This is a genomic window from Candidatus Uabimicrobium helgolandensis, assembly GCF_041508025.1.
In the GTDB taxonomy this organism is placed as follows: Bacteria; Planctomycetota; Uabimicrobiia; order Uabimicrobiales; family Uabimicrobiaceae; genus Uabimicrobium; species Uabimicrobium helgolandensis.
Map to the genome: position 1 here is coordinate 3166762 of NZ_CP165719.1, position 115343 is coordinate 3282104.

Below are 115343 nucleotides of genomic sequence, written 5' to 3' on the forward strand. Positions count from 1 at the left end.
CATTTGTATTGAGAGAGATTTTATCCCATTTTTTAGCTAAAGCTGCGCCGCGCGATAAATTAAAAGCCCAATTATTAAATTCTGGTTGCCATGGACTTCCCCAAAAATTAATCCCCTCAATAGTTACTCCGTTATCTTCTAAATAGATAACATTTTTTAGAAACTGGCACGCTTGTTCTCGATTTTCCTCAAAACACCTATCGTGGTTTCCAGCAACAAATATTTTATACTTGTAAGGTAACGAATTTATCCAAAAAGCTGTTTTTTCTAACTCTTTCAAGGTACCTACACGAAGCAAATCTCCAGCATGAATAAATATATCTCCTTCAGGAAGTGTTCCTAAATTCTTTTCAAATGTATGTGTATCAGCAACAGCCACAATTCTCATAATTTCTCCTATTTCACATAGTATATCGTAACGCACAATATCATCTTTATATGTTTTCGTTGTAATAGGTGTTACAACTCTAAGAATCACTTGCATCAATATAATTAACGATGTTCTTGAAAATTTGACACCTATAATTCAAAAACATGATTTTCAACCGAAAAGCGCATACGTGGATAATAAATACCATCATCAGCTTTTTTACCTGCACCGATAATCATCACAGTAAAAGCATCAGCAGGTAGATTTAGTATTTTGCGTATGCGTTTTTCGTCAAAACCTTCCATAGGACAAGAATCAAAGCCATGAGCTTTCAAAGAAAGCATTATATTTTCAGCAGCAAGTGCACATGTTTTAGCTGCCCATGTACGCATTTCTGTTTTGTTGAATGGTCCGCGAGGGACTGGACGAAATAAACCAATTAAACTCATCAGTATACGTCGACAAAAACCAAGTATACTTGCAGGACCTTGCGTGTAAAGTAAACTTACTGTCTTTGTGTAGTATTCAACCACTTGCCGCGGAATATTCTCCGTCGGCCACTCATTTAAAAGCTTCTGAGAATTTTGCTTCCAGGTATTGGTGCGACCTACAACAACGATAATTACTGCTGCTGTTTTTGCTGCATTTTGATTAAAACATGCCTTGGTTATTTGCTTTTTGGCTTCTTCGGAGTATGCAGTATAAAATTCCCATGGTTGTAAGTTACTTGAATTTGGAGCTAATAACGCTAAACGCAAACAGTCATTCACAATATCCTTAGGCACTTCTTCATTTGTAAAGCGTCTTACAGAGCGGCGATTTTCTACAATTTTTCGAAAAGATTCTATACTCATTTTAATTTTCTTCCCATTCTCTATTTTGCAAAACAACGCGGTATTCATCGATATCTGAGAATGTTTTTCCAGCTGTATCCCAGTAAGGATTATATGATTTCACTTCTCGAAAACCAGCTTCTATCATTTGCGAACACTGCGCTTCCCATTCATTTGAATTTGCAATATAGAAAACAAGCAAATTATCATGACTAGGTGCTTTGCCAACAATTGTACCACGATGATGAGTGAATTCTAGATGATACAGATGCTCGCGGTGCCCAACCATAACCCCATCAAAACCTTGGTGATTCTCAAATTGAGCAATGATTTCAAAACCTAAACCATCAACATACATTTGAGCAACTTGAGCTAAATTGTCAGTGGGTCTAGCAATTCTAATTTTAGTGTTTTTTGTGATCATTGTCTTTATCTCATTTTCTTTATAGAGCGCTCTATTTTACTTATCTCTCGCTGCCAATTGAGTTCCCGGTAATAAACAATACTTTTTTCGTAATAAATGAGTGCAGAACAAAAGTTGCGCATATCAAAATTATACACATTCCCCAAAACACGGCAAAGTTTTGCCATACTACGCGTATCTTGTAGATTTTCGGCTATTTTTATTGCTTTTTGGTAGTATTTTGCTGCTTGTGAGTAGGCTTTTTTAATCACATAAACACTTGCAGCATTTTGTGCATGTAGTAAGCTACCTCTGCGATCACCTAGGTCCTCGGAAATCTCTAGAGCTTTTAGATAGCAATCAAGAGATTCATCCGGTTTTTTATCTTGTTTGTAAATACCACCTAAACTACTTAAACGTATGGCAATGCCTTGTTTATCTCCCAAGGAGCGAGTGATACGTTCTGCTTCTAGAAAATATTCAAGTGCTTCTTTTGTGCGCTTTTCATCGCGAAATAATTTACCAATATTATCCAAATTGATCGCTAAACCTTGTTGATCTCCAATCTCTACACACAAATCTTTTGCTTTTTGTAAAAAAGAAAGCGCTTTTTTTCGTTCTCCCACACTCTTATACAATCCTCCAAGCTTATTTAAGTAAAAAGCCAAACCTTTATTGTCTTCTATTGATTCGGCTATTTCTACAGCTTTTCTGTAATAGGCAAAAGCTTGTTGATAATCACGACGAACGCGATAAATGCCTCCTATTGAGTTGAGGTACTCTGCTTGTAATTTTCGGTCACTGTTGTCTTCTGCTATTTGGCATGCTAGTTCAAAATATTCAAGCGCTTGTTGATAATAACTTTGCATTTTTTGCAAATAACCCATTTCGTTATACGCATTAGCAATTAAGGAATAATGTTGTTGGGTGTCTGCAATTTGGGTGAGTTTTTTGTAGCATTCGAAAGCCTTTTCTGGTTGACCGCTGTGTCTTAGTAAGCGTCCGACAATAGTGAAAGCATTGACGACATTTATATGTTTATTCGCCCAATTATCTAGAGAAGTACGCAGTTGTTCGTTCTTGTACATCGTTAAATCGCGCTGCTCATTTTTATCATAAATGATATGCTCTATTTGCTGTTCTTTGGGTAAAATGTCTTTAAATATTTCGGGCAGCTGTCCATGAGTAATAGCTGCTTTTTCACCATATAATTTAACTAGTTCACTTACGTAACTATTTACTGGCTCTTGCCACTCTCCTTTTTGTAAAAAATTCCAAGTAAAGCCTTTAGCTTTTTCTACCTCCGTTTCCATACACAAATAATCGAGATTTATTTTCAAGTCAGCACCACTATATCCCCAGAAAACAAAGTGATAGTGCGCAAGTAATTGCTGTAATACTTGAGTTTTGGAGATGGATAAACCTTGGCTTTCTTGTTCAACGGTGGTGGTTATAGTACCAGGATTACGAATACAACCGTGAAGTTTGAATAAATGAATTCGTTCGTCTTTACTATCAAAAGAAGAGTAGTCTTCATCGCTGCTATAAACTCGGTAGGGAATATTGTTTTCCTGTAAAGCGCTTTCTATAAAGATATCAAAATTTGTGGTCACTATATATTGTAAATAACCAAGTTTAGCTAATTTAGCTAAATAAAGATGGTTGGCGTTTGGTTCTCCTTCTTCCAATACCTGAAAACTTTCAAAATAACCATCGCAGTACTTTAATATAATGGAAGCCACGTATTCAGGTGTTAAACCTTTTTTATTGGTTTCACTTATCATTTCAATTTCTGTTAAGTTTTTGGTATATTTTTGCAAGAAACTATGGCTATTTGCGATAGATGCGAGTGTACAGTCCCTTAGCATATGCCAATCTGGTAAACCTGCTGGCGGCTCTAAACTTACACCTGCGCCACAAAATACCAAGGCCTTTTTTTCGTGAAAAATATCATATAGTGATGTCATTATTTAACTCTCTCTATCTATCTAACTCCTCTATAGCAATCTCTAGTTCTGTTCTTTCGATAAGAAAAGATTGCTGTTCTTTGATACAGTCTGCAATTAGTTTGTTTAAATATATGTTTTCTGCTGTAAGCTTGGCTGAAATACCTTTTTGATAAGAAATCTGACTGATTACTTTCGTTCTTTCAGCTAAATTGCTCCATGTTTTTTTATACTCTAATACTTTTAACTTCGCTCCAAGTTCATCAAGAGCATCATTTACTTTTTCTTGTTTGTATGGAATAGATTTTTGGTTGGCATGCGCTTTTTGTTGTCGCTCTTGAATTCTTTGTTGTTGTAATATAACATTTTTTAATTTTTGCTGCATACTTGGAACCAGGTTACGCGCAGAAACTATTTTTTTTGGCGCGATTTTTTGAGAGAATGCAGTGAGTACACCGTAGTAAACTGCTAATTGATTTTCATTGTAAGTAATTTTTTCACGATAAGAATCAAGTTGCTTATCATAGTAAAGTAATTTCGCTCTTAGCACGCCTTTCTCGATTAGAGAAGATTCATTACTTAGTTTTTGGTGAGTGGAATGTCGTTTTAATAAAAGTTCCTGATATTTTTCTTTGCTTGATTTTGCTTCTTTTTCTAAAATAGGTATCGCATTCTCTATAATTGTTAGATGAGGTTGCATTATTTGTCTTTGTTCTTTTGATATTTCAGTGAACAAAGGAACCAAAACGCATAAAAAAGCACATATAAATTTCATCGAGTTTTCCTTTTTGTAAATTTTTTTTACATTAACAATAAATTTCTGGAAAAAAGTTATTTTACAACTCACAATAGGGATAGACTGGTTGCGATCAAATAAAAGCATGTTTATACATTATTACGCTAAAGTGTTGGGAGTGAATATGAGATTACTTATTTTAATGTTGTTACTCTTGAATATTACAATCTATAGTCAAGAACAGCCACAACAAAATCCACAAGAAGAGATTGTAGAAAAAAATAATAACGAAGGAAATATTGAAAAAGACAATCGCGAGCAAGACGATGAAAAAGACAATCGCGAGCAAGACGATGAAAAAGACAATCGCGAGCAAGACGATGAAAAAGACAATCGCGAGCAAGACGATGAAAAAGACAATCGCGAGCAAGACGATGAAAAAGACAATCGCGAGCAAGACGATGAAAAAGACAATCGCGAGCAAGACGATGAAAAAGACAATCGTGAGCAAGACGATGAAAAAGACAGTCGTGAACAAGATGATGAAAAAAAACATACTGATAACAAAAACAAACATACTGACAGTGCAACTAAGCAAAATGCTAAAACCGTAAAAAGGCAAAGTATTATTGTTATTGGTAAACTAAGCAAAACAAAACCTCTAACAATGAAAAAGCCCAGCGAATATGTTTTAGAAGATGAAATGTTGTATAAAACTACCGATTACTACGTTGGTAACCTCAATATTCATTCTTCCAAAAAAAGAGATCTTTCACATTTAGAAAATAAAGTGGTTATGGTATACGGCTACTTAGAAAAAGACCTAAATAAAATCATTGAAGTCATCGGAGAATGCCCTCAAGATTACGGAGAAAATGAAAATCAAGAACAAATGAGAGCTGATTGGGTTGATGAAGAAACTGGTTTCACATTAGGCCGTAGTAGTAGCGAAGTATTAAAAAAAGTTTCATATGTTCGCTACCACAAAATTCAAAAATGTAAAGGTTTTCGCGCTAAAAAATATTTTGGCAGCAAAAAAGTGGAAATTATTTTTTACAACCACTTGCGTAAATCAATACCAGATCTCAAATTAATAGCTCACTACGAATCGGTATTTGGAAAACCTGTACCTATGTATCAAGATAAAAAAATTAATCATCTTTCTCCCGGAGATAAAGCTTCATTTGTTATTCCAATGACTATATCTTCTATAAAAAAATATCGCTTGCATTCAGTAAAAGCTTGCGCTGATACTACTGATTTGCACATTGACATTAACGAACTTATTGAAGGCGATTAAGAACAAAGGCTACGAAATTCATTTCCAAACACTTAAATCATGGTAGTAAAACCCAAATTACCTTGAATGGCCAAAAGGTTAACATGATTCGTAACCAGCCCCAAAGTAATTCAGGAGTGTCATCTCTGTATAAATTCAAAGTGACACTCCAGTTCTCAATCACTTGCGTATATTTCTATGCTATTTTTTCTCTCTTTTTGTTCCCAAAAATGCAATAATTGTGGCTAAAACAAAAGGCAAAATTCTATCAAAATAAGTTCCTTTTGTTTGCGGAATGCTATGACCAACAACACTCAAAATAAAACCGAGTAGCATCGCGGTTAAAATAGCACGCGGGGTAATTGGACCAAAAAATAATCTTATAATTAAAATAGGGCCAAAAGCCGCTCCCATTGCTGTCCACGCAAACAATACGCGATTAAAAATCTCTTTAGAACCAAAAAGAGCGAGAATAATGGCAGCAATGCTAAGAAGAAGTACAACAACGCGTGCCTGTACTAGAGAGTTTGCTGTATCATTTTTTTCGCGATTTAATCGCAAATCATGAGTTAACGATGAAGCGGCAACTAGTAACTGACTATCAGCAGTAGACATGATCGCTGATAAAATACACGCTGTCATAATACCTGCAATAACAGGAGAAAAAAGACCATTTGTCACAACAAAAAATATTGCTTCTTTATCATTTACTGTATCAAACAACACACGTCCACAAAGCCCAAGAATGATCATACCAGCGTACACACAAACCGCCCATAAAATAGCAATTCGTCTTGCCTGAACGACAGATTTTTGGTCTTTGAGAGCCATAAAACGGTTTACGACATGCGGTTGTCCAGGGTAACCTAGACCAACCCCTAAAAGTCCGAGAACAAAACCAATCCCTGCTGCAGGAGGTAAATTCCGCGTTAAACTCAAATATCCGTTCACTTCTACCTTCGCCAATTGTTCAAAGAGAGAAGAAAAACCGCCCACCTCAATAACTGCTGCCACAGGTAAAATAATAGCTCCTATTGCCATAAGCAGTCCTTGAAGAGTATCAGTAATACTCACTGCCCAAAATCCTCCAAGAAGCGTATAAAAAATAATAATAGCTCCTCCTATAATAACACTATAGGTGTACGAAATATCAAAAGTCTCTGCAAAGGTTTTCCCTGCTGCTTGAAATTGCGATGAAATATAAAAGAGTAGTGAAAAAGCAATAATAATAGATGCAATAGTTGCGATGAAGTATTTTGGTGGCGTTTCGCGCGAAATAACTTCGGTAAGAGTAAGAGAGTTTTTTTCATGGCTAAAAGCATGCAAACGCGGTGCAACAACATACCAGTTTAGTATAAAACCACCTACGCAAGCGGGAAATAACCATATCACTGAAACGCCCCATGTATAAGCAGCTCCACTAACTCCAAGTAATGTCCACGCGGAAGAAGAACTTGCAGAAGCACTAATGGCTGAAACAACAGGGCCCAGTGTCCGCCCGCCTAGATAAAAATCATCTGTATCACTTGTTTTGCGGCTCGTAAATATCCCAATTAAAATAAGAATTACTTTGTAAACTATCAAAGTAATAATAATAGTTGTTTCTCGCGACATAAACTTTCCTTTATAAACATTATCCTGCTTGAAAAATGATGTGTTTTCTGGTAATTTAATAGGTGGTCAATACTTACTGACCAGCAATAAGGAACGTACTGGAAAATAATTTCCCACTGCGCTCCCTAAAGTACTTTATTTTATATGGAGGTTAGAGTATATGCAAAAATATACTGTTTTATTAGTAACTTTACTTTGTTTTGTTTTTACAACAGCTGAAACTACGCAAGTTCATATATCTGTTGTACAAAAAGGTAGTGTTGACAATTACTTGACAATGATGTCAAATGAAAACTATCAAATCATTGCAACAAAAAATCCCGTTGAGAATGCTGTTAGAGCGACAACAGTAAGTGTAAAAGACACAGAATCTTTATTCTTTGTTGAGTCTTTTTCACACATGCAACCTAAACTTAAAGGTGAGGTTGTCCGTTTAGAAAATATCATTGTTGTTCAACTTCCTATTCCTCCTACAGGGCATAGTCATTATCCTGAAAAACCTGCTTTGTATATGAAGCACATTCCTCTTTCGGAAAATGAAGGAGCTGTAACAGTAAAGCAAATGAGAACCTCGGGAATTAATCCGGGCGACTTATTTCATTTCTCTGCTCACAATGTAAACATTGACAGAAACTTCTTAAAGCAAAAACTAGAAGAACTTTCTGGAGCTGTTCCAGTAACCGTTGGTGGTAGTACTTTCCGTATAGAAGAAAGACGTTCTGATACCGGAAGATTGCGTGCGCGTGCTTACCTTACACGTGAATTTGAGAATATTGGTTTTGAAGTACGTGAACATTCGTACACTCAAAGTTGGTACCAAGGAACAAACTTAATTGCGGAAAAAAAAGGTAAGAATGCAGATAAATTTCTTATCATTTCAGCGCATTACGATACAGTAAGTACTGCAGGTGCAGACGATGATGGTACAGGTATTATTGGTATTCTTGCTATTGCTAACGCTTTAAAAGACATATCTTTAGACTATACACTACGTGTTGTGTGCTTTGACCAAGAAGAAATAGGTTTAGTTGGATCACAAGCATACGCTAGAGACTTAAATAATTCTGGTGAGCTCAATAATATGATTGGACTTATTCAACTTGAGATGATGGGATACGATCGCGACACTGATGGTGGTTTCCATGTTATCGATTGTAATGAAAATACTTCAGCTAATTTGTCGGACACTGTGATCAAAACAGTCATTGCTTCTAAAGTCAAATTAACAAGTGTTCCTGCTTGTACAAACCGTAGTGATCATGCATCTTTCTGGAGATATAATAAGCCAGCAATTGTTATTTCGCAAAACTTTTTTGGCGGTGACTCTAACCCTTGTTATCACCGTGCTTGTGACAAAGTTGAAAATATCGATTACAACTACATGCAAAAAATTACTGACTCAGTAGCACAAACAGTAAGAAATCTTATTGCTAGTAAGTAGATCAGACACAAAATGAACGTCCTTTATTGGGCGTTTCATTTTTGGTCATCTTTTATTTGTGATTATTGACTATCAGGCACGAGTTGCAAATCAATAGATCATGAACCAAAGATAGTCGCGCTCAGCTCACTACACATAATTTCATGAAAGGTTAGTATGCACGACAATAAGTATGAACTTTGTTTTTTGTCAGACCTTCGAAAAAAATCACGCCACTCCCAACGCTACGAAAGCGATTTTAAGTTAGTACTGGAATATATATTTCAGAGAATGGACGCTATTGCCGACGTTGCTAGTACATCACAATTTAATACTTTTATCCAATTACTACGACGATTCGTTCCTAACTTCTTGCTTATTACCATTTTAAATAGATTTCGCTACGACTCTATTGTTGGAATTAGAAAAGATGATGATGGGAAACGCGTATACTGCATGATTTCTTTTCAAAAACATCCTGCGTGCAATATGATTGGTATGTTTGATATATATGTCAACCCCGAAGATCGCGGCAAACACCTTCGCAAATTTAGAGCTATGGCAGAGATGATCGACGAACTTTGTAAACGTTACCGTAAGAATGGTTATTTATACTTACAATGTGGAAATAATGATTCTACACGCAGTATTTTACGTATATTTGGACGAATATGTAAAAAAGAATATCCAGATATTGGAGTCGACATCGAGAAATCGCGGATTCTTTTGGTGTGATATAAAAGATCTGCATTGCAGATCTTTTATATTTAAACTATTTCTTAGTTGTTGTGAATCTTTTATATTTAAACTATTTCTTAGGTTGTTGTGAATCTTTATAAACATACACAACTTTATTTTTACTCTTATTTTTTGCTAAGCGCGTATTCTTTGCTTTACGCAAATTTTTAACTTCAGCGGTTAGTCTTTTAAACATCGATTTACGACTAGCAGTCATTTTATTTTCAATGTTTTTTCTAAGAAAAGTACTAAATGATCTCTGTATAACGCGGCGCTCAATAAAATCTAGTTTGGAAATCTTTTTTAAACGTGCATCGCGAAATTCTTGTTCATTTTGTTTTGTCGCACCGCCAAAAAAACTATTGCCATCGGTTGTTGCATCTTTAATAACCTGGTTTTCTGGCGGAGAAAAATCATCAAAAACATCTCGAGAAGGAAGACGTGGTTCAAAAATTTCTTTTTGAAATTCCCTATTTCGAAAGCCAAAGTCATCTATAATACGAATAGGCTGCTCTGGACCTTTTTCAATTTGCAACTCTTGTCGCGGCTGTATTTCTTCTTGAGCAAAAGTAGATGTTATAGAGATTAGTAACGCAATTATGATAAAACGTATCATATGATATATCCTTATACAAATTTGTAAATTCGAATTACAGGTTTTATTGTAGCTTATAGAGATAAAAATAACAACAAATTTGCATCATAGTTCTTTTACAGAATTAGCAGCTACATTTTTAAAACGTGTTGTCAATAAGAAGCTTACGCGAAGAAACAACACCATCACTAATTTTTGCAATAGCAATCACACGATTGTCAATCCATAAAAAAGTAGGGAAACGAAAATCTTTTTCGAGAATTTGAGGCTGCGCAATTTTTTGGCCATTGCATATTCTAATTAAGTATTCATTATTTAAATCAATACGTTGGTAGCGAACAGCCACATCTTCCAACCGCAACATCGACTGTATGGAAATTTCATTAATTGTCGATGAATCTTCTATTCTGAAATCCCCAACTTGCGTACGACGTAATTTTCTAACATATCCTCCGACCCCCAACCCTTCGCCAATATCGCGCGCTAGAGAGCGTATGTATGTTCCAGAACCACATTTTACTTTTAAAGTTAGTGAAGGATAATTGTAGTCAATGAGATCGATTTTATCTATACGTACTTTTCGCGAAGGTATTGCAATTATTTCACCTTCTCTGGCACTTTTATATGCACGTTTTCCTTTTATTTTAATGGCACTATAGCGTGGCGGAACTTGGTCAATCTCTCCGGTAAATTTACCTATCATTTCTTTTACTTCTTCTAGTCCAGGCGCTACAGCATCATCATTAGTGTGAATAGGGCCTTCACTATCATCTGTTTCTGATACTGCTCCGAGAGAGACAGTTACATCATATTCTTTATTGTCAAGAGTAAGTATGTTTTGTAGCTTACGTGCTTGACCACAAAGTAAAACAAGTAATCCTGTAGCTAAAGGATCCAAAGTTCCTGTATGACCTAAACGTCCACTATTTATTATTTTTTGTACACTAAATAAGGCCTGGCGTGAAGTATCACCTAGTGGTTTATCAATCAAAAGAAGGCCTGATGTTACAATATTCATTTAAAACTCCTAGATGAGGCGGAAAGCCTCATCTTTTAACACAAGTAAGTTAAATAATTATCTATTTTTCAGAAAACTACCTTGTCAATCTCTTACTTGATACTCTTGATATAATCAAAAACTTTTGATCCACCTTCTTTTAGTAACTCACCTTCAGGAGAGTATACTTTAATATGCGGTAAAGAACGCAAACCAAATTGCTTTGATACTGGAGATGACCAAGTTTTTACATCTACTTTACGCAACGCTAGTGAGTTACTTGCTTTGACAACTGCCTCAACCTGAGGAGCTAAACGAACACACGCGCCTCACCAGTCTGCACCGAATTTAAAAATAGTATACTTTCCTGCAGATAAATGTTCCTTTACATCAAATTCTTCTGCACCTAAAGATGTGATGTCGTGTTTGCTACTTGAAACATCTGGTGTATTATCTGAAGGATTAGTATTATTTTGCTTTGATTGTTGATAAAAAATTACACCTACACAAATTCCTATCATACAGATCATTACAACTAAATAACTTTTATTCATTTGTATCTCCAAAAAAATCCAAAAATTTTACTATGCTTTACACATAAATCATATATACTTTGATATTGCAAATATAAAATACTTTAAAGTATTTTCTTGCGGTTCTAAAGAGCACAAAGAATGCGCTCCCTATTGTTTAAAACGTAAATGTGGATACACCTAGAGATGTGGTAGAAAACAGTTTGTCATCTTGCGCCACCCTCTTGTTTGGGTAATACTTTAGTGGCCACTAAAATGCTAACGGAGAAAAATATGAAACGCGAACTCACAACAAAAAAAATTGCAATACCGTTGAGAGATCCTTTTATTGAACACTTACTTCGAAAAAATATTTTATCGAAAATTCAAGTATTCGAAGCATTTAAAATTCAATCAGAAATTAATAAAAAAATAGGTGAGTTTGCCGTCGAAAAAGGTCTGATGCACGACAAAGATGTAGACAAAATTCTTAGAGTTCAGTCGAAAATAAAAAAGCATTTCGGAAAACTTGCAATGCAAATGCAATTAATATCAGAAGAACAACTAGAATTTTTATTAGAGCAACAACAACAACATTATGTAACACTATTAGAAGTACTTATTCACGAAGATATGATTTCTTATGAGGAATGCTCTAAACACTTGTTGTATTACAAAACACAAAATCCTCACTATCATATATCGATAAAAGAAGATAAAGACCAAGAACAGTTTAAACATTCGCAATTCGAAGATAGTATAGTCGGAGACATAGGCGCTTTTAGTCTTGTACCAATTTTGCAAATAGTAGCAATGTACGGAAGTAGTGGTATTCTTCGTATTTACGATGCGAACGACAAAATTATTGGGAAAATCTATTTACGTAACAGTAGCGTAGCTACGTGCTCTTTTAAAAATATAGATGGCAAGGAAGCTTTTTTCGCTATTTTAAAATTAAAAAAAGGACGCTTTGAGTTTGCACAGCAAAAAATTGAATCAGGTTCATCAGAAGGTCAAATTGAATTTTTGCTGATGGAATTTGCTAAAGAAGTGGACGAAGAAAGGTAAACAATGATTGGTAGTATTCTCTTTAACGGTAATGTAATTCGCGAGCAAGATTTTATCTATCAATTTGCCGATCGTATTTCTCAAAGTAATCATATAGATCCAATAGTACGAGATAGTAAAAAAGTTTTATTAATCACAGCTGCGTGGCGAGATAATGAGTTTAACGAGCAGCATGTCAAAGACGCTCTAGCAGAAGTAGGAATCAAATCTCAATATCGCGGCGGTTTTGATGCCAATATTCAAAATCTTTGCGTTTATCATAAATGGCTTCAATATTACAAACACAATCCTTTTGCATGCGATGTATACACTCAAGCGATTAACACATTATTAAAGATAAAGCGTTTTTATCAAGAACGCAATAGCGAACTCGTACATTTACTTCAACGCCATACAATTATGTTAAGAAAAGAATTTCCCAACCTTTCCTTAGAGCGAATTCTAAGTAGTGGTAATCAATCGATTTCTTCCTTAGAAAATACCCAAGAATTATTCGCGAACTATGCCTGTCGCGAAGTTCAAAAGACACTAGATTATCTTATCGGCGGTGACGAGCTTCAAGCGCAAATGTCGCAAAATATCCAAGAATTTGCCAAAGGCAAATCAGGTGTTTTCGCTGATCACGTTTATCAACAAACAAGACGCGAGTTAGTAGAAAAAATATTATCTTCGAATTCCATTTTTATTTTTGGCGGGGATATTTCAACTCTTTATCACTCTCTGCGTTTTTGGGAATTACAAGATGCTTTGAAAGAGGCGTTACTGCGTGGAACGAATTTTTATACCGTATCAGCAGGTTCTATGGTTCTAGGACAAAAAATAATTGTTTATGACGACTTTCAAGAGCTTAGAGGGCAAAAACCGCGACATTTCGAGTTTTTTGACAATGGTTTTGGTCTTGTAAAAAAAATGACTCTATTTCCACATTGCAAAGATCGTATTCAAACGGATGATCCTGATAATCTCGCATATCTAGCTCACCGTTTTCAAGGTAAAGTGTGTGTTGGATTAAACGAGGACAGTTTTCTACTTTTAGATTCTCATACTCATAATAATCAACTATATCCTCGTTATACATCTGTAGGTAAAAAAGATGGGGTCTACGTTTTTGATCCATCAGGGCAAAAAATATGCTTAGATTACGGTGAAGAACTTCCCGTTCCTGGTACATTTTGCTGGCATCAACAACAAAATCGTCCTCCACTATCGCAAGAAGTGTACAGTGGCCAAACGCTGTGGAATGAAGACAACAAAAATATATGAGCATATCAGTAATTGTTCCCACCTACAATGAAGAGAAAAATATTGAAGTTTTTCTTCAACAATTACTTCAACATAAATTTAATGAAATTATTATTGTTGATGGTGGGAGCAGCGATCAAACGCGCCAATTAGCGAAAAAACACACAGATAAAATATACATCTCTAGTAAAGGTCGGGCAGCACAAATGAATTTCGGCGCTTCGCGCGCCCAAGGAACTGTTTTTTTATTTTTACACGCTGACACCTTTCTTCCCTCCGATGCAAAACAGGAAATACTAAACGGTATTACAATAAGCAAATGTGGTAAATTTCGCGATAGTTTTGAACCTTCCAATACTTGCCTACGTTTTTATGCTTTTTTCACCCGATTTCAATATTTTTCTTATGGTGACCAAGCTTTTTTTATGCACCGCCAATGTTTCGATTCCATAAACGGTTTTGACGAAAATCATCCCTTTGAAGACATCGATTTTTATAAACGTCTGCGCAAAATACACAAGCCATACATCTCATTAAAATCTGTGCGAACTTCTTCACGTCGATTCATCAAGGTTGGTGTAATTAAACAAGCAATGATAGACTTTTTATTTATTCTGATGATTGAGTTTTCTATTCCTCACAAACACATCAAAAAAGTCAAAAAATACTTATACTCTGATATTCGCTAGAATAGGATTTAAAGTGCGTTATTTTGCCATTATTTCTTTTACTGTAAAAGGAATTCTAATGTTGAAGATTAAAGCTAGAGAAGCTCGCCCAGCGAAGAGCTGGTGGAATGTTTGCAAGATGTTGATGCAATCTACCTTTTTTTGGGTAATATTTTTATTTGTGATTCCTCCCGTTATTCATCACATAGAAAAACAGTCAATACCATATTTTTTATTCTCTTCTGCAGATTTTTTTACGATCAGTCTTGTAATTTTTAGCCTTGGAGGAACCTTGGCAATAACGAGCGGCTTATTTATGGCAATATATGGACAAGGAACTCCTCTTCCTCTTGATTGTCCACGTAAACTAGTCATAGTTGGTCCATACAAGTATGTCCGAAATCCAATGGCAATTGGTGGTCTTAGCCAAGGATTTGCCGTGGGATTGTTTTTAGGTTCATTGGGCGTAATCTTATATACAATTAGCGGTTTGATTATATGGAATTTTTTTGTACGCAGGTGGGAAGAACAAGATTTATGCGAAAGATTTGGTGATTCATTCATTGACTATCGCATAAAAGTGTATTGTTGGTGGCCAAGATTCTCAGCATATGTACCAAAGACAAACTAAGATAATTCTTCTACCAAAGCCATCGAAAATAAAGGACTGTATAATTTAATGTTCGCAAATCAAATTACTGCGTACTTGCATAAGCGCAAACCCTAAAAGATTTAATCCTTTCCAATTATTTGGATCATAAACTTTATCTTCTTTGGCGCTCATACCAATTCCCCAAATGCGATCATATGGGCTAGCTTCGACAAGAATTTTTGCCCCCGTTTGTAATAGACATCTTTTGAAATCTTCATTTTGAGAAAACTTAGCCTGACACCCTTCTACAACTATGGAAAAACGATGTTTTTTCCAAATTTCTTCATCAAAACTGCGAACTAGTCGTCCTAATTTTTTTGCTTCCCCAGGCGTATTACATGACACGATTTTTTTGTAATGTTCGTCATCTTTGAATAATATAGCTTTTTGAGCCATCATGTAATGCTCTGCTGTTTTATATATTATTTTGTCTACGCTAAATGCACTTGGAAACCAGTTACTGAAACAGCTTTGATCTACCTGCTCTTTTCTTTTTTGACGATGTCCCCAAAAAAAAAGGTATTTTAGTTTATCTCCGTTATTATAAAGTTTAATCACTTCTTCAACTGAATTCATTCTATTCTTCTCTTTGCCATTCAAAAACGGAGATTTTTCCGTCTTTTTCTTCAATAGTATATTTATCTTTAAACAAGTTTTTTGTAATGATTACTAAAAATGTAACAGCATAATATCTCGTTTTTAAATTGTTATACGAACTAGATAACCCTTCACTATGCTCATCACCCAACAATGTAATTTTATAATGATCACGGCAAGTGAATTCGAGCTCTTCCTTAAGGCCTCTAATTGCTGCTTGTTCTGCACTTTCACCTTGTTGCAATTTTTCGCTTGGTAGTATAGCACGATGCCGCCATATTTTCTTTTTTGGTAGAAATTGAGCTGTTTCCATAAGCACTAACTGCTCAGAAGGATGAGCAATACGCATCTTCGCAATACTTACCTTGCGAAAAAGGGCATTATCTTTTTTAGTTAGAATGCTTTCTCCTTCTTGTAACTCAAGGAACAAATCTTCACTAGTTTTTGTTCCTTGGTTCAACAAAGTGCTAGTCTCTTTGCCTAAAAAATCAAGAAATTCTTGCCATGAACAAGAGTGACAAAGAGAGACTTCACTCATCTAGTTACTTTCTTCTTTGCTCCACGTAAAATCCACCGAGCTGTAATAAAAGTAACAAGAGGAAGAGCACTTACTCCAATAATCGCAAAATAATCATCAGTCCACTTTCCTTCGTAGTACTGATAAAGAATTCCTCCTGTAGGGAAAAGTAAACATGCTAGAGATAATAGCCATGTAAAACGATAAAAAACACCACGCCAACCTGCATTTGTCAACTGCGGCTGAACTGCAGGAGCATTATCGACATTCACTCCACAAGAGTTGCAAAATTTAGCATCTCGCGGTACATGCTCTCCGCATTTTTTACAAGAAAAATGCGTCTTTAAACTACTTCCGCAGTCAGCACAAAATTTAGACCGCTTATCTACGTAATTACCGCATTGTACACACATCTTTACATCTGAATTCATAATTTAGCTCTCCTCAATTTTTTTTAAAAGAGAATGAACGATCCATATAATAACAACAGGAACGAAGAAAAATACTACTCTTTGTATCGGTATGCGCAAAGCAAGAGAAATAACAATAGATGTTAATACCATAACTAGTATCAGATTCAAATTGCTATCTTTTGTTTTTGCTGTAGTTTTGTTTCCGCATTTGGTGCAGAAATTAGTATCTCCAGCAATAGGAGAATGACAGGTCGGACAATTAATCTCTTTATTTTGACTTACGCCACAATGCATACAAAACGTATGTTCGCGTTTTATTTGATGCCGACAACTGTTACAAATTTTATGTTCCACCATTAAGAAGCCTTCTTTACATCATTAAAAATCAATTGACAATACTTCTTGAACAATTCAACATCCTTTTTATTCACATCACAAGGGCTATACTTGGCTTTCAAAAAAAGTTGTGTCAAAATTTGAATATTTTTTTGGGAACCTTCACCAATTTCTAGCTGCAAAAGATGCAAATACTCTGTAGGCGTTTGATAATTTTTCTTCTCTAAACCAAAATTTTGCAATTTTTTAGACAAATCGGTATATTCGTGAACAATTTGACCCAGCTCTGTTTTCGTTTTATTGCGTGGTGTAAAAATATTCGCAATCATTTTTCCCCATTTAGGCACATTTTCAGCTTCTTCTACCATTTGTTTTTTATTTTTTGAAAACAATATTTTAATGAAAAAATGTATCAAATTTATAATTTGAGGAACAAGATAGAAAAACAAAAAGATAAATAGTAACGAAATACAGAAAAATGCCATGTTTTTAATAAAAGTAATAATTCCATTTACAGTCTTATCTTTTTTTGCTTCTTTCGACGAATTTTGTGAAATATTGTTTGATTTTTTTGTATTTTTTTGCGCAATATTTGTATTCTCACTTTGTACTTTGTCTTGTTTTTTAAGTTGTAACTCCTTGTTTACTAAACGTTCTTTTGCTAAACGTTCCTCTATTAATTTTTCTTTGGCTAAACGTTCTTTTGCTAAACGTTCTTCTATCAAACGTTCTTTTGCTAAACGTTCTTTTGCTAAACGTTCTTTTGCTAAACGTTCTTCTATCAAACGTTCTTTTGCTAAACGTTCTTCTATCAAACGTTCTTTTGTTAAAAGTTTTTTTGCTAAACGCTCTTTTGACTCACGCTTTTTTGCTAGGCGTTTTTTTGATAAACGTTCTTTTTGAAGCTGTTTTTGTAACCTTTGTCGTATTTTTCTTGGTAAATTTTTACGCAATTGCTTTTCCAAACGATCAATACGCTGATCTGTTTTTTGTGTGTGTTGTTCATTTGAAAAAATATCGCGACTTAGTTGTTTTTTATCTTTTTTTAATTGCTCATATTGTGGATCTTGTTTTTGACCATTATCAACAATACCTTGTTGTTGCATACGCCTTTTTTGCTGAAGTAAATCTTGTATACCTAACTCTTTGTTTAGATTTTCTTTTTTCGAAAAGCGCTTGTTTTTGTTTGATTTTCCATTTGCTAAGCGCTCAGGTTGAGTATCTTCTTTTATTTTTTCTTGCCTTTTAAACTCATTTATTTTCTTAGCAATTTCGTTATCCACATTTGATTCATTTACAGGAGTAGGATCAAAGGTAGTCCAGCCTAAAAATTCAAAAGGCACTTCTACCCAAGCATGGCGATGAATGCTAGAAACAACATAGGCACCTTTAGCAGCATCCCATATTCCGCCGTGGCACCCTACAGTTACTCTCGCAGGAATATCAATAGATCGCAAAAGTAAAACCATTGCCGAAGCAAAATGCTGACAATAACCGCGCTTTTTACGAAACAAAAATTCAAATGTCGCATCGCCACCTTTGATACCTGGCTTTAAGTCATATTTAAATCTTGTCTGTAGAAAACGTTCTATTGCCTTTACTTTGTAGTATGGTTTTCTAAAATTCTGAGTAATTCGTCGTGCCAATCTTCTGTACCCTTCAATATTTTGAGGCACAGTTATATAGCGATAATCAACATTTTCCACATCGTATGGTATCGTATTTCGTTTAGTGCGAACATAACTCACCACCTGATATTTATTACTTTGATTTTCTGGAAATATATTTCCTCCGCGGTCACGTAATCCACGATTTATATCAACTAAACCTAGCTGCGTCAAATAATACAAGCGCGAGCTATCGTGATATAAAGTATACATTTGTAATACTTTATTGTGTTTAAAACGAGGTGCTTTTGCCGAAAGTTCTGTCCAACCATTCTTGTTAGCTGGTAGTTCTCGTTGTTGTGTATTGCGTAAATACCAATAACCATTTTGAGCATCATATGTATCAAAATGTCCAAGTTTCCAGTACAAATCTTCGACATTTGCAACCCCGAGAGTTTCTGTTGCCAACTCAACTTCAAAAAGTTTTTGAGGAGTTATATTTGAAAAATCGATATCTCCAAATTTTAAATCTTTTTCCATAGATACTTGTGTGTGATTATTTAACTCATCGTTGGCTTGCTTTGTTTTTTGATTCTCTGGTATTTTTCGAGTATTTTTAATTTTTTCTTTGGCGGTCTGCTTTGGCGAAGTTTTTTCATTTATTTTTTTGGTAATTTGTTGTGATGTTCGTTTTTGTTTACGATGTTTATTAGATTGTTTCGGAGAAAAATATTCGCGAATGATCGCTATGCTATCTAAGTAGTTCGATATTTTAGGCGTCGCAAATGTCATCCACGCCATAATCATCGCTCCACAACATACTGTAACAATCGTAATCGCAAATGGAAATACTTTCGTTTTATTGTTATGAGCTACATATTTGTGATTCATATAATCGTTGTGTATCACGATAGATAAAACTAAAATTCCTAGATAAACGCCAGCCTTTAAAACAGGATCACTACCATCATACAGTTGCGAGACTCCGAAAAGTAAAGAGCAAGATAACAGATAGAGGTATGTTGAAAATTCGCGAAAAATAAAACCAGCAGATAGAGCCATGGAGTAAACCATAAAATAACCAAAATTTATCAAAGGGTGATTTTTCGTAGTGTATAACATATATACATAAAAAATCATTCCAATAATAAACAATGTTTCTAACTGAACGTAACGTCGCAATTTTTCCAAAAACCCCTTACTATCTCTAGAAAAAATTACTCCAACAAAAAAGCTACTAGGGAGGACGTATAAAAGCCAAATAGGTGACTCACGCGTTACCATGTTAATAAAATTGAATACGGCAAATTCACCTAGACAAAGCAGAGACAACAGCAAAAAAAACGAATATAACATTAGAAGGCTCCCTCGAAACATCGAGCAATATCTGCTCCTTTTTCGACAATAACCACATGAATACCACGTGCCATACACATTTGAGGCAAGTCACTTTCAATCAGGTAAGAATCAATTCCGTCGTATTCTTGGAGTACCTTAAAGCTCGTTGCCACAAGAAAAACAGCGGTAACAGACACATTGCGACTTTGTAATAAGACTAGTATATCCAAGTAATGTTGCGGATCACCGATATGACTACTAAAAATAATAACTATTTCTTCTCCAGAAGAAACTAAAGGTATATTTGCTTCCAAAAGCTCCAACAAACTTTGGTCTCCACCAGGCTTCATAACCGCCATCTCTTCGAGGAGCCAGTTAAGGTGAGCTTCACTTTTTCCATAATCAAAATGATAGCTTTTCTCACCTTCTGCCATTAACCGGAATTCATAAGAATTATCTACAGCGTACTTAGCAACAGAGCCAGCTATTTTGATTGCATAGTCTAAATTTGTGGGGCGAAAACCTTGTAAGGATTTGCGATATAAATCCAAAAAAATAGTAATGCGCGACGTAGTAATTTGCTGAAATTCTTTAATGATAAGTTTTGAGGTTCGCGCTGTAGCCGGCCAGTGTATATATCGCAGACTATCTCCGCTACGATATTCTCTAGTTCCACAAAAATCATAGCTAAGACCAGACTTATGAGAAGTACGAACTCCCGAAAAATTTAATCTTTGTTTTCCATCGCGAGAAATAGACCTTAATTGAACTATCGCTGGTAACACTAATACCTCATCTACCACAGGTAAATTTTTACTCAGAATCCAAATGCCCAAGGGATCTGTAACTATTATCTCTACAGGACCAATGCTATATTTACCTCTACCAGCCGCACATTTAGCTAAATATTGAATGCTTTGCCTTTTGCACCACAAATCAAACTGTGTAATTAAATATTCATGTTGACGATCACAATATATTTCTGCACCGAAATAGTCTTTGACACATATCCAACGTATAGGAAACCAGAATTTGCTTTCTATTTCCAGGTATACTGACACAACGTCACCTTCGGTAGCCTTAGAAATTGTTTCGCGCCTAATATCAATTTTATGAATAATATAACGTACATATGTATAAGTTACCATCATCAGAGCAAGCATTGTTTGTGCCAAAATAAGTGCTACGCGCTCACCACGGATAAGGCCAACAGCAAGCAAGAAAAAAATGATAAATATCCATGTGAGCCTCCGATTACGAACATCTGAACCATGATATTTTTTATACGATTTCAATTTTTTCTCCACCGCAGTAGTCAGTAATCGTATCACGAAAAATTTTTTCCACAGTAACAAGTTCATCGGTTTCAACATATTCGTCTATTTCATGTGCCTTATGCGTAGGTCCAGGACCAAAATATGCGCAGGGAATTCCTAACATTTCATGAACTAATTGCCCTTCTCCATACCCAAACTTTTTCGCATCTGCAAAGATATCTCCTTTTACATGACGAGCAATAATGTTAGCAAAGTCATGGAGTTGTTCTTTTTCTATATGAAAAGATCCATAGTCCAACCTAATTTCAATATTTGATAAACCATATCCATGGTCATTAGCAAATTCTTGAAGAAGCTCAACAATAAACTTTCCGTTTACAGTTTCTTGCGCTGGACGAATGTCGAGAATTGCTTCGGCAATGTCAGGTATTTTATTTGCACATTTATCCACTAGTATGTATGGATTATCTTGTTTTCCAGGGTTAGATCCCCCGTGTAAAAACGAAAGATTACACGTCGATTTTCCCAAAGAAGGGTGCGAATAATCGCATAACTTATTTTCAATATAAGTTACAGCTTGCGCTAGCCCAGTAATAGCATTTTTTCCTTCATGTGGCCGCGAAGCGTGCCCCGCAGAACCGTGCATTCGGAAATAAATTTCAATAACTCCGCGATGTCCGTTGCGAATTTTCATTCCTGGTTCAGGGAAAATAGCAAGCTGTGCTGGTGGGTTATTTTGTGCAATATACTTCTGTATACCTTTAAAATAATACTCTTCGTCAACATCAAAAACAAGATGCAAACCTTGGGTATCTTTAACATGTGTTGCAGCATACAAAGCACAAGCAAGTCCCCCTTTCATATCTACAGCCCCTAGTCCGTATAACTTTTTTTCGGATATTTTCCCACCAAACATATCATGTTTCCAACCTGAGGAAGGCAGAACTGTGTCCATGTGGCAAAAAAAAATCAGCTTTGCAGGGTGATTATCGTGTACAATAAGATTATAACGGTTATTTTCTACGTGCTGTCTATAAGTGGTTAATTGTGTGTTTTTCTGAACATAGGCTTCTATAAACTTCATAAGACGATGTTCATCACATTCACCATCAACATAACTAGGAATTTCTACTAGCTTTTGTGTGAGTTCAATTACGCTCATTCAAATACCTCGGTAAACACTCTATAAAGTAAGGGTCTTACTTGCTTTTTTAGTCTTTTTCATTTATTATAGCATATGTTTCTTTTTTTTTAGGAAGGATTTTTTTGTGCTTACACGAATACTAATAACTTTGGTTCTTATAACATTAAATTCTTGCTCCTTTAAGCAAGCATATCCAAACGAAATTATTCCTGCTGGAGAACCTTCTGTTTCGATGCAGGCGCATTTTTTAGCTGGTTTGCAAGAAGAGTACAGCATGAATTGGGGTAAGGCACTAAAACACTTTGAAAAAGTAATTGCAATGGATGCAAGGACACCACGACCACACATCCATCTTGCAAGATGTCTGCTTTTTATGCAAAATATTCACGATGGAATATACCACCTTGAACAAGCAGAAAAGTTGGCAACAAAAGATGATTATATGTTGTGGTTTGATATAGGATCTTTATACCATATTCTTCGAATGAAAGACAATGCTCGAATTTGTTATGAAAAATCCATCACTATTTATCCTCTTTTTCAGAAAGCAGCTTTTGCTTTAAACGAACTGGATAAAATTTAGGAGAGCATCATATGCTACGTATTTTTTTGATTTTCACAATCATGTCGAGTTGCATCTGGGCCGAATCTATTACAGTAAAAGATATTCTATTTCTAGTAGACTTAGGTGTAGAAGAAACTGAAATCATTCGCCATATTAAGCAAGCAGAAAATAAAACTGTTCTATCTCAAGAAGACATAAATCTACTTAAAGAAAAAGGCATTTCATCTCGAATCATGAACGCTTTGACAATAGCAGATGATTTATCGGCAGCTTCTATCGTTCAAAAAATAAAAAACGGTAATAGTATAGATAAAATTATTTTGCAGATTGATAATGCAAAAAAAATGGCAACTTATGGTGTTGATGAATGGCTATTGTTACATCGCAACAAAGTTCCTCAAAAAATTATCGATGCATTAAAAAGAAAGACATCAAAACGTAAAAATCGAGTTTCTATAGCAGATGTTCGAAAATGGTTTGCTGGTGGTGAAACAAGCAGCCAAATTATCGCGAAATTAAAAAAAACAAAAGTAGATACTTCAACTATCAATAGTAGTGTTTTACTAAAGCTAAAAGAAGAGGGACTCCCTTTAGATTTGCTACGGTTTTTAGCTGAAATGCATCTCAATCCAGATAAAAAAGCTGTTGCTGAAATCAAGAATAAAAGGCCAGAGAAATCAGCTCTTCTAGAGGTGAAAAAAACTAATAAACAACCACAAAAAGTAAAACTTGCTCCAACAAAACTTACCTCTCCCAAAAGCAACGAGGTATATGTAAAGTTGTATCCGAATGCCTCGCATATTTCGTTACCCAACTTTCAAGAGCAAGTCATTTCAAAAGTAAAAAGAGATTTTTATTGCTCTTTATATTCAACGAGCATTCCTTTAGAAAAAATAGAAACATTTTACCGTAAAGAATATAAAAAGCCTCAAATAGCGCGAATTAATTTTAATGAAGTTGTTCATATTTTAAAATTAAAATTTTATGTACCTGGTAGCAACGAATTAATGGAGATTCGTTGTTATTCTATTGATATGAATAACTTAAAACGCATTCGTAATATAGACACTATTCGCAAAAATATAACCAAAAACGACTATGCTGTTGAGAAAATAACAAAGCAAATAGAAGCGCAAAAGTACTTGTACAAAACAAAGAACATTTCACTAGAAGAACGTAATAAACAATTAAGCGTTCTACAATCAAAACTCAATATAATGTTGAACACAACATCCTACTGGGATCACATTGTAATTAAGCATGTTTTAGAAAAAAAACAAAATATGCTGCTTATAGTACAACCGACAAACGTATCGATAACAACAGCACCAAAAAAAGGACTTGTCGGTCAAATTTCAAAAATAGACATGCAGCCTGTTAAAACAAAAACATTGGCCAAAGATTATCCCCTAGTTGTTTTTCCACAAGCAACTCTCATTAGCCATGAAAAAATGGAAGAAGGACTCAAAAGAACTTCCAAATCTCGATCGGTATATCGCTCCTTATTTTTATGTAATGCGAGTACTGACACCGTCGAAGCATATTATCGAAAATACTTCAAAAGAGCTTCGGTATGGAGTATTGAATATCTTGGTAGTTTTTTAATTATTAAAGCAAAATTCGAAGTAGATGAAATTCGTTCACAAGTGGAAATAGCTTTCTACGCTCTAAACATAGGACCAAGTTCAAATCGTTGGCAATCTCGCCAAAAAAGAATAAAAGAGCGATTAAAAGAATTGGAACGCTCTGTTAAAAATATCGATAATGAAATAAACGCTTTGCGTAATCTCTTAGCTCGCAACAAAATCTCTGCTGACAATGCCCAATTACGCATACGAAGTTTACAGCGAAAAAAACAGCTTAAAATGAATGCATCTTCGTATTGGGATTTTATTGTTATGGATAAGGTAATGACTTCTCAAAACAGTATATTGTTAGTAAAAGAAATAAAGCGCCATTTTTAAGATTGATGTTTAGGTTATTTTCATTGTTTAAACTCACAATAAGGAGTCGTACCACTTGTATATGTCTAATATAATGTTCGTAGCTATTTTTTCTATGATTTTATGCAGTTGTTCTATATTCCAAGAAAAAAATATTGTAAAAGATTTAGGGGTAGAACTTGGAGATTCAGAAGTGCAGGTTGATTCAAAGATAGGACAACCAAAGTCACAGTTTACCTTTGATACAAAAGAACACAACATCGCAGTATGGGATTATAATGAAGAGAAGCTCGACTACCAACCTGTTCTTCCAGGAGACGATTATGGAGTTTTGCCTCCACCACAAACGACAATTCGTTCGTATAATACACAACAATGTCGTTTAGTATTTGTCGACGGCTTCCTTTGTAGTATTGAAGATTTTGTTGACAACAAGGTTTACAGAATGAGCCGCGATCAATTACCAGATAATGTTCCTGCTATTTTGGACCAGATCCATGGAAGACAAAACGAATCGAATTAAACAATTAGTTAAACAGGATACCTCTAGTCGTTTAGTCACTCAAAACAAAATAGATGACGTTTGAAGACCTTGTACAAGGTGTACTCCCATGAATACACCTTAAACAAAAAAGTTAGGCAAATGAGCATGCCTAAGAACCTGTTACAAAATTAATTGAGGTCAAAATTTGGATATTTTAGCTTCTAATAAGGCATTTTTTTAGCGTAAAGTAATAATTTTATAATAAAAAAATGCCTTATTATGAAGTCAAAAGGAACAGTTTAACACCTTAAAATAGTTTTATAACAGGCTCTTAGTAAGGCATAAGAAATAAAGGAATATAAACATGAATAGCGAAGATTTTATCGACAAAGAAAATAAAGAATCCGTTGATAAAGCCCAACAAAACTCTTCAGAAAATACTTCTTCTGAAACAAGTAATTCTACTCTAAAAGCAAGTGAAATATCTACTTCGCAAGATGCACAGAATACAAGTTCTTCAACAAACACATCGGAGGTTTCCGAGCTTCTTGAAAAAAAAAGCGACTCTACCAACACACAACAATCAGAAATCGACTCCAAACTTCCTAACGAAAAAATAACTAAAGTAGATACTGTGGATTCATCGGGGCAAAATAACCAACAGCTAAATCATCCAATAGAAAATTCAGATCTTCCAAACAATGAAATCCCTGCTTTTGAAATAGAAGAAACAGTTATATCTTCTTTAGCAGTAGACACACCATTAGAGATGGATGAAACGGTAGTCTCTGCCATGGGCGACGAAGAATTTTCAGAAACACAAAAGGTTGATATTATCAGCGATGATGAAAACAAAGAAAGCAGCACAGAAAGTACTGTCGAAATTTCAATGCAAGAGGTCTTTTCTAAAGAAAATAGTGATCAAGCTAACGAAGATAACGAGAACAATGAGGATAACGAACCACAAGAAATCGATGGAAGGAGAGTGCTTTTTCCTGGAGATGCGATCAAAAAAATAAAAGAAACAGGAGTTATTGAAGACGCAGTTATTCCTTTTTTAAACTTAGATGGCTTAGAAGTTAAACAACTTGTAATACGCAACTGTCAATTGCAAGGAATTGTTGCGAGAGGAGCAACTTTTCTACAAGAAGTTAGCATAAGCGGTAGTGAAATAATGGAACGTTTAGAGTTTAGTGCATGGAAACAGACAGGGGGACTTGCACATACAACATTTCATAAAGGTTTCTCTATAAAAAACTCACTGATGCGCGATAATGTTTCTATGCGCAACGCTCGTGTTACGGGTGACGTTGTATTTGACGATTGCGAACTACTAGGAACAGTGCGCCTTGATCAATCCAAAATAGAAGGAAATGTTGTACTGGCTGGGAATAGTGATATTCTCCACGTTAGTGCTTTTCGCTGTACATGCCAAGAGTTTAAAATCAGTCGTCATAAGATATTAGGACTCAAAAAAGAAAGTCTTGATTTAAACTCCGCTAAAATAGGAAAAATTAATCTTTCTCGCTGCATTTTAAAACAAGCTTTTAAAATGAAAAAAGCTCGTATCGGTAATGAAGATATAATGGATGCTATGTATGTTTCTGGCTGTGAATTTGATGAAATAGATATTTCGCAGAGTATGTTTTTCTCTAAAATATACTGGCACGCAACGACAGTACACGGAAAATTTCTTTCAGAAATGCCAAAAGAAGAAAAAGGACGCAAAATAGGTAAACCAGTTTTCTTCAAAGAAGATGCTCACCTTGACAATGTTGTTTTTAAAGCAAAAACAGTTTTCTACGGTACTCGCTTCGCAAAATATGCGCGCTTTGTTAAGTGTATTTTTGAGAAACAAGCGAACTTTAATCAAGTGGATTTCCAGGATGTTTCTAGCTTTTGGACAAGTGAATTCCACGGAAAAGCAGATTTCAAAAAAGCGATGTTTGGCGGTCGTAGTAATTTTGGAAAAGTAAAATTCTATGGAAAGAACTCATTCAACGAAGCTAATTTTGTTGGGGAGGCTAATTTTTACCTTGCCGATGTAAAACAGGACATATTTTTTACCGGTGCCTCTTTTGAAGATAACTTAGTACTACGTAACATAAGCTTTGGCGGCGGAGTGGGCATGTCCAAAATTTATGCGCGCAAGAACATAAAAATATCGCAAAGCAATATTCAAGATCGCTTCATTCTCTCTGGTAGTAATATAGAAGGCGCTCTTATCGCTCCTGCCCTTACAATTGGTACTTGGGGAAGTATCGCAGAATGTCGCATACAAGGGTATACAGATCTCGGTGGTTTAAAAGTAGGTAAAAAAATAACCACAGAGGACAAAGAGAAACTACAGAAATATCGAAAACAAGAAGAAAAAGCAGTTGACGACATAGTGCCAGGTTCATTTTATATGTCAAACAGCTACTTCCATAAAGAGGTGAACCTTTTCTCCACAAATGTAAAGGGAGATCTTTGCCTGGATAATGTGAATTCTCATGCTGAAATGGATTTAAATACTATCAGTGTTGGTAATGATATTTTATTCTCTAAGGCATATTTTCGCGGTATGATTCGTTGCGAAAATGTTATTGTAAAGGGAAAACTATACGCGCAACGATCTCGCTTTAAAGAAGAGGTATCGTGGAATGGTATAAAATGTCAAATGGCAAGTTTGCGTTTTAGTTCTTTTGATGGTGGTTTTACAATGCGTTATGGTCGTGTTGAAAAAGAACTGCACATGTATAATACCGATGTTGATGGCAAGGTCGACCTATTTCGCTGCAAATTCGGAGATATTTCTTTTAACCACATGCTCGTAGATCACTTTTTGATAGATCGCCGTGCAATCGGAGACGAACTTACTTCTGAAAAAAATGGTGAGTTTAGTAATGCTGTTACCGAATACGGAATCCTAAAACAATCATTCCATCAACGCAATGATTATGAAAATATGGACTGGGCTTACTATCGTTTCTGTCGTTCAAAACGCAAAATGAAAAAAACCAGTTGGAAACAACCACTACGCAGCATGGGTATCTTTTTTGATTGGTTGTTTCTTGATAAAGGTTTTGGCTATGGAACTAGACCAATGAATATTGCGGCTGTTGCCTTTTCTTGTATTTTAGCTTTTGCAGTGCTATTTTCTTTTGTTCCAAGTGGTATATTGGGAGCAGATGGTGCTTTGACAAGTATCAGTTTTGCCGATTCGTTTTATTTAAGCATAACGACATTTGCATCAATGGACTACGGAAATAGTGGCCCTGTTCTTAACCACTGGTTAAAACATTTATTCTCTCTCGAAGGGATTCTTGGGATTTTCTTGACTACACTATTTGTCGCTACCATTTCGCGTAAAATTATCCGTTCTTAAAAGCGTACATTATTTTTCAATCAAGCGTATCACTGGCTATGGTGATCGCTAAGCGTGTTATGAATTAAAACATTATACTAAAAAACTCGTGGCTGTGACCCTAGTCGTAATCGTAACCGAAAAATAGTAAAACATTCTTAATGTATAAACGTAATATTTCATATTTTTGTATGCGTAACTATTAAATTCTATATTTTCGGTCAAGGTCACGGGTCACGGTGACGATTACGAGTCCTATAAAATTTAAACTTTATACTTTGAATCGTTTTTTACTAGGGCGTGTCATCATTCAAAATATTGTGTGTTTTTTCGAGCCCGAGCCCGTTTGCGAAACTTTCACTAACAATTTATCAAAGAAGCAAAGTTTCTTTTTCCATCGCAAAAAACTAGTATTGAACCAATAAATCACTTTCTGTCGCTCTCAAAAAGTTTTCGGGCGCGGGCTCGCAAACGGGCTCGGGCTCAATACTACTGGCGTATCATTAAATGAATCCGTTATATTTTTATCTGTATTGAATGATGACACGCCCTAATCAAAAGGAATAAAGATGATTGCTATTGTAATACTTGCTGCAGGTAAATCTTCGCGTTTAGGAAGCAAAAAACAACTTCTAAGTTGGAAAAAATCTACTTTGTTAGAGACAAGTATTGTAGCAGCTCAAGGGACCGATTATTCACCTATTATGGCAATTGTGCCGCAGGACAATGAAATCATCAACACTATACAGCACCATGATATTGTCGTTATTCCAAATTTGCAAAGAGAACAAGGTGTCAGTACTTCGATAAAGCTTGGTACTCAGCACATTATCAACAATTCTCCACAAACCAAAGCCGCTATTTTTATGGTTTGCGATCAACCTTTTATTACCTCGCAAATCTTATGCGAACTTGGCGAAAAATATAAGCGAGGTTGTGATATCGTTACATGTAGTTATGGTGGCACTTGGGGAATTCCAACATTGTTTTCTCGCAAGTATTTTTCTGAGATTTTAGAGCTTAGTGGTGATAAGGGAGCAAAAAAACTACTTCAACGTCACAAAGATTTGTGTGCAACAATAGAATTTCCTCAAGGAAATGCAGACATAGATACAATGGAAGATTACGGGAAATATAAAAATCAAGACTAAAGTAGGACGCGTTAACGCGTCCTAAAGATAAAAGGAGATTATAAATGCGTACTTTTTTTCTAGTCGCTGCTATGTGCATTTTTATTCATGCGCAATTAGACACTAGTTTTAATAAAACGGGATTCGTCGTTCACGAGGATGCAGCAGGGGTAGGGCACGATTTTGGACAAGCGGTAGCTGTAGATAAGGATAATCGCATTGTAGTCGCTGGTTTTAGCTCTAATCGCAACCACGGACTTAATACAGATTTGGCAGTATGGCGCTACCTACCTAGTGGACAAATAGACACAAGTTTCAATAGCAAAGGTTTTTTTATTCACGATAATACTGCAGGCGGAAATAGTGATGAAGAAGGAAATGCCATCGCTCTTGATAGCCATGGACGTATAGTTGTTGTTGGTCGCAGTCGCAACGCACAACGAAATGACGATATGGTTGTTTGGCGGTTAAAAACAGATGGAACACTCGACGAAAGCTTTGCTGGCAGAGGTTTTGCTGTTCATCACAGTGCAGCTGGAGGTAACTTGCAGGACTATGGTTACGCAGTAACTATAGATAGCAAAAACCGTATACTTGTCACTGGTGAAAGTTATGCTGCAGGTTTTCCACCTAGTTCACAAATGATTGTCTGGCGCTATTTAGAAAATGGCGAACTTGACGCGAGTTTTGGAAACGGTGGTTGGATTATTCAAAGCAATGACTGGGATTGGGGCTACGGTATTACCACTGTTGGCGACAAAATCATTGTCACAGGTAAAGGGCTCAATCCAACAGGAATGTATGTTTGGCAATACTTAAACGATGGTACGCCAGACCCTTCATTTGGTGAAAAAGGATTTATTGTTCACAATATTATCAAAGGAACGGATTTTGGAGATGAAGCGCGCGGCATCACAATAGACAATGCCGGAAAAATTGTCATTGCTGGTCGTAACTCAAATTTTAACTTAGAACGCAGTATGGCGTTGTGGCGTTTCAATAACGATGGTTCTCTAGACACGTCTTTTAACGAAAAAGGCTTTGTTTCACACAGCAATGCTGCAAAAGGTAAAGGTTCTGACAGCGGACAGGGAGTTGCCATTGATTCTTTTGGACGTATAGCTGTTGCGGGGCGTAGTGATGGACCAAACGGTAATCTTGACGTGGTAGTTTGGCGCTACTTAGCTAATGGACAACTAGACACTTCTTTTGCGGAAAAAGGCTATATTGTTCATCATAACACCGCTGGGGGTAACCATCACGACTTAGCACATGCTATCACCATAGATAAACAAGATCGTATCATTGTCGTTGGCTGGAGCTTTAACAAGCAAGGTAACTATGGAATGACTATTTGGTGCCATAAATAGTTACAATAAAAAGCCTCAATTATTAGGGCGTGTACGAACACGCCCTAGCTAAAATTTGTGTGTACAATAAGGTGAAATATGATAAACGTCGTTTTTTTATTGTACTCTTGGAAGTACATTGAACGTATTCATAACTACCATTCAATTCCAGAGAATTGTAAAGACTATAATGCCGACATTGCCAAGCAGCAAATGGAAGAAATAGAAAGTTGTAAGCACCAAGGAATAACATATTATTACTTACTTCACACCGAGAAAACCAAAGACATAGATATCGACTATGGAAAACAAGAAATAGATGACTATGAATATGAACTTTTTTGCGAAAACAAACAAAATCACTCACTAAACTTACGAGAAAAAACCACTATTTTACGCTCTGATTTTTTTGAAGCGAAGAAATGCCTAGAATACCTAGAAAACCTAGGTTCAAAAAATATAGTTTCTTGGCAAGACGAACAAAAAGTAAACCAGTGGTATAAGCTTGTTTTTCCACAATTTACAAAACGCAAAGTGGTGGGTGCACTGTGCAAAGAAATTTCTCCTTCTTTCCTTCAAAACTATGCCCGCAAAGATCTTGTTTTTATTAAAACGGAATTTAAGGAGATTAGTTTTTTAACCTCGCCTACTCTTTGCGATTTTGAAGTGCGTTTTATTTTAGAAAATATGGAAGAAGAGCGAAAACTAATCATCTCTGAACCGCTAGACATTTGTCGCGATAAACACGGTATCCAAGAATACCGGGCGTGGATTGTAAAAAACAAAGTCTCTACTTTGTCCAGAATGACAGAATATTCTTCTGATGTTCCCACGAGTATTAAAAATTTCGCAAAAAACTTTGCAACACAGCACGCCGATATTTTTCCTTGTGTATACACCGTCGATTTTGCCATGGACAAAGCTTTAGGACCTGTTGTTGTAGAAATGAATCCGTTTGTTTCTTGTGGTCGTTATGCTGATAACAGTTTCCATCAATTCCTAAGTGATTTACTCAACTCAAAGCTTTAAATGCCAAGCTTATTAACCATAAAATTAGGACTTTCACAGTGCCACAAATAAACAACATCAAAATATCTGGCGATCCGCGTTTACTAAGATCGTTCTTTACAAAAAGTGCACTCGCGATACCTTTTCTTTTCATTTTGCCCACACTATATTTACAAAGTAAATCAGTATGGATTACCAGTGGAATGGTGGGTGGGTGTTTTTGTGGATTTTTAGCGCTTCTTTTAAGGGAGAGTGTTCGTAGATTTGAAGAAGCGCTCGCAAAAATAGATGATGGAGAATATCTACAAAAATGGCAGTACACAACAACAGAATGGAAAAATTTTTCGCAACAGGAATTACAGAGGCGAAAAAAACGAAGTACACATATTACCAAACGCACCATAGCTATTTCTTGTGTTTCCTACATAGTAAGTATCTTCTTTTTCTCGCAAGAAAAAGACTTTGTCGCAATATCGTTAGTTATAGGAATAGTCACTATATTTTTCATAGCACTTACTATTTTTATAGTGCGTTATACCGAAAATACTTGGCGTAAAAATAATATAGATGTTGTAGACAAAGATACTTTAACAGCATTTATTGCTAAGTCATTTGTCGTCTTTGGTAAAGAGTATCATAATTTCGAGGAGCCAGGTATTTCTCTTTTAAAAACAGACATTGAAAATAATAACCTAGTTTTCACAATCGAAATTCAAGCAAAACAAAAAGCAGAACGCAAACTCACCATCCTAATTCCTCAAGGTCAAATAAACAGTGCAAAAAAAATTATAAATACATTGAGCAGATCATCATAAATTTTCAGTACTATTTAACCAAATTTCACCACAACATTGAAAGTGCCACTAGTCGTTACCTGATGAGATGCGTTATCAATATCCGTTTCGAACAAAATTGTAAATTTGTTCGGCGATGGTTACATTAACAATGAAAAATTCATGCATAAGTACTTACTGATACAAAAGATATCGAACGCAGATCTAAAAATTAAAAACAGATAGCTTTTATAGTTTATTGACATCGCTGCATAGAACTTCGAAATAACCACCATTTTTCGCCTTAATCCTTTTAATGGATCATTAAACTTATCTTGAGGCAAAAAAATATCATCTACTAGTGCGTGCCATCAATTGAACTTTGTTTTTATTGATAAATTTCGCAATTTAGTAGCACTTCAAACTTTTTGTATTGTATACTAACCAAGACTTAATATAGATCAACCTACTAGTAATGGAACAAAAATCTTACCCGAAAAATTGCTTTTGCCTGAGAACATCAAGTAGAATTTTAATTATGTTTTTTGTCAAAAGTAAACGTTCCTAATACCAGTATTCTTTTACATAAAGGTGAGTAATTCATGATAAAGAACATCCAAAGATAGTAATTAAGAATAGACCTTAAATTGATGTTCGAAAAAATGATATATGTAGGAGAATCAATATGACAAAACCAAAATACAAAAACGCGAAATCTGCAAGAAAAAAAATACCATTTCGTTATCCCTCTATCAAAACAGAAGCTCAGAAATATGTGGGGGAACAGTGTGTCGCCTTTCAAAAATATGATGGGTCTAACCTGTGGTTCAAGTGGACACAAGAAAAAGGTTGGCAACATTTTGGTACACGAAAATTTTACATTACAGCTGATCATAAACTATTTGGACCAGCATATAAAATATTCTTAGAAAAATATGCTGATGGCATACTTTCTGTATGCCGCCGTTACAAAGAATATCGCAATACCAAAGAAGTGATTGCTTTTTGTGAATACTATGGAGCAAATTCGTTTTCAGGAATACACCAACCTTTAGATAAGAAAGAACTGAAACTTTTTGATGTGTACTTAACCGGCATAGACTTTGTTTCTCCACATAATTTTCTCCATCATTTTGGGAAACTAGATACAGCTGAAGTTGTATTTCAAGGAACTCTAAGTCTAGAATTTATTGTTGATGTATACAACGACAAATACAACGTTAATGAAGGTGTGGTCATAAAAGGAAATAAACTTAAACGCCGCCGCAAAGGCGTGAATGAATTTGAAGTGTGGATGGCCAAAGTGAAAACGCAGTCATATCTACAAGAACTAAACGATATATGCGGCGAAAATCCCGATCTCAAAAAAGAGTATGAAGAGATGGTGCACTTGCATCGCAATTTATCAAGCAATTCGTAGTTGTTTATTTCAACAAAATAGAAGAAGTGCTATTTTTTAGCATTTCTTCTACAGTCCATTTCACCTAACCGGCTTTTACATTGCTATAACCATAAAGTTAGAATTTTGATTCTCAGTTGAAATCAACAACGAAGCCAAAATAAATGAAACAACCGATATTCTAACAACTATTTTTTCATACACTAACCAATAAACATAAGAGAGACAAATACAACGACAACAGCAATCGCAATTTTAAGAAGAAACGCTGCTTCCCAAAAATAAAACCCCGCAAAAGCGACGGCTAATGCCCCGAACCCTATTGTTTCGGCTCCGCCACCAAAGGCAATAATCATTGCCATTGCTGCGACAATAGTGATCATTGTTTTCCAGACGACAGCAGCGCCAGAAAGCCACAGTGCTATAAAGCCGAAAATACTAAAAACACTGACAACGACTTCGTTCGGCATCCCCATTGCCAGAAACGAAACAACAACTACACCACCAAAAATCAGCAACAAATATTCGTGAGGTATCGGAAATTGCCATAAAGCCCAAGCCCCACCAAACAGAATTAATGATATTCCTACTTCAAAAAAGTAAATCGCAACAGCAATAATAACAATACTTGCAACAGCGACAGTCACTTGAAAATTCACAGAGTTTAACTCGTGCAACTGATTCCAGAAATGGTGAATAAGAAAAGAACCTACAAAAGTAACAATCGTCATAAATAGCAGCGCTGTTTTTTCTCGCGACTGTCGTTTTATTTGCGTGCGTTTTTCTCTTTCGTGAATCTCATTTTCAGCTTCCTCGTCATAATCAACAGAAACTACACTGTCTTTAGAATAAGAATTCTGCATATCGTTAAAAGTACTAGATTTGCGAATATCCTCGCGTTTGCCATGTACGTAAAAATCCACGCGCTTTTTTCGCGAAACAATTGCCGTTATTAAACCAACAGCTGAGGTTACTAAGCTAATTACCATTTCAAGATCCATTTTTTATCCTTCAATTGCTTTAGAGCGTGTCCTATGGAAAAAATAGTGCTCACATAATCTACTACACTAACACACAAGTTAACTTTGCTATACACTCATCTACTATTTGATCGAAGTATTATAATTTTCGTATAGTAGACATTCGTCCAAAGTGACTGTAGTACTCAGGAGAAATAGTTCCAAACAAGCGATCCCAAATCAAAGTATAAAATCCAAAATTGTGATCAATGTCTTGATGGTGTTGGGCGTGAAAAGTACTTGTTGTTAAGAGCCCTATCGCTGGAAGACGCAACCACGAATTCGGTAGTGGCTCTACACCTAAATGCCCTACTGTACCAAAAAAAACATTGATAGCTAAGTAAATAGACATTCCCAGCCACGACGCATCGTATACAGAAATAACCGCTAACCACAAAACACCAAAACCTATCACTTCAAATGGATTAAGTGCAAACAATGTTACAGGCCGCGGTTTGTCGAAAAGATGATGCGTGCCGTGAAGGTAACGATAAAGTTGGCGATGGTGAGCAACACGGTGCAAAATATACATACAAAAATCCATGGCCATAAATAACACAACAACATCTAACAAGGCGTAAATACCACTGTCGCGACGAAACTCAATGATCTTGTATTTCCACATTAACCAGCCACCCAAAGTAACAATAGTGTTAAAAATAATAGTCGAAATAGTTAATGTAATTTCGAGTGCACTAATAGGTGTAGGAATATCAGCAACACGTCTTTCAGCAAAAAAGTAAACAAGTATTTTGCCAACAATGACAGCTGAAATAAATAGGATAATATTTTCTAATAAAAACCAAAACGTCGCTTGTTGTACAGTAAGATTTTGTAGTACGGGAATAAACCAGTCTAAAAATGTTTGCATTGTAATTCCTAATTAAAATAGCGAAATATGAAAATTATCTTAATCTCGGTGGTTTTGGTGGCCTTCATAGTTTCGGTACACTATCTAATTTTTTCATTGCGCGTAAGTAGTCGCGAAAATTTATATGTCCAATTTGTGTTATGCCCTCTGGAATTTTATTCAATTGATTGCCATGAAGACAAATTTCTTCTAGATTAGAAAGTTGCACGATTTCCTTTGGAATTTCAGTAATCTTATTACTAGACAAAGAAAGCTTTTTCATGAAAGAAAGCTTTCCTATTTCATGCGAAATTTTCGAAATGTTATTTGCATGTAAAAATAGTTCTTCTAAATTGGAAAGTTTCGCAATTTCCTCTGGAATTTCAGATATTAAATTATTACCTAAACCGAGTATTTTAAGCGAAGAAATTTGAAAAACGAAATCAGGAATCTTTACAAGTCTATTTATATGCAAACGCAAAGTCTTCAAAGAAGAAAGTTGCTTGATTTCTTGTGGAAGTTCTGATATTAAATTAAAACCTAAATTTAAAACCTCTAGATTACGAAGTTGCAAAATTTCTTTGGGTTATTTAATCAAATGGTGGGCAGCTGCAAAGTAAACAGCGTAGTAGACAGCTTCATCACCAGGACGACTTCCTTTGATACGTGAGATACGCTTTTTGTATTCTTCGCGATCTGATTTAATTATAAATCCTTTTTCTTCGTGAATAGCACCTTTGGCTGTTCTACCGCGCGACCAGTACTTGACCTGGATATCACTGTTGTAAAAATTATGATCAACCACTTCTTCCCACTTGTCATTAATTTCTATGTGAAGAGAACCAACATTTGCACGCACTTTTTGACCTTGAATAGTAACACTTTGAAAAGAAATCCCTCTCTTTTTATCAGGAGAAATTGTTCCTGAATAGCCATAAGTGTCATCAATGTAAACATAAGCAAGTATTTTACCGTTGTAGTACAGAGTTAACCATACATCTTCGGTTTTTTTATCGTGAGTAATTAACTCACCGCCTTCATTAAAAGTGTAGGTGTGCTCTGTTCCTGTTTGATTTCTTCCAGAACCATTTGTTTCATAAAAAATCCATACATTTGAATTTGGATTTCGCGGACGAATTCGCTTGCTGTCCCAAATTTTATAAACTTCTAAACGTTTAGGACTTAGACTTTTAAGGAAAGCTTCGTGTTTCTGACGTGCAATTTCTATTGCTTTGAGTTGACGCTCTTTCTCAGCAGCTTTTTCTTGGGCTAATTGTTGTGACAATTTATCAAAAATATCTTTGTATTGCTGCTTTCCTTTACCAACAAGATCTTGATGGTCTGAACTGTCAACAACTAAACTTTGCGCCCAATCTAAGTGCTTTTGAAGATGACGATTACGCGAAGTTGCACTCATATTAGGGTATTTCGCACTACTGTCTAATCCGTACTGTAATATTTTACTAATGAGTTTAGCGCGATATCCATCAATTAATTTTTGCCACCTTTTGTGTTTTTTAGCTATTTTATTAAGGTGCTTACCAAACAGCTTTTCTTTTTTGGCAACATGAATCCCAGCATCATCCCACATAATTTTGTTTGTGCGCTCAGCAGCCTTACTTAGAATTTTTTCTAAACTAGTCTCATACGATTTTAAATGCTGCGGTGAATTTTTTACATCTTTGTATATTTCATCAACAAAATAAGGAAGAGAAATAATATGTTTTTCGGTCTCGACTAATTTTGCCATACGCCCGCAATTATCACTAACAAGCGCTGCCAGACATGATTGTTTTTGTGCCTCAACGTTTTTAATAAAATTCTTTACTTCTTGATCGTGTTTGTAATCACTTACTTCTTCGAGCGCATACTTATAGCTGTCCATTACATTACGATAGTTACTATTGTAAGAAAGAGAAGACGTTTTGGCTGCTGTTTCAAGCACTGCTTGTGCGTACTTGAATCGACGATCACCATCGCGAAGTGCATTTGCTATTTTTTCGCGTTTTTTAGCTTCTTCGGCTTTTCTTTTTGTTTCTGCAGCTTGTTTTTTCGCCAATTCTTTTCCCTGTTTTTGCTCTTCCATTATTTCTGCACGACGCTTTACTGCTTTCGCCATCACTTCTTTTAGTTCAACAAGAATTGGTTTTATTTGTGGATGAATCAAAGGAACGCGTGAGGATTTTAACTTCATTGCCTCGCGTTCCATGGCAACGTAGGCACTTTGAATCGTTCTGAAATCATCTTTGTTCAAAGCTTGTTTGATGCGTTGTAACTGCTGGTTCATACGCCTTACTGAACTTTGCGCAGAAAATGATAGTTTGGGACCAGTGGCTTTGGTTGTGTTGTTGTTTGCTGTATTCTTCGTCACTTTTGTATTTGCCGGTTTTTGCTGTGCGAGAACTGAATTTTCTAACATTGCTAATTTTTCAATAACTGCCACAATTCGCGGATGATTCATATCGACTTTTTTACTGTACATTCGATCGAATTCTTTTTTTTGCCTTTTGGCGTTTTTTAATCGCATTTTGGCATTATTAATATTCTTTTTTCCCAAAGCATTTTCGACACTACCTAGAGTTTTTTCTAGTTGTTTTAATCGCGATAAAGCCCATTTATCTATTTGTACAACTTTTAGTTTCGCTTCTGCTGCCGCTTTCGCTTCTGCTGCTGCTTTCGCTTCTGCCATCGCTTTTGCTTCTACTGCTGCTTTCGCTTCTGCTGCTGCTTTTGCTTCTGCCGCTGCTTTTGCTTCTGCCGCTGCTTTTGCTTCTGCCGCTGCTTTTGCTTCTGCCGCTGCTTTTGCTTCTGCCGCTGCTTTTGCTTCTGCCATCGCTTTTGCTTCTGCCATCGCTTTTGCTTCTGCTGCTGCTTTCGCTTCTGCTGCTGCTTTTGCTTCTGCCATCGCTTTTGCTTCTGCTGCTGCTTTCGCTTCTGCTGCTGCTTTCGCTTCTGCTGCTGCTTTTGCTTCCGCCATCGCTTTTGCTTCCGCCGCTGCTTTTGCTTCTGCCATCGCTTTTGCTTCTGCTGCTGCTTTCGCTTCTGCTGCTGCTTTCGCTTCTGCTGCTGCTTTTGCTTCCGCCATCGCTTTTGCTTCCGCCGCTGCTTTTGCTTCTGCCATCGCTTTTGCTTCTGCTGCTTTCGCTTCTGCTGCTGCTTTTGCTTCCGCCATCGCTTTTGCTTCCGCCGCTGCTTTTGCTTCTGCCATCGCTTTTGCTTCTGCTGCTGCTTTCGCTTCTGCTGCTGCTTTTGCTTCCGCCATCGCTTTTGCTTCCGCCATCGCTTTTGCTTCCGCCGCTGCTTTTGCTTCTGCCATCGCTTTTGCTTCCGCTGCTGCTTTTGCTTCTGCCATCGCTTTCGCTTCTGCCATCGCTTTTGCTTCCGCCGCTGCTTTTGCTTCCGCCGCTGCTTTTGCTTCCGCCATAACTTCCGCTTCCGCTTTTGCTTCTGCTGCTGCTTTTATAAGTGCTTCGTGCTCGTCTTTTGTTAGTGTTCTTGTTTCTGATCCGGAAATATTTTCTGTAACTACTTTTTTTTCTATTGATATCGAATTTTTCTCAAGTAACCATTTTTCTAAAGTGGTAATTTTGCGATTTACAGTAACTATTCGCACGTGCTTCATATCCACTTTTTTACTATACATTCTGTCAAATTCTATTTTTTGCATTTTAGCGGTATTTAATCTTGCTTTAACTCGTGCTGCATTATTTTCTGATAAAGCGCTTTCTGCTTCGGCTAAAGTTTTTTCTAAATATTTAAGTCGCGATGCAGCCCAGTTATTCATTTGTGGGGTTTTATTTTGTACTGTTTTTCGAGAACTCTTCTCCAAAACTGTAGCGGTTTTTCCCAAAACAGAATCCGCTTCTTTTAATATTTCATCTTCAGATCCGCTCTTTTTCAAAAACTTTAGATATTGTGTTATTTGCTCTTGGTACTTTTTTATTTTTGGAATTTCCCAACTATTTAGTTTACCCGAACGCTCATAATTACGAAGATATAGCTTCGCATTACTCATTACTGAATATAGTTTTTTCTTTGTTTCTTTTAACTGCTTTTGCAAAGCTAGTTTATCGTAGCGCTCTTTAACAGAAACAACATCTGGATGATTAGGAATTTCTTTTACTAAAACCTGAATATATTTTTCTGCGGCTTTTAATGCTGTATTTAACGCATGTGGATATCTTGCTTTTTCAGCTCTTTCTACATGCCAAGTAGCTTCTTTTAAATTGTGCTGTTGTTTCGTGGTTAGATCTTCGGTATATGGGCTGGTGATGAGTAAAAACCATACAAAACAGTAAATTGCGTATTTCATATTTAATCCTTTTCGTAAAATACCTATTTCTAGAGCGTATCAATATTTTGGTAGCTTAATTTTATTTTGATTCTGTTTTTATTTGTAATATACACTCCAATGAAATTACACTATCAAAAGATAGATCGATACCTTGAGTTAAGTGTTCGATATTAATTGTTTTAATCGTAGACCCCATTTTATCGTTTTTACTTAGGTCTTTATCGAAAACTTCAAATTTGATTTGGCTGCCAACTTTTACTTTGATTGTCGTATTCACATCCCACTTTGGTTGTAAGTCATTCTTTTGCACTTTTGTCGTATACATCTTTGTCCATCCACCGTTTTGCCACAGATGAACAACAACCAAAGAATCGGGTTTTGTGGTTTTGCCAAAACCAAAGTCCCACTTTTTATTATTTGGCTTGCGCTTTGTATAGCTAGCATTTTTTAAGTATAAAATGTACGTATTATTCTCAACCGGGTTTTGCACAACAACAGTTTCGATTTCTTCAGTTGGTAAAGTAGTAATTTTTTCTTTGAAGTCACTTTTTTCTTCGAACATTTTATCATTTTTTGTACTAACAACATTCTCGTCTAGCGCTTTAGGATAAGTGAAGTCTTCGGTAATAACAGTAATTTCAAAAGGCTGTTCTTTTTGTAAAGACCTTACAAGAACTGTCCATTCCCAACCAGCCTCTTCTCCATCAGGATCAGCATCAATTCCAGAAATAGGATGAACAAAAACAATTCCTTCACTGTAGGAAACTTTTGTAGATGACTCTACTTCAATAGCACTAATTACATCACAATTATAACGAATAACAGCGCCTACATTTTTTACACCAACGGTACCAATATTACTAATTGCGATTTCATACTTACTCTGTTCTTTAGTGGTATGCTGATCTTCTTTAATAATATCAACTTCCAAATAAGCAGCATCTTCAATTTGGAAGTGACTCGCCGCTTTTGTAATTTTCTGTAATTCTTCAGAGACATTTGAATAATATACAGTAGCATGCAGCGGTCCATTTTGCTCTTCTTCGTCAAAATACGGGCTGAAAACTTCACATTCAATTTCATAATAAATTGTTTTTGAAGCTTCCAATGTACACGGTTCAAAAAAAACACCTTCTTCTTCAATGTAGTCAAAATCATCGAATTGAACGTCTTCAGATATTTCGCTAGTTGCAATTTGCGACAAATTTACAATGTCAAGACCAAAACTTGGGCTTATGACAAGCTGCACGTTGTCAATGGAGTTTAATGTAGTATTGCTAATCTCTACTGTGTAGTAAACGGATTCTCCTATTGTCACAGGGCTTTTAATTTCATTAATATGAATGTGTAAAGGTTCATCAGAAAATACACTGCAAATCCACAAAATACCAATACAAAGGTAACTCGTTTTCATAAACACTTCCTTATTAAAGGATGTGGAAAATTAGATTATTTTTTTCCGCACCCCTAAAAAAAATATAGACACACACTAGTTTGTATAATACAAAATAGAAAATAAAAAACCAACAGTATTCACCTATTGATTGAGGTCGTTTACCGTTGAACAGTATTAAAGCTTCGGCTACGTAGCTACAGCGATATGTCTCTTAGGCTGTCTTTGCTCTGACACTCAAATTTTATGCGAATTTAAAACGCACTTAAATTTTTTTGCGGCTCACTTAAATAACGATAGACTCTGGCTTTAAATAAAATTTTATAAAATTTTATTTGCATTCTTGTAAATATTATTTATTATAACAGCCTCGACGATTTTTTTTAGTAGCCTTCCTACTATCCGCAATGTTAACAAAAAACTAGCAGCTACCCTAATAACTCCAAATGAAATCTATTAGTATTATGCTAATTTTAAGGCTAGTTATTTTTTTTTTGCAAACTTTATTACACAAATGCGGTTTATAAAAATATCTGAGTTAATTATGTATTAAATAAAACTATTAAGGTAATCTCTCATGACAAAGAAAACTTCTTTAGAGTCCACACGTAATATTGGTATTATGGCTCATATCGACGCAGGTAAAACGACTACTTCCGAGCGAATACTTTTTTATACAGGAAAGTCGCACAAAATAGGGGAAGTACACGATGGTGATGCGACAATGGACTGGATGGAGCAAGAGCAAGAACGCGGTATTACCATAACCAGTGCTGCGACAACTACCATGTGGCGCGATCATACAATAAACTTAATCGATACGCCTGGACACGTTGACTTTACAGTCGAAGTGGAAAGAAGTTTACGAGTTCTTGATGGAGCGATTGGCCTTTTTTGCGCTGTTGGTGGTGTTGAGCCTCAATCAGAAAATGTATGGCGTCAAGCAGAAAAATATAATGTTCCTTCTATTATATTTGTCAATAAAATGGATCGCGCAGGAGCAGATTTTTTTAAAGTACTCGATGCAGTAAAAACAGATTTAAAAGCAGCTGCAGTACCGCTTTTTATTCCAATTGGAGCAGGAGATGAGTTCGAAGGTCTTATCGACTTAGTAGAAGATTGCGCTGTATACTATGAAGAAGAAGATAGTGGCGCTACGTATCGCGAAGAAGCTATTCCAGAAGAATTACAAGAACAGTACAAAGAATGGAAACAATACTTACTCGAAAGTGTAAGTGAGACAAATGAAGAACTTCTCGACAAATTTTGTGCTGATGAAAAAATAGAAATAGAAGAATTGCGAGAAGCTATCCGCGAGGCTACTCGAAAGCGTAGTATTTTTCCTGTACTTTGTGGTAGTGCTTTTAAGAACAAGGGTGTACAAAGACTACTTGACGCTGTAGTTTATTATTTACCTAGCCCTATAGATATGCCGCCAGTAAAAGGTATTATACCACGTACCGAAGAAGAAGCTGAGCGTACTCCAGCAGACGAAGACAAAATGTCTGCTCTTGCTTTTAAAGTTGTAACTGACAAGCACATGGGGAAGCTAACCTATGTTCGTATATACTCAGGAACATTAGAGTCTGGTTCTTATATTTACAACTCGACAAAAGATAAAAAGCAACGCGTTGGTCGTCTTGTAAAAATGCACGCAAATCGCCAAGAAATCGTAGAGAAACTCGATTGTGGTGATATTGGTGCGGTTATTGGTTTAGGTGAGACTGTTACTGGTGACACTGTCTGTAGTGAAGATCATCCGATTTTACTTGAAGCAATCGATTTTCCAAAGCCTGTTTTGAGTATGGCTATTATTATGAAGAATCGTATTGAGCAAGAAAAAACAATGAAAGCTCTACACAAACTGGCAGAAGAAGATCCGACATTCACAGTGCAACTAGATCACGAAACAAATGAAACTATCATCTCTGGGATGGGAGAACTACACTTAGAAATTCTTCTTGATCGTATGAAGAGAGAATTTGGATTAGAAGTAGAAGCTGGCGCACCACAAGTAGCTTACCGCGAAACAATTCGCAAAGAAATCGAAGCAAACGAAAAATACGTTAAGCAAAGTGGTGGTAAAGGTCAATACGCTCACATTGTGTTTAAGATTGAGCCTTGTGGTGAGGAAGAAGAAGAAGAGTTTGTATTTGTAAACAAAGTTACTCAAGGTAGAATTCCACGCGAATACATCCCATCGGTTGAAAAGGGTGTAATAGACGCATTGAAAAAAGGTTCGTACGCTGGATTTCAAGTTGTTAATATCAAGTTTACTTTACTCGATGGTTCTTACCATGATGTCGATTCTTCAGAAATGGCATTCAGAACATGTGCAAGCATTGCATTTAAAGCCGCTTTGCGTAGAGCAAAACCAGAAATACTAGAGCCGGTGATGAATGTAGCGGTTGTTACCCCTGAACAATATGCAGGTAGCATTACTAGTCACGTTTGTAGTAAACGTGGTCAGATTGTTGAAATGGGAACACAAGGATCTGCACAACTTATTAAAGCAAAGGTTCCTCTGGCAAACTTATTTGGTTACACCAGTGAGTTAAGAAACGCAACCCAAGGACGTGCAGCATTTACAATGGTATTTGATAAATACGATAGTGTTCCACAAAATATCGCTGAAGAAATCATTGAAAAGCAAAGAGAAAAAGATAACAAATAATTTTTAGTGTTATCAAAATAGCGATCTACTGCTATTTATTTCCAACAAAAAAGCGCATTGTTTTTAACAATGCGCTTTTTTATTGTATAGGTTTACAATCACAATTATCCTTCTTCGCTTTGTTCTTTCTCACCATGTTCTTCTTCTCTGTGTTCTTCATTATAAATAAAAATAAAACTGTTACAGAGCCAATGAAAAAAAACAACAAGCCCAACTAAGATAAATGTAAACATTGTAAACATCATAAATTTTGAAGACAAATCGCTATTTATTTTGCTACTAAAAATAGTGTAGGTAACAAAAGGAAACATCGCCAAAAATAAAAGCTTTAAGGCTACGCATGTATTACCTGCCCACTCAGTTCTTCGAAAAATAGAAAAAACAGCAAGAAAAGCAGCTAAAATAAGTAGTATGAAATGAAATATACGCCAGCCCAAAAAACCATACATGACAATACCACCGCTAGATATACTTATTCGATAACCTGTTACCGAAGGATCTATTTGCAGATGATTTAGCGATGCACAAACAAAAGATAAAGAAGCGAATATTCCGATACCATATGCACGCAAATCTATTGCGTATTCATCCGGGTATTCGTCTTGAAAATCGAGTGGCAGTAAAAATCTCCACATAACCCAAAAAACTGACATAATAAATAGACTTGTGGTCACCGCGTTTGCTATTTGAGTAAAAGTTTGAAAATTTGAAAAAACAAACGAAAGCGAAATTTTCGAAACGATTGTGTATAGCATAAAAACTTGCATAGCTAAAAGAAGAAACAATAAAATTTTGCAGGCCAATAAAGCAGTATTATTTTTGAATTTTAGTTGCCAAAAAGACCATACACTGAAAACTAGTAGCGCTAGAATTAGAAACTCCCATATTCCAAAAAATGAAGCTCTCATTCTTGAATAATTAGAGCAAAAAGAAAACACAATTGTTATTAGTGGCAAAGAAAAACCAATGAAACCTAAATAGTGAATTCTTTTTAACCACAGTTCTGTGCGATCATGCAACATATTATTATCCTAAATTAATGCAATAGTAGTTAGAGCAAAAAGAAAACATAATTGTTATTAGTGGCAAAGAAAAGCTAACCAAACCTAAATAATGGATTCTTTTCAACCACAGTTCTGTGCGATCATCCAACATGTTAGACCCTAAATTAATGCAATTCACGTTGTATGTCGTAGATAATTTCGCCACGAATATGTGCGCGAATACGTATCTTACGATTATGATAGCGCTTTATAATTTGCGGGGTTTGCGGGTCTCCCAAAGTATAACTGCGCCAGTTTTCGATAATATAGCTCTCTATTTTGCCAATGTTTCGTCTATACAAATCGCGCGACATGTTAGTTTTTACAAATTCTTTCATTGCATTACGCCACGCCTTATTTATCGCTAACTTCTGACTAGAGCCTTTTGCTCCACTCTCTATCCATACAGGATCAGACGAAGGGATTTCTTGTCCAGGACCAGGTTCAAAAACCCTATCATTTGCGCAAGAAACGAGGAACACAACTACAAATAGATACTTGATCATAAAAAATGCCTTAATATTAGCCATAAAACTATTAATCCACCACTACCAATCAACATTTTATGCTGAGTGTTTAATCGAAAATGGTGCTTTTTTCTCGTTAAAACAATTTGCGATTTTCGGTACGGATCTTGTTCTTGCTCTTCTCCAGAAAAGCTTTCATCAAACTTTAGCTTCTGACCTTGTAAAATAGATTTTAAATCCTGAAGTAATTCTGTAGGAGTTTGGTAACGCTCTTTGCGATTTATAGCGGTCATTTTTCTTATTAATAAACTAGTGTTTTCCGAAATATCACTACCTATTGTAAAATGGCGATTTTCAGTAGGCAAATTTGCGGTTAGCATTTGATAAAGACACACACCTAAGGAATATATGTCCGTGCGTATGTCAATATTCTTACTCCCTTGTTCTGGTGAAGCGTAACAAGCCGTACCAACAGTAATACCTGCAGTGTGATAAATATCTTGCGATAAATCTTTTGCTAAACCTAAATCGCAAAGTTTAACAATACCTTCCTGCGAATATAAAATATTTTCTGGTTTTACATCGCGATGAACAATAGAAAAACGATGCGCATGCTCTAAAGCAGAAGCTATTTGGCGGCAAATAATAAGAGCTTGCTTTTCTGATATTTTACCTTTGCTGTATACAATATGAGCAAGAGAGCAGCCTTCGACAAGTTCCATTGCAAAATAAAACTTACCTTGGTATTCGCCTATATCATAAGCTTCCACAATATTTGGGTGCTTTTTCAGTTTCGCTGCGTTTTTAGCTTCACGCACGAACCGCGCGATAAATCCAGGATCTTCAGCTAGTTCTTGGTCCAATATTTTTAAAGCAACAACACGCCCACCTTTTGTATGTTTCGCTTTATAAACACACCCCATTGCTCCTTCGCCTAATTTTTTAAGAAGTAGATAACTACCTAAAGTAGTTTCACCTTCTTTAATTTTACTAACCTCATTTGCAAGAAATGAATTTTCTATTTTTTCAATTGCTTCTTCGTTGACATATCCTTTACGAAGCAATATTTCTTTAAGCGATAAATTTTTACTGCCACGCAAAAATTTTATGCATTCAAGCATTTGTTCACCACTAATCAATCCTTGGCGAACAATGCGCCTTGCAAAAGCTAACTCATGTCTTTGAATAATCATAATATTTACCATACTAAGGGGCGCGGCGGAAAATAGCTTAATAAATTATTTCCGCCACACCTCTAAGAAGAAATCAAAAGCATCTGTAGTACTAGTAGCCAACAAGAGAGTAACTCACTTAAGTCACTATTTTGGCTGATTACTTACTTGATTTACATATTTGCAACTTATACAAGTTACTCGCTAATTTTAACATCCTCAAAATTATCCATTACACGCTTATCTCGCCAATTGATGAGATTATCACATGCTTTATCAAGACCTATTTTTACTTGGTCTTTTACACAATATCTGCGCCAAGTGATTGCTTGTTCGTCCATTTCGCTATTACCTATAATCCAAATATTTGGTATTTTACGAGTAATACCTCTGCGAATTTTTTTGTTAAATGTTTCTCCGCCTAAATCTAATTCTACGCGAACCATGTTATCAAATAAGCGTTGCTCTATTTGTTTGGCATACTCGTGAACAGTGTCATTAACTGGTATAATTAGAGTTTGTACAGGAGATAACCATGTAGGAAACGCTCCACCATACAATTCAATTAGAAATGCGATCATTCTCTCATGAGTACTTAAAGGAGCGCGATGTAAAATGAAAGGTCGTTTTGATTCTCCGTTACTGTCTGTGTATACTAGATCAAAGCGATCTGGCATAAGAAAATCTAACTGACATGTGGAAACTGTCTCTTCTCGTCCCATGACATTACTCAGTTGAATATCAACTTTTGGTCCGTAAAATGCTGCCTCACCAACTTCTTCATCGAAATCAATATTATTTTCTTTAAGTACTTCGCGAACAATATTTTCGCTTTCTTGCCACTGTTCTTCGCTATCAACAAACTTTTCACTGTCCTTATCGTGTAGAGAAAGACGCACGCGAAAATTTCCTAATCGTAAATGATCATAGTAAAAGCGATACATTTTCATTACTTCAGTAAACTCTTCTTTTACTTGGTCTCTCTCACAGTAAATATGAGCATCATTCATGCTCATGGCACGAACGCGAAGAATACCAGCAAGAGAACCATGCTTCTCATAACGAAAGACATCCCCATATTCCGACAAACGTATTGGTAAATCTCGATAACTGCGTGGCCTTGCTGCATATAATTTATGGTGATGTGGGCAGTTCATCGGACGCAGGTAATATTCATCGTGATCATCAATCGTCATAGGAGGAAACATACCCTCTGTATAATAAGGTAAATGCCCTGATCGAAAGTAAAGGTTTGAACGAGTAATGCATGGTGTCGAAACTCTTTGATATCCGGCCTTAAATTCTATTTCATGAGCCCATTTCTCTAACTCATCGCGAATAATAGTTCCGTTAGGTAACCATAATGGTAAACCAACACCCACTTCTTCATCAAGAACAAACAAATCAAGCTCTGCACCTAGTTTACGATGATCTCTTTGTTTGGCTAGTTCTCTACGCTTTACATAATCTTTTAGTTCTTCTACGCTCTCAAACGCCAAACCATATATGCGCGTTAGAGTTGGACGCTTCTCATCTCCGCGCCAGTAACTTCCAGCTATCTTATCTAACTTAAAAGAAGCCTTAGGAACTTTACCTGTGTCTTCTAAGTGAAAACCTTCGCACATGTCAGTAAAGGGACCATTTGTGTAAAAATCCAACTGCCCATTTTCTGCTTTTCCATTTTCTACAAGTTCTTTAGCAAACTCAATTTTATAATTTTGGTTAGTCTCTTCTAAAAATTTAATTGCTTCCTCTAAAGACTTCTGTGAAGCTTCAAACGTCTGTTTTTGCTTCACAATTTTTTTCATGCGTTTTTCTATATCCTTGAAGTCACTACTACTAATTGATTCTTCGCCAAAATCAAAGTCATAGTAAAATCCGTTGTCTACAGGAGGGCCAAAACCAAGCTTTGCGTTTGGACGTATTTCTAAAACAGCTTGCGCCATTATATGCGCTAATGAGTGGCGCAATTTATAAATATTACTGTTTTTATCCTGTGCTTTTTGTGCAGCTTTCATGTAACGATCCTTTACTTAATTGTTATTCATTTCTATCTGAGTACGCTCTGAAGTACCCTAATTGCTAGTCTATATATTTCGTCAATTTTTTAAGTAAACTCCATAGTTCTTGAGCATCTTCTTTATTTTCTCGTGTACGAGAAAGTACATGTTCCGGTTTGCATTCTCGATCAAACCAAAGCTTTCCTGTTTGTGTCATTTTATCAGAAGTGGCTAGCCACACAGCCGTATCAGCTCCCGCTTCAGGAGAACGCAAAATTTTATTAAATATCTTGGAAAATCGCGGTAATGATTTTTTTATGCCAGGAGTTTGTACCCAGCCAGGATGCATACAGTTCACGTTAATCTCTCGTTTTTTTAGTGAGTTTGCCCATAGAGAATTTAATATCACTTGCGCTCTTTTTGTTTGCGCGTAAGTTTTCACCCCATCGTAATCCTTAGCGCCTTTTTCTAAACTGGCTACATTAATTTTTTGAGTATACATACCGCCAGATGTTACCTGGATAATGCGCGCATCCTTTGATTTTTGTAACAAAGGTAATATACGCATGGTTAATAGAAACGGACCAACAACATTAGTTGCAAAAGTACACTCAATTTGGTCATTTGTCATTTCGTGGTGATGAAGCATTACCCCAGCATTATGTATTATAGTATCAATTTGAGGATACCAGTTACAAAATCGGTAAGCCAGTCGTTCTATAGAACCAATATCGGAAAGGTCTGCCATTTCTAACATAATATTTCTATTTTGCGTCGTCTTTAGTAAATAATCTTGTACTTGTTTTCCACGTTCAAGATTACGACAAACGATAATAACACGTGCTTTTCGCGCGGCTAATTTAAAAGCAATTTCTTTACCAATACCTGAACTTGCACCTGTAACAACGTACACTTTGTCACTAAGATCTTCCGGAAATTGAGTTGTCCAATATTTCTTTCTCAGTGAATATCCAGGCATTCCATACGAAAGCGCTATTGTCTTGTTGTAAATACCATTGACTATTTTGTCTTTAAAATGCATCATTTCCCCAAAACTAATTTGCAAATGTACCTGTAGTTAGGTTAGAATATTATACTATAAAATACAACCGTTAATAACAAATTTGTAAGTGACCTGACAAAAGTTTTAAGTGAGTTTACTATATGGATAAAGTAATCGCAAATGAACAAATAAATTATTGGGCAGAAAAAAAGCCTGATAGGCCTGCTTTGTTTAATAAAGTAGGTGGGGAGTGGAAAAAAACATCGTGGAAAGAATACAAAGATAAAGTAGATAATTGTTCTAGATCACTTATCGCTTTAGGACATGAAACGGATGAATGTGTCGCTATCATTGCTCACAATTGCAAAGAATTTTTGTTTTCGCAATTTGGAATTGTAGGAGCAGGAGGGGTACCAGCCCCTATTTATGTGACATCTAACGCAGACCAAGTGGCCTATATTTTAAATCACTCTAAGTCGCGTTTTGTTTTTATTGAAGATGAAACCCAATATAAAAAATTAATCAAAGAGCGTGAAAATTTAGATTTAGAAAAAGTGATTGTCCTGCGCGACTTTGCTGATCGAGATAAAGAATGGACATTAACTTTTGATGAATTTATGGCACTTGGTACAGACAAACACGAAGAAGAGCGCCAGAAACGCGCACAAAATCTAGACCAAGAAAAATCAATGCTCTTAATCTATACTTCTGGTACGACAGGTCAACCAAAAGCGGTAATCATTAGTCATAACAATATGCATACCACCGGCCTCATCGCAACAAAACGATTTACTTTAAATTTTACAAGAGTTGTATCCTACCTACCTCTCTCTCATATAGCAGAACAAATTATTACCAACGCAGCACAACTGCAAACAGGTGGTGAAGTTTATTTATGTCCTGATATGAAAGAGATCAAAGATTACCTTATCGAAGCGCGCCCAAATGTGTTTTTAGGTGTACCACGTGTGTGGGAAAAATTTGCAGATGCTGTTGAAAAACAGTTTAGTAAAGCAAGCTCATTCAAAAAATCGTTATTGAATTGGGCTAGAAAAGTAGAATGGCAATGCTTTGAAAAAGGTGTAAACCAAGGTAAAGAAATCAATACTTTTTCGCGGAAACTTGCCAATAAACTTGTCATTTCTAAAGTAAAAGAACGCCTTGGCTTTGATCGTATAGAAGTAGCAGTAACTGGAGCAGCTCCGATTAGTCTAGAAACACAAAAATTTTTCGCTTCGATAGGAATTACTCTTTTTGAAGTTTACGGCATGAGTGAAACCTCTGGTCTTATATCAACAACCATTCCTATAAAACCTCGCTTTGGTACTGTAGGGCAAACATTTCCCGAGTTAAAGCTACGTATAGCTGATGATGGTGAAATACTAGTCCAAGGTCCAAATATGTCATGTGGGTATCTAAACGACGAAGAAAACACCAAGGAATTATGGGAAGGTGGATGGCTACATACTGGGGACATCGGTAGACTTGACGAAGAAGGTAATTTAGTTATTACTGACCGTAAGAAAAACCTAATCATAACTGCAGGTGGAAAAAACGTAGCACCGCAACCTATAGAGCAATCACTACAATCTATTAGTGGTATTGGTAGTGCTGTCGTTGTGGGAGATCGCCGCAAGTATCTTACTGCTGTACTTACAGTAAACGAAGAAAATATATCTGAAGTAGCTAAAAAGCTTGGAGTGCAATACGAGTCACTATCTGAACTAGTTGAAAATGCTACTTTTGTAAAATATGTAGAAGACAAAATTGAAAAAGATGTCAATGCTAGTTTAGCAAAGTACCAAACAATCAAAAAATTCTATATTCTTCCGCGCCCATTCTCTGTAGAAACAGGAGAATTAACTCCAACTATGAAAGTTAAGCGCAAGGTAGTTATAGATAAATATGCACAAGAAATTGAAAAACTTTATTAGGTTTTACACATGCTTTCTCATTTAAATAAAAATAATCAACCGCAAATGGTCGATATAACAGCCAAAAGTTCTAGTAAGCGCACAGCACACGCGCAAAGTGTTATTGTATTGCCTACAAAGATCTGTGATTTATTTTGCGATGGCGATTTGAAAACCGCAAAAGGTTCTGTTACCCAAATCGCTATCATTGCCGGAATAATGGCCACCAAAAAGACCAGCGAACTCATACCACTTTGCCACCCGATTTCTTTAGAGAATTGTGATATTGAAATCGAATTTATAGGTGATAAACTTGTTGTTGATTGTTATGTAGCAACGTCAGGTAAAACAGGCGTTGAAATGGAAGCATTGACAGGAGCGACTATCGCTGCGCTTACTATATATGATATGTGTAAAGGTTTGTCCCACGATATTGTTATTCAGAGTACTCGATTGATGAACAAAAAAGGTGGCAAAAGGGATTTTAAGAGAGAAAACAATGAAAAACATTGAAGTTGAATACTATGCTATCTTGAGAGAAGAAAGAGGCTGTAAACAAGAAAATACAACCACTTTATCAACAACTCCACGCGAATTATATTTAGAGTTGCAAAAAAAATATGGTTTCACACTGTCAATAGAGAATGTAAAGCCCGCGATAAACGACGATTTTGTGGACTGGGATTATCTTTTGCAGGTAAACGACAAGGTTGTTTTTATTCCTCCTGTTACGGGAGGATAAGTACAATGTTTAAACTGTCAGAAGAAAATATACAACCTTTTAGATTGCAAGAAGCACTCCATAATGAAAAAGCAGGAGGATATGTTTCTTTTGAGGGATGGGTTCGGAACCATAACTTAGGCAAAAAAGTAACGAAACTAGAGTATGAAGCTTATCCTTCTCTTGCAATAAAAGAAGCAAAACAAATATTAGAAGAAGCAAAGCAGAAATTTTCTATTTTGGATGCACACTGTGTACATAGAGTAGGAAGTCTTGATATAGGAAAAATTGCTGTTTGGATAGGTGTTAATTCAATCCACAGAGGTCCAGCTTTTTTAGCCTGTGAGTATATCATTGATGAATTTAAATTGCGCGTTCCCATTTGGAAAAAAGAACATTATGTAGATGGTGACTCTGGATGGGTAAAATGCCATCATTGTCATGAAAAACACAAAGCATGAGAAAATTAGTTCTCGGTTCTTATCGCTGCCTAGAACATTCTTTAAGTAAACTACTCAAAGGACGTCAAGACAGTAATCCATTATCTCCAGTTGCAGTGATTGTTCAAAGTATCTCGCTAAAAAACTACTTAGAAAAATATATACTTCAAAATATTGGCAATACTGTAAATATAAGGTATTTTACACTTGAAGAATTTATTGAACAATCAGTTTTAGCTTATCCTGAGAATTTTTTTTATCTTCCACGAAGTATGCAAAATATTATTGTGGAAGATGTTCTCATTCATTTACCAAAAGATAATTATTTTACGCAAATTGATCCACAAACTGTTACCGTCACTGTTACTGAAACACTTATTTTTTTGAAAAAAAACAACATAAGCTCTGTTACTTTTCACGAATTTTCACAAAAACAAAACCAAAAAAAAATGCAAGACTTTTCAGCGATTTACTCTGCTTATGAAGAACTTCTCGACAAGAAAAATTTAGTGGACTTTGAAAAAGCAATCCTCCTTCAAACAGAATATTTTTTATCCTTTTCTGGCATTTGTCTCTACGGGTTTTATGAACATAGTGCTTGTGAATATACTTGGCGAACTTATCTTCAAAAACATCCACAAATTTTTTGCTACATACCTTTTCGCTCATTTCCTTTTTATAACTACACTCAATCTATCATTAAATGGCACTATCAAAACGGTTTTGAGGTATATCAGGCAGAAAATATTGAACGAAGTAGTTTAGTTTGTAATTTTTTTTCCCAAGACAGCTCTGGAATACATATCACGATGTTCAAAAATGAAGTAGAAGAACTATACGATATACCGCAAACAACCAAATTACAACAAATGAACTTCGCTATTCCTGCAAACGAACTATATTTAAACGGGCTCTGCAATACACTCAACGATTTAAATCTTTCTTTCGATAATGAATTATTCTGTGAAAAAGATAGTATTATTGTTACGGTATTAGATGTCTTTATACACAACTTTTCAAAAGAAGCGTTGCGCAATCTAATACACCATCGCCATTTTTGTTACCAAAATTTTACCAAAGATACTTTTGATAATATTTTTGAACAATTCGAACGATTTTTTAGTGATGAGTTTTTAGAGGAAGAGTTAGATTCTCCACAATCAATCATAGTCAATAGTATTATCGATTATTTAGTGGAAGCGAATTTGCAATTGTTGCAAAAAGACAACTATCGCGATTATATTGCCATCCTAAGTCGCATTATCTCTCGAATTAGCAATGTTGGTATCGACTACCGCTTGGTACGCATTGTTTCTCAAGTTGATTTTATTGAAGTAAACCACAATAACGCTAAAAAAATGTTGTCTCTCCCCTTACCAAAAATACCAAGTAATAGTTTTTCCGACACCCAAATAAACGATTGGCAAAGTTTTGTGGGAACAAATAGCCAAATTCTTGCCGTTTTAGGCGCAACGAACAATCATTTTCCTTCTGTACAAAACGTACGCACCATTTTTAACGATGATGAACTCACTCAAATTCAAGAAGACCATAATTTTTCCTTACCGAGTAAATTAGAAAAAGAAAAACTTTTACTCTGTTTGCTTTTTGACTCAACTAACGAAATCATTTTTTCTTATCCGCGTAAGGACTTTTTTATTGGCAAAGAACTTCAGCCATGTTCATTCTTAAACTTGATAATCAAGTTCGAGCAAGGAGAATTCTACGAAATTCACCGTTCGCAATTTTTATACAAGATCCCACGCAATCAAAAACATACTCTACTAGAGTACGATTTATCACTACACACTCAAGCAACTACCCAAAATGATGCCGGAGCACTTAGTGTGCTTCATGCTGTTCATCCACAATGGAAAAAATTGATAAATGCCTTAAGTGAGAAATGGCAAAAAGAAATTTTTACTGAATACGATGGTGTTTTTTCGACAGAACAAATAGAATTTTTTCTCAATGACAGATGCCCAAGTAAAATGGCAGAAGTTCCTGCTCATTTTCTAGAAACATATGCTCATTGCCCATATCAATTTTTCGTAAAACACTTTTTGAGAGTCACAACAAAAAATACGAATAACAATATGAATTTATCTAACTGGCAGAAAAAAAATATTCTACTTCGATCAATAAGAAAGATACAAGACTCTAGCAAAGATAATATTCGCAAAATTATCAACAAATGTTTTGAACAAACAGTACAAGAGAGAGACTTCAAATACCCAATGATATTTGAAATTGAAAAAATTCGTTTAGTAAACACTATAGAGAAGTATATTTTCCTTGCGCTTAACGAAAATACAAAAGATTTTTTTATTTCTTACAAAGAGGCAAAAAAAATTTCAGTAACGGTTGATATCAACCACACAGTTTGTTTTAGTGGAAAAATAGACCAAGTAAATACAGCAACAGAGGGGGATTACGGAATTCAGTATCATTTAAAAGACACTCACAAATACAAAAACAATTGCTTTTATGGAGGAACTCAACTCCAACTTCCAACAGAACTACTTGCTCTTGTTCAACAAAAATATACTCCCACACATGTTGAACATCGCTTTATTCGCGAAACAGGTGATTACAAACAAGTAAACTTCAGTTATGATACTTGGCAAGACACATACGATAAACTACAAAAAATTTGTTACTTAGTTTGTCATGGAGTCGAAAAAGGCTTCTTTGCTGCCACCCCTAATTCTCAAAAATGCCGAAACTGCAGTTATACAGAAATATGCGGCCCGCATCGTAATACGATATTTAATATGAAAAATAGCGACTTTCGCATACAATTCTACGATGAATTAAGTGAAATTGAGTAATCATTGTCTTAGTCTCTTAAAAACTAAACCACACTCAAGTTAAGACATTTCATCAACTAAAACTTACAGCTTGAAAACATATGGTTTTGACCGTGTTCCTAGCTCTAACCGCGATCGTAGCCATAATCGCAACTCAAATAAACCACAAATATTTTGCAAGAAATATCTAGAATATTTGGTCACAATCGCAACTACACTATGGCTAATTGATAACGCACCCTAATCATAATTTTATTACTCATCATCGTATAATGCTTGAAAATCTCAGCAAAAATGCTTAATATGTATAGAATAAATCTAAAAAGAATTTTATAGTGAGTAAACTAATGGAGCATCGTAACGGATTTAGCTTTGTAATTCCCCAAATATTAGCAGGAATGGGATTACCAGGCAAAAAAAATTCTATAAAAGATGACTTTGAGTTTTTATTGCAAAACAATATAAAAGCCATTGTATCGTTGATGGAATACCCTTTGAATAAAAAGGTATTAAAACAATATGATATGGAATATCTCCATATTGCGGTTAAGGATTTTTCTGCGCCTTCCTTAACTCAGATAGAAATTTTTGTAAACTTCGTAGATAAAATGCTAAGTAATAAAAAACATGTTGTTGTGCATTGTCACGCTGGTATCGGAAGAACAGGTACCATGCTTGCTTGTTATCTTACGAAAGAAGGTATGCAACCGGAAGAAGCTATTCGCGAAATACGCTATTTACGCCCAGAATCAATAGAAACACGCGCTCAAGAAGATGCTGTATGGAATTATTCACGATCTATAGGTATCAATATCTAAAGTTTTTATAGTTATGAGATATTTCGGAAATAGTAAGGCACTTTAAAAACACACAATGGTATTCTAAAAGAACCAAGTTATTAAGTAACCATTTTTTTTAACATAATTATCTTTGGACATAATAGCCTATCAAAATTTTAAATTGCGTAATACCAACTCCGGTTTTTCTTGTTTTGGTACTCGAACTACATGAATTTTAAACGTGCCTGAAAAATTTTTATAACTCACTTTTAAACGCGCCAAAACTTTTTGCAACTTGCTTAGGACGCATCGACACGCCCTAACTCTATGAGTTTTTTTAGAAAGTCCGAGGATCAACAGTGTCCGTTAATATTCATAAAATTATCAATTGCCCTATTTGTCAGATACAATTGACAATTACATTGTCAAATTTCGCGGGACAGCTACAACTTGTTTGTAACCGTTGCGAGTGCAACATTGTAAATTGGGTTGATAGCGATTTAAAAAATCAGACAAATACTAGTAAAAGATTTACGAAAACGGGTTCTAATCCTAGGAAACCTAGGTCTCACACTGCAAAAAGAATACCTGTTCAGTCTATAAAACAAGAATCGCCTAATGTTCTAAACAAACAAAACACCCATGAAATAAGTCGCGCTATAGAAGAAACAAAAACTCGTTGTGAAAAAATGAACAAGGAACCTAATACCAAAAAAAGAGCACCTACACAACCTATTAAAAAGTTTTCTCTTCCTAAAAATTCCCTTGAAAGAATAGGCGACTACCACATTATAAAACCGGTAAATAGTGGCTCAATGGGTGAAATATATCTAGCACAGCACATCGGTGTAAAGAATTATGCTGCCATCAAGTTACTCAGTTCACAGATGGAAAAAGATTCTCAGGCAGCAGAGAGATTTAAACAAGAAGCACGTGTTCACTCGCGATTAGAACATCCAAACATCGTAGGCATCTTTGATGTAGACAGTTACAACGGTCGCCCATATATTGTAATGGAGTATATCGAGGGGGAAAGTTTAGAAGAAGTATTGAGAAATCGCAAACAATTGCAGTCACGGCATACTTTAAAAATAGCAATAGCAGTTGCCCTTGCTTTAGAGCATGCGTTAAAACAAAAGATTATTCACCGCGACTTAAAGCCAGCAAATATTATGATAGATAGGCGTAATCGCAAAGTAAAACTGGCGGATTTCGGCTTAGGAAAAATACTAGAGGAAAAAGGACTAACACAACCAGGACAAATGATGGGAACAGCTTACTATATGGCCCCAGAACAAATTCGGAATGCAAAAGAAGCTGACCACCGTGCTGACATATATGCTTTAGGAGCAACAATTTACCATATGTTAAGCGGCCAACCTCCATACGCGAATATAAAAGGTGCGCTAGATATTTTAAAAGCAAAAATTAACGAACAACCTGAACCTATCGAGAACTTAGTAAGCGGCCTTTCAAGAGAAGTTATTGATATCGTAAATAAATCAATGCACCATAGCATTAATAAACGCTACCAAACTCCTGCAAAAATGAAAAAGTCAATGGAGTCTGCACTTAATAATCTGTAAGGATTTGTAATGAGAATATTTATACTAATTTTTATATTTACTCATGTTGTTACATGTTCGCTGTTTGCGCAAGAAGATGACTTTTTTCCTCCAGAAGAAGATGAGATTCGCTCTGAAGAAGAAGGAGATTTTTTCCCTCCAGAAGAAGATGAGATTCTCTCTGAAGAAGAAGGCTTTTTTCCAGAAGAGGAAGAGGAACTTCGTTCAGAAGAAGAAGGCTTTTTCCCAGAAGAGGAAGAGGAACTTCGTTCAGAAGAAGAAGTTCCTTCGAAAGAAAAAGAAGATTTTTTTCCAAAAGAAGAACCTTCTGAACAAGAAAAAACACAAGAAAAAACTAAAAGTAACAAACAAGAAGAGTATTCTTCACCGCAAAATGAACCACAAGAAAACTACTATGATTCCGAAGATGATGATTATGGCGGTGGAGGTGTAATTATCAATGAAGATCGCGATGTCCGCAACATAATGATCTCTGGTACTTTAGGGTTTTCTTATGTTTTTCGCGAAGATTTATTTGCAGATGCTGTCTTAGCTGATAACACAACTAATTTAGACGGTGATTTTTTCGACCCGCGTTTGACTTTACGTTTAGATATCTTTTTCTCTAACAACATCGAAGCTGTTATCGAATTACACAATGAAGTACGCGTTGCTACTCAATTAAATACAGGGCTTCTCAATAATAAATCAGGTAACTTATTTATTACAAACCGCGCTGAAGAAAATGCTTTTGTATTCGAAATAGAACGAGCATATTTAAATATTAGTGACTTTGGATTTTCAAATACAATGCTTCAGATAGGTATTATTCCTAAACGTTACGCTCTACGTGCAAATGGCGATGCCTTTTTTCTTGACCTAGGAGAATCAGAATCACCATTTAACGACGGTGACCCCAATGTTGACGAAGATGGCCAAGATATCAACGCACGTGGATTTGTTTACAGATGGCAAGCAAGCGAAGCTCTACAATTAAGTCAAATATTTCAAGCGGATATCGAAGCTTTTTATTTTAACACCCAAGAAAACGGATTTTTACGCCAAGACCAATCTATTGCCGGAATTAATCTTGATCTAGATTTCTCAAAAACAGTTATCAACGAAGATGAGTCTGAAGCACTACTTGTACGTTTTTTTAATGTTATGATTGCGGCAATCTTTGGAGATAATAACCAACCGATATGGTCTGTTGGTTTTGGTTTTGATTATTTTCTCAGCGAAAAGCCAGATGTTTACCTCATTGAACTTTACGGAGAAACATTATTTCAGTTTGGCGTTCTAGATCGCAAAAACATTGCACCCGCTTTTTCTAACAAAAACCAAGCACATTTAGCTTTTGGTGGTTATCTAGGAACAAGATTTTCATACGAAAAAAGCGATTGGAAACCGTTTGTTGATGTTTCTGTATGGTATGTATCTGGTGATGACGATGATCCTGACCGTGATAAAAACAGTGATCTAGTAACCTACGAAGATATTGATAGTACTTTAATCGTAGAAGAAAACGACTACGGCTTAGATATTGACTCAAACTATTGGGCAATTAAATTTCAGTCTGGCATTAGTTTAAAACCTCTAACAAGTGAAGAAATGCGTCTCGAAATTCTGTATGCGCACTTTGAAGCTATAGATACAACGGGCTCTAGTGGTCATATAGGAGAAGAAATTGATTTACGTCTTGTTTGGGAATATAGTAGTGATCTTACATTTGTTCTTGCAGCAGGCATACTATTCAATTCAACTTTCTTTAAAGATGCTTTTGATGAACTAGGCGCTGACGGCGATCAAAGTGTTTTCATGTTACGCTTTGAAACTTTACTACGATTTTAAGATGAGTGTGAAATGAGTGCCCCAGATCAACGAATAAGAATGTTTTCAAAAGAACAATTACAAAATCATTTGTGTGTAAAAGCAAAATCTTCATATGAAACAACCTACCACGGTGAAAAAAACATAACGAAGATTCTTGCTGACGATTACGGCTTTGGAAAAGAAGAGTTTTCGCAAATAGATGAAAATGCCTCTATTTTTAAAAATTACACTGTTGTTGGTAAAATAGGTGTTGGCCGTTTTGGAGTTGTTTACAAAGCCAAACAAAAAAATATGGGCAATCGTCTTGTGGCAATAAAATTATTGCAACCAAGATCGGAAAAACACATCGAGCATTTTCAACGACAAGTAAAAGCCCTTGGTCAACTACAACACCCAAATATTATCACTGCCATTGAATCGGGGCAAATTTTAAATATTTATTATTTAGTTATGGAATATTTTCATGGAATACAATTAGATCAATATGTTCGTGGAAATGGACCTCTTACTGAAGAAAGTACATTAAAAATCGCAGAAGATCTAACTTCTGCTCTAAAGCATATTTGGTCAAAAAATTTAGTACACCGTGATATTTCCCCGCAAAATATTATGATTGGTGAACACAAAGTAAAACTTTGCGATTTTAATTTAATTCGAGCAGTTGAATCAAATAAAGGCCACACTTATGGTATTGAAGTTCGCTCTTATGATTATTGCGCTCCTGAACTTACAGAAAAGGGAAAACTCAGTTTTACTTGCGACTGCTTCTCCCTTGGAGCGGTATTGTATTTTTGTTTGAGCAGTTATTCTCCTTTCGAAACGACGAATCGCCAAAATTTTAAAAAACGAATTGCATATCCGCTAAAAAAAATTGCTCCAAAGACTCCAAGAAATATTCAAAAGTTTATTTCTCGTCTACTTTCTAAAGAACCAGAAGCAAGATGTTCGCAACCAGAAGATTTGTTTCGAGATGTTGAATTTTTAGTTAAATACAATCGCAAAACATCAATAATTAAATCTTCGTGCTTAGCTTTTTTGGCACTTATTTTAGCAATGTATATATTTATGCCTCAAGTGCGTAATTTTGTAAAACGTGAAATCTTCTCTGTTGCAAAGCCAAACAACCTTGGCGAACAAATATATAATCAACGCGTTCAATGTGTTGTCATGATAAAAGCTGATATACTACTTGGAAGTGGCGTAATTATTAAACACGACAATCATCTCCTCATTGTCACAAATGCCCACGTAGTCAAAGGACAAGAAGTTGTCATTGTGACTCTCAGAAATGAAAAATCTTATCGTTTGCGTGTTATAGATCGCTACGATGATGAAGAAATAGATATCGCTTTCATTGAATTCCCTCATGAAATAAGCCCTGAATATATTATGCCTTTAGGGGAAAAAGTTAAAATAGGTGAAACGGTTTATGCAATAGGGCACCCTCGCGGTTATAAGTGGTCACTAACGAGTGGTACTGTAAGCGCAATTCGCGGAAATAGTATTCAAACTGACACACCAATAAATCCGGGGAATTCTGGTGGACCGCTTCTCACTCAAGAAGGATTTATGGTAGGAATGAATACCTATGTAGTAGGAAAAGCAAATAGTATTGGTTTTGCGGTATCCACAAAAAGAATACGCGAGTGTTTACGACTTTCTGAAAAAAATTCTCAATGAAAAAATTGAGAATATACCATTATCCGCATTCTGTTTTAAAACAAAAAGCGGTAGCTGTTCCAAATATTCAAGATAAAAAAATACAAACTTTAATTGACAACATGATTTATACATGCCAATTGTCAAAAGGAATGGGAATAGCCGCACCACAAATTGGTTATAGTTTAAGTATTTTTATACTAATGTCACACCCAAATCCTCGCTACCCTTATGCACCAATTTTTCCAATAACCACCGTTATTAATCCCACTATTATTGAGTATAGCCCAGAGAAGATTTGCGATTGGGAAGGCTGCTTAAGTATACCAGACAAGCGCGGCGAAGTTCCTCGTAGTAAAAATATATATGTTCAATATAGAGATCGCTACAATGAAGAAGTTTTTGCTGATTACAGTGGATTTGTAGCACGTGTCTTTCAACATGAATACGATCATTTACATGGTAAAATGTTTTTTGAACGTATGAATGAAAACCACTTATATACGTTGGACGAGTTTCATAAGATGCGTTAATATTTCTCTCTGTCTAGAAAAATAACAGGTGTTTCTGTTCTATAGCGGTAAGTTAAAGTATCATTTTAATTGAAGAGCGTAAGGCGTGTCCTCATTCAAATAAAAGACGTGACCTTGACCGTAATCGTTGTCATTATCGTAACCGAATAGTTATAATATTTTGGAGAGCATAGAAACAATACGAGTTAACAAAAGTTTTCCATCTTGCCATTGTTGAAAATCAAGAACTTGGATAATATGTATCAAGAATAGCTGCACAGGCAGAGCCACGAGCAATATGATAGAATCGAGCTTATCTGCACCCAGAGGATACCCGGTAAATTTACCATTGCCTTCAGCAATATTACAAAGATCGGTCAGAACCCGATAATTTTGATCAACGACATGCCTTAATAAAAAAAATCTGTAAACATTTTAGTCATTCACCGACCAATTAAACAAATATAACAGTAAACACAACTGAGAGATATTATGGATACTAATGACAACAAAAAATGTTTTGCTAATCGTTTTTTATTACAGGAGCAACTTGGAAAGGGAACAACAGGAGAAGTATATAAAGTTTTTGATAAACACCGAGAAAAAACACTTGCACTAAAAATAATTCGTTCATGTAAGGATCAAAACCAAGTACAGCGTTTTATTCGTGAAATAAAAATAATGCAAAAACTTGACCACTCTAATATAATCAAAATCTTTGACTACGGAAAACACAAAAATCCTTACTTTACTATGGATTTGATCGAAGGAAAAACTCTTGAGGCTTGGCTCAAATCTGGGGATATCAGTCTAAAAGACTCAGTGAATATATTGATAAATGTTGCCAACGGTATATCTTATGCTCATAGTAAGGATGTCATCCATCGCGATTTAAAACCTGAAAACATTATGCTAAAATCAGATAAAACCCCTATAGTTATGGATTTTGGGGCTGCTTTTACCGAAGAATTAGATGGCACTAGACTCACTCAACCTGGAATGTTTTTAGGTACTCCAGCATATATGTCTCCTGAACAAGCAACAGGGGATATCAATGGTGTTACTACTCTTAGCGATATATATAGTTTAGGAGTAATTTTATATGAGGCGACCACAGGCCAACTTCCTTTTACTGGACCGATTGCTAGTTTAATGCTAAAGATTGTAAGAGAACAGCCAACTCCTCCATCTGAAATCAATAATGATATTCCGAAAATGTTAGAACAGATTATCTTAAAAGCGATGGAAAAAGTTCCTAGCGAACGTTATAACAGTACTTCAGAAATGGTATTCGAATTAGAAAAGTTTGTCAATCCTAAAAAAATTGCGATTGCACCGATTTCTAAAGTTGCAAAAACAAGCGTAGCGTTATCTTCAAAAACAAGACAAATTAAGAAAAAAGCGCGTCTAAAAAACAGAAGAAAAAGGAAATCGTTAAACACAAGTTCAGCTATTTTGATTTCTAGTTTTTCGGTAGTAATCTTGTTTTTTTTCTTTATGAGTCAATCATTTCAAACTGAAAAAACAGAAGAAAAACTAACAGCAAAACAGCAAACTGAAAAAGCGCAAGAAAAACTAACAACAAAAAGACAAACTGGAAAAATTGAAGAAAAACGAATAGCAAAACAACAAACTGTAAAAGCACAAGCAAAACTAACAGCAAAACAACAAACTGAAAAAGCGCAAAAAAAACGAACAGTAAAACAGCAAACTGAAAAAGCGCAAGAAAAACTAACAGCAAAATGGCAAAATAAAAAAGTAAAAACTAAAGAAAAAGAAATCATTCCTAAAAAATTATCTTTTGGAAAAAACTTAATTAAAAATGGTAGTTTTGAAACCCCCGAAGTGAATAGTCTAGGCAGTATTACATATCCTCGTGGTTTTCTATTTCCATTCTGGAGAGGAAACGGTCCAATAGAAATTATGATTGGATATACAAAGTATGCTTATCCACACCATGGAAAAAAATGCCTTGAACTAGACAGTGATGGTTTTGGTGTTCGTCAAATTTCTCAGCATTTACGACTTAATAAAGGGCAAAAATATCTAGTTAAATTTGCTTTTCGAGCCCGAAAAGACAGTCCGCTAAACTCAAATGGAGTTAAAGTATTAGTAAATAAGAAAGTTTTCTTCGAATTAACAAAACCATCATCTTACAAATGGACTATTCACCAGTTTGAATTTATTTGTCGCTCCCAAGGAACAACATTATCTTTTGTTGATGCTGGTATTGTCGATTCTCTAGGATCACATATTGATTCAATCGAACTACTCCCTATCATAGAAAAATAATACTTCCACGCGATTTTCGATTAGGCTGTAATCACAATTGTGCCGTTTTTAGTAACTACAATTGTATGCTCAAATTGGGCGGTAAAGTAACCTTTTGGTGTACATAAACTCCAACCATCACTTGCTAACTCAACCCAAGTACAGCCTGTTGAAAGAAACGGTTCAATGGCAACAACCATTCCTTCAGTAAACTTGCGCTTATCATTTTCTCTAGAAAAATCAGGAACATAAGTTGGTTCTTCGTGAAGCTTTCTTCCTAAACCATGACCACATAAATTATGAATAATAGAAAAATTATGTTTTTTTGCACCACGCGAATATATTTTTTTCAGCATCTCTATTTTCTGGTTAGCTTTTATTTTCGAAATAGCTTCGTTAAGAACATTTTTTGTAGTTTTACACAAGAGTTGTAGTCGTTCATTATCAACTTCAACAGGGAATGTAGCGCCAGTGTCTGCGTAAAAACCATTTAATTCAGCAGAAACGTCTATGTTTACCATATCTCCTTTTTGTAAACGTCGATCACTTGGAATGCCGTGGGCTACTTGCTCATTAATACTGATGCAGGTGTAGCCAGGAAAGTCATAGCATTTTTTGGGAGCAGATATAGCCCCAAAACCTTCTAGTGTTTGACGTCCAATTTCATCTAGTTCTTTTGTAGTAATACCCGGCGATAGGTGCTTACTCATAGTTTTTAATGTAGTGGAAACAGCTTTACCTACAGCTTTCAATTTTTTTAAGTCTTCTTCACCAGCAATCCACATGTCAACATTCCTTGCGTAACTCTTTTTTAATTAAAATATTTATATATTGCACTAACAAACTTGCGTGAGCAAGAGGAGAACTAGGATTGTTAATGTCTCCATTGTTCTCCATATCGTGAAAATATTGCGGAATACCTTTTTTGGCATTGTCAAGAATATCGCGATATATTACTTGTTCTATTTTGTTTTCTAAAACCCAATCATAAGAAATTTTGTAGATTTTATAGCGAGCTTCTACTATAGAAAGAAGTTTACCTCCGTACTTGTGCCCCTCTGGTTTCCCACCGCGTTTTTTTCCTGGACCACGAAAATAACGCGGAGCTATTTTTTTACGAATAACCTTAAGGCCTTGCCAAATTCCTTCAACAGTATCACTGTATTCTCCTGGCTTTTTAGGAATAGGGATATCATTATGAACATAAAAAGGACTGAACTGACAATAAGGTTCTTCACTATAACTACTTACATCTATAAGAAGAGCGTCTTTTGAAACATGGTCCCTTTTAGAAAAAGCCACAAAATGACATTTTGCGTATTTGACTTTCTTCATTTCAGTTTCATTTCTTTTTTATAAAACGAACATTTTGACAAACAAACGGTTTTATTTAGTATTATGATAATAATTGGGAAATTCGTTTATCTAAGGAAAGAAATATGAAAAAAATTTGTCTTCTATTCTTTATCACAGTTCTCCATTCTCAGCAAGTACAAAAACTACAAAACTTTACTACTATAAAGATTGCAAAGATTCACTATGATGCAAGTGTTGCTTTAGAAATTGAGTTTTCTTACCTGTCAACAAATGTACTCAAATGTAAATTAACTTGGCAAGGTAGTGGGCAGTTATCTTTAAAACGTATTCACAAGGAGCGGCAACGATATAAACAGCTAAAGGAATTACGGAAAGCTAAAGAAAAATTATTAAACAAAATGCATTCAAAAAGCATTTCTGCAACATATAGTCACGAACATCACCTTTTTAAATTATATCTAGTTAATGATAAACAAGCATATAACGATGTTTATAATGTTAATTTAGAAATAGAAACTTTACGTGTTCCAGAAAAAATGATAATAAAGTGGCCCCTGGGGAAAAAAACATTTGCAGTACAAAAACTTATACATTCAGAAGAAATACAACTTAGTAAAGCAAAGCCTATTAGTTTTGTGAAGCTATCATCTAATCCAACGTTCTTTTCTACAAAATACCCGGCAGGAAGTAATGTTGAAGAGAAAGTGCAAAAAGATGATAAAAAGTGGCAAATAGAAATTGAGGATCATACAAATCTTAGACCCGAAAAAAGTGCTGTACTTAAAATTCATTTTAATTAGAGTAGGGCGTGTCATCATTCAAAATATTGTGTGTTTTTTCGAGCCCGAGCCCGTTTGCGAGCCCGTTTCCGAAACTTTCACTAACAATTTATCAAAGAAGCAAAGTTTCTTTTTCCATCGCAAAAAACTAGTATTGAACCAATAAATCATTTTCTGTCGCTCTCAAAAAGTTTTCGGGCGCGGGCTCGCAAACGGGCTCGGGCTCAATACTACTGGCGTATCATTAAATGAATCCGTTATATTTTTATCTGTATTGAATGATGACACGCCCTGTTTAAGTGTCGGATTTTTTTGGGCACAAAAAATGGCAAATGTTATTCATTTGTATTTGTACTACGGGCGGCACAAGACCGCCCCTACATCGCACTGTTATAAAGAAAATCTATTCTACAAGTTCTTTTGTTGTAAAACTTCGAGTTTTAATACAGAAATGTAATTTTTATGAAATATATCTCTATGCCATTTTTGATTTAAACAAAGCGCTCGTCTATTTCCATTATTTTTCCTGTTTTTGGGCAGGTGCGTAATTTTTCAGAGGAGTAAAATCTTTTCATTACTGGAATAAAATCTTTTTCTATGTTGGTAAGATGAAAATACTCTTCGTACAGTTTTTCGTTTGATTCATCTGCAAACCACAATAAACCATCTTTATGATCTGGTTGACGTTTATATTCAATCACTAAACCAACAGTGTCCGCCGGACGAATCGGAGAGTGAGGTATTTTGGCAGGAAGAAGAAACATTTCGCCTTCACGGATAGGAATGTCCACTCGTTTGCCATCTTCTTGTATGGCAACGGTAATGTCTCCTTTGATTTGAAAAAACAATTCTTCGGTTTCATTATAATGAAAATCTTTGCGAGCGTTAGGTCCGCCAACAATCATTACAATATAGTCGCCAGATTCAACATATAAATTTTTGTTACACACTGGTGGCTTTAAAAGATCTTTGTTATCGTCAATCCATTTGTAAAGATTAAAAGGGCGTCGAATAGTCATATTGTTCCTCTCTATTTAATAACCGCGACTTAGGCGATCTGCTAGAAAATTTTTCACATCTTTTTTCATTGATGTTGCGTGAAGCTTTTTTTGCGTTTTTTTCCAGTCGTAGTTGATACGAAGAAAAGTTATATTGTTTTCATCGTAAATAGCATAAGATGCTCGACGACTTCCATCTCTAGGTTGTCCTACACTACCAGGGTTTATAATCATTTTTTTATTTTTAATATTGCGGACAATTGTTTTTTTACTTGGCACAAAAAAAATAGTCTTTGGGCCAATAAAAGTCGCTTTCGTATTCCAAGTATGAACGTTTTTGAAAATAATGCTGTTATGATATGAAGTAAGTATGGCAGGAACATGAGTATGTCCACAAAAACAGTGATTTTCTGTAAATTGTGCAAGAAAAGTCATGAGTAGATTATCTATTTGGCGATTGAAAGCCAAGAACAAGTGTTCGTCTTCTGGGCAAACATATTCCATGATTGAGTTTCTTGGCGAGGCATGAACAAAAAGAGTGTCTTTATCTTTTTTTGAAGAAAGTTTCTTCGCTCCTTTTTTCTTGAAATCTTGTTTTAATTTTTTCCAAGAAGGAACATTCTGTAATTGCTTTCCTGTCCAACGAATAGCTTCTCGTGCAACAGGATTCATTAACTCATCGCCAGGACTTAGAACTTCATATTCGTGATTTCCAATTAACAAAAGGTCTGCGATTTTATTTGCTTTTTCCCAGCATTCTTTAGGATTGGGGCCATAACCAACCGTATCTCCAAGAATCATTATACGATCTATCTTTTTCTTCTCAATATCTTGTAAAACGGCATTGAACGCTTCTAAATTACCATGAATATCGCTTAAGATAGCACATTTCTTCTTCACATAAAACCCTTTCCACTCACTTACGCAGTAATATCATACTCTTTTTAAACAGATGATCTTTACTTTTATATTATGTTCTAGATAACTATTTTTGATGGGTCACTTAGTTTAACAATTCCCTATGTTTTCTGCTAGTTGAAAAATATTTCTTTACATGTCTCTGTGTATTAAATGTTGACACGCCCTAGCAATACAAAATTCAACTATATATTTTACAAGATAGTAATTAAATTGTATATTATAAACCAAGTTGTGACCCAAGCAATCATTTTATAGTTCATAATATATATGTAGTTTAAAATACGTTCTTATTTTTAGTGACCTGACATTCGTCACATCACTTTAATCCAAACTACTAAAATAAGAATATTTACAAAACTACACTGTTGCAGGATGATTTCCTAAAATGAGCTGACAAGTATAAGAAATATTTGTCAGCTCGCTAAATAACATTCTAGCATTGATATCAAACTATACAACTGTTACAGGATACGATTCTTATGAGATACCTGACACATCTTATTTTAATATCTTTGGTTTTAAGTCCTCTGTATGCTCAAAACTGGCATCACTGGAGAGGATCTACACAAAATGGTGTAGCAGAAGATAAAAATTTACCAAGCTCTTGGTCAAAAGATGGCGAAAATTTAATTTGGAAAGCAGACTATGGAGCGCGCTCCACTCCACTAATAATGAACGGCATGGTATATATGATAAACCGTGCAGGAGAAGGTCAAAATTTACAAGAAAGAGTTCTTGCTTTAGATAGCAAAACCGGAAAATTGGTTTGGGAACATCGCTTCAATGTTTTCCATACTGATATCGTAGCTCACCGCGTTGGATGGGCGAATCTTGGAGGTGACCTCGAAACTGGAAATATCTATGCTCATGGTGTTCAAGGGCGCTTTTTTTGTTTCGATAAAAACGGTAAAATTCTTTGGTCGCGTTCATTAACAGAAGAATTCGGGCGTATCTCAGGATACGGTGGGCGAACAAATACACCAATAGTTGATGGTAACCTCGTTATCATTAGTTTTTTAAGCAGCGGTTGGGGAAAGCATGGAAAAGGCAAACATCGCTACTTGGCAATGAATAAAAATTCTGGTCAAGTTGTATGGTGGTCTGATCCGGGAAAAAAGCCTCTTGATACAACTTATTCTGTACCAGTGATTGCCGAAATAGATGGTTTACGCCTTTTAATTACCGGTTGCGCCGATGGCTATGTATACGCTTTAAATATTAAAACAGGGCAAAGCCGTTGGGGTTATCATTTTAGCAAAAGAGGTATTAACTCTTCTGTTGTAGTCCAAGGCCATCGTGTTTTCGCTACTCATAGTGAAGAAAATATCGACACCAACCTAATGGGAAGTATTGTTTGCATTGACGGCCGAGGTAAAGGAGATATTACTAAAACCGGAACCTTATGGCGAATTGATGGTACACGAGCTGGTTACACTTCACCCATCGTTCATGGAAATCACTTGTACGTAATGGACAACTCTGCCAATATACATTGTTTTAATACTATTGATGGCTCAAGCAAATGGGAGTTTAACTACGGAACAGTTGCAAAGGGATCAGGCGTTCTAGCAGATGGTAAGATATATGTCGGAGTTGTGGGAGGATCTTATGTTATCGCTGAACCATCAGAAAGCGGATGCAAACTTTTAGATGAAGAGCATTTTGCACTAGCAGATGGTTCTCCTATTGAAATCAATGGTTCTCCTGCTATTGCAAACGGTCTTGTTTATTTACCAACAGGTAACAGCATTTACTGTATTGGTTTAAAACAAAAAAACATAAACGGTACAAAACCGCAATTATTGCAAATTGTTCCAGCAGAAACGTGGATTTCTCCTAAAGAGAGTGTTCAGTTTACAGCACAATTATTTGATGGTGATGGAAAGTTCGTTAAAAACGGCGCTGCTAAATGGAATATTTCAGGTTTAAGTGGTGGTATTGATGAACATGGAAACTTCATTGCTGGAGAAGAAAATAAGCAGCAAGCAGGAGAAATTACCGCAGAAATAGACGGGCTTAAAGCCGTTTCTCGCCTACGTATTATACCAAAACTTCCTTACAGCGAAGATTTCGATAATTTGAAAGAAGGTACACCTCCTCCAGGATGGATAACTTCTAAACTAAAATGCCAAGTTTTTGATCTTGAAGGTTCTAAAGTATTGAAAAAAATGGCAAATAGACCTGCTCCGCCTTTTGCAAGATTAAAAGCATATATTCAGCCTCCGTTGCCTGCTGGCTATACTATTCAGGCCGACTTACGCGGAGATCGTAAGAAGCGCTTTTACCCTGACCTAGGTCTCATTAACTGTCGTTATACACTAATCTTACTGGGAACAACGCTAAAACCGCAGTTGCGTTTAGTGAGTTGGGACCCTATGCCGCGTATTCAAAAAGATGTACCTTTTAAATGGCGTACGAATAAATGGTATACGGCAAAATTGCGTGTGGATTTGCAAGACAATAAAGCTTTAGTTCGCGGCAAAGTGTGGTTACGAGGTGAGGAAGAACCAAAAGAGTGGTCAATTGAATTAATTGATTCATGCCCAAATAAAGCTGGAAGTCCTGGTTTGTATGCTTACAGCGTTGGAATTACTTCGAAAAAGCCAGGAACACCTGTATATTTTGACAATGTAGAAATCTCTAACAACTAAGGGGAGAAATATGAGAACATGTATCATTGTTGGTTTATTCATTGCACTTGCTTTTGTCAATGCAGATGATTGGACGATGTGGGGAGGCAAGGTCGGCCGAAACATGGTAAACGACGTCGAAAAAAACTTGCCGACTAAATGGGACGAAGAAACAGGTGAAAATATAAAATGGGTTGTTGAACTTGGCTCTCAGAGTTATGGTAATCCTGTTGTTTCTAATGGCAAAGTATTTGTTGGTAGCAATAACGAAGGATTGAAAGATCCCAAGATAAAAGGAGACAAAGGTAATATTCTTTGTTTCAATGAAAAAGATGGCAAATTTTTATGGCAAGCAGTACACGATAAACTCAATGCTGGTCGTGTAAACGATTGGCCGTTACAAGGAATTTGTTCTACACCTTTTATAGAAGGTGATAGACTTTACTATGTAAGTAATCGTTGCGAAGTTGTATGCGCAGATACCGAAGGATTTTACGACGATGAAAACGATGGCGCTCAAGACGAAAAATACAAAGGAAAAGACAAGGCCGATATCATTTGGACTTTTGATATGATAGAGGAACTAGGCGTTTTCCCACACAATCTTGCAACGTCTTCTCCTATTGTTGTTGGCGACATGGTCTACTTACTTACTTCTAATGGTGTAGATGAAGCTCACTTAAATATCCCTTCGCCGCGCGCACCTAGCTTTATTGCTGTTAATAAAAAGACCGGCGAATTGGTATGGGAAAATGGCGATCCTGCAGACAAGATTCTTCACGGACAATGGTCTTCTCCCGCTTACGGCGTTGTAAAAGGACGTGAACAGCTCGTTTGTCCTGGTGGAGACGGTTTAGTATATTCTTTAGACCCTAAAACAGGAGAAGTTCTGTGGACATTTGACTGTAACCCAAAAGATTCTGTTTGGGAATTAGGCGGACATGGAACACGCAATAATCTTGTGTCAACACCAGTAATTTACGATGATAAAGTGTATATTGGCGTTGGTCAAGATCCAGAGCACGGTGAAGGGATTGGTCACCTATACGCGATCGACGCTACTGGCTCAGGAGATATAACCAAAACCCACACTATTTGGCATGTTGGTGGTAAAGATTTTGGCCGTACTATGTCTACAGCAGCTATTCGCGATGGTTTGATGTATAACTGTGATCTCGCTGGATTTGCATACTGCATCGACCTAGAAAAAGGTAAAGTATTGTGGAGACACGATATGGAAGCAGCTATTTGGGGTTCAACTATTATTGCTGATGGCAAAGTGTATTTGGGAGATGAAGATGGCGATGTCGTTGTTTTCGCTCACAGCAAAGAGAAAAAGATTCTAGGTGAGTCTTTACTTGAAGGCACTATTTATACCACCCCATCTCCGGCAAATGAAACACTTTATATTGCAACCCAGTCACGTTTGTACGCTATTGCATCTACCAAGAAAGACGAGAAAAAAGACGAGAAAAAAGATGAAAAATGATTTCGTAGCTCAACTTAAAAAGAATGTACATCCTAGTGCACCATTAGGTGAATCTCTAATCATAGGAGCTATCGGTGGAGCCGCTTTTTATTTATCATTAGCGATTTTTGCCGGTCCTATTCATATAGATATTTTGTTGATGTGCACTTTGTTTGGTTTGTTGGGCGGAGCTCTACCAGAACTCATTTTTCTAGTCGCAGGTAATAGTATTGCTCTTGTTCGTTCATGGACAATGGTGGCGATTCTTTTGGTTTTACTACCAGCAGTACCTACGGGTTTTTACGGAACCGCTTTTATTTACGGCTATCTCATTTATTTACTCAGTTTAGCTCGTAAAAAAGGACTGCCTGATACATAAGCTGTTAAACTATTGTATTTAGAATTAGGAGGGCAAAGCTCCTGCTGGCTACATTTTATAATAAAAACTTTTAGTAAATTGTTCATTTCCTAGAAATTTTTGTTTTGATATAAGCTTTTCTCGATAAAGTTTTTATTAAAATAAAGGCTTTGGCTCAGCAGGAGCCTCGTCCTCCTAGTCTTTGTATCTATATACCATTGAAAACATTGTTTTTTTCTCCTGTTGTCATTCGTTCCATAAGAATGACAACACAGGGTTTATTCCTTAATTCAACAGTAGTCAAGCGAAATTCCTGTTGATTCTAAATTCAATAGTAACTACCAGAAAGTCAACTTTTACTTATTATTTTTATACACAATATCGTTAGTAGGAAAAAACATGTCCACAGAAACAAGCGAAAAATTAGATGCATGGACTAGAGAAATTATCCACTGGCATTTTAGTCCAGACACAGGGTGTAAATTCTGGTTATCATTCGCGGAAAAACTGTCATGGGATCCGCGCCGTGAAATTCAACAATTTTCTGACCTACACAAATTTGGTTTTTTTGAGGATAATTGGCTACGGTCAGGAGATATACGTGATTGGTTACCAAAGGGAAATGCTGGTAAACCAATGTATGTATTTGAAACAGGCGGAAGTACCGGGCAGCCTAAAACGCGTTTGAGCACAGAAGATCTGCGCACCGACTACACTGATTTCAGTAAAACTTTAGATGATAACCATTTTCCTAAAGGAAGTGACTGGTTACTTTTAGGGCCAACAGGTCCTCGACGCTTGCGCCTTGCAATTGAGCATCTTGCTCAGGTACGCAATGGAATTTGTTTTTGCGTCGATATGGACCCGCGCTGGGTAGTCAAACTAGTAAAAAAGAAACAACTTGCTGTACTAGAAGAATATAAAAGGCACATTGTAGATCAAGCCTTGACAATTTTAAAACGGCACAAGAATATTAAATGCCTTTTTGCCACTCCAAAACTACTAGAGGAACTATGCGCGCGCGTTTCCCTTAAAGATTTAGGGATAAAAGGCGTTTTCTGCGGAGGAACACAGATGGATGCACAATTCCACCGCTTTGCTGTAGAAGAACTCTTAGAAGGAGCTGCGTTTGTACCAACATATGGTAATACATTAATGGGTTTAGCTTGTCACAAACCATATACGCCAGAAGACAACTATGATATTATTTATTACCCACCGTTACCTCGCGCTGTTTTACAAGTTGTTCACCCTGATACTCCAAATAAAGTAGTTGATTACGGTCAGTTAGGACGCGTAATGTTGACCACTCTAACCAAAGAACTTTTTATGCCTAATTTCCTCGAAAGAGATCAGGCTATTCGCGAACCTGCTTGCGAACAATATCAGTGGGACGGTGTAAGAAATGTTGGTCCGTTTAGCCGTATGGGGGCAACTGTAGTAGAAGGAGTATACTAATGCTACATATTCCGTTATTACGTAATGGAAAACAGTACACTAGTCTAAAACAAAGCGAGATTGTCGATCACCGCACAGGAGAAGTACTGGCAACAATGAGCCAGGCAAATTCAGGACTCATTGTTCGCGACATAAAAAACAGTAAGAAAGTGTGGCAAAGCTTACAAAATATGTCTTTAGCAGAAACACTCGACATATGCAAAAAAGCTGCTGACTTGTTTCTTAAAGAAGAAATCCCTTTCGCAAACACAACTCAGACTCCAGAACAATTTGTCAACTATCAATCGGCGTCAACAGGCATGCCGAAAAATATGTGTCGAGCGAATATGGAAAAAGTACATTGGGTTTTGACAAATCTCGCAGAGATTATTAAAAGTCTATCTGGGCGCGTTGATTTTTCTATAATCGAAAAAGGTTATGGAGTACAAGACGGCATTCCCATTTCATTTCTACCGCAAGCACGACACTTAGGGGCGGTATTACCAAGTAACTCTCCAGGAGTTCATTCTCTATGGGTACCAGCTTTAGCACTTCGCGTTCCTATTGTATTAAAACCAGGTAGCCGCGAACCTTGGACGCCTTTTCGTTTGTTACACGCCTTTATGGAGGCTGGTTACCCAAGTGAAGCTTTATCTTGCTATCCTACCGATTATGCTGGCGGAAATAATATTATGCTTCACTGTGAACGTGCAATGATTTTTGGCGACGATTCAACTGTTCGCCTATGGGAAAATGATCGCCGTGTTGAAGTTCATGGATCAGGATTTAGTAAAGTTCTTATTGGTCAGGATATTGTTGAGAACTGGGAGCAACATTTAGACATGTTATTTACTTCGATCATGGCTAACGGAGGACGCTCTTGCATAAATGCATCAGCTATTTGGACTCCGAAATATGGTCGCGAAATTGCTGATGCCCTTGCAAAACGCATGGTAAAAACAATCCCTCTCCCACTAGACCATGAACAAGCAAAACTTTCAGCATTTTCCGACAAACGCATAGCTGAGTATATAAATCAAGCTATTGAAATTGGTTTAGATACAGAAGGCGCAGAAGATATGACGGCAAAATATCGCGATACGGAACGATTTTCTATTTGCGAAGGAAGTGCTTTTGTCCACCCAACTTTAATTCATGTTGATAGTTACGACCATCCTCTGGCAAACCGAGAGTTCATGTTTCCTTTTGCAAGTGTAGTGGAAATGCCGCAAGAGCAAATGCTAAAAACAATCGAAAAAAGTCTGGTAGTAACAGCAATAACAAATGACTCTAACTGGGAACGCGATTTGTTATGTTGTCCGCATATTGATCGCCTCAATATTGGTTCAGCACCAACTTGCAAAGTAGATTGGTTACAACCTCATGAAGGAAATTTATTTGAATTTCTTTTTCAACGTCGCTCTTTTCAAAAAAACTCAATATAACTTAAAGAGGATATGATGTGGCAACCCTTTGAATATGCACCGAAAAACAAAATTATTTTTGGAAAAAATTCTTTAGCGCGTTTAGGAGAAATCACAGAACAATTTACAGTAAAGCGCGTTGCTATTGTTACTGACCAAGGAATTATTGACACAGGTCATGTCGAAAAGGCCGCTTATTATTTAACCCAAAAAAATATCACGACTTATACATTTAGCGATTTTGCGCAAAACCCTACCACTGAAAATGTTACCGCTGGAGTGGATTTTGCCAAAGAACACCAGATAGAACTGATTATAGGTCTTGGTGGTGGAAGTAGTATGGACTGTGCAAAAGGAGTTAATTTTCTTTTAACAAACGGTGGAGAAATGCAAGATTATTGGGGGTACGGAAAAGCAAAGCAGAAAATGTTACCAATGATAGGCATACCAACGACTACTGGTACAGGAAGCGAAGCGCAATCTTACGCTCTTATTTCTGACAGTAAAACACATCGCAAAATGGCCTGCGGAGACCCCAAAGCTTCTTTTAGAGTAGCAATTTTAGACCCTTCTCTCACAGTAACTCAACCAACATCAGTGATGAAAGCAACAGGAATAGATGCTATATCCCACGCAATTGAAAGCGCTGTAACAAAAAGGCGAAACGCCTTATCTGCTTCCTTTTCGTTATACGCCTGGAAATTGTTGAATGCAAATTTTGAGTCAATGCTATTTTCTCCAGAAAATGAAGAGGCTAATATGGGGATGCAGATGGGAGCCTGTTACTCTGGGATGGCCATTGAAAATTCCATGTTAGGCGCAACTCATGCTTGCGCAAACCCACTCACGAAAAATTACGGTATTACTCATGGTCATGCTATAGCGCTGATGTTACCACATGTAATTCGCTATAATGCTGACCATGCACAAGATATATATGAAGACTTATGCCGTATATCTGGGATTGTAATTGCTTCCTGTGCCGGTAAAGCCTTGGCACGTCGCATAGAAAAAATTGTCGCCGCAACAGAACTGCCTACCACATTAAGCGCCTACGGTATCACTGCGGATGCTATCAACAATTTAGCTGTAGAAGCTAATGAAGAATGGACAGCTCAATTTAATCCACGTATCGTTAAATACAATGATTTTGTATCCCTTTACAACAAAGCTTTATGAGGACTCCTATGACTGAAACGAATAAAGATACAGGTGTGGGGAGTTATTTTGTTTCTAATTATCCGCCATACTCCTTTTGGAAAAAAGAATATTCAAATACTGCCCAGGAAATGCTTGTAAAACCCGTTGCCGATAAACGAAATTTGGGTTTTTATTTGCATATACCATTTTGTCGTAAGCGATGTAAGTTTTGCTATTTTCGCGTTTATACCGATAAAAACAAGAAACAACGAGAAGATTATATATATAACTTAGTTAAAGAACTTGAACTATACGCTAATTCACCAGTGGTTGCCGACCGCCTAGTCAATTTTTTCTATATTGGCGGTGGAACTCCATCGGCCTTAAGTGCAGAACAAATTGAATATTTGGGAGAACAACTACGTCGTATCTTCCCACATGATGGTGTTCAAGAAATTACTTTTGAGTGTGAACCAGGAACACTTACGGAAAAAAAATTATCAGCAATCAAGAATTTCGGGACGACAAGGTTAAGTTTAGGAGTCGAAAATTTTTCGGACGAAATTCTAAAAGAAAATGGACGTGCTCATTTGAGCGAAGAAATTCATAACGCATACAAATGGGTACAAGAACTTGATTTTCCCCAAGTTAACATCGACCTTATTTCTGGTATGGTTGGCGAAACCCAGGAAAATTGGCAAGAGTGCATTAATAAGACAATTGATTTACGCCCTTCAAGTGTTACTATATACCAAATGGAACTTCCATTTAACTCTATATATGCAAAGCAAATTCTCGGTGAAGAAGGAATATGTAGAGTCGCAACTTGGGAAACGAAACGTCGCTGGGCTCAAGACGCTTTTGATCAATTTAAAAAAATCGGTTACAAGCAAAGCAGTGCTTATACCGTTGTCTTACCTAGCGACAAACAATCTTTTTGTTATCGAGATCAATTATGGTATGGTGCTGATATGATCGGAACAGGAGTAGCCTCTTTCTCCCACGTTCAAGGAATTCATTACCAAAATGTTGATAAGTTCGAAACGTACATGGAAAAATGCGAAAATAAAGAATTACCAATTCATCGCGCTTTTCCCACTAACGATCGCCAACGTTTAATTCGCGAACTTATTTTGCGTATGAAGCTCGGGTATTTGAAACGCCAAGAGTTTCTGGATAAATTTTCAGTAGATATTATCAGTGAATTTGCCGATCAGTTTTCTGCTTTAGAAAAACGCGGCATGCTAGTAGAAAATGAACAAGGAGTTGAACTTACAACTCAAGGTTTATTACAGGTAGATAGTTTACTACCTAATTTTTACGATCCTGAATATCAAAACGCTCGTTATACATAAAAAATATGCTAAATTCATTATTCACATTTTTCAGTGATGAAAACCTACGTTATGATTTATTGCCAGGTGAAACTCTTCCTGCACCTTATCGCGACTTATTAGTACATCAGAATCATATGACCACAACACTTGAAAAATTCTACGGGCAACCTGTTCAAGTAGAAGTTAAAAAACAACAAGTAAAAAATTCATTGTACAAAAGGTTTTCGTTGTTATCGCTTCCCAAGATAGGGGTTGTCGAAATTGGTATAGTCCACATGGATTTGTCGTTTTTTTCTACGGAAATACGCGACGAAATCTTACATGGTAAAAAACCATTAGGTAAAATACTAATCGATCACAAAGAACCACGAGATATTCAAGTGAAAACCTATTTTAAATTACAAACATGTTCTAGCCTAGAAAAAGCTTTTTCCATGTCAACGCTCTCTTTCTATGGTCGATCAACAAGAATTTCGTGTAAAACGCCTATAGAAGTAGTAGAAATCATACGCCCTCAAGGAGTAAATTATGCAGGATCTTAAAAGCTTTTACGAAGTAATCGTTATTGGAGCTGGCCCTGCTGGTAGTGCAGCAGCTACTTTTTTAGCACAACTAGGTCGCGATGTTCTACTTATAGAGCGAGAAAAATTTCCACGTCACCACATAGGTGAATCGTTAATGCCAAACACCTACTGGCAACTTAAGCGCTTGAATGTGATAGAGAAACTAAAAGAAATAGGGTTTGTGCGCAAACATAGCGTTCAATTTGTAAACGATAAAGGCAAAGCATCAAAACCATTTTATTTTAAAGAGCGCAATTCTCATGAAAGTTCTGCTACTTGGCAAGTAGAGCGTGGCGAATTTGACAACATGATGTTAGAAAACGCACTAGAGTATGGAGCGCAAGTAATACAAAACACAAAAGTGATCGATCTTATTTACAACGATGATGCTGTTGGTGGTGTTATTGTAAAACGAGACAATAATGAACAACAAATTAGAGCTAAAATTGTCGTTGACGCTAGCGGCACAAGTGCTTTTATTGCACGAAAGCTCAAAATATATGAACCAGACCCGCATCTAAACAAAGGGGTTCTCTACACATACTTTCGCGGAGCAGCACGAGAATGTGGCGTCGATGAAGGAACAACAATTATACTACACACTAAAGGTAAAGATGGTTGGTTTTGGTATATTCCTTTAAAAGATAATGTTGTTAGTGTAGGAGTTGTATCAGATATTCCAAAACTTTTTTCAGACCGAACCTTGGACCCTTGTAATATTTTTATGCGCGAAGTTAATCAGTGTTCTGCGCTAAAAGAAAAAATCGATCTTGCAACACCTATCGCAAATGTCAAAGTATGTAAAGACTTTTCTTATCGCGCAAAACATGTTGCAGGAAATGGCTACGTTTTAATTGGTGATGCCTTTAGCTTTATCGATCCTGTATACTCTTCTGGTGTATTTTTGGCGATAAAATCAGCAGAACTGGCAGCAGATACTATTAATGAGGCTCTTGCCACAAATGACACAAGTGCTACTCGTTTGCGTAGCTTTGAACAAGAATTAGTCACTGGCATGGAGTCTATTAAAAAACTTGTATATACTTTTTATGACAAAGGTTTCAGTTTTGCCAAATTTTTAAAAGTATATCCTCAATACCAAAATACATTAATAGATATTCTTATTGGCGATGTATTCAAAGAAGGTGTTAGTGAAATATTTGCGGCAATGGAAAGTTTTCAATCTCAGCGAGAAATGGAATGTGCAAAAATGTAGACGCGTTTTAGTGATCTCTACTGTTATTAATTCAGGTCACTTGGCGATCTTGGAAAGGTAAAAATAATGAAAAAAAAGCTTATTTGGGGAGCAGTAGTTTTACTAGCGATTCTCCATAAAGACTTTTGGTGGTGGAGCGATACAACAATTGTGTTTGACTTCTTACCAGTTGGATTGGCATATCATGCTTTTATTTCTGTATGCGCCTCTATATTATGGGCGTTAGCTGTTGTGTACGCGTGGCCTGAAGATTTAGAAGCTGAGGCAGAGGGAGAATAAATAGTGACAGTACTTATTGTAATTATATGTTATTTGATGCTGCTTGTATCCTTAGGGGTAGCGAGTGCTCGTTTTGGAAAACAAACCTCTAATGATTTTTTTGTGGCAGGACGTAGTATAGGTCCATTTTTGTTATTTATGTCACTTTTTGGTACAACGATGACCGCATTTGCTTTAGTTGGAAGTAGCGGCGAAGCTTACGAACGTGGAATTGGCGTTTACGGACTAATGGCCTCTGCTTCAGGTATAGTTCATTCTGCTGTTTTCTTTTTAATCGGTATGAAATTATGGGTTTTTGGTAAAAAATATGGTTATACAACACAAATCCAATATTTTCGTGATCGTTTCGAAAGTGATGCTATCGGTTTAGTATTATTTCCAGTCCTTGTTCTTCTTGTACTTCCCTATCTACTTATTGGACTTTTGGCAAGCGGGGCAAGTATATCAGCATTAACACAAGGGGCTTTGCCAAGTCTTTTTGCAGGTGGTGCTGTTCCTCCGTGGTTGGGTAGTCTTGTTATTTGTTTTGTTGTTCTCACCTATATATTCTTCGGAGGTATTCGTGGTGCAGCGTGGGCAAATGCATTTCAAACATGTGTATTTATTATCTTGGGAATGGTTGCTTTTTATATGATTGCCGATGCTCTTGGAGGGGCAAAAAATGCGACCCAAATGGTTTTAGCGCATAAGCCAGATCTCCTCGCACGCAGTGCACATATTTCAAAATTCGAGTTTGCAACGTACATGCTCATTCCCTTATCGGTAGGAATGTTCCCTCATTTATTTCAACACTGGTTAACTGCAAAATCAGCAAAATCTTTCCGTTTGTCAATTATCGCCCACCCGCTATTTATTATGTTAGTTTGGGTACCTTGCGTTTTAATAGGTGTTTGGGCATCTTCAGCAATGATAAATGGTGGTTTAATTGTTCCAGAACATAGCCGTGCAAATCAAGTACTTACCATTCTAATTCGCAATCTACTCGATAGCCCAATACTAACAGGGTTATTAGGTGCAGGTATTCTTGCTGCAATTATGTCATCACTTGATTCTCAATTCTTATGCCTTGGTACTATATTCACCAATGATATCGTACTTCACTATGCTGATGAAAATAAAATCTCTAATCAACAGAAAATTTGGATTGCACGCGGATTTATTATTGCAATTGTTGCTGCGACATACTTTATATCTTTATTTAAGCCGCGGCAGGTCTTTCCACTCGCAATATGGTGCTTCACAGGCTTTTCTAGTTTATTCCCTCTCGTCTTTGCTTCTATTTATTGGAAGAAAACAACAAAGATAGGTGCATTTGCATCTATTTTGACCGCTATTTTTATGTGGTTATTCTTTTTCTTAAAAGCCGACTGGGGAGCAAAGAGCAGCTTTGTTTTACCTGAAATTTTACCTTTTATTAGTGCCTCCACTGAATCAATGCAAATAACTATTATGCCTGTACTTCCTATTATTATTTGCTCAACACTGGCGCTCATCATTGGTTCGTTATTATCAAGTCCACCTTCGGAAAAAACGGTGGCTAAGTTTTTTAAATAAAGTGTTTTATTAAATAACTAGGCAAAAAATTTAATCGCTTATTTTGCCTAAGTGACCTGACAAAAGTAATTACCTGTTGAATACAGAGTTTATTTTTGGTGGGTCACTCAGTTTATTCATGAAAGTAATACGTTGAAAGCAAACACAATACAAATGAATTTTCTTATGCAACCAATTTCAGCTTATATTGAGTTAACAAAACCACGAATCCTCACAATGGTTCTTGTCACTGCTGCTATGGGATATTTTTTAGCTGACAATAGTGAAACCTCGGTAATGGTGTTATTATATACTTTATGTGGTATGACTTTCTCTGTAGGTGGTTCAGGAGCTCTGAACCAATATATCGAACGCGAAACAGATAAAAAAATGCATCGGACTTTAAATCGTCCTCTTCCACAGGGATTAATCCCTTCGTGGCAGGCTTTATTCATAGGAATAGCCTTAATCGCAATCGGAACTGCCATTTTGTTTTTCTTAGTTAATAGTGCAACAACTCTTTTGGTTTTACTTGCTGCTCTGTCGTATGTTCTTATCTACACACCTCTCAAAAAAATAACATGGTGGAATACGTTTGTTGGGGCAATTCCCGGAGCAATTCCACCTGTTGCAGGCTGGGCGGCAACAGGTGAAATATCGATAGAAGCGTGGGTATTATTTGGTATTCTTTTTGCGTGGCAACATCCTCACTTTTATGCAATCGCATGGATGTATCGCGAAGACTACGCACGAGGAGGTTTTAAAATGCTTCCTGTTGTAGAGCCCGATGGGAAAAGCACGTTTCGCCAAGTAATTTTTTATAGTTTAGTGATGATTATTTGTTCGGTGTGGCTCTTTTTTGTAGGAAACATGGGCTATATCTATCTAGTGGGTGCAATTTTTCTCGGTGGTTTCTTTTTTCAAAAAGCCCTTGTTTTTTGTCGTAGTAAACAAAAGCCAGAAGCGAAAAAACTACTCAAAGCTTCGATCATTTACTTACCAGTACTTCTCATTCTCATTTGTATGGATAAATTAATATAATGACAGTTCAAGATTTACCAACTCTAAACGTGGGGCTAAATGCACTAGCTTCTATATTTCTATTAAGTGGCTGGTGGGCAATTAAAGTAAAAAAAATAAGTCTACATAAAAAATTTATGTTAATGGCATTCACAACATCAAGTTGTTTTTTAGCAAGTTATCTCTATTATCACTTTAATGTTAAGTTCGTCACGACCTACGAAGGCGAAGGAATTTGGCGATATGTGTATTATACAATACTTTTCACACACATACCTGCTGCCACTTTTTCCGTACCTCCAGTATTCTTAGCTTTATGGCACGGACTTAAGGGAAATTTTGCAAAACATACGCGAATTACTCGCTGGCTGCTACCTCTATGGTTGTATGTTTCAGTTACCGGTATTATTGTATATTTTATGTTATATGTATTTTAGGAAAAAATAATGGGAAAAATTCAGTCTCTTCTCGGAGAAAAAGGCGACTACTTATTGTCGCACACTTGCCAAGGGATCACCAAAGAACAGTTACATCTTCCAGGCGGTGATTTTGTAGATCGAATATTCGGTCCTTCTGATCGTTCTGTACCGGTGTTGCGTAACCTACAAGCACTGTTTTCTAGTGGTCGACTAGCTGACACTGGTTATCTCTCTATTTTGCCAGTTGACCAAGGAATAGAACACTCTGCTGGGGCATCATTTGCTCCAAACCCACGTTATTTCGATCCAGAAAATATTGTAAAACTGGCTATTGAAGGTGGGTGCAATGGTGTGGCTTCTACACTAGGAGTTCTTGGTGCTGTTTCGCGAAAATATGCACACAAAATTCCTTTTATCCTTAAAATCAACCACAACGAGCTCATTAGCTATCCAAATACACACGACCAAATATTATTTGCAAATATAGACCAAGCTTATGACATGGGAGCTGTTGGAATTGGAGCTACAATTTATTTCGGAGCCCCAGAATCGTCGCGGCAAATCCAAGAAGTATCGAAAGCTTTTGCCTATGCACACAAAAAGGGACTACTCACCATTTTGTGGTGCTACACGCGAAATTCGGCGTTTAAAAAAGACGGCGTTGATTATCATCTTTCGGCTGACCTTACAGGTCAAGCAAACCATTTGGGTGTCACTATACAAGCTGACATTATAAAGCAAAAACTACCAGAAAATAATGGTGGATATAACGCAGTTAATTTCGGAAAAACCCATAAAAATGTCTACGAAAAACTATCAACAGATCACCCTATAGATCTTACCCGTTACCAAGTAGCGAATTGTTATATGGGAAGAGCTGGCTTAATTAACTCTGGTGGAGCTTCAGGTGACAATGACCTGATCCAAGCAGTAGAAACAGCTGTCGTCAACAAAAGAGCAGGAGGAATGGGACTTATTTGCGGCCGCAAAGCATTCCAAAGACCTTTGGCAGAAGGAATAGAGATCTTAAACGCTATTCAAGACGTTTATTTAGATGACTCAATCACTATAGCATAGAGAAACTCGACTATTGTTGACTTAAGGAAACGCAAGTCAACAATAGTCGAGTTTCATCCTCCGATTTCTTACCTCTATGAAGAAGCGCTTTATTTCATATTCACCATCATGACAAAAACTCACAACCACTTTGTTTTTTTACAAAAGGGACATAAGTGAGGTCAGGGCGTCGCAGAAAGATAATATTTCTTTTCCTTAAACTCCATTTATCAGGAAAAATCTAATGGCAGAAAAAACCAAAATACTACTACAATCTTTCCAATTTAATCAAAATTGGATAATCTTTGCCGATACTAAAGCTGCTGCAATTTTGACGATTAATGGTCTATTAATAGGATTTATTGTCCCACTAGGAAAACTATTAAAAACCTTATCGAGCTATTCTTTTGGATTCATGCTTACTCTTTACATTATTTATCTACTTGTAGCTCTATCTTCTCTTATTTTCTCAGCATTAGTCATTTATCCGCGACCTCACCGCCGCGGCGAAATATCAGCACTATTTAATATTGCAGCTGTGCAACAAAATTACCCTAAACCAGAAGATTCGGATCGCTATTCAGAAAAATTCTTAGAAACAGATACCGAAGAAATTATGAAAGAGTATGCTGCTCTTTTACATCGAGAATATTTAGTTTCTAGTCGCAAATATAATTATGTAAAAAAAGCGATCCTTAGTTTTCTAGTATCTGCGATATTTGCAGTAGTTTTGTTCGTTGTGAGTACTATTGTTATTTAATTTGTACGATTTTCTTATTTAATCGAGATAAAAAATGAACGCCAAAAAAGCCATAATATCCTTAACAGGGGAAAAAAGCCATTCTATCAATATTTCTCCTGGGCAAGGAAGTTTTTCTATTGGAACAATGGCCATGAACGCCAAGAAATTTGATATTTTAGTAGATGAAAAACTTCCTCTCAATTGGAAAGCCTTTGAGCAATTTTCCACCCCTGCTGGTAGTCCTTGGCCTCGTTTTTTTTATTATTATGGCAATGATTGTGGTTTCATTGAATGGTCTTTGGCAAGAAAAATTGAAACCTTCTACTGGCATCCACTAAAATCTCTTTCGGTAGATTGTTCCAATGCTCAAATAAGTTCACTTTCTATAAAGCCAGGAACAAATAAAATAGAAATTACTTTGGGTGAGAAGATAAAGACGTTAGTTATTGATGGTGATATTGAAAATGTACATGTAATTTCTACTAAAAAAACACCAAGTTTAACACTTTACCCTATAACATCAAAAGAAGAACCTACGGCACATAAATTACCGACATTAAAAACACTAAAAAATTTGACATCTTTAGATATTACAGTAAAACCTGTGGGACAACCATTTGATTGTAGAAGTCTACTTCAATTCAAAAACCTCACGCATTTAAATCTATCAGGGAATTTGGAAAATATAGATTGTTTAAGAAAGCTTGGAAAACTAGATTCTTTAGGATTAAGATTTGTTCCAAATTTAGAAAATCTTCCACCTTTACAAGAATGGAAAAATTTAAAATCCTTTATCGCTTGGAATGTAGAAGCTATTTCAGGAAAACGTATCAGAGCAGAATTGAAAAAACTAGTCAAAGAGCGCGAATTTATGAAGTACTCATCTGTATCTCAACTAAGAGATTCAATATGGTTTACTACGGAGTATGGAATACCTTTTTGCGGTTGGAAAGGAAAAAATGCTAAAACAGCAATAAAATCATACAAAGCCACTGTTAAAAAACTCAAGAAAGCAAAGACTCAAAAAGAAATCAAAAAAATAATGAGTGAATATGTCGACATTTTTAATCGTTTTGAAAATATCGAGACTGTAGAGAGAGAAGATATTGCAATATCTATAGAACAATTGATAGGTGTTCCTAGTTTTCAAATTGATGTAGCAGAAGCGATGCAGTGGTTTGATGAAATTCGTGAATTTTAATGAAAATTAAATATCTAGTAAGAATCGGTTGCACACTCCAAATTGTTGGAATAACAGCGATTATCCTAATTGTTTTTACGCCTTATCCTTTAGAGTTATTTGATTATATTGCAAATAAGTTTTATTTTTATAATGACCTTGATGCACCCGATAACTGGGTGTTTCTCGCTAATTCTTTGCTATTGGTTTGATTTTAAATTTGGTTTGTTATTATTTAGGCTGCACAATCACAGCCTAAACAAATTAGAGGTCAAAACGATCTTTGTTTTTTTGGACGTAAGATTCTTGCCCTTCAGGCATTTCATCTTCATGGTAGATTGCGTTAACTGGACACTCTGGCTCACATGCCGCACAGTCAATACATTCATCGGGATTTATATATAGCATTTCATTTACTTCGCGCATTTTTTCTTTGTCTTCATCACTCTCGATGTCATACTCTTCTGCAGTATAAATACAGTCAACTGGACAAACGTTAACGCAGGCTGTGTCGCATACACCAACACATGGTTCTGTTATATAATAAGACATATTTATTTTCTTTTGGGTACCCAAAACATATTATAACGGATGAAAAGTAATTTAGGCTGCGTAGTTACAGCCTAAATAAATTAGAGGTCAAAGCGATCTTTGTTTTTTTGGACATAAGACTCTTGTCCCTCTGGCATTTCATCTTCATGATAGATAGCGTTAACTGGACACTCTGGCTCGCATGCTCCGCAGTCGATACATTCATCGGGATTAATATATAGCATGTCTTTATCTTCGCGCATTTTTTCTTTGTCTTCTTCGCTCTCGATATCGTACTGTTCTGCAGTATAAATGCAGTCGACTGGACAAACGGCAACGCAGGCTGTGTCACATACACCAACGCATGGTTCTGTTATATAATATGACATATTTATTTTCTTTTGGAATATCCAAGGCTGCCTTCCTTCAGCCAAAGAAAGAGATCTTTTGCTAAAGAAGTAGTCTTTGTTTGAGAAGTTGAAAAGACTATTTCCTTTGTACCAATAAAAATAAAATGACTAAGAAAGTCAACTATTATCTAAAGTTTTTATCGTAATTTTACTCTCGGACGCTTAGCTGCGCGTATAACTTTCTCTTGAATCTGTAGCAAATTACCCAAATGTCCACCTCTATTAGACAAAGACAATCGATTTTCAGGAACTAGTTTTTTAATGAGTAGCAATGATTGTTTATCAACTAAAGGATCGTTTTTGTTTACAAATAAATGTAGCTTGTGGTTGTTTTTAAGCGTATTTTTAATCTTCCAGTAACTATTATTATAACCAAAAGCTTCGACTATATTACTGTCAGACAGACCAACTCTTTTTTGATATGACGGTATAATTAAATTGCGACAATAACTCGAAAAACTAGCAATAGGAAGTCCTTCTGTCCACACAAGTAAACTACGAATATAACTGAAACCAACTAAAAAGCGTGCATCTTCTCCTGTTAATTGATACGGCGTATTCCATGGGTTCGGTCCTCCAGAAATTCGCTCGACAATCGAACCAATGCTTTTTAATTGTCTAGATGTGCGCTCTTCTTTGCTTAAATCTTGATAGCTATCATAAGTGAAACGGTCGATTAGACTCATCGCGTAGGTTAAATTTCCAGGGCTATGCACACTAACATAATTATCAAAAATAGGATTGCGCAGTTTTTCTTCTTTCGCTGCAATGAAGGCGGTATAAAATCCTCCCATAGAATACCCAACAAGAGTAATTTGAGTGATTTTTTGTGGATACTCTTTACGTAAGGTTCGTAAAATCGTTTCTAACATTGTGTATATGTGCTCAGTATCACGAGCGATAATACCAGGTTTACTATTGTTTTTGAATCCTTGAGCAAAATTTACACTAAAAATACTACTCATAGTTACGACAGAAAAACCTTTTTCGTAGAAATCCTGGGCTGTTTTAGTACAAAAACCAGAGTCATAGTCACCGCCAAAACCAGGAATAACAAATGCCAAAGGCGCTTCATTTTCTTGCATCCATACATTATAATTGATATCTTGCTCTTGATCAGAAAATCGCAATCCACCTTTGATTGCTTTCCCTGCAAATTCGAAATCGCGCGTTGCTTCATACTTTAGAAAACCTAAGGTTTCTAAAATCCCAGCGTCTTGCGGACGAATTACTTTTTTAGCTTCCTGCTCTGGTGTATGCTCTTCTATTTCTACAGCACCACGTACTTGTAAACTTGATAAATCACGAAGATTAGTATAAGGGTCTGCAGCGCCATCTGTAGCTGTATAATACAGCGGAACTGTTAGGTAAAAGATGTCATTAGCTCGTAGAACCCACCCTACTTCTGGAAGATAGTAAGTAAAAACGTTAGTAACATTGTCGCCAATGAGCCCAACGCCTCCTCTTACATCCGACGGACCTAGTAAAGGAAGCATTAAAAATGGTCCTGGTGGCAACCCCCAATGAGCAAGTGTTTTTCCAAGTCCTTGGACAGGCGGCTTTTTGAGAAACCCTACTCCTGTATAATCCGCAAAGTCAAATATTCCTGCCACACCAATTGTCGAATTTAACAAAAAGCGACTAACAACGGAGGAAGCGTGAACAAATTTAAATTGCAGTAAATTGTTCACCAGTTTAGTTGGCATATTAATATTATCAGCGACATTAGATATTCGTTTCTGTATTACTCTTGGAACAATATACCCGTAAACCGTTCCGAGAGGTGTTACGACCCAACGAATAACAAAATCATTTCCTTTGAAAAGTGCGCGATTGACAGTTTCTAAAGGATCCCATATTTGAATACCTTCAATAGGGTTATTTTTTAACATATTTACTTCATAAACAGGCATATCACTTAAAAAATCTTCGTACGCCACATCACCTTCTGTTACATAATCTAGCTCTTTTTCACTTTCATATATTGGCTGGCTCTCAACAACTTGCGTTTCGAAAACCTTACCAGGAGTAGAGCACGAGCAGATAAAGATACAAAGAACTACACTCCATGAAAATTTTTGTAAAATCATTTTGTTTCCTATTTAAATTTTGCTATGGCTTTATTGTGGAAAACAAAGCCATCTATTTATAAGCACTCTAAATCTAAATGATGTATAATTAGATTTAGAGTACAAACGATTTCATTTCAAAGACGCGCCGTTTGTATTTTGCCAATAATTGTTGCTATTGTCTTTCGCGGCAAAAAGCGATACGATGATGAGAGTAGACGATTTTTCCATCCAGGAATAGCTACAGTCTTGCCTTTAATCATCGATTGATATCCATACAAAGCTACTTCTTTAGAAGAGGGAAGATTTTTTCCCTCTATCAACTTAGGATCTTTAATATCAGCTACTAGTTGAAATTTTGAAGCTGTAGGACCCGGACACAATGCTGTTATAGTAACACCTGTCCCTTTTGTTTCTCTAGTTAACGCTTCTGATAAATGAAGAACATAAGCTTTTGTGGCATAATATACCGCCATAAGCGGTCCAGGTTGAAAAGCCGCTGTAGAAGCAACATGCACTATTTTTCCACTTTTTCTTTTAAGCATCTGTGGCAAGTATAAATGCGTTAGTTCTGTAAGTGAGGTAATATTCACTTGGACCATTTGTTGTAATTTTTTCCACGGAGCATTTGCAAATGCTCCGTGATGGCCAAATCCAGCATTGTTAATTAGTACATCAATGGGATCGTCTATTTGTTCAAATATCTGCTGTGCAGCATCAATACTAGAGAGATCTTTTTCTATTACTTGCGCTTGACCAAGTTTTTTGGCAAGTAAATCTAGCTTTTGTTTGTTGCGTGCGACAAGGATAACTTTGTAACCTTCTTCATACAAGATTTTTGAAAATTCGTAACCGATACCACTAGATGCACCTGTAATAAGCGCTGTTTTAGACATAGTTTCTCACTTTTTTTTCTTTTTCTTTTTTTTCTTCTTTTTAGAAGATTTTTTCGGAGCACTTTCTTTAGAAGCTTTTTTTCGCTGTTCTTCTTTTTCTGGCTCTTCTTCTTTTTTAACTTCTTGCTTTTCTTCTTTTTTAATTTCTTGCTTTTCTTCTGTAGAAGAAATGCGATCAATAGCCCATTTTAATGCCGGAGGCGCGACAAAAGTAGTCAGCATAACAACCACGATCACTGCTGAAAACATTCCTTCGTCTAAAACTCCAGTAGTTTTACCTATACTTGCAAAAATAAGGCCTACTTCTCCACGTGGAATAAGACCGATTCCCACAACTAAACTATCTAGTTCTTTTTTCACTGCCCAACCAGCAACAATTTTACCAATAATGGCAGCAACTGTAAGTGCTAAAGAAATCTTAATAACTTCTGGATCTAAAAACGTTGTTACATCAACCAACATTCCCATCATTACGAAAAACATAGGTGCAAATAGACTTTCAATAGGGCCAATGGCACTTTCAATGCTATCGTATTGTTCGCGACGCACATCCTTGAAAAATTTGTCTTCGAGAATTAAACCCGCTGCAAATGCTCCGACAATAGATGCTAAACCAAGAGCATCACTTGCCCATGCAAACAACAACATTAGCGATATCGTAAATAGGAGTTTTGCATTTGCTCTATCGAGAAGAATAACATGATAAGTATATTTACTTAAAAATTTACCGATAACAAATATTGCCACGAATAAAAAAAGTAACGCCTTTAAGATAATGAACGACACATTAGTAAAATCTATGTGTCCAGTAGTGATAATACCAGTAACAACGGCAAGAATGATGAGCCCAAGAATATCATCAATCACTGCTGCCCCCATCACTACCTTCGCTTCAGGTATATTTAGTTTATTCATGTCTTTGAATACGCGCGCTGTGATACCAATACTTGTGGCACACAGCGTTGCCCCAATGAAAATGTAAACATTTTGGTCCATTCCTGGGGCTAAAAACTGCGTCACGTAAAAACCAAGTATAAACGGGAGAACAATACCGACAATTGCCGACCAAAATGATGAGGATCCTACCTCCATCATTTCTTTAAAATTGCACTCCAGACCTACCATAAATAGTAGTAAAATAACTCCTAATGCTGAAAATATCTTTAAGGCAATAACCATTTGTAAATATTTGTCAAAACTATCGCGTTGCAAAATTTTAGCTAAGACAAAACCATATTTACCTTCCTGCATATCTTTTTCTGGAATTTCTTTTTTGATAGCGTCTTGCAAGTCCATATTCGAGCGAATGGTATGTCCTAATATGCGCTCCACTTTATCATTGTGACGCATAACAACCATGACTGGCTGATAAGATTGGTATACAAAAGTACCAATTACCAAACCAATAAGAAGCTCACCAAGTACAGCTGGTTGATTGAACATTTTAGCGATAAATCGTCCAAGAACTGCTCCGAATATCAAACCAAATATCAATAAGTAAATAGGCGCAATTTCGTCACCGTGCCCACCTGCATGAGAATCGTGTTCTTTATGTTCTCCGTGGGTTTCTTGTGCTTGTAATTCAGTAAAAGTAGTTGGGAAATCCCCAATTACTCCCAACAATAAAACCAAACAAAGTATCCACCAAATCTTTTTAGTGAATCTTTCCATTTTTGCCACCTTTCCATGTAGTTATAAATATGGTAATATGGGTTGACATTTTGTTAGGGTGTACCGACATTAGATTTTTTGAAATTACTCAATTTATTGGAAAGACAAATGTCGACACGCCCTAAGTGAGTCTCAAAAAGTTTTTTTGATTAGCGAGTAGTAAAATGTATAAACATAACTTAATAGAGCCTGTGGGAAAAATCGTATGTGTTGGTCGCAATTATTTAGAACACATTAAAGAATTAAATAACCCTATTCCCAAAGCTCCAATTATTTTTATGAAGCCATCTACTTCTTTCGTTGCTCTCTCTGAACCTATTTCTCTGCCTTTACATGCAAAAGAATGTCATCACGAGGTGGAAATTGCTGTTCTTATTGCTGAAAAAATAGGAATTAATGAACAAAATATAGAATCAAAAATTGCAGGCTATGGATTAGCACTAGACTTGACATTACGCGATTTGCAACGTCAACTTAAGGAAAGTGGTCATCCTTGGGAAATGGCGAAAGCCTTCGATAAATCTTGTCCGATTTCTCCTTTTATTTGCAAAAGCGAGTTCACCGATCTCAATAATATATCTTTTTCTCTAACTGTAAATGATCAAGTGCGTCAACAAGGTAACAGCAAGATGATGATGTATGGTATTGTAGAACTCATAAGCTACATTTGCAAATATTTTACACTTCTTCCTGGAGATGTTATTCTTACAGGAACCCCGTCAGGTGTTGCTGCTCTCAATTCTAAAGACAAGTTACAGCTCGAATTTAACGGCAAGCATCAATTTTCTAGTCACGTTTTATAAAGGAAAAAATATGCGACAAATAGCAATTATTTTTATTTTTTTTGTTAGTGTTTTTGCACAAGATAAGATTCCGAGTGAAGATTTTAACACCTATGTGATAGATGCTCTTAAAAACTTTGCTACAGATGGTACTCATACATATCATTGGCCTAAAAGCGGTGGATGGGCAGGCAATACTGCTGACCTTTATTATCAAGGTAAATTATTCTCAAAAGGCGACAGTAAAAAGCGCTGTTATTGTTGCGGACTTACATTTGAAGTATTTTTTATTGCCTATAAAAAATATTGTGTTGATAATGGCTGGGAATTTAGCATTAAAGACTTCGACAGCGCAAAACTCAAAAAATTTCGCGGGCAATGGTTTGGGAGCGACGGAAATCGCAAAACCCTATTAAACGCTCTTGAAACAAATAAATTGGGTAAAAAGGTGACTTTTAGCGATGCAAAAGCAGGCGACTTTGTACAACTTTGGCGCCATAGCGGCTCTGGGCATTCAGTTGTTTTTATTAGTTGGTTACGCGACTCAAAAGGAAATATTACTGGTTTGCAGTACTGGTCAACACAAACTTCTACAAATGGAGTACACTACAATACAGAGTATTTTGGTGAGAAAAAAGGTTTGAAACGCAGCGAAACTTATATTGCTCGCGTTGGTAAAAATTCTAGAGAAAAATAAACAATATAAATACATTGTTTATCTTTTTAAAATTAGCTTTGTACTTTTTTGCAAAATGCAACTTTACGCTTTTAAAGACCTTGCTACCTACTAAAGTAAATATCAACCAATCTAATTTCGATTATCAAAAAGGCTTTTCATGTAATATTGAAAGGCCTTTCATATTCGCTACCTTGTTAGGTATTTTTTTTATTGGATTGCCTATAAGGTTTAAAAGAGAAAGTTTTGATAATTGGTGAAGTTCAACCGGTAAATCTTCAAGGTAATTATTCGATAAATCAAGCACCGATAAGTTATGACACTTTCCTATTTCAGGGCCTAACTCAAAAAGATGATTATTAGAAAAATCAAGTACAGAAAGCTTTTGTAATTCTCCTATATTTGATGGCATTACTCTTATATTTCCGCCTTTTATTCTTAAAACCGATAATTTTTGCAGTTTTTCTATTCCATCCATTTGTAGTTCTTCTTCAACACAAGCTTCTATTTCTAATACATCAATAAAAGAAAGATTGTAAACGTAATCTATTGGAATATAAGATTGTTCTTCATGCGCAAAATGACGATAATGCTGAACGGCGTAAAGACTCACTTTTCCATTAAATCCACAATTGTAAAATTCACAACAATACAATCCGCGAAATTTTACATTACCACGAAAACTACAATTATTGAAACTTGTATTTTGAACATCGTAATAACGGTTTTCGTCTAAATAAAAAGTACAGCCAGAGTAAGCTGCATGAGCAGCAACTGTTTGTTTCTGCCCTCTCTTTGCAGAATAACGCTTGGGTCTTTTGGAATAAATGGTGTAGGGCCACGTCTCTCCCGCCTCACTAACATAACGAACATCACTTCGCCGAAACATCACTTTCTCGATTACAACAGTAGAAGGATCTACGCAGTGATACACATTTCCATTGTAAAAAGCACGAATTTCTCCTTCGGCAACCAATTTTTGAAGATCTTCTAATGAAATTTCTAAATACTCTGCCGCTTCTTTAAACATACAGTGCATTTCTTCACTATACTCTTCCGACATTTTAATAACCTTATAAACTATCAATAATCTTATGATCACACTCTGGCAATCGTAGTAAAAATGAGCGAAAATCATCAGCAAGAGGAGCATCTATTTTGACAATTTTTTCTGATCTTGGATGCTTGAATTCCAACCACTTGGCATGCAAGCACAAACGTGGAAGTCCATATTCTGCGCGAAAAAAGCGATTTATTTTTCCTTTTCCATAACTCGTGTCACCAACTATTTGATGAGCACTGCGCGCAAGATGTCTACGAATTTGATGTTTGCGGCCTGTCGATATACGCGCTGCCACCAACGAACAACGAAAAAACTCACTTATTTTACGAAAATGAGTACACGCTTGTTGTTTTGTACCTTTATCGTTTGTTAACTCGCGTTCCATTGTCCATTCTTCGGGCGTAGAGCCGCGCACAAACGCAATATATTCTTTTCTTGTTGTTATAGACTGTAAAGACTCTTGCAATAGCTTCGCATCTTCTGACGTTAGTGCAAAAGCTATTGCTCCTGAAGCAGCGCGATCTATACGATGAATAGGGTAAAGATATTTGTCTACTTGCTGCGACAAAGTTTGCAACAAAAAAACACTATCGTTTGCTAACTCTGTTCTATGCACTAATAATTTGGGAGGTTTTGAAACTACAATAATTGATTCATCGTGATAAAGTATTGGTATTTGCATGGTAAACCTTTATAATTCGCTTGTGATATAATGATAAAGTGCTTTTTCCCAAGTTCTCATTTTATAGACTTTGTGAAATTTAGAACTTGTAATACTTTCATTAATAGGGCGAGGGGCTAAAGTTGGAAATGTCTCGGAACTAACCCCTTCTACGCGACAAGTAATCTTTGCATAAGAAAATATCTTTTCGGCAAAAGACACGCGGTTACATACTCCACCGTTGGCTAAGTGATAAATTCCATATGCAGGAGATTTCCGACATATTTCACATATAGCTAGGCTAAGATCATATGTATAAGTCGGCGTTCCCCAAGTGTCATTGACAACAGAAACGCTATCGTATTTTTGCCCAAGTTCGATCATTTTACCAACAAATTTTTTGTCTTTTTTCCCTCCACCAAATAACCATGTTGTACGTAAGATATAAAAGTTACTTAGTTTCTTTTGAATATTCTGTTCTCCAAACAATTTAGATTGGCCATATGTGTTAACAGCCACTGCCACACTGTCATTTTCAGAATAAGGTAAGGTTTTTTTTCCATCAAAAACCATACCTGTACTAAGATAAACTAAAGTACTTCCAAATGTTTCGCAGCAACAAACTATATTATCAGTGCCTTCAGTATTAATTGCATAGGCTTTATTTTCTTGTTCCTGACATAAATCAACATTAGTAAGAGCCGCTAAATGAATTACCACAGATGGACGAACTTTCTCAAAGATGCTTTTTAATTTTTTTTTATCAGTGATATCGAGCTGTTGATGAGAAAAAGGATAAACATCATAATATTTTTGCAAAACGAGAACTAGATACAACCCTACCATTCCACTACTTCCGGTAACTATTATTTTTTGCATTTTTATACCTAGTGAGAAAAAAATTCAACTTCAAAATTTTCATTTAGTTTACCATTAAAAATATTTTCTGTAAATTCTTGAGGATAATCACTTATATATTTGATGAATGAAGTTTGTTTACTTTTCGGAAACAAACGGTTTATTTGAAAGTTCTGCACTATGTTTTTCATTTTACAAACATGAAGTTTATGAGGATGGACAAATATAATTTTCTGACCTAAGAAGACAACATTTGTCGCTCCTTCTACAGGAAACAGCGCAAAAATATTTTTATTGACCGTTGTTTTAAAGAAAATGGCATAAGAATTGCGAAAAAGTACTATGAATTTGTCATCTACATACCAATCGTTCAAAACTTCAGGAATATTTTTTAATATATCTCCTTGACCATTTATAACTTTCAAATGGAAATCTTTTGAAATCAAATAAGCATTGCCATTTAAGCATTTTAAAATTCGATGAGTAATAGCAAATGTTTTTTGATAAATCGTTGAAAATGTTTGCGGATCAATGATTTTCAACAAATTTCTATTTGTGGTCAAAAAAATACGAAAGGAGTGATTAGTAAATAAACTAGTACATATTGTTTCTTTTGGCAGTATCATTTGTTTTAAAGAGTTATCTTTTGTTTCCTGGATGCATATACAATTATCGTCTTCGTCATAGTAAACAATTTGCGATCCGCTGCCGTTTATGCGCATAAATTTTTTCTTTGGACACCGATAGAACAACTCACCGCTCATTGTATAAATAATATTTTCATTTACCGTTTCAACAACTATATGGTTTTTCGATATGTAAAAATCGTTTATTTTCTCTAAAATATTCGATTCCCATACTTTTTTGTTGTTTACTCTCAATGAAATTTGTTTTTGCAGCACTACAAGCTTTCCAAAATGAGAGCGAAGTTTACGTATCTTTTTTGAAAAAATGACATTTGAGGAATCTAGTGCAAAAGAACGATCCCATAAAAAGACACCACTTTTATTTGAAGTCGCAATATATTTCTTCTGTGGTTGAATACTATATTGTTCAACTGTTTCATTCATATGGTCGATAGCAGATGGCTTTTTGGGATTAGATATATCCACAATCATGAGATGTCTTGGAGTAACTACAATTACTATATTGTCATTTTTGGAATGCGTCTCAATTCTACCACCGCTGATATTGTAATTTTTTTTGTTAATTTGATGTCCACTTAAATCCAAAATTACTAAACTCCCACTTTGACAGCCAGCAAGGTAGCTATTATTAAAACATAATTTTAAAGATTTAAGCTTTGCGTTTTTTTTCCAGCGCTGTACTTTTTTAGTGCGAACATTGAGAATCTCAACTATGCGAGAAGTTGCAGACAAAATCTTCTTTTTTGTGGCATCTAATTCCGTTATGTTATTTTTATAACTTGCAAGTAGTATTGTTTTCTTACTACTTACGTTAAACTGATATAGTTCGTTACTAGATGTAAAATATATATTTGGAAAAACGAAGCTCGTTTTAGATATCGATTTATTTAGCTCACCAAATAGTGTTATTTTATGAAAATCGTATTGGTGAATAAGTCCATTTTGGCAAATAAACAACAGATCATTTTTTGGAGTAAAAACAACCGTTACCATTTGCGAAATGTTGTGTTTTATTTCTGCAATTTTACGATTTTTTTTTATATCCCAAACGCGAATTAAACCTTTGAAATCTAGAGCAGCCAAAAGATTTCCATTTTTATTAAATATTAATTTATCTACATGCGAAAATTTATCATCTGATTTTCTCTGCCATACTAATCCATGATGCCTCAAAGATCGATTGAGCATCTCTTGATTTTTTCGCCTTATTTCATCTACGCTTTGGCCTTCTAAACCTTTTAAAAATTGAAGGCTTTTACCACTAAAAATACCACTTTCTTTTATAAGTCCAATTCTAAACTTTGTCTCAGCATTGTATGCTGCAAATTTAGCTAACACTGTACTTGAAGATCTATGTTTTTTCGCCGAAGCTAAGCGAGATTTCTCGAGGTGCTGTATGTGTAAAAAAGTGAAAGTCACCGATAAAAGTAAGCAAAAAAGTACAAGCCCAAAAACTAATTTATAACGAACAAGGTAACGATAAACCTTTTTAATTGTCGTATAAGGCCTTGCAACAACAGAACGCCCATTTAGGTAATTGTCTAAATCTTCAGCTAAATAATTTGCAGACGTGTAGCGTTTTCGTGGATCTTTTTCTAAGCACTTCAAACAAATGGCTTCTAGGTCAACAGGAATATCAGGATTCAAAACTCGCGGTGAAACAACATCCTTATAACATACGCGAAAAATAATGTTGATATTATTGTCTCCTTCAAAAGGAGGGCGTAGTGTTAGTAACTTATATATGGTAGCTCCTAGAGAATAAATATCTGTGGCTCCTGTTAAAGGCGCTCCATATGCTTGTTCCGGAGACATGTAAGCTACAGTTCCAAGTAGTTCACCTGTTTTTGATATTTGTTCATCATCTTGTTGTAATTTTGCCAAACCAAAATCCATAAGTTTCGGTTCCTTACCAACAAGCATAATATTCGCTGGTTTAATATCGCGGTGGATGATTCCTTGTTCATGAGCGTCTTGTAGGGCAAGAGCTATTTTGCGAATCACCCGAGCTATTTGCCGAAAAGACAAATTATTGATTTCCGTAAGAACTTTTCCTTCAAGATACTCCATCGTCAAATACATTTGTGGAGTTGTTCCGTATGAAAGTAAACGCACAATATTTGGGTGTTGTAGTTTACCAAGTATTTCCATCTCTTTTTGAAAGCGATGGACCATACTTTCACTACCATGAGAAATCACTTTGAGCGCAACAACACGTTTTATTTGTTTTTCATAAGCTTTATAGACAATTCCCATACCGCCTTGTCCCAACTTATGCTCAATCTCATAGTCCCCAAATTCTTTTTCGGTTATGGGAATAGAGTGCATTGTTGTACGATCTACAAAAGTAGCGTCTTCTGAAAATGACTGTTCTTGAAAAAAAGTTTTAGAGACTAGTATTTTTTTATCGCAATTGGGGCAACTACCTGTCTTTCCTAGTTGTATATTGGAAATTCTAATTTTTTTACCACATACACATACAAATTTTTTATTACTGATTTTCATTTTTTTCCCCGTTTTTAGGGTGCCAATGATAAATTATCTTTTCACTGCTCCAGCAATACGTTGCAAACACTCCTCTATTGTACTTCTCGGACAAGCAACATTCATTCTTTCAAACCCTATCCCTTCGTCTCCAAAGAAATAACCTTCATCAAGAGCTATTTGACACTGATCAACAATAAGATTTGTAAGTTGTTCCTTCGTTATGTTTAAAGCTGAAAAATCAAGCCATGCAAGATAAGTTCCTTCTGGAGGAACAAGTGATACTCCTGGTATGTTTTCTTTACAAAACTGCGCTACGTATTTCATGTTATTTTCTACATAAACAAGTAACTCATTCAACCAATCTTCGCAATATAAGTAAGCCGCTTTTGTTGCTTCTATTCCTATAGGGTTTGCATCTAACTGAAAACACTTATCAAAAGCTGTTCGCGTATAATTATCTCGCAATTTTTTATTCGGAATTACAATGTTCGAGGTGTGCATTCCTGCTAAATTAAAAGTTTTACTCGCTGCTGTACAAATGATTGTATTTTTTTCAAATTTTTTAGATACTTTTGTAATAGGAAAGTGCTTATGCCCATTAAACACTAAGTCACCATGAACTTCATCCGAAACAAGAACAACATCATTATTAATGCAAATATCACCTATCTTTTCGAGTTCCTCAGGTAACCAGACACGTCCAACGGGGTTATGCGGACTACACAAAAACATCAATTTTGTGGTGGCATCTTGCGCTTTTTTCTCTAAATCAACAAAGTCAATAGTGTATTTACTATCTTTGTATACGAGCGTGTTATTAGCGACATGTCGACCATTGTTTTCAACAACGGCTGTAAACGGATAATATACAGGTCTTTGAATAATGACACTATCACCAGGATTAGTAAACGTTTGTACAAAAAAAGATAGAGCTGGTACAATTCCTCTAGAGTACACTATCGAGTTTTTATCAATATGCCAATCATGCCTTCTACTCATCCACTGAGTGACCACTTCGTAATAGTCGTCTCCGCAAATAGTGTAACCCCAAACATTATGATCTACTCGCTTTTGAATTGCCTCTTTAATAGGCGGTGCGCACTGGAAATCCATATCAGCGACCCATAAAGGAAGAAGATCTTTATTTGCAAAAACAGGAAATATTTTCCCCATATGGTCCCACTTCATCGATTCTGTATTATATCTAGCGACAGATTTATCAAAGTTGTACTTCACTCAGTTCTCCAAAAATTAAAGTTACTTTACTCTTCCTTTTTTTCATTTTCATTTTCCTCTTTTTCTTGTGTAACTCGATCACTATCTATATTAAAAAAGGAATATATTTTATTTAAAATTTTAGAAATCTCGGCTTGAGTTTCAATATGAGCCTCACTCAATGTCTTTTGAGTACTCGCTTTGCGCCGTACCATTTTCTCTGTGAATTGCTTACTTACCATCGGCTTCTTTCGCAATAAAGGCGACAAACTATCTTTACTTACCTCAACAACCGTGGTATCACTAATAGCTTTAACTGTTGCCGATCGTTTTTCACCTGTCAGGAGCGACATTTCACCAAACTCTGAACCTGAGCGCAGTTGAGCTACTTCTATTTCATGGTCGCCTTCTTCTTTGATAACAACAACCGATCCCGAAATAATCGCGAATAGAGAATCACCTTCATCACCTTGGCGTATAATAATCGTTCCCGCCTCAAAAATGTGTAAACGACTTCCTGTACTAAGTAAATCAATATCTTCACTACTAAGAGATTTAAAAATATCGATGTCTTTCAAATACTCGAATACACCAGGCTCGTGTATTTTTATTTGCGGCATATTACTATTTGCCACGTGAACTTCCATCATTGAAGGAGAAATTCCATGTTTTCCAAGTCTTTTCTGTATAGCAATCATCAAATTACTTTTACCTGCCCAATGCTCTACAAAGTCTGAAAAATAGACATAGACAGTATATTGAAGCGGTCTAGACATTTCACTTAGATATACTCTTGGCGATGGATTTTTTAGAACTTTTGGCGACTCTAAACAAGCGTTAACTAATATCCGGTGAATAAATTCAGGATTGATATTACAATCAATAGAAATTCTAAACCATAAAGCATACACTTTTTCCGGTAAGTCAAAGTTATGAATGATACTACCGGTTGCTACGCTATTTGGAACAACATAAACGCTGTTATTCCATGATAAAACACGTGTTGTACGCCATGTGATATCGATAACTTTACCAATAACACCTTCTTTTACTTCGATCCAATCACCTATTTGATAAGGTTTTTCTACTGCTATAGCCAAACTCGAAAATAGATTACTAAACATACTTTGCAATGACAAACCAATAATACCAGCAACAATTCCTGTAGGAATAAGTAAATTACCAATAGATTTTCCAAAAACAAAGTTAGTAATACCATAAATAGTAAAAACACACAGTATTGTTGTGGTTAAGCCTCTTAATAATCGCGGGCTTTCTTCGCCAGTCATTTTTACAAAATTTGTCGACCACCAAAAAAGATCTAGCGCTTGAACAAGTAATTTAAAACCGGCAATCCATATCAAGGTCAAGAACACTAAATGAATTTGGTAAAAGTATTCTTCTCCTACCATTCCTACAAATATTAATTGTAAATCTACAAGTAATAACGGAATTAGAATCAGACTACCAAGCCATCCTAATTCTTTATAAGTTTTGCCAATAAACTGTACGATGATTAACAAAAAGAGGAGTATTAAAAAAAATAGAGATACAAAAAATATAGGTATGTTGTCTAAAGACATACCCAAAAATTTTAAAAAAATAGACATTTAGACTTTAATCCTTTTGTATTTTGTTTTCTATAATATTTTTTATATGAGGTAAACGGCCTGTATTTGTAACTAGATTATACATTTCACCTTGCTGCTCTAAGTAAAAAGAATTTAATATTTCCAACCTTGTTTTTTTATTGGCATCTGTAGTATCTATTTTTGCTATCACATTTTTAGCTACACGAGGATCGTAACCAACATCGACCAAGTACTGAACAGCACGTAAGTCTAAATCAATTTGACTTTCTACGGAAGGTTGCAATATTTTCTGTTTATGCTCCTCTATCACCACATAAAAATCTTCATCTTTAACATCATGTTCATAACGAAGCTCTTTACTTACTTTCATAAGTGCTTCAAATGACTTTGAGCTTTTTATAGCATTGAGAGCCTGCTTCGACGCAATAGCAGCAATTCCATGGGCTAGAGCAAAAGCTAACTCCGCTTCGGAATCTAGACCAAGAATTAACCCAGAAGTAACAAAAATGAAACCGCCAGGAGCAGCATATACATTTTTCTTTGGCGAATCAATAACAGCAGTATGATACTTTATCTCAGGTCGCTCACTTTCTTGTCCAATAACATTGCTTAGCAAATTGACAAATAAGCCTAGCTCTTCATCCATAATTGGTTCACCAAAACCTGGGGTAGCATACATAGCAAGACCTACATTTTCACCATATCGGCGTTCGTCCTCGTAAGGAATGCTAGTAATAGCAATACGTGCTGCATTTGTGAAAAGGTTTCCTATATCCATACCTGTTTGTAAACGACGAATCTCGTCGTTACCACTACCTACTTTTTGTGCAACAGAGGAATCTGAATTAGTATTATCAGTACTCACAGGACCTTTCACTGAACTACATCCAAATAAAAACAAAATACAATATAACCAAATATACCTCATTTTTTTGCCCTTGATTCTTCGCCTAAAATTTGTAATTCTGAAAGTAAAATGTCTCGTTGAATCTTACTTGTACCTTCTACATCAAATACTTCTAAAGTTATTTTCACATCATTGTTTGTAGGAGTAATTTTTACCCCTCCAAAATTTTTACCTAAATAAGAAGCTACGCGATTTTGGTTTGGTCCCAAACCTTCCCACACTTCTGTAAGTCCACTAGAGGTTAAATCAAAAATAGGGTAAAGACCAGGAACTTTTACACACGATAGTTCCGCCCAGTGAGTATCACCACTTAGAAAAAGCACCCCATTTGCTTGAGTTTTACGAATCAAGGATAACATGCGTTCATATTCTTTCGGCATATTTTGCCATGCTTCCCATCCATTGAAATAGGTTAAAAATTGCGTACTTGTAGCGATAATTCGCACCGAAGCCGGTTTTCTCAATTCTTTTTCCAGCCACTGCCACTGTGTTTCTCCAAGCATTGTTGCCCCTTGGTATTTTGCTTGCACATAAGCACCCATAATTCTTTTTTTGCGCTCTAATTGTTTTTTTCGATCAAGAATACGTAGAAGAGGAGAACGAAAATAGCGCACATCAAGCAAGATTACTTGAATTTTTTTTCCTTGTACTTCATAAAAATAAGAAGTATAGATACCAGGTGTTTTTCGCCGCGTTGAATCTAAATCTTCCTCAAAAAAATCTAGGAATATCTGTTGTGATTCACGCTTTTTTCTATATGAACTACCAGCATCGTTATAACCATAATCATGGTCATCCCAAGTGGCAATAATGGGGCATATTTTTTTGAGTTTCTGAAACCCTGGTTTTCGAGAAAAACGCCGATACTTACTACGCATTAGTTCCATATCGTAAGTATCTGCGTAAATATTGTCTCCTAGAAACAAAAAAACATCCGGTTGCGAAGCAACCACTGCTCCCCATATATCTTGCGGCTCATCTTGGTGACAACACGAACCAAACGCAAGATAGAAACTATTCTTTTGCTGGCTTATTCCTAGTGTAGCAAAAGCAATAAAAGTGATAAGTAATGTAAAGTTACGCATATCAAAATACCTCATAAATGTTGCACAATTTTTATTTATAGATGTTATCATAACTAAAGATGTTAAGCAAGATGAACGTAGACAGGAATAGGCGCTTGTAAAAGTTTGATTTACAAGCGCCTATTCCTTAATAGAAAAACGTAAATACAAGTTTTTCTCTTAATAAAAGAATATTAAAACGGTTATAATAACAACTTGATCGTACTCTTTATTTAAGAATAAACATGCTCTAATATAAAAAAGTATTTATAATAACTAAGAAAGGTAAAGTATGTCATTGTCAAAAAAGCTACCGATTGCAATCGCAATTTTAATATTTTTACTACGTCTTGCTACTGTAAATTTTCCACAACTCGTAGACACATGGTATTCTTGCCTTCTTTATCCCTATTCACAATTCTTTTTGTCTCTCATCGCCAAACTATTCTTCTTTTGTTCTATAGATGAGCTATTTCTACTCGTTATTTTGTGTACATCTGTTATTTTGTGTTGGAAATCATACAAATGTAAAAATCGCAAACAGTTCTTACAGTATTTGGGTATAAATACGATTATAGCATTTTGCTATATCTACTGTGTATTCAATTTAGTATGGGGATTCAACTACCTCCGTCAACCATTTCATCAACATATGAAAATTGAAATTACAACTACTTCCATTGATAACTACGAAAAAGTAGCACAAAAAATGGTGACAATACTAAATGAATTGCAAGACTGTCAATTTCTTGAGACAGAGTTACCAGATAACAAAGTCAATATTGCGATCCACAAAACTATCACGAGTATCTATCCAAATCCAGTCACACCTCCACCAACCAAATATTTATTTTTTAACGAGTTCATGAATATTGCGGGTATTTCCGGGATATTCTTGCCACTCTTTATGGAGCCACATATCAATGCTGATCTATTGCCTTGGGAAAGACCACTAGTAATGGCGCACGAAAAAGCCCACTTCCATGGCTTTGCCTCGGAAACCGATGCTAATTTAGTTGCCTATATCGCATGTATATCTGCATCACAAGGTACTCTGCGCTACTCAGCGGCCTTACGTATTTTCATTTCCTTTAGCAACTACTTGCCCATTGATAAATGGAAGCAACTTGCACAACAATTAAACGAGACAACACGAGAAGACATAAAACGATGGCAACAACGTTTGCAACGTAATCGACAACACTACGGTTTTTTTAATAAACTCAGTAGTCAAGTAAACAATGCTTATCTAAAACTAAACTCACAGCAACTTGGGATACTAGCGTACAGTGCTGCTTTACCACAATTTGTATTATGGTGGCAGCAGTATAAAAAATAAATCTCAAGCGCTTCGTAAAATTTTTTTTGTCACTCGACAAAAGATTCAAGAATGTTAAAAACAACATTACAATTACCGCTAGCTTCAATGTTAACAAGACATCTTTGACCAATTGTGTGCATTGGAATTGTATGAGAACAATCAAACTCAGAAATAACAGGGTATGCCCTATTTCCAATTATCTCAAGTAAAAGTTCATCAAGTTCAAAAGGAGCTCCTTCGCGATCTGGCATTTCTACTTTACCTGTAATTAAACCAATAATTTTGTCAAAAATACCCATAAGTTGCAATTGTCTAAGACTTCTTTCTTCTTGAGACCAAGGTGCTGCCAATTCCTCAATAAGAAGAATTTTCCCTGCAATATCAGGAAAATATGTAGTTCCTGCTGAGGTCAAGAGAGTATTAAGGTTAGCCACAACAACCTCACCTTCGGCTCTTCCAGATTTTAAAACTTTCCATCCTTTGTTCTCACTCCACTCCCTTGGGATATTTTTCCAGTCATCATTCGACCAATCGCGAAAATGATTGCTCCATTTGTTAAACGGTTTTATTACTCTTAATTGACCGCTATCATCCATACAAGCGCTCAAAAATGAATCATTGCTTTCTTTAACACCATTTGGATACTCACCAAACCAGGTCATAACTGCTGGTCCGTATAGAGTTTTTAATCCCGCGTATTTTAGAATAGAAAGATGAAGAGAAGTTACATCACTATAACCACATACAATTTTTCTTTTCTCTCTTATCAAATCAAAATCCAAATACGGAATCATACTACTAGAGTTCATTCCGCCAATCGTTGAAATTAAAGCTTTTACTTCATTGTCTTTGATTAAATCCATAAATTCTTTTGCTCTGTCTTGAGGAGTTCCTGAACGATAACCTTGGCTTGCTCTTTTTTCAGATAAAAACCCTAATTTAACATCAAAACCAAGTTTTTCTATATTTTTAACACCATTCAAAAATAAGCCTTCATTTCTTATATATGCTGGTGAGGACGGTGTAAAAATACCTATGGTATCCCCTTTATTTAATTTATATGGTTTTAATAGTTTCATTTTAATCTCCAAGCCGTAATAGTTCATAATTTTGATTGTTAACTATTGACATTTTTCACCTAAACTGAATAATAAACAGAGAATATAATTTCATAACACGCCATTTCTTTTTCTTCTTAAGTGTACAAGGACATTTATTATGACTCAACAGTCTAAGCCCAACAATCAAAATCAAATATTTGGCCGTTATCACATTCAAGAAGAATTGGGACGTGGAGGGATGGGAGTTGTATACAAAGCCTACGATACGCAATTGAAACGAATGGTTGCACTAAAGGTTTTGCTTAACCAAAACTCCAAAATTGCCGAACAACGATTCTTCCGAGAAGCACAGGCAATGGCCCAGATGAAACATAATAATATTATTGGAGTAATTGACGTTGGTAGTATACAAAGCAAAGCGTTTTTTACTATGGATTTTATATGTGGACAACCACTAAACAAGATTTTAAAAAAACTCTCTTCTCGTGAAGTTGCGAAATTAATGAGTAAAATAGCCCACGCTATTCACTATGCTCATGAGCAAGGAGTTATACATCGCGACTTAAAACCTTCAAATATTATGGTTGATAATAACAACGAGCCAATTGTTTTAGATTTTGGTCTTGCTAAGATGTCAAAGAATAGTAAAGAATTATCTAAAACGGGGGATATTCTCGGTACGTTACTCTACATGTCTCCTGAACAAGCTACAGGTAAAACACGCGAAATTGATCACCTTAGTGATGTTTATTCATTAGGTGCTATTTTATACAGCGCACTTACAGGAAAAACTGTTTTTAGTGGTGGGTCTCCTGCAAATATATTGTACAAAATTTCTTATAGTGAACCACGCCCTTTAAGGTCTTTGGTAAAAAAGATACCACAAAACCTAGAGATTATATGTTTAAAAACTCTAGAAAAGAAAAAAGAAAATCGTTATCAAAGCGCATTAGAATTAGCAAACGATTTAGAACGCTTTATCAATGGAGAACCAATACACGCACAGCCGATAAGTCTTTTAACGAGCACATATCGAAAGATGCGTAGTCGCAAAATGTATATACCACTTTTCATTGGAATTATTGTTGGTTTATTAGGCTTTTTGTATCAAAAAAACTTAGAGCAAGCACAGCAAAAGAAACAAGATAAACAAAAAATTGAACAATTACAAAAAAAGCTACAACTACAACAAAAAAAACAAGATAAAATAGAACATTCACAAACAAAGCGAGATAAAACCGAAGCTAACCTTCGGCATTTTAATAAAAAATATAGACACTTTTTAGACAAAAATGGAACGCTCGTTGTACCAAGGATTGACGAAATAAATTTACAAGAATTAGCCGAAATCTACCACCCGCAACAATTTACAGCTCTCGCACTATCTAGCAACAAAAACATCAATGACAAGAATATAGCTATTATAAGTCAAATGTCACAATTAAAAGTACTAAACCTTAAAAACACAACGCTCACCGATGCTTGTCTTGTACATGTTGCAAAAATATCGAGTCTTGAGAATTTAGGATTAAACAACACAAAAGTATACAACGGTTCTCCACACCTCTTGAAGTTAAAAAACCTCAAAGTTCTATACCTTAATCAAAATAGTATAAGCACCACATTCACAGAGCATATCAAAAAATTAAATATCGAAATTTTATCTTTAAGAAATACACAAATAAAAGATTTTTCATTTTTGCAGAATATGACATCTCTTCGTCACCTAAGCCTAAAAAATACTAGTTTTTCGAATATTGGATATCTAAAAAAATTAGTGCACTTAGAGATACTAGGATTATCTTATTGTAGAAAACTAGATAACAATTCTTTTAGAGAAATAATATATTTAAAAAATCTAAATACACTTCACGCTCCAGGCTGCTATTTAAATAGCAAAGCGCTTAATTCTATTGCAAAGTTAAATTTAAAAATATGTAACCTAGATCCTAATTTAGAAAAACAATATACACTTATTCGGAAACTTAAAAAGTCAAAATAAGACGCTCATCAATTTAATAGAGTTAAATAAAATTACCTACGGCGACTTTGTCTAACAATAGCATTTGAGCAATACGCAGATTGGTCATCTAAAAGCACTTTTTCTAGTTTATAAAGATAGGTGTTAACTTCAGGGAATGCTTCGCTATCCAAAAATTCTAAATCACCATTTTGGTAAGCAAAAATAAGGAGAGAATAGAGAAATACTATTGTTGCCAAAATTTGAAACAAAAACTACATTTTCCTCGTTATTGTTATTATTATCGTCATCATCACAGCAACCTATTATTAGCATGATCGTAATCATAAGGTAAAATAAAAATATAAGGCGTTTTCCATAACTATACTCCAGCTATAAAGAGATAGCCAAAATTTGCACAAAACCCATTTTGGCTACCTTAGTTACTTATTCATAAAGCAAACGAGTAAATACAACCTATTCGTTCACTGAAAAATCGACAACAAAATCTTCTTCTAATGATGTACCAAAAGGATCTTGTAATTTTTCTGCCACACCTATAAAGCGATAGTTTCCTGCAGATAACTTATCAAATGAGAAAACCACTTCATTAGAACCAATTAGATAATCAGCATCAAGATGTAGTGTTACTTCTTTACCATTATCAAGGTTTTCTAATTTCCAATTACTAGTGTTCTCTGCTTTATTACGATCAAGTAAATCTACAACCGCAACAGTCAACTTTGTTACATTTTTTAAAATTGGAATAGTTTTGTTACTCAACTCGCGCAAACCACGAATACGCGGCGCTAAGGTTGGCTGGTGAATAGCGTTATAAGTATTTACACGACCAGGGCCGAGTAAATCTTTATATTTCTTATTTACTTCATCCACACTATCACAACTACGAAATAGTTGCGCAACAACTTGTTCACGTGTCCATTCAGGATGAACAGACCAAATCATTGCTGCTACGGCTGCAGCATTCGGAGAAGCCATACTTGTACCACTCTTACGTCCATAACCATTTCCTGGTATTGTTGATAAAATACCCGCTTTTCCACCTCCACCAGGAGCAGAAATGTCCATACCTATGCCCCAATTGCTATAAGAGCTCTTTTCATCATCACTCTCTTCATCAGCTATTGTACTTGCGACAAGAAGTACCTCGTGGAACGCTTGGCGTTTTGGATTAGCTTGCGAACCGTTTCCTCCAGAATTGAATAGAAGAACACCGTTTTGGTAAAGATATTTAAGCGAAGCTTCGTATACAGGATCACCAACAAAACCGTTGATATTAAAACTAGTGGTAATAATCTTTGCACCATTGTCTACAGCATAAGCATAACTTTTAGCAACGATAGAAGATGTCCAAGAGCCACTGCCATAAAAACGAATAGGCATTACATTCACTCCAGGAGCTGTACCACTGATTCCAGTTTTATTATTGCGTTCAGCAACAACAATACCAGCAACATGTGTTCCATGAGATCCACCATTAGGGCGTGGATCATTGTCATCAGAAGAAAAATCCCAGCCATCAAAGTCATCGACATAACCATTGCCATCATCATCAATGTTATTATTTGGAATTTCTTTGGTGTTTTTCCACATGCGATTTTTTAAATCAACATGGTCAATATCAACACCATCATCTGTTACAGCAACAACAACAGTTACACTACCTTGGCTAATTTTCCATGCTTCAGGATTTTTCATCACTGGATGATGGTATTGTTCTCCTGTTTTTGGATCATTGGTGGTAGTAATGTCTTCGCGAGGATCTCCTTCATAGGAATAATTAGGAGATGCCCACTTAACGGAAGAAGAGCTTGTTAAAGCGCTAACAGCTGCTTTTACAGTACTACGGTTTTCAACGCGATGCTCAAAAATAGTGATCATACTACCATCTTGATCGCGGTATGTAAAAAGAGGCTTGGTACTTTGAGCATCGTAAGGACGCAAACTTTTTGGTAGAACAGCGTTAAGGCTATTCACATCATTTGCACGTAGTGCAGTATTACTTTTTACTGCAAAAATAACTTCATTTGCAGACTCAACGCGCTTAACGTCATTTGAGGATCTGTTGCTGTGTTCTGCCATCAGAAGAGAGCAACAAACAAAAATAATAATTAAAAAAAATTTTGACATTCTCTGACCTTCAAAAAATATTAAGTGACCCGCCAAAAGCATTTCCCCACTCAAGTTTGTTCTTTTAATCTTTAGCGTTGTTACTCCTTAGTTGCGCAATTACAGCTACGCGCCCTTGTCACGCCGCACTAGAAAATGAAAGCCCTATACTCAGTGGGTAACTATTTTGTCAGGCAACTATCAGAAACATTAAAACAACAACATTAGTTGTTTTTTTGTTACAACTATTATAGTTATAAAGTTTTATAATATCTACTGTTAGTTAAAATTTAACATGGCATAAAAAAAGCGCTGTGTATATACACAGCGCTTTTTTAGAAACTTCATTCGTCATTACTTTGTTTGTAGTTTGTTTACTACAATGTTCAATACTTTAGGATTCATCCAGTACGAGTGTTTTTTTACCATGTCTGTTACTTCAATATTCACGACATTCTCAACGGCATTTTGTCCTAAGTCAGCTCCGACAAGCCCCATCGCATTTTTCTGAGCACGAGCAATCGCTTCTACTACTTGTTGCTCGAAATCTGTCAAATTACGCTCATTCTTGTTTTCCCATAACTCGCGCATTTTGTCTAGTCTTTGTTCCCCTGACAACTCTTGCCACTCTTGAGGAACATCTTCGCGACCAAAGAGCCAGTGGTATGCTGCGTATAAATATCCTAGTACAAAATCATTTTTTGCAAAAAAGATCCAATTCTTACTTGGAATTTGCTCAACGTTTTTAAACTCATTTAAGTATACATCTTGGTGAACTCCAGGACAAAAATTAAAACATTGTCCCCATTTGATATAGCGTGCACGATTATCTTTTAGAGCACTAAAGGTAACGCGATTTCCTAAACTACTACTAAAAACATTGACACAGCGCTCGTCATTGCCATACCAGCTAGAAATTTCAGTTAGAACATGCGTTAAGTATTTTCCAGCAATATTCGCATGCTTTATACCTTTACCAAGGTTAATAGCAATATTACAAGGCCAAGAAAACCCAACATAGTTGTATTTTCCTGCTTTAGTTTGCATTACTTTGTTGACAGCAGTATACGATTCTTTTGCGCTATCAAAAGTATTAAAAAAACCATGTACCATAACAATAGTATCAAGTTTCGGATCGAAATTATTTTGTAATTCACTCAAGTCTATGTCAGAAGGAGAATCCAAAAATTTATTATTACCCTTACCACAAGTGACCATATTTACTTGCGGATAATCAAGCTGATTTACAGGGTCTACTATTTCTACAGTAGCCTCTACAGCATAGTGATCAGACATAAATTTAGCATCTTTAACAGGGTTTTTCATTGCAAACTTATTCACTAAACACTGTTTAACGCGAACTTGATTATTTGGATCATTCATAAAAATATAATCAATGCGTTTCGGTTTACCACCACTTAGAGGGTTCTCATCTCCATTTGAAGTGTATCCTGGAGACTTGTGTAGTGTACGGAACATATCTCTTGGGTGTTGAAAAATATTCATCATATTGGTGTACTCTTCAGCGTCATCTCTAACGTTGAAATCACCCATTAAAAAAGTTGGTCCTGTAGAGTTTTCAGCGACAAGCTCCTGCATTTGCTTTAATTGAGTTTCTCTTTCAACATGATAATCTCCACCTGCTTGCGCATGTGTTAGTACAACTTCGAATTGTTTACCACTAGGAAGCTCTATACGAGCAAATATAGCTCCTTTATCCGAAAAATAATCCCAATTATTCGCTTTGCGATAAATCGTTTTCTTGTGAAAAACAATCGGATAGCGGCTAAAAATCATAATGCCGCCATTTATAACATGACGCCCATCTGATCTCTTAGGTGGTTGAATTACATGCGGGTGGGTATCGCTAAGAAGCTCAGTCCACTCTTTTCGTAATTTATTGTCAAATACTTCACACAACCCTACAACGTCATACTTGCGAACAGCTTCGGATAACTCTGCAAATCTTTCAGCTTTATAATCGAACCACCCAACAGGATCAGGGCGTAAGTATACATTGTATGCCAAAAGTTTTACTTCTTCTGCGGTAGCAGGAACTGTAAAACTTAAAATCAACACCACAAGTAGTGTTTTATACCATTTCATATCTAACCTCCAATGATTTATATCATTATTTTTTCGTAGCAAAATAAAGAGCCTTGCTAGGCTTTTAATTAAGTATAACTAATAACAAGTAGGAAGTAAATTATTTTGTTAACCAGTTAACTCACTAACCACGAGCACTATTAACCAAGAATCCGGTCTAATAAAAGATGCACACCTATTGCTTTAACTCTACGCCTTAGGAAATTTGAATGGATAGTTAAAAAATTACTTTGATAAACACAAATTTTCCGATACCTATTTGTCTTTCTTAGAAGTAAGAATCTGAAAACAAGTGTTTAGCGTATGCACTCTAATCTTTTGTAAAAGTAATGGTTAGCTTATCTACAGAATTAAATTGAATTTCACAGCTCTTATTTTCAATATAGTTTTCCTTTACAGTCATAAGAACTGATCCTATTTCGTCGTTTTTTCTAGAATCTTCATCATAAACATTTATGAGAAGAACCTCTCCTTTTTGTACTCGCATTGGAGTTTTATAGTTCCACACAGGTTGTAAAGAATTTTTAATTACCGGTGTCGTAAATAATTCTTTATGAGCAAACTGTTTTACAACAACAAAAACATCTGGTTTGCCTGCTTGTCCCCAAGCAAAATCCCATTTCTTACCACTACTTTTCTTTGGAAAAATTCTGGCGCTTGTTATATTCACAAAATAAAAGACCTGTTCAAAATTTTTTACAGGTTGTACTTTGTTATTCTGTGGCTCTGTAATTTTATTCTTATGTACTTCATCTTCTAAGTTTACTTTTTTTACTTGAAAAGAGTCTAAAACATCTAAGAGGCAAGTTTGTTTTTTCTTATAAAGATAAAGAATCGTATATCCACAATTATTTTCCACACCAAAAAACATATCAATATATTCAATCTGCCGTGTATTACCTCTTTTTACTACATAAGAGAACAACACTCCATTTGATAATAACCGCTGTTGTGAACGTGTGTATACACATTGCGATAGCAATTTTTCTTGCGCGATTTTAATAAAACTTTTTAACAACACTTTACGAGAAAGCTCTTCGAGATATATTTCAATAAAAGAAGTAGAAGAAATTTCATATCGAAAATGTTCTTTTTTAGAGTTGTTTGAAATGCGATTTATCTGCCACTGAGAATCTATGTTGTAGCTTATTCCAAAATTTTGATGTGTTTGTAAAGCTTTTGGTACATCAAAATTCTTTATAGAGAATGTATTCAGTGAAGCTCTCAAGAGTTTGGAGTTGAATTTATTGGTATATGTATAAATAATGATAAATTGTTCTTTTTTAAATGCACCGTAAAAAACATGATAATACTGTTGAGAAGCTGTCTTGTATACAACAGTTCTTCCTAACAAACGATTAATCGTCATATTTTTTTCAGATATCTTACTGTATGTCTGTTTGGCAAATATTGTATTTTCGAATTGATTGTTATCCAGTTTTTTCTCTGTAAAACAAAAACGAATATAATTTTTTTCATCAATAAAATAGTTGTGGTAATTATCATTGAAAGTATTTGTCCAAGATCGCTGCGTTTTATAAGTAAAATTTTCGTATTCATGCGTAAGCCATTGTAATGGGTCATCATTATTTGCACTTAACAAAGTGCTAAATATAAAAATTAAAATATACGGCATTTTTATACCTTAATTCAATTTACAACATAGGAACAACAACGAAAACAATATAACTCACTTAATAGTTTTCAAAACGTTTTCGATTTCATCCATACTTTGAAAGCGTTTTTCTCGGTTTTTTTCTAACATTTTTTCAATAATGCTTCTAATGTTTTGTGGAATTCGATCATTAGGCCAAGATACTTCATCGTACATTTGAGCGCGCATTACTACGTGGTCTTCTCGACCATCAAAAGGAGGATTTCCAATTATTAAATTGTAAAAAATAATACCTAAACTATATATATCGACTCGGTAATCAATTTCATGAGTAAAAATCTGCTCTGGTGCCATAAAGGCTGGTGTTCCAAGTGCTGTTCCCTCGGTTGTTAAACTATAGTCCTCTGGCTTTTTTGCAATACCAAAATCAATAATTTTAACTTTTTTTTGCCTGCGATCATAAAGAACATTGGATGGTTTTAAATCGCGATGAATTAGTTGTAGTTTATGAGCAGCAGCCATACCTTTTGCAATTTCGCCAATGATAAATATTGCTTCTGCTAAGGAAAAAACATCTTGTCTGGATAAATGCTTACTTAGATGGTCTGCTTCAAAAATTTCCATTACAATGTAATAAAATTCATTATCTAACTGGCAAGCATATATTCCTTTAATTACATTAGGATGATCTATAGCCATAAGATATTTAGTCTCGCGCGAAAAACGTTTCATATCATTATTAAATTGCGCTTTTAATATTTTAATTGCCACTTCTCTTTTTCCATCAGTAGCTTTATAAACCGTTCCACTAGCGCCTGACCCTAAAGTTTTAATAACCTCATAGTTATCTATTTTTTTCCCCTTCGCTAACGTATTTTCTTCTTGCTTTTTATATTCAATCCGCAAAGGGGCCGTTTCTATAGCTTCTATTAGTGTCTTTGTAAAAATCGGCTTGGAAAATACAGTAATAACTTGTTGTGGAAAATTATCGATATTTGCATTGTTATCACCAGTAACAGCAATTATGGGAATATCTTTATTAACTTTTAATATATGTGTAAGGATGGATACATTGTCTTCATAGAGA

98 protein-coding genes and 1 pseudogene (2 of these 99 only partly in view) are annotated in these 115343 nt (G+C 35.8%); 49 read left to right on the plus strand and 50 right to left on the minus strand.

Translation table 11 applies throughout. From position 1 onward, the window contains the following. From UABHE_RS11490 to UABHE_RS11510, 5 genes are all read right to left on the minus strand, one after another. Nucleotides 1–388, minus strand: partial view of a metallophosphatase domain-containing protein gene (locus UABHE_RS11490; RefSeq protein WP_372370423.1) — the 5' portion only. 275 nt of this gene lie to the left of the window's left edge; only the first 388 of its 663 coding nucleotides appear in the window; it begins with the start codon at nucleotides 386–388; the stop codon falls past the left edge of the window. Nucleotides 389–519: 131 nt separating this feature from the next. Next, the gene (locus UABHE_RS11495; RefSeq protein ID WP_372370424.1) at nucleotides 520–1224 is read right to left on the minus strand and encodes a nitroreductase family protein; all 705 of its coding nucleotides are present in this window, start codon (nucleotides 1222–1224) and stop codon (nucleotides 520–522) included. A 1-nt stretch (nucleotide 1225) separates the two neighbouring features. Next, nucleotides 1226–1627, minus strand: coding sequence for a VOC family protein (locus UABHE_RS11500; protein ID WP_372370426.1), 402 nt, complete (start codon nucleotides 1625–1627; stop codon nucleotides 1226–1228). A gap of 5 nt (nucleotides 1628–1632) precedes the next feature. Then, entirely contained in the window at nucleotides 1633–3573 is a 1941-nt protein-coding gene (locus UABHE_RS11505; RefSeq protein WP_372370428.1) for a tetratricopeptide repeat protein, read from the minus strand. A gap of 13 nt (nucleotides 3574–3586) precedes the next feature. After that, entirely contained in the window at nucleotides 3587–4327 is a 741-nt protein-coding gene (locus UABHE_RS11510) for a hypothetical protein (RefSeq protein ID WP_372370429.1), read from the minus strand. Nucleotides 4328–4472: 145 nt separating this feature from the next. On the opposite strand from UABHE_RS11510, the gene UABHE_RS11515 reads away from it, so the two are divergent. Then, nucleotides 4473–5588 (plus strand): hypothetical protein, encoded by a 1116-nt coding sequence (locus tag UABHE_RS11515; protein ID WP_372370430.1) that lies wholly within the window; start codon nucleotides 4473–4475, stop codon nucleotides 5586–5588. 180 nt (nucleotides 5589–5768) lie between these two features. Here UABHE_RS11515 and UABHE_RS11520 read toward each other — a convergent pair whose 3' ends face one another. Next, nucleotides 5769–7181 carry a sodium/proline symporter gene (locus UABHE_RS11520; RefSeq protein ID WP_372370431.1) on the minus strand — a complete coding sequence of 471 codons (1413 nt, stop codon included), beginning with the start codon at nucleotides 7179–7181 and terminating at the stop codon, nucleotides 5769–5771. A 160-nt stretch (nucleotides 7182–7341) separates the two neighbouring features. Between UABHE_RS11520 and UABHE_RS11525 the strand changes: the two genes are divergently transcribed. Further along, complete coding sequence (locus tag UABHE_RS11525) at nucleotides 7342–8622, plus strand: M28 family metallopeptidase (RefSeq protein ID WP_372370432.1); 1281 nt, start codon at nucleotides 7342–7344, stop codon at nucleotides 8620–8622. Nucleotides 8623–8778: 156 nt separating this feature from the next. Continuing rightward, nucleotides 8779–9336: a hypothetical protein gene (locus UABHE_RS11530; RefSeq protein WP_372370433.1), complete on the plus strand. Its 558-nt coding sequence runs from the start codon at nucleotides 8779–8781 to the stop codon at nucleotides 9334–9336. A gap of 73 nt (nucleotides 9337–9409) precedes the next feature. Here the strand turns inward: UABHE_RS11530 and UABHE_RS11535 are convergent, their stop codons facing one another. The 4 genes and pseudogenes from UABHE_RS11535 to UABHE_RS11550 all read right to left on the minus strand — a co-directional run bounded on the left by UABHE_RS11535 (nucleotide 9410) and on the right by UABHE_RS11550 (nucleotide 11485). Beyond that, the gene (locus UABHE_RS11535; protein ID WP_372370434.1) at nucleotides 9410–9955 is read right to left on the minus strand and encodes a hypothetical protein; all 546 of its coding nucleotides are present in this window, start codon (nucleotides 9953–9955) and stop codon (nucleotides 9410–9412) included. Between the two features lie 118 nt (nucleotides 9956–10073). Next, a complete protein-coding gene (gene truB, locus UABHE_RS11540) occupies nucleotides 10074–10952 on the minus strand; it encodes a tRNA pseudouridine(55) synthase TruB (protein WP_372370435.1) in 879 nt (292 codons plus the stop codon). 92 nt (nucleotides 10953–11044) lie between these two features. Further along, a pseudogene (locus UABHE_RS11545) lies at nucleotides 11045–11248 on the minus strand (hypothetical protein); the annotation flags it as partial. A gap of 12 nt (nucleotides 11249–11260) precedes the next feature. Then, on the minus strand, nucleotides 11261–11485 hold the full coding sequence (locus UABHE_RS11550) for a hypothetical protein (protein WP_372370436.1): 225 nt from the start codon (nucleotides 11483–11485) through the stop codon (nucleotides 11261–11263). Between the two features lie 252 nt (nucleotides 11486–11737). Between UABHE_RS11550 and UABHE_RS11555 the strand changes: the two genes are divergently transcribed. Genes UABHE_RS11555 through UABHE_RS11570 form a run of 4 tightly spaced genes read left to right on the plus strand, consistent with a single transcriptional unit; the run spans nucleotide 11738 to nucleotide 15052 of the window. Continuing rightward, a complete protein-coding gene (locus UABHE_RS11555) occupies nucleotides 11738–12511 on the plus strand; it encodes a DUF4388 domain-containing protein (RefSeq protein WP_372370437.1) in 774 nt (257 codons plus the stop codon). Nucleotides 12512–12514: 3 nt separating this feature from the next. After that, a complete protein-coding gene (locus UABHE_RS11560) occupies nucleotides 12515–13774 on the plus strand; it encodes a Type 1 glutamine amidotransferase-like domain-containing protein (RefSeq protein ID WP_372370438.1) in 1260 nt (419 codons plus the stop codon). Further along, nucleotides 13771–14442 carry a TIGR04283 family arsenosugar biosynthesis glycosyltransferase gene (locus UABHE_RS11565; RefSeq protein ID WP_372370439.1) on the plus strand — a complete coding sequence of 224 codons (672 nt, stop codon included), beginning with the start codon at nucleotides 13771–13773 and terminating at the stop codon, nucleotides 14440–14442. Before UABHE_RS11560 ends, UABHE_RS11565 begins: the two co-directional genes overlap by 4 nt. A 58-nt stretch (nucleotides 14443–14500) precedes the next feature. After that, nucleotides 14501–15052 carry an isoprenylcysteine carboxylmethyltransferase family protein gene (locus tag UABHE_RS11570; protein WP_372370440.1) on the plus strand — a complete coding sequence of 184 codons (552 nt, stop codon included), beginning with the start codon at nucleotides 14501–14503 and terminating at the stop codon, nucleotides 15050–15052. A 45-nt stretch (nucleotides 15053–15097) separates the two neighbouring features. Here the strand turns inward: UABHE_RS11570 and UABHE_RS11575 are convergent, their stop codons facing one another. From UABHE_RS11575 to UABHE_RS11605, 7 genes are read right to left on the minus strand one after another with little or no spacing between them, the layout of a single operon-like run. Further along, nucleotides 15098–15649 carry an NADAR family protein gene (locus UABHE_RS11575; protein WP_372370442.1) on the minus strand — a complete coding sequence of 184 codons (552 nt, stop codon included), beginning with the start codon at nucleotides 15647–15649 and terminating at the stop codon, nucleotides 15098–15100. A gap of 1 nt (nucleotide 15650) precedes the next feature. Continuing rightward, the gene (locus tag UABHE_RS11580) at nucleotides 15651–16208 is read right to left on the minus strand and encodes an NUDIX hydrolase (RefSeq protein ID WP_372370443.1); all 558 of its coding nucleotides are present in this window, start codon (nucleotides 16206–16208) and stop codon (nucleotides 15651–15653) included. Continuing rightward, a complete protein-coding gene (locus UABHE_RS11585; RefSeq protein ID WP_372370444.1) occupies nucleotides 16205–16618 on the minus strand; it encodes a zinc ribbon domain-containing protein in 414 nt (137 codons plus the stop codon). Before UABHE_RS11585 ends, UABHE_RS11580 begins: the two co-directional genes overlap by 4 nt. A gap of 3 nt (nucleotides 16619–16621) precedes the next feature. Further along, nucleotides 16622–16957: a zinc ribbon domain-containing protein gene (locus tag UABHE_RS11590; RefSeq protein ID WP_372370445.1), complete on the minus strand. Its 336-nt coding sequence runs from the start codon at nucleotides 16955–16957 to the stop codon at nucleotides 16622–16624. Then, a complete protein-coding gene (locus UABHE_RS11595) occupies nucleotides 16957–19899 on the minus strand; it encodes a transglutaminase domain-containing protein (protein WP_372370447.1) in 2943 nt (980 codons plus the stop codon). Before UABHE_RS11595 ends, UABHE_RS11590 begins: the two co-directional genes overlap by 1 nt. Then, nucleotides 19899–21176, minus strand: a complete 1278-nt coding sequence (locus UABHE_RS11600) for a DUF58 domain-containing protein (RefSeq protein ID WP_372370448.1) — start codon at nucleotides 21174–21176, stop codon at nucleotides 19899–19901. The genes UABHE_RS11595 and UABHE_RS11600 overlap by 1 nt, the downstream gene beginning before the upstream one ends. Then, the gene (locus UABHE_RS11605) at nucleotides 21163–22320 is read right to left on the minus strand and encodes a M20 family metallopeptidase (protein ID WP_372370449.1); all 1158 of its coding nucleotides are present in this window, start codon (nucleotides 22318–22320) and stop codon (nucleotides 21163–21165) included. The genes UABHE_RS11600 and UABHE_RS11605 overlap by 14 nt, the downstream gene beginning before the upstream one ends. A 106-nt stretch (nucleotides 22321–22426) precedes the next feature. Here UABHE_RS11605 and UABHE_RS11610 point away from each other — a divergent pair, with 106 nt between their 5' ends. From UABHE_RS11610 to UABHE_RS11650, 9 genes are all read left to right on the plus strand, one after another. Beyond that, the gene (locus tag UABHE_RS11610) at nucleotides 22427–22885 is read left to right on the plus strand and encodes a tetratricopeptide repeat protein (protein WP_372370450.1); all 459 of its coding nucleotides are present in this window, start codon (nucleotides 22427–22429) and stop codon (nucleotides 22883–22885) included. Between the two features lie 11 nt (nucleotides 22886–22896). Then, nucleotides 22897–24831: a hypothetical protein gene (locus tag UABHE_RS11615; RefSeq protein WP_372370451.1), complete on the plus strand. Its 1935-nt coding sequence runs from the start codon at nucleotides 22897–22899 to the stop codon at nucleotides 24829–24831. A gap of 61 nt (nucleotides 24832–24892) precedes the next feature. Beyond that, nucleotides 24893–25333, plus strand: a complete 441-nt coding sequence (locus UABHE_RS11620) for a hypothetical protein (protein ID WP_372370452.1) — start codon at nucleotides 24893–24895, stop codon at nucleotides 25331–25333. A 325-nt stretch (nucleotides 25334–25658) separates the two neighbouring features. Beyond that, entirely contained in the window at nucleotides 25659–28661 is a 3003-nt protein-coding gene (locus tag UABHE_RS11625; protein WP_372370453.1) for a potassium channel family protein, read from the plus strand. A gap of 548 nt (nucleotides 28662–29209) precedes the next feature. Further along, entirely contained in the window at nucleotides 29210–29791 is a 582-nt protein-coding gene (locus UABHE_RS11630; RefSeq protein ID WP_372370454.1) for an NTP transferase domain-containing protein, read from the plus strand. Between the two features lie 44 nt (nucleotides 29792–29835). Further along, nucleotides 29836–31140, plus strand: a complete 1305-nt coding sequence (locus tag UABHE_RS11635) for a delta-60 repeat domain-containing protein (RefSeq protein WP_372370455.1) — start codon at nucleotides 29836–29838, stop codon at nucleotides 31138–31140. A gap of 78 nt (nucleotides 31141–31218) precedes the next feature. After that, the gene (locus UABHE_RS11640) at nucleotides 31219–32148 is read left to right on the plus strand and encodes an ATP-grasp domain-containing protein (RefSeq protein ID WP_372370456.1); all 930 of its coding nucleotides are present in this window, start codon (nucleotides 31219–31221) and stop codon (nucleotides 32146–32148) included. Nucleotides 32149–32186: 38 nt separating this feature from the next. Continuing rightward, a complete protein-coding gene (locus UABHE_RS11645) occupies nucleotides 32187–32942 on the plus strand; it encodes a hypothetical protein (RefSeq protein ID WP_372370457.1) in 756 nt (251 codons plus the stop codon). 643 nt (nucleotides 32943–33585) lie between these two features. Beyond that, nucleotides 33586–34320, plus strand: coding sequence for a hypothetical protein (locus UABHE_RS11650; RefSeq protein WP_372370458.1), 735 nt, complete (start codon nucleotides 33586–33588; stop codon nucleotides 34318–34320). Nucleotides 34321–34502: 182 nt separating this feature from the next. Here UABHE_RS11650 and UABHE_RS11655 read toward each other — a convergent pair whose 3' ends face one another. The 5 genes from UABHE_RS11655 to UABHE_RS11675 form a co-directional block, all read right to left on the minus strand. Further along, nucleotides 34503–35300, minus strand: a complete 798-nt coding sequence (locus UABHE_RS11655) for a hypothetical protein (RefSeq protein ID WP_372370459.1) — start codon at nucleotides 35298–35300, stop codon at nucleotides 34503–34505. 118 nt (nucleotides 35301–35418) lie between these two features. Next, on the minus strand, nucleotides 35419–36189 hold the full coding sequence (locus UABHE_RS11660) for a sterol desaturase family protein (RefSeq protein WP_372370461.1): 771 nt from the start codon (nucleotides 36187–36189) through the stop codon (nucleotides 35419–35421). 64 nt (nucleotides 36190–36253) lie between these two features. Beyond that, nucleotides 36254–36742, minus strand: coding sequence for a leucine-rich repeat domain-containing protein (locus UABHE_RS11665; RefSeq protein WP_372370462.1), 489 nt, complete (start codon nucleotides 36740–36742; stop codon nucleotides 36254–36256). A gap of 12 nt (nucleotides 36743–36754) precedes the next feature. Further along, complete coding sequence (locus tag UABHE_RS11670; protein ID WP_372370463.1) at nucleotides 36755–40480, minus strand: hypothetical protein; 3726 nt, start codon at nucleotides 40478–40480, stop codon at nucleotides 36755–36757. 61 nt (nucleotides 40481–40541) lie between these two features. Beyond that, nucleotides 40542–41876 carry a hypothetical protein gene (locus UABHE_RS11675; protein ID WP_372370464.1) on the minus strand — a complete coding sequence of 445 codons (1335 nt, stop codon included), beginning with the start codon at nucleotides 41874–41876 and terminating at the stop codon, nucleotides 40542–40544. Nucleotides 41877–42432: 556 nt separating this feature from the next. Here UABHE_RS11675 and fusA point away from each other — a divergent pair. After that, nucleotides 42433–44529 (plus strand): elongation factor G, encoded by a 2097-nt coding sequence (gene fusA / locus UABHE_RS11680; protein WP_372370465.1) that lies wholly within the window; start codon nucleotides 42433–42435, stop codon nucleotides 44527–44529. A gap of 104 nt (nucleotides 44530–44633) precedes the next feature. Here fusA and UABHE_RS11685 read toward each other — a convergent pair whose 3' ends face one another. The 5 genes from UABHE_RS11685 to UABHE_RS11705 form a co-directional block, all read right to left on the minus strand. Next, entirely contained in the window at nucleotides 44634–45551 is a 918-nt protein-coding gene (locus UABHE_RS11685) for a hypothetical protein (protein ID WP_372370466.1), read from the minus strand. Nucleotides 45552–45697: 146 nt separating this feature from the next. After that, the gene (locus tag UABHE_RS11690; RefSeq protein ID WP_372370467.1) at nucleotides 45698–46078 is read right to left on the minus strand and encodes a hypothetical protein; all 381 of its coding nucleotides are present in this window, start codon (nucleotides 46076–46078) and stop codon (nucleotides 45698–45700) included. Beyond that, nucleotides 46075–47232 (minus strand): protein kinase, encoded by a 1158-nt coding sequence (locus UABHE_RS11695; RefSeq protein WP_372370469.1) that lies wholly within the window; start codon nucleotides 47230–47232, stop codon nucleotides 46075–46077. The genes UABHE_RS11690 and UABHE_RS11695 overlap by 4 nt, the downstream gene beginning before the upstream one ends. Before the next feature lie 176 nt (nucleotides 47233–47408). Next, nucleotides 47409–49229 (minus strand): threonine--tRNA ligase, encoded by a 1821-nt coding sequence (gene thrS / locus UABHE_RS11700; protein ID WP_372370470.1) that lies wholly within the window; start codon nucleotides 49227–49229, stop codon nucleotides 47409–47411. A gap of 64 nt (nucleotides 49230–49293) precedes the next feature. After that, nucleotides 49294–50256, minus strand: a complete 963-nt coding sequence (locus UABHE_RS11705; protein WP_372370471.1) for an SDR family NAD(P)-dependent oxidoreductase — start codon at nucleotides 50254–50256, stop codon at nucleotides 49294–49296. 119 nt (nucleotides 50257–50375) lie between these two features. On the opposite strand from UABHE_RS11705, the gene UABHE_RS11710 reads away from it, so the two are divergent. From UABHE_RS11710 to UABHE_RS11760, 11 genes are all read left to right on the plus strand, one after another. Then, nucleotides 50376–52148, plus strand: a complete 1773-nt coding sequence (locus UABHE_RS11710) for a long-chain fatty acid--CoA ligase (protein ID WP_372370472.1) — start codon at nucleotides 50376–50378, stop codon at nucleotides 52146–52148. Between the two features lie 9 nt (nucleotides 52149–52157). Next, nucleotides 52158–52640 (plus strand): cyclic pyranopterin monophosphate synthase MoaC, encoded by a 483-nt coding sequence (moaC, locus tag UABHE_RS11715; protein ID WP_372370473.1) that lies wholly within the window; start codon nucleotides 52158–52160, stop codon nucleotides 52638–52640. Continuing rightward, nucleotides 52627–52869, plus strand: a complete 243-nt coding sequence (locus tag UABHE_RS11720) for a MoaD/ThiS family protein (RefSeq protein ID WP_372370474.1) — start codon at nucleotides 52627–52629, stop codon at nucleotides 52867–52869. Before moaC ends, UABHE_RS11720 begins: the two co-directional genes overlap by 14 nt. A 5-nt stretch (nucleotides 52870–52874) precedes the next feature. After that, on the plus strand, nucleotides 52875–53309 hold the full coding sequence (locus UABHE_RS11725) for a molybdenum cofactor biosynthesis protein MoaE (protein WP_372370475.1): 435 nt from the start codon (nucleotides 52875–52877) through the stop codon (nucleotides 53307–53309). Continuing rightward, a complete protein-coding gene (locus UABHE_RS11730) occupies nucleotides 53306–56119 on the plus strand; it encodes a PD-(D/E)XK nuclease family protein (RefSeq protein WP_372370476.1) in 2814 nt (937 codons plus the stop codon). Before UABHE_RS11725 ends, UABHE_RS11730 begins: the two co-directional genes overlap by 4 nt. Nucleotides 56120–56433: 314 nt before the next feature. Continuing rightward, on the plus strand, nucleotides 56434–56916 hold the full coding sequence (locus tag UABHE_RS11735; protein WP_372370477.1) for a dual specificity protein phosphatase family protein: 483 nt from the start codon (nucleotides 56434–56436) through the stop codon (nucleotides 56914–56916). Nucleotides 56917–57236: 320 nt separating this feature from the next. Beyond that, nucleotides 57237–58463, plus strand: a complete 1227-nt coding sequence (locus tag UABHE_RS11740; RefSeq protein WP_372370478.1) for a serine/threonine protein kinase — start codon at nucleotides 57237–57239, stop codon at nucleotides 58461–58463. 9 nt (nucleotides 58464–58472) lie between these two features. Then, nucleotides 58473–60293, plus strand: a complete 1821-nt coding sequence (locus UABHE_RS11745; protein ID WP_372370479.1) for a hypothetical protein — start codon at nucleotides 58473–58475, stop codon at nucleotides 60291–60293. Nucleotides 60294–60305: 12 nt separating this feature from the next. Continuing rightward, nucleotides 60306–61955, plus strand: coding sequence for a protein kinase (locus tag UABHE_RS11750; protein ID WP_372370480.1), 1650 nt, complete (start codon nucleotides 60306–60308; stop codon nucleotides 61953–61955). After that, complete coding sequence (gene def, locus UABHE_RS11755) at nucleotides 61952–62467, plus strand: peptide deformylase (RefSeq protein ID WP_372370481.1); 516 nt, start codon at nucleotides 61952–61954, stop codon at nucleotides 62465–62467. Before UABHE_RS11750 ends, def begins: the two co-directional genes overlap by 4 nt. A 471-nt stretch (nucleotides 62468–62938) precedes the next feature. Then, on the plus strand, nucleotides 62939–64738 hold the full coding sequence (locus tag UABHE_RS11760) for a protein kinase (protein ID WP_372370482.1): 1800 nt from the start codon (nucleotides 62939–62941) through the stop codon (nucleotides 64736–64738). 20 nt (nucleotides 64739–64758) lie between these two features. Here the strand turns inward: UABHE_RS11760 and map are convergent, their stop codons facing one another. Both map and UABHE_RS11770 read right to left on the minus strand, forming a co-directional pair. After that, complete coding sequence (gene map, locus UABHE_RS11765; protein WP_372370483.1) at nucleotides 64759–65502, minus strand: type I methionyl aminopeptidase; 744 nt, start codon at nucleotides 65500–65502, stop codon at nucleotides 64759–64761. A 1-nt stretch (nucleotide 65503) separates the two neighbouring features. Continuing rightward, nucleotides 65504–66052, minus strand: coding sequence for a hypothetical protein (locus UABHE_RS11770; protein WP_372370484.1), 549 nt, complete (start codon nucleotides 66050–66052; stop codon nucleotides 65504–65506). A 104-nt stretch (nucleotides 66053–66156) separates the two neighbouring features. Between UABHE_RS11770 and UABHE_RS11775 the strand changes: the two genes are divergently transcribed. Continuing rightward, the gene (locus UABHE_RS11775) at nucleotides 66157–66834 is read left to right on the plus strand and encodes a hypothetical protein (RefSeq protein ID WP_372370485.1); all 678 of its coding nucleotides are present in this window, start codon (nucleotides 66157–66159) and stop codon (nucleotides 66832–66834) included. Between the two features lie 470 nt (nucleotides 66835–67304). On the opposite strand, the gene UABHE_RS11780 is transcribed toward UABHE_RS11775, so the two are convergent. Continuing rightward, the gene (locus UABHE_RS11780) at nucleotides 67305–67832 is read right to left on the minus strand and encodes a 3-hydroxyanthranilate 3,4-dioxygenase (RefSeq protein WP_372370486.1); all 528 of its coding nucleotides are present in this window, start codon (nucleotides 67830–67832) and stop codon (nucleotides 67305–67307) included. A gap of 15 nt (nucleotides 67833–67847) precedes the next feature. Beyond that, complete coding sequence (locus UABHE_RS11785) at nucleotides 67848–68711, minus strand: metallophosphoesterase (protein WP_372370488.1); 864 nt, start codon at nucleotides 68709–68711, stop codon at nucleotides 67848–67850. A gap of 500 nt (nucleotides 68712–69211) precedes the next feature. Between UABHE_RS11785 and UABHE_RS11790 the strand changes: the two genes are divergently transcribed. The 16 genes from UABHE_RS11790 to UABHE_RS11865 all read left to right on the plus strand — a co-directional run bounded on the left by UABHE_RS11790 (nucleotide 69212) and on the right by UABHE_RS11865 (nucleotide 86555). Further along, nucleotides 69212–71383, plus strand: a complete 2172-nt coding sequence (locus tag UABHE_RS11790; protein ID WP_372370489.1) for a PQQ-binding-like beta-propeller repeat protein — start codon at nucleotides 69212–69214, stop codon at nucleotides 71381–71383. 10 nt (nucleotides 71384–71393) lie between these two features. Then, entirely contained in the window at nucleotides 71394–72851 is a 1458-nt protein-coding gene (locus UABHE_RS11795; protein ID WP_372370490.1) for a PQQ-binding-like beta-propeller repeat protein, read from the plus strand. Continuing rightward, a complete protein-coding gene (locus tag UABHE_RS11800; RefSeq protein ID WP_372370491.1) occupies nucleotides 72841–73209 on the plus strand; it encodes a hypothetical protein in 369 nt (122 codons plus the stop codon). Before UABHE_RS11795 ends, UABHE_RS11800 begins: the two co-directional genes overlap by 11 nt. A 378-nt stretch (nucleotides 73210–73587) precedes the next feature. Beyond that, a complete protein-coding gene (locus UABHE_RS11805; protein WP_372370492.1) occupies nucleotides 73588–74646 on the plus strand; it encodes a hypothetical protein in 1059 nt (352 codons plus the stop codon). Beyond that, nucleotides 74646–76070, plus strand: a complete 1425-nt coding sequence (locus UABHE_RS11810) for an aldehyde dehydrogenase family protein (RefSeq protein ID WP_372370493.1) — start codon at nucleotides 74646–74648, stop codon at nucleotides 76068–76070. The genes UABHE_RS11805 and UABHE_RS11810 overlap by 1 nt, the downstream gene beginning before the upstream one ends. A 12-nt stretch (nucleotides 76071–76082) precedes the next feature. Continuing rightward, complete coding sequence (locus UABHE_RS11815) at nucleotides 76083–77228, plus strand: iron-containing alcohol dehydrogenase (RefSeq protein WP_372370494.1); 1146 nt, start codon at nucleotides 76083–76085, stop codon at nucleotides 77226–77228. An 8-nt stretch (nucleotides 77229–77236) separates the two neighbouring features. After that, nucleotides 77237–78544 carry a coproporphyrinogen-III oxidase family protein gene (locus tag UABHE_RS11820; protein ID WP_372370495.1) on the plus strand — a complete coding sequence of 436 codons (1308 nt, stop codon included), beginning with the start codon at nucleotides 77237–77239 and terminating at the stop codon, nucleotides 78542–78544. Between the two features lie 5 nt (nucleotides 78545–78549). Then, entirely contained in the window at nucleotides 78550–79068 is a 519-nt protein-coding gene (locus tag UABHE_RS11825; RefSeq protein ID WP_372370496.1) for a hypothetical protein, read from the plus strand. Continuing rightward, a complete protein-coding gene (locus tag UABHE_RS11830) occupies nucleotides 79055–80305 on the plus strand; it encodes an NAD(P)/FAD-dependent oxidoreductase (RefSeq protein WP_372370497.1) in 1251 nt (416 codons plus the stop codon). The genes UABHE_RS11825 and UABHE_RS11830 overlap by 14 nt, the downstream gene beginning before the upstream one ends. Before the next feature lie 66 nt (nucleotides 80306–80371). After that, nucleotides 80372–80584 carry a hypothetical protein gene (locus tag UABHE_RS11835; protein ID WP_372370498.1) on the plus strand — a complete coding sequence of 71 codons (213 nt, stop codon included), beginning with the start codon at nucleotides 80372–80374 and terminating at the stop codon, nucleotides 80582–80584. A 3-nt stretch (nucleotides 80585–80587) separates the two neighbouring features. Beyond that, the gene (locus UABHE_RS11840; RefSeq protein WP_372370499.1) at nucleotides 80588–82138 is read left to right on the plus strand and encodes a sodium:solute symporter; all 1551 of its coding nucleotides are present in this window, start codon (nucleotides 80588–80590) and stop codon (nucleotides 82136–82138) included. A gap of 132 nt (nucleotides 82139–82270) precedes the next feature. Further along, the gene (cyoE, locus tag UABHE_RS11845; RefSeq protein WP_372370500.1) at nucleotides 82271–83158 is read left to right on the plus strand and encodes a heme o synthase; all 888 of its coding nucleotides are present in this window, start codon (nucleotides 82271–82273) and stop codon (nucleotides 83156–83158) included. Next, nucleotides 83158–83574 (plus strand): DUF420 domain-containing protein, encoded by a 417-nt coding sequence (locus UABHE_RS11850; protein WP_372370501.1) that lies wholly within the window; start codon nucleotides 83158–83160, stop codon nucleotides 83572–83574. Before cyoE ends, UABHE_RS11850 begins: the two co-directional genes overlap by 1 nt. A gap of 9 nt (nucleotides 83575–83583) precedes the next feature. Continuing rightward, on the plus strand, nucleotides 83584–84633 hold the full coding sequence (locus UABHE_RS11855; protein ID WP_372370503.1) for a class I fructose-bisphosphate aldolase: 1050 nt from the start codon (nucleotides 83584–83586) through the stop codon (nucleotides 84631–84633). 223 nt (nucleotides 84634–84856) lie between these two features. After that, nucleotides 84857–85372 (plus strand): hypothetical protein, encoded by a 516-nt coding sequence (locus UABHE_RS11860; RefSeq protein ID WP_372370504.1) that lies wholly within the window; start codon nucleotides 84857–84859, stop codon nucleotides 85370–85372. Nucleotides 85373–85406: 34 nt separating this feature from the next. Continuing rightward, complete coding sequence (locus UABHE_RS11865; protein ID WP_372370505.1) at nucleotides 85407–86555, plus strand: hypothetical protein; 1149 nt, start codon at nucleotides 85407–85409, stop codon at nucleotides 86553–86555. A 243-nt stretch (nucleotides 86556–86798) separates the two neighbouring features. On the opposite strand, the gene UABHE_RS11870 is transcribed toward UABHE_RS11865, so the two are convergent. The 5 genes from UABHE_RS11870 to UABHE_RS11890 form a co-directional block, all read right to left on the minus strand. After that, the gene (locus UABHE_RS11870) at nucleotides 86799–87086 is read right to left on the minus strand and encodes a ferredoxin family protein (RefSeq protein WP_372370506.1); all 288 of its coding nucleotides are present in this window, start codon (nucleotides 87084–87086) and stop codon (nucleotides 86799–86801) included. An 80-nt stretch (nucleotides 87087–87166) separates the two neighbouring features. Beyond that, on the minus strand, nucleotides 87167–87454 hold the full coding sequence (locus UABHE_RS11875; RefSeq protein WP_372370507.1) for a ferredoxin family protein: 288 nt from the start codon (nucleotides 87452–87454) through the stop codon (nucleotides 87167–87169). Nucleotides 87455–87612: 158 nt separating this feature from the next. Then, nucleotides 87613–89565 carry an alpha/beta fold hydrolase gene (locus tag UABHE_RS11880; protein WP_372370508.1) on the minus strand — a complete coding sequence of 651 codons (1953 nt, stop codon included), beginning with the start codon at nucleotides 89563–89565 and terminating at the stop codon, nucleotides 87613–87615. A gap of 116 nt (nucleotides 89566–89681) precedes the next feature. Further along, entirely contained in the window at nucleotides 89682–90440 is a 759-nt protein-coding gene (locus tag UABHE_RS11885) for an SDR family NAD(P)-dependent oxidoreductase (RefSeq protein WP_372370509.1), read from the minus strand. A gap of 6 nt (nucleotides 90441–90446) precedes the next feature. After that, nucleotides 90447–92111 carry a cation:proton antiporter gene (locus UABHE_RS11890; protein ID WP_372370510.1) on the minus strand — a complete coding sequence of 555 codons (1665 nt, stop codon included), beginning with the start codon at nucleotides 92109–92111 and terminating at the stop codon, nucleotides 90447–90449. Between the two features lie 164 nt (nucleotides 92112–92275). Here UABHE_RS11890 and UABHE_RS11895 point away from each other — a divergent pair, with 164 nt between their 5' ends. Both UABHE_RS11895 and UABHE_RS11900 read left to right on the plus strand, forming a co-directional pair. Further along, a complete protein-coding gene (locus tag UABHE_RS11895) occupies nucleotides 92276–92914 on the plus strand; it encodes a fumarylacetoacetate hydrolase family protein (RefSeq protein ID WP_372370511.1) in 639 nt (212 codons plus the stop codon). A 10-nt stretch (nucleotides 92915–92924) separates the two neighbouring features. Next, on the plus strand, nucleotides 92925–93590 hold the full coding sequence (locus tag UABHE_RS11900; RefSeq protein ID WP_372370512.1) for a hypothetical protein: 666 nt from the start codon (nucleotides 92925–92927) through the stop codon (nucleotides 93588–93590). A gap of 124 nt (nucleotides 93591–93714) precedes the next feature. Here UABHE_RS11900 and UABHE_RS11905 read toward each other — a convergent pair whose 3' ends face one another. The 8 genes from UABHE_RS11905 to UABHE_RS11940 are packed head-to-tail and all read right to left on the minus strand — an operon-like array spanning nucleotide 93715 to nucleotide 104084. Further along, nucleotides 93715–94632 (minus strand): hypothetical protein, encoded by a 918-nt coding sequence (locus UABHE_RS11905; protein WP_372370513.1) that lies wholly within the window; start codon nucleotides 94630–94632, stop codon nucleotides 93715–93717. Nucleotides 94633–94642: 10 nt separating this feature from the next. Continuing rightward, nucleotides 94643–95314, minus strand: a complete 672-nt coding sequence (locus UABHE_RS11910; RefSeq protein WP_372370514.1) for a pseudouridine synthase — start codon at nucleotides 95312–95314, stop codon at nucleotides 94643–94645. A 9-nt stretch (nucleotides 95315–95323) separates the two neighbouring features. Continuing rightward, on the minus strand, nucleotides 95324–96172 hold the full coding sequence (gene rfbD / locus UABHE_RS11915; RefSeq protein ID WP_372370515.1) for a dTDP-4-dehydrorhamnose reductase: 849 nt from the start codon (nucleotides 96170–96172) through the stop codon (nucleotides 95324–95326). A gap of 8 nt (nucleotides 96173–96180) precedes the next feature. Beyond that, on the minus strand, nucleotides 96181–99303 hold the full coding sequence (locus tag UABHE_RS11920; RefSeq protein WP_372370516.1) for a protein kinase: 3123 nt from the start codon (nucleotides 99301–99303) through the stop codon (nucleotides 96181–96183). 33 nt (nucleotides 99304–99336) lie between these two features. Next, entirely contained in the window at nucleotides 99337–100521 is a 1185-nt protein-coding gene (locus tag UABHE_RS11925) for a MalY/PatB family protein (RefSeq protein ID WP_372370517.1), read from the minus strand. Between the two features lie 26 nt (nucleotides 100522–100547). Next, on the minus strand, nucleotides 100548–102110 hold the full coding sequence (locus UABHE_RS11930) for a cyclic nucleotide-binding domain-containing protein (protein ID WP_372370518.1): 1563 nt from the start codon (nucleotides 102108–102110) through the stop codon (nucleotides 100548–100550). 7 nt (nucleotides 102111–102117) lie between these two features. Next, nucleotides 102118–103020: a M48 family metalloprotease gene (locus tag UABHE_RS11935; protein ID WP_372370519.1), complete on the minus strand. Its 903-nt coding sequence runs from the start codon at nucleotides 103018–103020 to the stop codon at nucleotides 102118–102120. Beyond that, complete coding sequence (locus UABHE_RS11940; RefSeq protein WP_372370520.1) at nucleotides 103017–104084, minus strand: alkaline phosphatase D family protein; 1068 nt, start codon at nucleotides 104082–104084, stop codon at nucleotides 103017–103019. The genes UABHE_RS11935 and UABHE_RS11940 overlap by 4 nt, the downstream gene beginning before the upstream one ends. Before the next feature lie 271 nt (nucleotides 104085–104355). Here UABHE_RS11940 and UABHE_RS11945 point away from each other — a divergent pair, with 271 nt between their 5' ends. Beyond that, on the plus strand, nucleotides 104356–105402 hold the full coding sequence (locus UABHE_RS11945) for a DUF3810 family protein (protein WP_372370521.1): 1047 nt from the start codon (nucleotides 104356–104358) through the stop codon (nucleotides 105400–105402). A 29-nt stretch (nucleotides 105403–105431) separates the two neighbouring features. On the opposite strand, the gene UABHE_RS11950 is transcribed toward UABHE_RS11945, so the two are convergent. Next, complete coding sequence (locus UABHE_RS11950; protein ID WP_372370522.1) at nucleotides 105432–106463, minus strand: LD-carboxypeptidase; 1032 nt, start codon at nucleotides 106461–106463, stop codon at nucleotides 105432–105434. A 139-nt stretch (nucleotides 106464–106602) separates the two neighbouring features. Here UABHE_RS11950 and UABHE_RS11955 point away from each other — a divergent pair, with 139 nt between their 5' ends. Further along, nucleotides 106603–108447: a protein kinase gene (locus UABHE_RS11955; RefSeq protein ID WP_372370523.1), complete on the plus strand. Its 1845-nt coding sequence runs from the start codon at nucleotides 106603–106605 to the stop codon at nucleotides 108445–108447. Nucleotides 108448–108479: 32 nt separating this feature from the next. Here the strand turns inward: UABHE_RS11955 and UABHE_RS11960 are convergent, their stop codons facing one another. The 5 genes from UABHE_RS11960 to UABHE_RS11980 form a co-directional block, all read right to left on the minus strand. After that, nucleotides 108480–108677 (minus strand): hypothetical protein, encoded by a 198-nt coding sequence (locus tag UABHE_RS11960; protein WP_372370525.1) that lies wholly within the window; start codon nucleotides 108675–108677, stop codon nucleotides 108480–108482. 205 nt (nucleotides 108678–108882) lie between these two features. After that, nucleotides 108883–110556, minus strand: coding sequence for a S8 family serine peptidase (locus UABHE_RS11965; protein WP_372370527.1), 1674 nt, complete (start codon nucleotides 110554–110556; stop codon nucleotides 108883–108885). 333 nt (nucleotides 110557–110889) lie between these two features. Next, on the minus strand, nucleotides 110890–112641 hold the full coding sequence (locus UABHE_RS11970) for a sphingomyelin phosphodiesterase (protein ID WP_372370528.1): 1752 nt from the start codon (nucleotides 112639–112641) through the stop codon (nucleotides 110890–110892). 310 nt (nucleotides 112642–112951) lie between these two features. Continuing rightward, nucleotides 112952–114277, minus strand: coding sequence for a C2 domain-containing protein (locus tag UABHE_RS11975; protein ID WP_372370529.1), 1326 nt, complete (start codon nucleotides 114275–114277; stop codon nucleotides 112952–112954). A gap of 54 nt (nucleotides 114278–114331) precedes the next feature. Next, a protein-coding gene (locus UABHE_RS11980; RefSeq protein ID WP_372370530.1) for a protein kinase crosses the window boundary here: on the minus strand, nucleotides 114332–115343 show its 3' portion. The gene runs 155 nt beyond the window's last position; 1012 of the gene's 1167 nt are visible here — the last part of the coding sequence; its start codon lies beyond the right edge, outside the window; its stop codon occupies nucleotides 114332–114334.

Bases quoted from the DNA above. Each gene is read 5' to 3' on its own strand.
- UABHE_RS11965 (WP_372370527.1), bottom strand. From the start codon at position 110,556: ATGTCAAAATTTTTTTTAATTATTATTTTTGTTTGTTGCTCTCTTCTG.
- UABHE_RS11820 (WP_372370495.1), top strand. From the start codon at position 77,237: ATGACTGAAACGAATAAAGATACAGGTGTGGGGAGTTATTTTGTTTCT.
- UABHE_RS11510 (WP_372370429.1), bottom strand. From the start codon at position 4,327: ATGAAATTTATATGTGCTTTTTTATGCGTTTTGGTTCCTTTGTTCACT.
- UABHE_RS11580 (WP_372370443.1), bottom strand. From the start codon at position 16,208: ATGAGTGAAGTCTCTCTTTGTCACTCTTGTTCATGGCAAGAATTTCTT.
- UABHE_RS11670 (WP_372370463.1), bottom strand. From the start codon at position 40,480: ATGAAATACGCAATTTACTGTTTTGTATGGTTTTTACTCATCACCAGC.
- UABHE_RS11550 (WP_372370436.1), bottom strand. From the start codon at position 11,485: ATGAATAAAAGTTATTTAGTTGTAATGATCTGTATGATAGGAATTTGT.
- UABHE_RS11695 (WP_372370469.1), bottom strand. From the start codon at position 47,232: ATGATTATTCAAAGACATGAGTTAGCTTTTGCAAGGCGCATTGTTCGC.
- UABHE_RS11795 (WP_372370490.1), top strand. From the start codon at position 71,394: ATGAGAACATGTATCATTGTTGGTTTATTCATTGCACTTGCTTTTGTC.
- UABHE_RS11880 (WP_372370508.1), bottom strand. From the start codon at position 89,565: ATGATTTTACAAAAATTTTCATGGAGTGTAGTTCTTTGTATCTTTATC.
- UABHE_RS11800 (WP_372370491.1), top strand. From the start codon at position 72,841: ATGAAAAATGATTTCGTAGCTCAACTTAAAAAGAATGTACATCCTAGT.
- UABHE_RS11570 (WP_372370440.1), top strand. From the start codon at position 14,501: ATGTTGAAGATTAAAGCTAGAGAAGCTCGCCCAGCGAAGAGCTGGTGG.
- UABHE_RS11790 (WP_372370489.1), top strand. From the start codon at position 69,212: ATGAGATACCTGACACATCTTATTTTAATATCTTTGGTTTTAAGTCCT.
- UABHE_RS11775 (WP_372370485.1), top strand. From the start codon at position 66,157: ATGAAAAAAATTTGTCTTCTATTCTTTATCACAGTTCTCCATTCTCAG.
- UABHE_RS11625 (WP_372370453.1), top strand. From the start codon at position 25,659: ATGAATAGCGAAGATTTTATCGACAAAGAAAATAAAGAATCCGTTGAT.
- UABHE_RS11500 (WP_372370426.1), bottom strand. From the start codon at position 1,627: ATGATCACAAAAAACACTAAAATTAGAATTGCTAGACCCACTGACAAT.
- UABHE_RS11860 (WP_372370504.1), top strand. From the start codon at position 84,857: ATGGCAGAAAAAACCAAAATACTACTACAATCTTTCCAATTTAATCAA.
- UABHE_RS11660 (WP_372370461.1), bottom strand. From the start codon at position 36,189: ATGCAAACATTTTTAGACTGGTTTATTCCCGTACTACAAAATCTTACT.
- UABHE_RS11605 (WP_372370449.1), bottom strand. From the start codon at position 22,320: ATGAGCGTAATTGAACTCACACAAAAGCTAGTAGAAATTCCTAGTTAT.
- UABHE_RS11710 (WP_372370472.1), top strand. From the start codon at position 50,376: ATGGATAAAGTAATCGCAAATGAACAAATAAATTATTGGGCAGAAAAA.
- UABHE_RS11885 (WP_372370509.1), bottom strand. From the start codon at position 90,440: ATGTCTAAAACAGCGCTTATTACAGGTGCATCTAGTGGTATCGGTTAC.
- UABHE_RS11950 (WP_372370522.1), bottom strand. From the start codon at position 106,463: ATGAAACTATTAAAACCATATAAATTAAATAAAGGGGATACCATAGGT.
- UABHE_RS11895 (WP_372370511.1), top strand. From the start codon at position 92,276: ATGTATAAACATAACTTAATAGAGCCTGTGGGAAAAATCGTATGTGTT.
- UABHE_RS11810 (WP_372370493.1), top strand. From the start codon at position 74,646: ATGCTACATATTCCGTTATTACGTAATGGAAAACAGTACACTAGTCTA.
- rfbD (WP_372370515.1), bottom strand. From the start codon at position 96,172: ATGCAAAAAATAATAGTTACCGGAAGTAGTGGAATGGTAGGGTTGTAT.
- UABHE_RS11635 (WP_372370455.1), top strand. From the start codon at position 29,836: ATGCGTACTTTTTTTCTAGTCGCTGCTATGTGCATTTTTATTCATGCG.
- thrS (WP_372370470.1), bottom strand. From the start codon at position 49,229: ATGAAAGCTGCACAAAAAGCACAGGATAAAAACAGTAATATTTATAAA.
- UABHE_RS11595 (WP_372370447.1), bottom strand. From the start codon at position 19,899: ATGTTATATTCGTTTTTTTTGCTGTTGTCTCTGCTTTGTCTAGGTGAA.
- UABHE_RS11975 (WP_372370529.1), bottom strand. From the start codon at position 114,277: ATGCCGTATATTTTAATTTTTATATTTAGCACTTTGTTAAGTGCAAAT.
- UABHE_RS11835 (WP_372370498.1), top strand. From the start codon at position 80,372: ATGAAAAAAAAGCTTATTTGGGGAGCAGTAGTTTTACTAGCGATTCTC.
- UABHE_RS11745 (WP_372370479.1), top strand. From the start codon at position 58,473: ATGAGAATATTTATACTAATTTTTATATTTACTCATGTTGTTACATGT.
- UABHE_RS11825 (WP_372370496.1), top strand. From the start codon at position 78,550: ATGCTAAATTCATTATTCACATTTTTCAGTGATGAAAACCTACGTTAT.
- UABHE_RS11955 (WP_372370523.1), top strand. From the start codon at position 106,603: ATGACTCAACAGTCTAAGCCCAACAATCAAAATCAAATATTTGGCCGT.
- UABHE_RS11505 (WP_372370428.1), bottom strand. From the start codon at position 3,573: ATGACATCACTATATGATATTTTTCACGAAAAAAAGGCCTTGGTATTT.
- UABHE_RS11730 (WP_372370476.1), top strand. From the start codon at position 53,306: ATGAGAAAATTAGTTCTCGGTTCTTATCGCTGCCTAGAACATTCTTTA.
- UABHE_RS11855 (WP_372370503.1), top strand. From the start codon at position 83,584: ATGGGAAAAATTCAGTCTCTTCTCGGAGAAAAAGGCGACTACTTATTG.
- UABHE_RS11585 (WP_372370444.1), bottom strand. From the start codon at position 16,618: ATGAATTCAGATGTAAAGATGTGTGTACAATGCGGTAATTACGTAGAT.
- UABHE_RS11920 (WP_372370516.1), bottom strand. From the start codon at position 99,303: ATGAAAATCAGTAATAAAAAATTTGTATGTGTATGTGGTAAAAAAATT.
- UABHE_RS11705 (WP_372370471.1), bottom strand. From the start codon at position 50,256: ATGATGCATTTTAAAGACAAAATAGTCAATGGTATTTACAACAAGACA.
- UABHE_RS11970 (WP_372370528.1), bottom strand. From the start codon at position 112,641: ATGAAATGGTATAAAACACTACTTGTGGTGTTGATTTTAAGTTTTACA.
- UABHE_RS11525 (WP_372370432.1), top strand. From the start codon at position 7,342: ATGCAAAAATATACTGTTTTATTAGTAACTTTACTTTGTTTTGTTTTT.
- UABHE_RS11865 (WP_372370505.1), top strand. From the start codon at position 85,407: ATGAACGCCAAAAAAGCCATAATATCCTTAACAGGGGAAAAAAGCCAT.
- UABHE_RS11560 (WP_372370438.1), top strand. From the start codon at position 12,515: ATGATTGGTAGTATTCTCTTTAACGGTAATGTAATTCGCGAGCAAGAT.
- UABHE_RS11750 (WP_372370480.1), top strand. From the start codon at position 60,306: ATGAGTGCCCCAGATCAACGAATAAGAATGTTTTCAAAAGAACAATTA.
- def (WP_372370481.1), top strand. From the start codon at position 61,952: ATGAAAAAATTGAGAATATACCATTATCCGCATTCTGTTTTAAAACAA.
- UABHE_RS11495 (WP_372370424.1), bottom strand. From the start codon at position 1,224: ATGAGTATAGAATCTTTTCGAAAAATTGTAGAAAATCGCCGCTCTGTA.
- UABHE_RS11905 (WP_372370513.1), bottom strand. From the start codon at position 94,632: ATGTCGGAAGAGTATAGTGAAGAAATGCACTGTATGTTTAAAGAAGCG.
- map (WP_372370483.1), bottom strand. From the start codon at position 65,502: ATGTGGATTGCTGGTGAAGAAGACTTAAAAAAATTGAAAGCTGTAGGT.
- UABHE_RS11850 (WP_372370501.1), top strand. From the start codon at position 83,158: ATGACAGTTCAAGATTTACCAACTCTAAACGTGGGGCTAAATGCACTA.
- UABHE_RS11725 (WP_372370475.1), top strand. From the start codon at position 52,875: ATGTTTAAACTGTCAGAAGAAAATATACAACCTTTTAGATTGCAAGAA.
- UABHE_RS11945 (WP_372370521.1), top strand. From the start codon at position 104,356: ATGTCATTGTCAAAAAAGCTACCGATTGCAATCGCAATTTTAATATTT.
- UABHE_RS11940 (WP_372370520.1), bottom strand. From the start codon at position 104,084: ATGCGTAACTTTACATTACTTATCACTTTTATTGCTTTTGCTACACTA.
- UABHE_RS11565 (WP_372370439.1), top strand. From the start codon at position 13,771: ATGAGCATATCAGTAATTGTTCCCACCTACAATGAAGAGAAAAATATT.
- UABHE_RS11720 (WP_372370474.1), top strand. From the start codon at position 52,627: ATGAAAAACATTGAAGTTGAATACTATGCTATCTTGAGAGAAGAAAGA.
- UABHE_RS11770 (WP_372370484.1), bottom strand. From the start codon at position 66,052: ATGAAGAAAGTCAAATACGCAAAATGTCATTTTGTGGCTTTTTCTAAA.
- truB (WP_372370435.1), bottom strand. From the start codon at position 10,952: ATGAATATTGTAACATCAGGCCTTCTTTTGATTGATAAACCACTAGGT.
- UABHE_RS11875 (WP_372370507.1), bottom strand. From the start codon at position 87,454: ATGTCATATTATATAACAGAACCATGCGTTGGTGTATGTGACACAGCC.
- UABHE_RS11555 (WP_372370437.1), top strand. From the start codon at position 11,738: ATGAAACGCGAACTCACAACAAAAAAAATTGCAATACCGTTGAGAGAT.
- UABHE_RS11830 (WP_372370497.1), top strand. From the start codon at position 79,055: ATGCAGGATCTTAAAAGCTTTTACGAAGTAATCGTTATTGGAGCTGGC.
- UABHE_RS11930 (WP_372370518.1), bottom strand. From the start codon at position 102,110: ATGTCTATTTTTTTAAAATTTTTGGGTATGTCTTTAGACAACATACCT.
- UABHE_RS11530 (WP_372370433.1), top strand. From the start codon at position 8,779: ATGCACGACAATAAGTATGAACTTTGTTTTTTGTCAGACCTTCGAAAA.
- UABHE_RS11900 (WP_372370512.1), top strand. From the start codon at position 92,925: ATGCGACAAATAGCAATTATTTTTATTTTTTTTGTTAGTGTTTTTGCA.
- UABHE_RS11575 (WP_372370442.1), bottom strand. From the start codon at position 15,649: ATGAATTCAGTTGAAGAAGTGATTAAACTTTATAATAACGGAGATAAA.
- UABHE_RS11935 (WP_372370519.1), bottom strand. From the start codon at position 103,020: ATGAGGTATATTTGGTTATATTGTATTTTGTTTTTATTTGGATGTAGT.
- UABHE_RS11780 (WP_372370486.1), bottom strand. From the start codon at position 67,832: ATGACTATTCGACGCCCTTTTAATCTTTACAAATGGATTGACGATAAC.
- UABHE_RS11910 (WP_372370514.1), bottom strand. From the start codon at position 95,314: ATGCAAATACCAATACTTTATCACGATGAATCAATTATTGTAGTTTCA.
- UABHE_RS11620 (WP_372370452.1), top strand. From the start codon at position 24,893: ATGTCTAATATAATGTTCGTAGCTATTTTTTCTATGATTTTATGCAGT.
- UABHE_RS11675 (WP_372370464.1), bottom strand. From the start codon at position 41,876: ATGAAAACGAGTTACCTTTGTATTGGTATTTTGTGGATTTGCAGTGTA.
- moaC (WP_372370473.1), top strand. From the start codon at position 52,158: ATGCTTTCTCATTTAAATAAAAATAATCAACCGCAAATGGTCGATATA.
- UABHE_RS11650 (WP_372370458.1), top strand. From the start codon at position 33,586: ATGACAAAACCAAAATACAAAAACGCGAAATCTGCAAGAAAAAAAATA.
- UABHE_RS11890 (WP_372370510.1), bottom strand. From the start codon at position 92,111: ATGGAAAGATTCACTAAAAAGATTTGGTGGATACTTTGTTTGGTTTTA.
- UABHE_RS11520 (WP_372370431.1), bottom strand. From the start codon at position 7,181: ATGTCGCGAGAAACAACTATTATTATTACTTTGATAGTTTACAAAGTA.
- UABHE_RS11655 (WP_372370459.1), bottom strand. From the start codon at position 35,300: ATGGATCTTGAAATGGTAATTAGCTTAGTAACCTCAGCTGTTGGTTTA.
- UABHE_RS11630 (WP_372370454.1), top strand. From the start codon at position 29,210: ATGATTGCTATTGTAATACTTGCTGCAGGTAAATCTTCGCGTTTAGGA.
- UABHE_RS11685 (WP_372370466.1), bottom strand. From the start codon at position 45,551: ATGTTGCATGATCGCACAGAACTGTGGTTAAAAAGAATTCACTATTTA.
- UABHE_RS11515 (WP_372370430.1), top strand. From the start codon at position 4,473: ATGAGATTACTTATTTTAATGTTGTTACTCTTGAATATTACAATCTAT.
- UABHE_RS11690 (WP_372370467.1), bottom strand. From the start codon at position 46,078: ATGATCAAGTATCTATTTGTAGTTGTGTTCCTCGTTTCTTGCGCAAAT.
- UABHE_RS11615 (WP_372370451.1), top strand. From the start codon at position 22,897: ATGCTACGTATTTTTTTGATTTTCACAATCATGTCGAGTTGCATCTGG.
- UABHE_RS11590 (WP_372370445.1), bottom strand. From the start codon at position 16,957: ATGGTGGAACATAAAATTTGTAACAGTTGTCGGCATCAAATAAAACGC.
- UABHE_RS11805 (WP_372370492.1), top strand. From the start codon at position 73,588: ATGTCCACAGAAACAAGCGAAAAATTAGATGCATGGACTAGAGAAATT.
- UABHE_RS11535 (WP_372370434.1), bottom strand. From the start codon at position 9,955: ATGATACGTTTTATCATAATTGCGTTACTAATCTCTATAACATCTACT.
- UABHE_RS11870 (WP_372370506.1), bottom strand. From the start codon at position 87,086: ATGTCTTATTATATAACAGAACCATGTGTTGGTGTATGCGACACAGCC.
- UABHE_RS11760 (WP_372370482.1), top strand. From the start codon at position 62,939: ATGGATACTAATGACAACAAAAAATGTTTTGCTAATCGTTTTTTATTA.
- fusA (WP_372370465.1), top strand. From the start codon at position 42,433: ATGACAAAGAAAACTTCTTTAGAGTCCACACGTAATATTGGTATTATG.
- UABHE_RS11640 (WP_372370456.1), top strand. From the start codon at position 31,219: ATGATAAACGTCGTTTTTTTATTGTACTCTTGGAAGTACATTGAACGT.
- UABHE_RS11815 (WP_372370494.1), top strand. From the start codon at position 76,083: ATGATGTGGCAACCCTTTGAATATGCACCGAAAAACAAAATTATTTTT.